The sequence below is a fragment of the Secundilactobacillus odoratitofui DSM 19909 = JCM 15043 genome (assembly GCF_001434895.1).
GTDB lineage: Bacteria > Bacillota > Bacilli > Lactobacillales > Lactobacillaceae > Secundilactobacillus > Secundilactobacillus odoratitofui.
The window spans coordinates 1-93,162 of the sequence record NZ_AZEE01000027.1; the positions used below are offsets into that span (position 1 = coordinate 1).

At 44.7% G+C, this 93,162-nt stretch carries 75 protein-coding genes and 1 other annotated feature; of the genes, 24 read left to right on the forward strand and 51 right to left on the reverse strand.

The genetic code is table 11. The annotated features are described in order from the left end of the window. Nucleotides 1-434: 434 nt before the first annotated feature. Nucleotides 435-1,694 carry a tyrosine--tRNA ligase gene (tyrS, locus tag FD04_RS02575; protein WP_056946743.1) on the reverse strand — a complete coding sequence of 420 codons (1,260 nt, stop codon included), beginning with the start codon at nt 1,692-1,694 and terminating at the stop codon, nt 435-437. 46 nt (nt 1,695-1,740) lie between these two features. Continuing rightward, nucleotides 1,741-1,950, reverse strand: a binding site (T-box leader). A 178-nt stretch (nt 1,951-2,128) separates the two neighbouring features. On the opposite strand from tyrS, the gene gnd reads away from it, so the two are divergent. Beyond that, the gene (gene gnd, locus FD04_RS02580) at nt 2,129-3,028 is read left to right on the forward strand and encodes a phosphogluconate dehydrogenase (NAD(+)-dependent, decarboxylating) (protein WP_056946746.1); all 900 of its coding nucleotides are present in this window, start codon (nt 2,129-2,131) and stop codon (nt 3,026-3,028) included. Nucleotides 3,029-3,160: 132 nt separating this feature from the next. On the opposite strand, the gene FD04_RS02585 is transcribed toward gnd, so the two are convergent. Beyond that, nucleotides 3,161-4,177, reverse strand: a complete 1,017-nt coding sequence (locus tag FD04_RS02585; RefSeq protein ID WP_056946748.1) for an acyltransferase family protein — start codon at nt 4,175-4,177, stop codon at nt 3,161-3,163. Between the two features lie 280 nt (nt 4,178-4,457). On the opposite strand from FD04_RS02585, the gene FD04_RS02590 reads away from it, so the two are divergent. Both FD04_RS02590 and FD04_RS02595 read left to right on the forward strand, forming a co-directional pair. Continuing rightward, nucleotides 4,458-7,532 carry a YfhO family protein gene (locus FD04_RS02590; protein WP_056946751.1) on the forward strand — a complete coding sequence of 1,025 codons (3,075 nt, stop codon included), beginning with the start codon at nt 4,458-4,460 and terminating at the stop codon, nt 7,530-7,532. Between the two features lie 173 nt (nt 7,533-7,705). Beyond that, the gene (locus tag FD04_RS02595) at nt 7,706-8,374 is read left to right on the forward strand and encodes a histidine phosphatase family protein (RefSeq protein WP_054699597.1); all 669 of its coding nucleotides are present in this window, start codon (nt 7,706-7,708) and stop codon (nt 8,372-8,374) included. A gap of 102 nt (nt 8,375-8,476) precedes the next feature. On the opposite strand, the gene FD04_RS02600 is transcribed toward FD04_RS02595, so the two are convergent. The 10 genes from FD04_RS02600 to FD04_RS02645 all read right to left on the reverse strand — a co-directional run bounded on the left by FD04_RS02600 (nt 8,477) and on the right by FD04_RS02645 (nt 19,047). Beyond that, entirely contained in the window at nt 8,477-8,701 is a 225-nt protein-coding gene (locus FD04_RS02600; RefSeq protein ID WP_054699595.1) for a hypothetical protein, read from the reverse strand. Between the two features lie 14 nt (nt 8,702-8,715). Beyond that, nucleotides 8,716-8,943 (reverse strand): hypothetical protein, encoded by a 228-nt coding sequence (locus FD04_RS02605; protein ID WP_054699593.1) that lies wholly within the window; start codon nt 8,941-8,943, stop codon nt 8,716-8,718. Nucleotides 8,944-9,157: 214 nt separating this feature from the next. Then, nucleotides 9,158-10,132: an SGNH/GDSL hydrolase family protein gene (locus FD04_RS02610; protein WP_235805630.1), complete on the reverse strand. Its 975-nt coding sequence runs from the start codon at nt 10,130-10,132 to the stop codon at nt 9,158-9,160. Nucleotides 10,133-10,255: 123 nt separating this feature from the next. Continuing rightward, nucleotides 10,256-11,428, reverse strand: a complete 1,173-nt coding sequence (locus FD04_RS02615) for a MalY/PatB family protein (RefSeq protein ID WP_054699587.1) — start codon at nt 11,426-11,428, stop codon at nt 10,256-10,258. Between the two features lie 141 nt (nt 11,429-11,569). Further along, complete coding sequence (locus tag FD04_RS02620; protein WP_056946757.1) at nt 11,570-12,448, reverse strand: bifunctional hydroxymethylpyrimidine kinase/phosphomethylpyrimidine kinase; 879 nt, start codon at nt 12,446-12,448, stop codon at nt 11,570-11,572. After that, the gene (locus tag FD04_RS02625) at nt 12,448-12,960 is read right to left on the reverse strand and encodes an ECF transporter S component (RefSeq protein WP_235805631.1); all 513 of its coding nucleotides are present in this window, start codon (nt 12,958-12,960) and stop codon (nt 12,448-12,450) included. Before FD04_RS02625 ends, FD04_RS02620 begins: the two co-directional genes overlap by 1 nt. A gap of 1,017 nt (nt 12,961-13,977) precedes the next feature. Next, nucleotides 13,978-15,405 carry a glycoside-pentoside-hexuronide (GPH):cation symporter gene (locus FD04_RS02630; RefSeq protein ID WP_056946759.1) on the reverse strand — a complete coding sequence of 476 codons (1,428 nt, stop codon included), beginning with the start codon at nt 15,403-15,405 and terminating at the stop codon, nt 13,978-13,980. Next, a complete protein-coding gene (locus FD04_RS02635) occupies nt 15,406-15,672 on the reverse strand; it encodes a hypothetical protein (protein WP_054699583.1) in 267 nt (88 codons plus the stop codon). It lies immediately after the preceding gene. A gap of 414 nt (nt 15,673-16,086) precedes the next feature. Further along, nucleotides 16,087-17,424, reverse strand: coding sequence for an aspartate aminotransferase family protein (locus FD04_RS02640; RefSeq protein ID WP_056946762.1), 1,338 nt, complete (start codon nt 17,422-17,424; stop codon nt 16,087-16,089). 195 nt (nt 17,425-17,619) lie between these two features. Continuing rightward, entirely contained in the window at nt 17,620-19,047 is a 1,428-nt protein-coding gene (locus FD04_RS02645; protein ID WP_056946766.1) for an APC family permease, read from the reverse strand. Between the two features lie 272 nt (nt 19,048-19,319). On the opposite strand from FD04_RS02645, the gene FD04_RS02650 reads away from it, so the two are divergent. Further along, a complete protein-coding gene (locus FD04_RS02650; RefSeq protein ID WP_054699578.1) occupies nt 19,320-19,766 on the forward strand; it encodes an NUDIX hydrolase in 447 nt (148 codons plus the stop codon). Between the two features lie 43 nt (nt 19,767-19,809). Next, entirely contained in the window at nt 19,810-20,658 is an 849-nt protein-coding gene (locus FD04_RS02655; protein ID WP_054699576.1) for an aldo/keto reductase, read from the forward strand. A gap of 134 nt (nt 20,659-20,792) precedes the next feature. Here FD04_RS02655 and FD04_RS02660 read toward each other — a convergent pair whose 3' ends face one another. From FD04_RS02660 to fabI, 4 genes are all read right to left on the reverse strand, one after another. Then, nucleotides 20,793-21,647, reverse strand: a complete 855-nt coding sequence (locus FD04_RS02660) for an SPFH domain-containing protein (protein WP_056946769.1) — start codon at nt 21,645-21,647, stop codon at nt 20,793-20,795. Nucleotides 21,648-22,058: 411 nt separating this feature from the next. Next, nucleotides 22,059-22,751, reverse strand: coding sequence for an ABC transporter ATP-binding protein (locus FD04_RS02665; RefSeq protein WP_054699574.1), 693 nt, complete (start codon nt 22,749-22,751; stop codon nt 22,059-22,061). Nucleotides 22,752-22,755: 4 nt separating this feature from the next. Continuing rightward, a complete protein-coding gene (locus tag FD04_RS02670) occupies nt 22,756-23,811 on the reverse strand; it encodes an ABC transporter permease (protein WP_054699572.1) in 1,056 nt (351 codons plus the stop codon). A 147-nt stretch (nt 23,812-23,958) separates the two neighbouring features. Next, nucleotides 23,959-24,717 (reverse strand): enoyl-ACP reductase FabI, encoded by a 759-nt coding sequence (gene fabI, locus FD04_RS02675; RefSeq protein WP_056946772.1) that lies wholly within the window; start codon nt 24,715-24,717, stop codon nt 23,959-23,961. A 194-nt stretch (nt 24,718-24,911) separates the two neighbouring features. Here fabI and FD04_RS02680 point away from each other — a divergent pair, with 194 nt between their 5' ends. Next, nucleotides 24,912-25,553: an SDR family oxidoreductase gene (locus tag FD04_RS02680; RefSeq protein ID WP_056946774.1), complete on the forward strand. Its 642-nt coding sequence runs from the start codon at nt 24,912-24,914 to the stop codon at nt 25,551-25,553. A 199-nt stretch (nt 25,554-25,752) separates the two neighbouring features. Here the strand turns inward: FD04_RS02680 and FD04_RS02685 are convergent, their stop codons facing one another. Next, the gene (locus tag FD04_RS02685; protein ID WP_054699570.1) at nt 25,753-26,271 is read right to left on the reverse strand and encodes a plasmid pRiA4b ORF-3 family protein; all 519 of its coding nucleotides are present in this window, start codon (nt 26,269-26,271) and stop codon (nt 25,753-25,755) included. Nucleotides 26,272-26,484: 213 nt separating this feature from the next. Between FD04_RS02685 and FD04_RS02690 the strand changes: the two genes are divergently transcribed. Then, complete coding sequence (locus FD04_RS02690) at nt 26,485-29,922, forward strand: DEAD/DEAH box helicase (RefSeq protein WP_056946777.1); 3,438 nt, start codon at nt 26,485-26,487, stop codon at nt 29,920-29,922. 99 nt (nt 29,923-30,021) lie between these two features. Here the strand turns inward: FD04_RS02690 and FD04_RS02695 are convergent, their stop codons facing one another. The 16 genes from FD04_RS02695 to FD04_RS02775 form a co-directional block, all read right to left on the reverse strand. After that, nucleotides 30,022-31,143 carry a VanZ family protein gene (locus FD04_RS02695; protein ID WP_054699568.1) on the reverse strand — a complete coding sequence of 374 codons (1,122 nt, stop codon included), beginning with the start codon at nt 31,141-31,143 and terminating at the stop codon, nt 30,022-30,024. A 168-nt stretch (nt 31,144-31,311) separates the two neighbouring features. Then, a complete protein-coding gene (locus FD04_RS02700) occupies nt 31,312-32,610 on the reverse strand; it encodes a pyrimidine-nucleoside phosphorylase (protein ID WP_056946780.1) in 1,299 nt (432 codons plus the stop codon). 49 nt (nt 32,611-32,659) lie between these two features. Continuing rightward, complete coding sequence (locus FD04_RS02705; protein ID WP_056946784.1) at nt 32,660-33,616, reverse strand: sugar-binding transcriptional regulator; 957 nt, start codon at nt 33,614-33,616, stop codon at nt 32,660-32,662. Between the two features lie 271 nt (nt 33,617-33,887). Continuing rightward, nucleotides 33,888-34,595, reverse strand: coding sequence for a purine-nucleoside phosphorylase (deoD, locus tag FD04_RS02710; protein WP_056946787.1), 708 nt, complete (start codon nt 34,593-34,595; stop codon nt 33,888-33,890). 15 nt (nt 34,596-34,610) lie between these two features. Next, complete coding sequence (locus tag FD04_RS02715; protein ID WP_056946790.1) at nt 34,611-35,810, reverse strand: phosphopentomutase; 1,200 nt, start codon at nt 35,808-35,810, stop codon at nt 34,611-34,613. Nucleotides 35,811-35,823: 13 nt separating this feature from the next. Beyond that, on the reverse strand, nt 35,824-36,474 hold the full coding sequence (deoC, locus tag FD04_RS02720) for a deoxyribose-phosphate aldolase (protein WP_054699566.1): 651 nt from the start codon (nt 36,472-36,474) through the stop codon (nt 35,824-35,826). 184 nt (nt 36,475-36,658) lie between these two features. Next, nucleotides 36,659-37,219: a TetR/AcrR family transcriptional regulator gene (locus tag FD04_RS02725; protein ID WP_056946792.1), complete on the reverse strand. Its 561-nt coding sequence runs from the start codon at nt 37,217-37,219 to the stop codon at nt 36,659-36,661. A gap of 97 nt (nt 37,220-37,316) precedes the next feature. Continuing rightward, nucleotides 37,317-38,537, reverse strand: coding sequence for an MFS transporter (locus tag FD04_RS02730; protein ID WP_056946794.1), 1,221 nt, complete (start codon nt 38,535-38,537; stop codon nt 37,317-37,319). Between the two features lie 156 nt (nt 38,538-38,693). Further along, the gene (locus FD04_RS02735) at nt 38,694-39,473 is read right to left on the reverse strand and encodes a DUF975 family protein (protein WP_054699561.1); all 780 of its coding nucleotides are present in this window, start codon (nt 39,471-39,473) and stop codon (nt 38,694-38,696) included. A 237-nt stretch (nt 39,474-39,710) separates the two neighbouring features. Further along, nucleotides 39,711-40,361, reverse strand: coding sequence for a CBS and ACT domain-containing protein (locus tag FD04_RS02740; RefSeq protein ID WP_056946797.1), 651 nt, complete (start codon nt 40,359-40,361; stop codon nt 39,711-39,713). Between the two features lie 3 nt (nt 40,362-40,364). Then, nucleotides 40,365-41,075 (reverse strand): ABC transporter ATP-binding protein, encoded by a 711-nt coding sequence (locus tag FD04_RS02745; RefSeq protein ID WP_056946799.1) that lies wholly within the window; start codon nt 41,073-41,075, stop codon nt 40,365-40,367. Between the two features lie 2 nt (nt 41,076-41,077). Then, nucleotides 41,078-41,857 carry an ABC transporter ATP-binding protein gene (locus FD04_RS02750; protein WP_056946802.1) on the reverse strand — a complete coding sequence of 260 codons (780 nt, stop codon included), beginning with the start codon at nt 41,855-41,857 and terminating at the stop codon, nt 41,078-41,080. Further along, the gene (locus FD04_RS02755) at nt 41,854-42,810 is read right to left on the reverse strand and encodes a branched-chain amino acid ABC transporter permease (RefSeq protein ID WP_056947473.1); all 957 of its coding nucleotides are present in this window, start codon (nt 42,808-42,810) and stop codon (nt 41,854-41,856) included. Before FD04_RS02755 ends, FD04_RS02750 begins: the two co-directional genes overlap by 4 nt. Nucleotides 42,811-42,819: 9 nt before the next feature. Beyond that, a complete protein-coding gene (locus tag FD04_RS02760) occupies nt 42,820-43,698 on the reverse strand; it encodes a branched-chain amino acid ABC transporter permease (protein WP_056946804.1) in 879 nt (292 codons plus the stop codon). Between the two features lie 123 nt (nt 43,699-43,821). Then, entirely contained in the window at nt 43,822-45,018 is a 1,197-nt protein-coding gene (locus FD04_RS02765; RefSeq protein ID WP_056946806.1) for an ABC transporter substrate-binding protein, read from the reverse strand. Nucleotides 45,019-45,825: 807 nt separating this feature from the next. Continuing rightward, nucleotides 45,826-46,842 carry an aldo/keto reductase gene (locus FD04_RS02775; protein WP_054699557.1) on the reverse strand — a complete coding sequence of 339 codons (1,017 nt, stop codon included), beginning with the start codon at nt 46,840-46,842 and terminating at the stop codon, nt 45,826-45,828. Nucleotides 46,843-46,996: 154 nt separating this feature from the next. Here FD04_RS02775 and FD04_RS02780 point away from each other — a divergent pair, with 154 nt between their 5' ends. Next, the gene (locus FD04_RS02780; RefSeq protein WP_082603092.1) at nt 46,997-47,704 is read left to right on the forward strand and encodes an AzlC family ABC transporter permease; all 708 of its coding nucleotides are present in this window, start codon (nt 46,997-46,999) and stop codon (nt 47,702-47,704) included. Beyond that, nucleotides 47,691-48,017 (forward strand): AzlD domain-containing protein, encoded by a 327-nt coding sequence (locus FD04_RS02785; RefSeq protein ID WP_056946812.1) that lies wholly within the window; start codon nt 47,691-47,693, stop codon nt 48,015-48,017. The genes FD04_RS02780 and FD04_RS02785 overlap by 14 nt, the downstream gene beginning before the upstream one ends. A gap of 293 nt (nt 48,018-48,310) precedes the next feature. Here FD04_RS02785 and FD04_RS02790 read toward each other — a convergent pair whose 3' ends face one another. The 6 genes from FD04_RS02790 to FD04_RS02815 form a co-directional block, all read right to left on the reverse strand. Next, nucleotides 48,311-50,539 (reverse strand): alpha-galactosidase, encoded by a 2,229-nt coding sequence (locus FD04_RS02790; RefSeq protein ID WP_054699554.1) that lies wholly within the window; start codon nt 50,537-50,539, stop codon nt 48,311-48,313. A gap of 183 nt (nt 50,540-50,722) precedes the next feature. Further along, a complete protein-coding gene (locus FD04_RS02795) occupies nt 50,723-52,633 on the reverse strand; it encodes a sugar MFS transporter (protein ID WP_056946815.1) in 1,911 nt (636 codons plus the stop codon). A gap of 120 nt (nt 52,634-52,753) precedes the next feature. Then, on the reverse strand, nt 52,754-55,369 hold the full coding sequence (gene ppdK / locus FD04_RS02800; protein WP_056946818.1) for a pyruvate, phosphate dikinase: 2,616 nt from the start codon (nt 55,367-55,369) through the stop codon (nt 52,754-52,756). Between the two features lie 292 nt (nt 55,370-55,661). Further along, entirely contained in the window at nt 55,662-56,282 is a 621-nt protein-coding gene (locus tag FD04_RS02805) for a helix-turn-helix transcriptional regulator (protein ID WP_054699552.1), read from the reverse strand. A 384-nt stretch (nt 56,283-56,666) separates the two neighbouring features. Continuing rightward, entirely contained in the window at nt 56,667-57,644 is a 978-nt protein-coding gene (locus tag FD04_RS02810) for an aldo/keto reductase (RefSeq protein WP_056946821.1), read from the reverse strand. A 105-nt stretch (nt 57,645-57,749) separates the two neighbouring features. Continuing rightward, nucleotides 57,750-58,238 carry an AP2 domain-containing protein gene (locus FD04_RS02815; RefSeq protein WP_054699551.1) on the reverse strand — a complete coding sequence of 163 codons (489 nt, stop codon included), beginning with the start codon at nt 58,236-58,238 and terminating at the stop codon, nt 57,750-57,752. A gap of 653 nt (nt 58,239-58,891) precedes the next feature. Here FD04_RS02815 and FD04_RS02820 point away from each other — a divergent pair. After that, the gene (locus FD04_RS02820) at nt 58,892-59,587 is read left to right on the forward strand and encodes a CPBP family intramembrane glutamic endopeptidase (RefSeq protein ID WP_156660388.1); all 696 of its coding nucleotides are present in this window, start codon (nt 58,892-58,894) and stop codon (nt 59,585-59,587) included. Between the two features lie 292 nt (nt 59,588-59,879). On the opposite strand, the gene FD04_RS02825 is transcribed toward FD04_RS02820, so the two are convergent. Together FD04_RS02825 and FD04_RS02830 are read right to left on the reverse strand one after the other, a co-directional pair. Further along, nucleotides 59,880-62,471 carry an ABC transporter permease gene (locus FD04_RS02825; RefSeq protein WP_056946826.1) on the reverse strand — a complete coding sequence of 864 codons (2,592 nt, stop codon included), beginning with the start codon at nt 62,469-62,471 and terminating at the stop codon, nt 59,880-59,882. A 10-nt stretch (nt 62,472-62,481) separates the two neighbouring features. Next, nucleotides 62,482-63,183 (reverse strand): ABC transporter ATP-binding protein, encoded by a 702-nt coding sequence (locus FD04_RS02830; protein WP_054699546.1) that lies wholly within the window; start codon nt 63,181-63,183, stop codon nt 62,482-62,484. Between the two features lie 234 nt (nt 63,184-63,417). Between FD04_RS02830 and FD04_RS02835 the strand changes: the two genes are divergently transcribed. Then, on the forward strand, nt 63,418-63,879 hold the full coding sequence (locus FD04_RS02835) for a MerR family transcriptional regulator (protein WP_054699544.1): 462 nt from the start codon (nt 63,418-63,420) through the stop codon (nt 63,877-63,879). A gap of 142 nt (nt 63,880-64,021) precedes the next feature. Here the strand turns inward: FD04_RS02835 and FD04_RS02840 are convergent, their stop codons facing one another. The 4 genes from FD04_RS02840 to FD04_RS02855 form a co-directional block, all read right to left on the reverse strand. Then, nucleotides 64,022-64,873, reverse strand: a complete 852-nt coding sequence (locus FD04_RS02840; protein WP_054699542.1) for a hypothetical protein — start codon at nt 64,871-64,873, stop codon at nt 64,022-64,024. Nucleotides 64,874-65,291: 418 nt separating this feature from the next. After that, nucleotides 65,292-66,245, reverse strand: coding sequence for an aldo/keto reductase (locus FD04_RS02845; RefSeq protein WP_056946829.1), 954 nt, complete (start codon nt 66,243-66,245; stop codon nt 65,292-65,294). A 780-nt stretch (nt 66,246-67,025) separates the two neighbouring features. Further along, entirely contained in the window at nt 67,026-67,991 is a 966-nt protein-coding gene (locus FD04_RS02850) for a beta-galactosidase small subunit (RefSeq protein ID WP_054699540.1), read from the reverse strand. Continuing rightward, the gene (locus FD04_RS02855; RefSeq protein WP_056946832.1) at nt 67,972-69,861 is read right to left on the reverse strand and encodes a glycoside hydrolase family 2 TIM barrel-domain containing protein; all 1,890 of its coding nucleotides are present in this window, start codon (nt 69,859-69,861) and stop codon (nt 67,972-67,974) included. The genes FD04_RS02850 and FD04_RS02855 overlap by 20 nt, the downstream gene beginning before the upstream one ends. A gap of 447 nt (nt 69,862-70,308) precedes the next feature. On the opposite strand from FD04_RS02855, the gene FD04_RS02860 reads away from it, so the two are divergent. The 3 genes from FD04_RS02860 (at nt 70,309) to FD04_RS02870 (ending at nt 73,888) form a co-directional block, all read left to right on the forward strand. Further along, nucleotides 70,309-71,940 carry a peptide ABC transporter substrate-binding protein gene (locus tag FD04_RS02860; protein ID WP_056946834.1) on the forward strand — a complete coding sequence of 544 codons (1,632 nt, stop codon included), beginning with the start codon at nt 70,309-70,311 and terminating at the stop codon, nt 71,938-71,940. Nucleotides 71,941-72,422: 482 nt separating this feature from the next. After that, the gene (locus FD04_RS02865; RefSeq protein WP_054699538.1) at nt 72,423-72,845 is read left to right on the forward strand and encodes a hypothetical protein; all 423 of its coding nucleotides are present in this window, start codon (nt 72,423-72,425) and stop codon (nt 72,843-72,845) included. A gap of 74 nt (nt 72,846-72,919) precedes the next feature. Continuing rightward, nucleotides 72,920-73,888: a serine hydrolase gene (locus tag FD04_RS02870; protein ID WP_056946837.1), complete on the forward strand. Its 969-nt coding sequence runs from the start codon at nt 72,920-72,922 to the stop codon at nt 73,886-73,888. Nucleotides 73,889-73,960: 72 nt separating this feature from the next. Here the strand turns inward: FD04_RS02870 and FD04_RS02875 are convergent, their stop codons facing one another. Both FD04_RS02875 and FD04_RS02880 read right to left on the reverse strand, forming a co-directional pair. After that, nucleotides 73,961-74,644 carry a DUF554 domain-containing protein gene (locus tag FD04_RS02875; protein ID WP_054699537.1) on the reverse strand — a complete coding sequence of 228 codons (684 nt, stop codon included), beginning with the start codon at nt 74,642-74,644 and terminating at the stop codon, nt 73,961-73,963. Between the two features lie 215 nt (nt 74,645-74,859). Then, a complete protein-coding gene (locus FD04_RS02880) occupies nt 74,860-76,212 on the reverse strand; it encodes a gluconate:H+ symporter (protein ID WP_056946840.1) in 1,353 nt (450 codons plus the stop codon). A gap of 284 nt (nt 76,213-76,496) precedes the next feature. Between FD04_RS02880 and FD04_RS02885 the strand changes: the two genes are divergently transcribed. Beyond that, on the forward strand, nt 76,497-77,114 hold the full coding sequence (locus FD04_RS02885) for an isochorismatase family protein (RefSeq protein WP_054699627.1): 618 nt from the start codon (nt 76,497-76,499) through the stop codon (nt 77,112-77,114). 417 nt (nt 77,115-77,531) lie between these two features. Here FD04_RS02885 and yjeM read toward each other — a convergent pair whose 3' ends face one another. Continuing rightward, on the reverse strand, nt 77,532-79,028 hold the full coding sequence (gene yjeM / locus FD04_RS02890) for a glutamate/gamma-aminobutyrate family transporter YjeM (protein ID WP_056946843.1): 1,497 nt from the start codon (nt 79,026-79,028) through the stop codon (nt 77,532-77,534). 594 nt (nt 79,029-79,622) lie between these two features. Here yjeM and FD04_RS02895 point away from each other — a divergent pair. The 7 genes from FD04_RS02895 (at nt 79,623) to FD04_RS02925 (ending at nt 86,331) form a co-directional block, all read left to right on the forward strand. Beyond that, nucleotides 79,623-80,612: a ketopantoate reductase family protein gene (locus tag FD04_RS02895; RefSeq protein ID WP_056946846.1), complete on the forward strand. Its 990-nt coding sequence runs from the start codon at nt 79,623-79,625 to the stop codon at nt 80,610-80,612. Nucleotides 80,613-80,840: 228 nt separating this feature from the next. Further along, entirely contained in the window at nt 80,841-81,734 is an 894-nt protein-coding gene (locus FD04_RS02900; RefSeq protein WP_056946850.1) for an NAD(P)H-dependent flavin oxidoreductase, read from the forward strand. A gap of 36 nt (nt 81,735-81,770) precedes the next feature. Then, nucleotides 81,771-82,181 carry a peptide deformylase gene (locus tag FD04_RS02905; protein WP_054699535.1) on the forward strand — a complete coding sequence of 137 codons (411 nt, stop codon included), beginning with the start codon at nt 81,771-81,773 and terminating at the stop codon, nt 82,179-82,181. 712 nt (nt 82,182-82,893) lie between these two features. Continuing rightward, nucleotides 82,894-83,361: an FMN-binding protein gene (locus tag FD04_RS02910; RefSeq protein ID WP_056946853.1), complete on the forward strand. Its 468-nt coding sequence runs from the start codon at nt 82,894-82,896 to the stop codon at nt 83,359-83,361. 3 nt (nt 83,362-83,364) lie between these two features. Continuing rightward, nucleotides 83,365-84,129 carry an FAD:protein FMN transferase gene (locus FD04_RS02915; protein ID WP_054699532.1) on the forward strand — a complete coding sequence of 255 codons (765 nt, stop codon included), beginning with the start codon at nt 83,365-83,367 and terminating at the stop codon, nt 84,127-84,129. A 12-nt stretch (nt 84,130-84,141) separates the two neighbouring features. Next, the gene (locus FD04_RS02920) at nt 84,142-85,422 is read left to right on the forward strand and encodes an FAD-binding oxidoreductase (RefSeq protein ID WP_054699530.1); all 1,281 of its coding nucleotides are present in this window, start codon (nt 84,142-84,144) and stop codon (nt 85,420-85,422) included. Between the two features lie 147 nt (nt 85,423-85,569). Further along, nucleotides 85,570-86,331: an FAD:protein FMN transferase gene (locus tag FD04_RS02925; protein ID WP_054699527.1), complete on the forward strand. Its 762-nt coding sequence runs from the start codon at nt 85,570-85,572 to the stop codon at nt 86,329-86,331. Between the two features lie 79 nt (nt 86,332-86,410). On the opposite strand, the gene FD04_RS02930 is transcribed toward FD04_RS02925, so the two are convergent. Beyond that, nucleotides 86,411-87,805, reverse strand: a complete 1,395-nt coding sequence (locus FD04_RS02930; protein ID WP_156660389.1) for an FAD-binding oxidoreductase — start codon at nt 87,803-87,805, stop codon at nt 86,411-86,413. Between the two features lie 224 nt (nt 87,806-88,029). Between FD04_RS02930 and FD04_RS02935 the strand changes: the two genes are divergently transcribed. After that, entirely contained in the window at nt 88,030-89,166 is a 1,137-nt protein-coding gene (locus FD04_RS02935; protein ID WP_082603093.1) for an LCP family protein, read from the forward strand. 509 nt (nt 89,167-89,675) lie between these two features. Here FD04_RS02935 and FD04_RS02940 read toward each other — a convergent pair. Then, nucleotides 89,676-91,091 (reverse strand): amino acid permease, encoded by a 1,416-nt coding sequence (locus FD04_RS02940; protein WP_235805632.1) that lies wholly within the window; start codon nt 91,089-91,091, stop codon nt 89,676-89,678. 548 nt (nt 91,092-91,639) lie between these two features. On the opposite strand from FD04_RS02940, the gene FD04_RS12930 reads away from it, so the two are divergent. Beyond that, nucleotides 91,640-91,726 (forward strand): type I toxin-antitoxin system Fst family toxin, encoded by an 87-nt coding sequence (locus FD04_RS12930; RefSeq protein ID WP_369404585.1) that lies wholly within the window; start codon nt 91,640-91,642, stop codon nt 91,724-91,726. A 189-nt stretch (nt 91,727-91,915) separates the two neighbouring features. Here FD04_RS12930 and FD04_RS02945 read toward each other — a convergent pair whose 3' ends face one another. After that, nucleotides 91,916-92,845 (reverse strand): DMT family transporter, encoded by a 930-nt coding sequence (locus FD04_RS02945; protein ID WP_054699520.1) that lies wholly within the window; start codon nt 92,843-92,845, stop codon nt 91,916-91,918. Nucleotides 92,846-93,162 lie beyond the last annotated feature (317 nt).

A 93,162-nucleotide genomic window follows, 5' to 3' on the forward strand; every position in this document is an offset into this window, starting at 1 on the left:
ATATACCCTGCACATTTGTGAAACGAAACTTTGTTCAGTTTTCAAAGGTCTACCTGCTAATTTATTTTTTAAAATCAGCTTTTAAAGTATATCTCGTCAAAATCAAACTGTCAACCAAAACTTAATATATCAGCTTTTTGTTAAACCTTTTAATTTCTCGAAGCAACTTTCAAATCATATCATCTAAGAATTAAGATGTCAACCTCTAAATCACTGAATTTGTAATTGGTCTGGCTGACAGTTTTGATTCGCGACAACAGTTAACATTTTACCAACAATCTCCCATGTTCGTCAACTACTTTTTCAACTTTTTTATTATTCTTGCAAATGATTGAAACCAACCTCCACTCTCATAAAAAAATCCGCCGCACTACTTCCGAGTGACAAAAGCAGCGTGGCGGATGAATGATTAATATTTGAATGTTGTTTTTCTTCTACTGAGTTACTCGAGCTAGGAAATAGCGTTTCTTACCCCGTCGAACAATCACAAACTTACCATCGAAATGGGTTGCCGGGTCAATTTCATAATCAACATCCGTCACCTTTTCCCCATTAATTCTGATAGCACCGTTATTAACGTCTTCCCTTGCTTGGCGTCGTGAGGGTTCAATCTTAGTTACGTCGACTAACCATTCGACAAGATTACGCTTCTCAGCAGTGATTTCGACTGAAGGCATGTTCTTAAAGCCCTGTTCAATTTCACTAGCTGATAAGTTTGAAACATCCCCAGAGAAAAGCGCCTTAGAAATGTTCTCAGCCTCTTCTACCGCAGACTGACCATGGACAAACGCAGTGACTTCTTCAGCCAACCGTCGCTGCGCTTCACGCTTCTCAGGTTGAGTCTCCACCTTTTGAGCAAGTTGTTCAATCTCATCTTGATTTAAGAAGGTGAAGTACTTCAGGTATTTCACAACATCTCGGTCATCTTGGTTAAGCCAGAATTGATAAAATTCGTAAGGTGTGGTCTTTTCAGCATCTAACCAGACTGCACCACCGGCAGTTTTACCAAACTTAGTACCGTCTGCTTTAAGCATCAACGGAATCGTTAGCCCATATGCCTTTGCATCGCCACCCTCAATTTTGTGGATCAAGTCAATACCAGCTGTGATATTACCCCATTGATCAGCACCACCAACCTGAAGTTGAACATCTTCAGCTTGATATAGATGAAGGAAATCAATCGATTGTAAAATTTGGTAAGTAAACTCTGTAAAGGAAATGCCGACTTCCAAACGAGAGGCAACCACTTCTTTAGCCAACATGTTATTAATGTTAAATAACTTGCCATAATCTCGTAGAAATTCTAGTAATGAAATCTTTGACAACCAATCATAATTATTTACGATCTTAAAACTACCGTCTTGACCAAATAAACGCTCCATTTGCGCGGTGATTGCCTCTTCGTTATGGTGAACCTGTTCCATCGACTGAAGAACCCGTTCAGACTTCTTACCACTTGGATCACCAATCGAACCAGTCCCGCCGCCAATGATGATGTACGGCCGGTGACCTGCCAGCTGGAATCGTTTTAAAATCATGAATGGAATCAGATGACCAATGTGCATTGAATCACCGGTTGGATCGATACCAACGTAAAGACCGACTGATTTTTCCTTTACTAAGGCCGTTAAACCCTCTTCGTCGGTCTGCTGATTAATCGCGCCACGCCACTTTAATTCATCTAAAATCGTCAAAATGTACCCTCCTTAAATATCAAAAAAGTCCCTACTAGTTTTCACTAATAGGGACGAAATGAATTCCGCGTTACCACCCAAGTTATCTGATTGCTGTTAATCAAATCGCTCGACATGTATATCGGCATGACCCGCTAGTTAAAAAAACTAAATTGCTCCACATTGTAATTCAATAACTGGGACGCTTAACTTGCAGCAACCGTTAAGTTTCTAAATTCGTGGGCCAGTCATCTACTCCCTGCTTCATCGCTTGCTTAATAGTACAAACCCCAGCAAAAAAAGTCAAGTTAGCAATCGGTATAGAACAGTTTTAGTTTCATTTCTGTAAATTATCTTGTAAATTATTTACATTTTTACTTGCACTTCTTCACAATCTTTTATATACTAAGTCCGTTGCAAGATCACAGAAAAAAACGAAACGAGGAGTTTTTCTAATGAAATTAGGATTAATCGGATTAGGCAAAATGGGTATCAACTTAGCCCAAAACATGATTCGTAACAATAATGAAGTTGTTGGCTTCGATTTAAGCACTGACTTAGTTGAAGAAGCTGCTACTTACGGCGCTTCAAAGGCAAGCAGCCTTGAAGACATGGTTAGCCAATTACCTTCACCAAAGATTGTTTGGGTAATGGTTCCAGCCGGCAAGCCAACGGATGCCACAATTGATCAATTAGCAGACACTTTAAGTGAAGGCGATATTTTGATTGATGGCGGTAACACTTTCTGGAAAGACTCCCTTCGTCACAACCGTCTTTTGGGTGAAAAGGGTATTCACTACTTTGACTGTGGTTCATCAGGCGGTTGGCGTGGTGCCTTGAACGGTGGTAACTTCATGATCGGTGGCGACGATGCCGCTGTCTTCGAAACCATCCGTCCACTATTTGACGATATTTCATTACCAGATGGTTACCTTTACACTGGTAAGGCCGGTTCAGGTCACTACTTGAAGATGGTTCACAATGGTATCGAATATGGGATGATGGCTGCCATGGGCGAAGGCTTTGAAGTACTTGATGCTTCTGACTTTGACTATGACTACGAAGCCGTTGCGAAGGTTTGGAACCACGGTTCAGTTATCCGTAGCTGGCTGATGGAACTTATCCAAGACGCCTTCAGCAAGGATCCTAAGTTGGATGCAATCAAGGGTCGTATGCACTCTAACGGTGAAGGTCAATGGACTGTTGAAGACGCAATGGCTCATGGTGTTCCTACGCCAGTTATCGCTGACGCTGTCATGACTCGTTTCCGTTCATTACAAGACGATACCTTTAACGGTAAAGTTGTCGCTGCCCTCCGGAACGAATTCGGTGGCCACGCAATGGACAAGAACTAAACTTAATCAATAAATGTAAAGACTGATGCTCAGTTGAGCGTCAGTCTTTTTTTGTTGCTTTTGACTGCGACTGTGATATAGTCAAAAACCACTACCGGGTTATACCAGTAGTGGTTTCATTGATACCTTAAATTAAGTTGTACTTGGCGTTCGATGTGTGTTGAACCAACGTTTAAAGTAACGCCAAGCAAGGGCAATCAGAATTGGTGCAATCAACCCTGCAATAATTTGAATTCCCCAGTGATCCAAAATTGCGAACTTGGCGACAACGTCAAAAATCATTTTGTGCGAGTACATAATCATGCCTGAATACCAACCCAGTGGCAATAACCACTTAAACCAGCCCCACTGCGTCATGTAATCACTTAAAATAAAGACGCCTAAACATAACGTTAATGGAATGAATGCCCCTAAAAATGAATTCGCAATGTTATGGGCCTTCAGATAAAAGCTAAACCGTAACACGCCTTGGTACTTACGGACAATCAGTACGGCATAAACGAATAGAATTGCTAAACCGACAATTGGCTTATGTGGTAACCGGGTATAGTAGTGGAACCCATAATAGCCACATAACATATATAAAGAAGAAATCAGAACAATATCGGCATCCCAAGGGACGTACTTAAACTGGAAAAAGCCCATGTGCACGTATGACATCCCTGCCAGATACATCATGAAAACAATAAAAAATTGTGCGGGTATTGAATCGACCCAAGTAATAATGGCCACTACAACGATTAAAGTTAAAATGTAGACGGTCATGTACCAAAAAATTGATAACTCATGGTTCAGCGTCTGGCCACCATACAGAAGTCGAACAAAGTACATCAACGTATATTGCCATGTTTGCGTCTTAAGAAAATGACTAATGATAATTAAGACGCCACCAGCAAGTAGGTAAGTTCTGACGTTTGGAAAAATACGCCGTTTAATAAACGCCCAAGTCCCTGCCCAATCCCTGGACATGGGTTTTAAGAAAAAACCACTAATAATGAAAAAAAGTGGCATGTGCCACCAATAAATAGCGGAAAAGGCAGTGCTCATCATTGGGTGCTGGTCAACCAGTGGGTGAATTGCATGGCCCGTTACAACGGCAATCATCCCAATTGCCTTAGCCATATCCACCCACTCAATCCGTTTTCCCATTCTCTCTCATCCTTTCAATGTTACTCTCCGAAACCTATTTTACAGATTTTTTTTAGAAAAACACGGGTGTTACACAAACGTAACTTTTTTTATACATTCGTGATTCACTGGTTAAATCAGCATTCTAGGAGACGGTTGACGTAACTGATATAGGCAACAAATCACATTGTTGTCGCCATCACTCACTAGTCGCGTACCCAGCTAAACTCGTCCAAACCTAATTTGCCCAATTCACAGAGTTAAGCGATAATGAAGTATCACATGCACGGGGAGAAACATATTGAAAAGGGAAAACTATCGGGTGCCGGTGTGGTTTGCTTACACACTAGCCTTCATACTCATTATTTTACTAACATTTGGTGCCCTCCACACGATGGGCCGCTCAACTATTTGGAGCTTAGACGGGATTGCACAACACTACCCGATTTTAAAGGAATTCTACCAAATTTTACACGGCACAGCTCATCAGTCGCTTTTTAGCTGGTCATGGAACTTGGGTCTCGGTGCGGACCAAATGACGACGTTTGCGTACTACGTGGTTGGTGACCCATTCAGTTACCTCATTGCCCTCTTTCCGGCTAATCAACTTGAACTCGGTTATACGTTGCTCACACTGTTGCGCCTATACGTCGTTGGCCTATCCTTCATCGCCTTAGCCAAGCAATTTCACTTCCGACGCGGTGGCACTCTAATTGGTGCCTTGATCTACACCTTTAATGGGTTTACTTTTTACGTCAGTTACCACCACCCATTCTTTTTACTACCAATGATTTTATTTCCGCTACTTTGCTTAACGATTGACCGAATTTTACACGGCCATTCTTGGCTCTGGCTGGCGCTTGTAACTGCAATCGTTTTGATTTGTAACGTCTACTTCGCCTATTTATTAGCAATTGGCGCAGCGCTCTTTCTATTCATCCGCTACTTTGATCTTAGAATCAAACACACTCAACTACCAAAGCTCTGGCAACTGTGTCTTCGATTGGGCTTGGCAATCGTCCTTGCACTATTGATTGCGGCCGTCATCTTGCTACCAACGGCACTTGCCATGGTCACCAGTTCACGGGTGGGTGGGGCCACCTTTGCCAACGGCTTGACGTGGTATCCTGAGATTTACTACCGGACACTGCCCGATAATTTGTTGACTTCAAATGGTACGATCTACTACTGGGCCACGATTGCCACCAGTGGTATCGTCTTAATTGCCATGGTTTGGTCAATGCGACGTTTCCGTCAGTACTTGGCCATTAACGTCACACTCATCTTAATTGCAGTCGGCCTCCTGATACCAGCAGTATCGGCTACTTTGAACGTGATGAGTACACCAAGCAATCGCTGGTTATTAATGGCCCAGTTGGTATTTGGATTGTTAGCCGCAACGCTGATTGATCACTTAAACTTGTTTGATCAACGTGATTTTTGGTGGCTAACTGGTGTGACGATCATTTTTATCATCTTGATTTGGATTGCCAACGGGTTTATCTTCAAGTTCCGCGATATTCAAACGTTACTTTACGTGATCTTCTTCATGTTCGTTTGGCTGATGAGTTTAATATTACTGAATCCCCACCACGTTTTACAGTTTAAACTCGGTATGCTTGGCGTTGTCATGTTAAATACCATCGCGATTGGCCTCAGTTTTTACAGTAGCAATTACAGTGGCGCACCCGCCAATGAATTACCCACCAAAACGGCGGAAAAATGGTCCGTTGATTACTTCGACCGGGCAGACCAATACTTGAATCGTATTGATCACAGTTTTTATCGTACCGCCACCAGTAATAACTACTACTCAATGCTCACCGTGGGAAACGATATTCCAATGCTACTCAACACCCACACCATCAGTTCGTATTATTCCGTTCAAAATGGTGACGTCAACACCTTTAATCAGCAGCTCGCAAATAGTCAAAACAGTATGAATAACCCGACAAGTGACGTTGACACTAGAACCAGTCTATTGTCGTTACTGAACGTTAAGTATTTATTTGCCCGTCAGGATGACGTTGCTAACCATCAAGCTATGCCATACGGCTTTACCCAACTTAAAACTGCCAAAGGTCACGCTGCTATTTTGAAAGATCGGCCCGTTTTCGGCGTTGGCAATGGTACCGGTACGGCTATTTTGAAAAATAAGTATGCCCTACCTCTGGCCTATACGCAATCCTCACAAATCACGCCAAAGACTTTCAACTCATTGTCCGCTATTCAAAAACAGCAAAGTTTGTTGCAGGGTACTGCTGTCACGCACAAAATTGATGGCTTAAAACAAGCAACTTTAACTTCAACCACCCATCAAGCTGCCTACAGTGTTAAATTAACCAGTGAACCTGTCCTGACAATTCCAGATGCCATCAACTATCGTTTGACGCATAACATTAAGAAGTCAATGTCAGCTTCAGTCAAAACCAATCTGAAACCGTCAGAGGCAATGAAATATGCAGCTGCCACGGGACTAGAAACGCCATCGGCCACTGTCCAAAAACTACTTGCGGATAACCAAGCAACCATTGATAACAATCGTGAAGCAAATCAGCACGGTCTTAAGGCAATGACCAGTGATGTCTTGGGCACCCCTCAAACGTATCAATTGAAACTCAAACACCCATCACGATACCAAAAAACTGAACTATATTTGGATTTATCTGGTATTACCACCACTTTTTCAACTACCTCTGATCGTCTAACCCAATTAAGTCAGCAATCCAAGCTTGCTGGCACGCCACTTAGTCGTGGTGAAAAAACCGCCAACTGGCGTTCAATTACGAATTCACCACTGTTCGATGCTTACACGCTCAATGTCAGCACTAGTGGTGGTAAAACCATTTTTAACCAACTTGGCATCAACAATTTATCGGATTACGAACCAAAACACCACTTGCTCATTAACCTTGGTTATTCCGATAAAGTTCGCAAAACCATCAATTTATCATTTATCGGTGCTAATCAAATCTACTTTAAGCACGTCAAAGTTGTGGCGGTTCCCTATGGCAAGACTTATCGTCAACAGACCAAGCAACTGCAATCAACCGGATTAACCCATCAACACGTTACCAACAATACCGTTGAAGGGACCTCAACTGCCACCACCCGCCGAATCTTAACCACCAGCATTCCATACAGTAAAGGCTGGCAGCTTTCCGTTGATGGTAAAAAACAAGCGACCCAAGTCGTCAACAGCGGTTTTGTTGGCGCAATTTTGCCGAAGGGCCAACACCAGATCACTTTACGCTATCAAACACCTGGCCTAAGATTAGGTCTCTGGTTATCAATTCTTGGCGTGAGCTTATCACTCGTCCTGATAGCAGGCGAAATTGCGAAATGGTACCTCACAAGAGTACAATATCGACGATAAATAAGTGTCAGTCAATTCAAGATTAAACACGGGCAGATTGCCCGTGTTTTTTTAATTGCGTGATAACGGTCTAGGTACTGATTTTAACTGAAGTGACCCATTTTTCACCGTTGTTACCGTTTTCAAAAATCTGTTATAATGGTGTAAGCAAATAATTTACAGGAGGGGTTACTTTGAAAACATTTACCGCCTACTTCGTTCGACATGGTCAAACGATGCTCAATCATTACAATAAAGTGCAGGGGTGGATCGATTCACCACTTACTCAACAAGGGATTGCTGACGCCAAACGGGCTGGAGAACAGTTAAAAGCCATTGATTTTAACGCGGCTTACAGCAGTGATTCCGGTCGGGCTATCGAAACAGCAGCCAACATTTTAAAAGCCAATCCGAGCAACATCAATATTATTAGTTATCAATACCCTGAGTTTCGAGAACAGTGCCATGGTTACTTCGAGGGTAACGATTTAAACCAGATGTGGCAATTTGTCGGTGAACAAGTTAAGTTGACATCAGAATCAGCAGTGCTAGGCACTTACGGCTTGGAAAAGGCCCGCGATCTGATTCATCAGGCCGACCTATACGGTGAAGCAGAAAGTAATGACATGTTTTGGGAACGCTTGAATCGCGGCTTTGATAAACTACGGGCTAACACCAAAGACGGTGACACCGTTTTGGTTGTTTCTCACGGCATGACGATTCGTTCCATCGTTGATCGGTTTGCACCAGAACTTGACGAGGGCATTGCAACCATTAATGGCAGTATCACCAAATTAACGATTTCTGACAGCGATATCAAAGTTGACTTCTTTAATCGAACTGACTTTGTAGCTGAGGCTTAACAATCGCGTCTTGTTTGAGCCATCAAAGTTTCTAAAAACGGGACCTGAACTTACTAGATTTTCATCCAGTAAGCTCAGGCCCCGTTTTGATTTCGATATAAATCACTCGTCAATGCGCACTGGCACTGTTTCGAACTGCGGTTGCATATTTTTAAGTGCGACGATCACCCGCCCCGTTAATTCCACCACTCGCCAGTGGTCGTCTGGGTGGTAATCTGTCACTAACACCATGGCAGTCCGTTCATAAAGTTTTTCAACCGTTCCTTTAAACGGTTTTAATAAATTACCGTTCGGTTGACAATGCACGCAGTCATTTAATTTAATCATGATATTACCACCTTTCATCCCTGACAATCAATGATCGTCATTGCTTTGGCATTTGCTTGATCAACGACTAACTTGTACCCATTTGTTTCTACGGCTCGGCGATCTCTGAAGTGATAGTTCATGACTTCCACCACAAGCCGACACCCAATTACTTGCAAGACTCGGCCCAAAAATGGTTTCTTCATTTCACCATGCTGGCACCTCACTAACCAGCCGCTTTCAAATTGCAGTGCTTCACTCATCATCGCCGCCTCCTTTTCTTCGTCTGATTATAAGTTATCAGAACAATAAGAATTGATTAAGAAAGATAAGTGATTATTTTGTGAATTTATGATTAAAGCGTGTGTACCGTTGCAATTCACTTTCAATGTGGTTGAATACCCAGGTTCCTGTTCGCTTGCAGTCAATAAAAAAACCGACTGGTGTATCTCCACACCAGTCGGCTTAGTCAAAAAATCATTTTAGGTTATCTGCTAAGAAATTACTCAAAATACCACTCATCGCGGTATATGTCTTTTGTGTTGGGTGAAGACGCTCATCACCAAACACGGTTTTCCGTGAATCAGTAGTCGGAATCAATTGTCCTTCATAGTCCCGCCAGTCCAAAGTTTTGATTGAATAACTCTTGTAAACACTAGCTTCTATGTCTCGTAAATCGTCCAAAGTATAAGCATGGGTTGAATATGGCGTGATGGCTGCTGAAACATATAAGCCACTGTTAGCATCCTTCACATAGCAATTTAACGGTAATACTCCCACAATCTGCAAGTGTGGATACTTCGACTTCAGGTTTGATATTTCAGTACTTAACGTTTGCTTCACATCCGAAAGGTCTTGATCATGGAAATAATCATTCACACCGTAGGCAATCGTGACAACATCGTCATTTTTAAAACTATGATTGTCAATATTGTACGTTAAATCCAGTGAGCTATCACCAACAACCTTGCCATTGTTTTGGCCAAGATTAGTTGATGTCATCCCTAGTGTGTCGCCGACTTGAGCTGGATATGGATTCGTTGCATAACTCACACCAGTCCACCCCTTGGTGATGGAGTCCCCTAATGCAACGTATGACATTTGACGCAAGTTGCCACTATAGATCCACCCCTTAACACTCGGCTTACTTGCAACTTTGACGTAGTAATATTTTAGGCCACTTTTAAGGGTTGCTTCCTTCGTTGCAATTAAAGACTTGTATGTGTAGTTCTTAAGCCAATGGGTCTTCTTAGCCGCTGCATTAGAACCATATGGATAACTCCAAAATGCAGCTGTTTTAGCTGAACTTGCACTTGTTTTAACAGTTAAACGTTCTGATACCGACACAGTTTTTTTAATCTTCGAATTTGCTGATACTTTGGCTGCGTGTGCCTGAGGCGCCAAGCTCAGTGCAGCAACACTAAAAAAAGCCCCCGCTAGCAATACCTTCATTAATAATTTCCCAGATTTTTTCAACGCTTTATTTCCTCCTCTTAACTCATGCCCTTAATTATAACTTAGGTTGTGAAATAAGAACGAGGCGTAACTAAACTGTAGCTTGAATTTAACATTATGCTATATTTTTCTCATTTTGTGATCAAACGACCCCAGACGCGAAAGTGCATCCTTTAAAATCGATCGGTCAACCGCGAAATTGAGTCGCATAAACCCACTGCCACTTTGACCGTATTCGATTCCGGGATTCAGCATTAAACGACCATCCTGTTGCAAGTGCTCATCTAGTGCTTGATCGGTCAAATCGTAAGCCATGAAGTCCAACCACATTAAGTAGGTCGCTTGAGGCAACATTGGTCGAATCAGTGGTATATTTTCACGAATATACTCATAAGCATAATCGCGATTATCCTGAAGATATTGGTTCACTTCGTTCAGCCAGCGTTCCCCATGTTCATATGCCGTTTGTGTCGCAACGACGCCTAACGTATTCACCTCTTGAATCGCTTCAGCATCGGCTGCCTGTTGCAACTTCGCCAATAGTTCCGGATTTTTCACCGCCAAATAAGCCAGCTTTGTACCCGCGATGTTAAAGGCTTTTGAGGCCGATTTGAGTAACACCGTTTGTTCAACAGCACTTTCACCCATCCGATTAGCCAACAGCGAAACGGGCTCATTATCTGAAAAAGTTGTGTCATCATGAATTTCATCCGCAATAACCAATACCTGGTGCTGACTAGCAAGGTCTTGAAGCCGTAACATCTCTGCTGTTGTCCAAACCCGGCCACCCGGATTATGAGGGTTACAAACCAGAATGGCCCTTGCGTGAGAGGTCGACATCACTTGATCTAAACGTTCAAAATCAATGACGTACTGCCCCTCCCGTTGTACCAATGGAAAATCAATCATTTGGCGTTGATTACCTTCCACTAACCTTCGATACGGTGGATAGTAAGGCGACATCACAATAATCGAATCATTGGTCTGTGTTAAATGCCGAATGACAAAGGCCAGTCCAGTAACCACGCTTGGTAATAAAATGAGCTGATCGCGTAGCAGGCTAACATTGTGGCGTTGCCATTCCCACTGAATGATTGCATCATAAAAACTGGCCATTGGCATACTATAACCTAAAACCCTTTGATCCAATTCGTGTTGCAACGCTTCACGAATAAACACTGGTGTTGCAATATCCATATCAGCAATCGTCATTGGTAAAACACCTGGATCCTTTTTGACTGGTGACCATTTGATGTTATTACTATTACGTCGATTCACATTGGTATCAAGCATTCTCAAGACCCCATTTCTACGACTAGTTTTAGTTTAGTTTGCGCTAAAGTACAGCACGAATCAAGCAACTCGCTGTTAAAAAGCAAAAACGCCTTCAGTCAATTCTGAAGACGCAGTTGAATCCAATAAAATTTAAAAGTCTTAAATAAAAGTCGTGTTGACGCCCTGTTGATGTGACAGCCATGCCAGTAACTGACTAAGTTGCATTCCAAATCGACGTTGACCATCAAAACTGGCAGTTTGTCGTAATGCCACTGAACTGCCACTTACCGCTAAGCTAACCGCCTCAGATAGTGAGCATTGTTTGCTCAATGCGCCACTTAGTATCGCCGCAAAGACATCACCGCTCCCATAGAAATGACCCGAAAGCTTCTTCGTAAGAATCGTTTGAATAACTGGATCAGCTTGACTTTGATAGGCTGTTAGTATCCCAGTTTGAGTCGGAATTCCCGTCACCACAAGTTGGGCCTCTGGTTTTACCAAAAGTCGAAATTGTTCAAAAACTTGGTTAAGGTCGTCTTCACTGGGAAGTTCGTCAAACTGTACTTCTAACAGTAATTGAGCCTCAGTCCAGTTCGGCGTAATCACATCCGCCAGTTTAACTAACTGTCGCATATGCGACACGTAATCCGAAGTCAGACCTGGGTACAACGCACCATCGTCACCCATCACAGGATCCACAATTAGCAGTGGTACTGACTGCTGGCTCAAGAATTGTATCAAGTCAGTCATAATTACGTCGACACCAACATATCCAATCAGCGCCCCAGAAAAGTCTAGCTGCTGGGATTGCCAATGTCTGAGTGTATCACGCAGCCAGGTTGTCGATGACATTGCCGCAGGTGTGTTAAAACCCTCAGTTTGCGTTGAAAAAATTTGGGTAGGTAAATTAGCAGTAACCACGCCAAAGGCCGCCAAAATTGGGATTGCAACACCTAGTGACATTGTCCCAATTGCCGATAGATCTTCAGCCAACAGAAATGGCATCGGGTTAAGCCCCATTTGTTGTTCAGAACCCATTATTCACCCAACAGCCGTGGTAAGCGACTTTCTAGTGGCACCGAAACAAAGTAGGCCACAATGCCACCCACGATACCTTGGATGAAGTTTGTTGGCACGCCAATCAGACCAACCTTAAAGCCGTAAAGCAATGTATCGGTTAACCAGTAGCCGGCAACCATTACAACGACACCAACTGCCATTGCGACAACTTTGGTGGTGTTCTTTTTGTTACCGCCAATCCAGCCCGCCACAAACCCTTCAAGGCCGTGAACGATAAATGAAAAGAACATGTACTGTGTGTAACCGGAAATTAAATCCAATAATAGGCCACTAAAGGCACCAACGATTGCACCTTGTTTGCGGCCGAGTAAAATAGCAGCAATAAAAATACCCGCATCACACAAATTAATGTTGCCATGAGTCATCGGAACCGGAATCAAAAAGAACCGGGAAATAACAACCGTAACTGCAATTAACATCGCCAAATAAACAATCTCGCGGGTTGAAGTATGCCGCTTGTTTTCCATCATCAATCACTCTCTTTGCCATATTTTTTTAATCTTCTAATCATATTACAACACTGGCGCCTTTAAATTACAAGTCCAGTGTGGCATTAACTCACTTAGTATAGCAAGATTTAGGCGCTTATCCTAGGCAGTTCACCTGAAGTTTGAGCGTTTTTTTCAGATTAACTTGGTTAATCGTTTTACTTTTATACGCCGGTTAATTCATCTTTACACTTTTAAAGTGAGCGGTAACTTAACGGCCATTAATTATTCTAACGAACCGGGACAATTAGTTGTTGCTTGAATAATGCTTGATTAGAGAAATCTACTAAACCCGTTATCGCTCAGCCTCCGGCCAGCGGTCGTTTGGAACCTGAAGTGGGGACCGGGACGAGCCAAAAAGCGGTCTCGTCCCTCGCATTTGAGCCTCACCAAGAATCGTTGTGAGTCTCAAACGTCGTCCCGTGATATCAGGAGAACCACCTGACATCACCGCCACCACAGGTTCCAAACGACCGCTGGCACTACGGCTTTATACTGGTTGAAAATGATATTTTACGTTACTCACTTTCATCATATTGAAACCCGGTTAGTTAAATCTCACACCAAATACATAAAGCCAAACATAGTAATAGCTCCCAATACAGAGAAAAATATCTGTGTGTTGCCGTTGCATTTCATAGGCAACTGGTTGTTAAAAAAGTGATGTTCGCAGTTGTTGTCCAATTCTGATACAAGTCAGTAAGCCTTCACTAGTAAACGTAGTCGGAAGTTACCAGAAATCGGGGGCTTGCCGTGAAATGACTGGTGGAAAATCCACCAGTCAGGGTCGAATTAAAGACCCGCGCGATTTTTGGCGGGGCTAGAATTCGAGGTCCGAGACCGCTCTTCGGCTCGGACCGACCCCACGGCAAGCCCCCGATTTCTGGTAACTGGAGACGAAAGTCTCAGCACACAATTCCAATCTTAATAAAAACAAAAAAACAGTCATCATGCACCCTCTCCGTGGTAACACGATAACTGCTTCATGCTTAAATACAATTATTTTTCAGATTGCTCTGCTTCAAGCTTCTTTTCAAGATCAGTCACAATTTCTTTGTGCTTATCTTCAGTCAACTTAACCTTGAAGAAGTAAACGCATGCAGCCAAGAGAATTAATACAACTGGGCCGTAGAACATGTACATCTTGAAGTTAGTGAGTTCTGCTGACGTAATACTGCTTGGAGCGGCGTTACCAATCATGCCTGAGTGAACAGCGGCAAGACCAACAACACCGTTAGCAACGGCACCGGCCAACTTATCGATCAATGGACGAACTGACAACGTAACGGATTCGTTACGAGTCCCGTTCTTCCATTGCCCATACTCAACAGAATCGGTAATGGTCATCAAAGCGGCCAAGAAAATCATTGGGTATGGGAAGAAGAAGATAGCAACGGCAACTAAGACGGCTAATAAGCTGTGGCCTGCAAACAAGAACAGGATATAACCAACAACCATCATCAAAATCCCACCGGTGTAAATGGCTTTACGTTGAATCTTAGCCACGATGGTTGGGAACAATGAAACGGAGATCACACCCAAAATAGCCATGATCCAACCGGCAAAGGTGAACTTACCTGATTGACCTAAAACGTAGGTGAAATAGTAAGCTAACAGTGAGTTAGTGACAACATAACCTAAAGCAAATAGGAAGTATGATAAAGCCAACCACATCAATTGGTCATTTTTACCAAGAGCTTTAAAGACGTCAATCACCCCAACTTTTTCGGTGTTTTGACGAATCAAGCTCTTCTTTTCCTTCGTCCCTAACGTGGTTGCTAAGGCACCTAAGAACGATACTAAACCAATCACGATGGCAAAGCCCATCCAACCAGCATGGGTCTTAGTTTGACCACTAGTACCAGAGAAGGTTTGTGAGAAGAAGACGATCAATGGGTAAATGACAATTGGCACAGCCTGTGCACCAATCGTTGAACCTAAACGACCAACCGTCCCAAACCGGGCACGAACTTTTTCGTCGACACTCAAAGCTGGTAACATTGACCAGAAGGAAATATCTTTGAATGAATAGAAAATATCCAAAATGACGTAAGCAATCCCGAAGGCAACTAAGTACATTGTTGGGTTAGAAGTTGTCAAGCCACCAAAGTCGGTGAAGATGATAACCAGCATAACAGAACTGATCGTAGCACCCGTCATCAACCACGGCTTGAACTTACCCCATCTCGTATCGGTGTTATCAACGAAACCACCAATGATTGGGTCAAACACAATTTCAACGATCCGGATAATCATCATCATATTGGTGATCATCAAAATCATGTGTGAATCAAATGCCTTGTCAGACGTATTAAACAACTGACTGGTAATAAACAGCATTAGGTAAGTACTCAACGTTGCATAGAACGCATCATGACCGAAAGCCCCTAACGCGTATGAAGTATACTGTTTAGTATGATTACTCATTTACTTGTCATTCCTTCCCGAACCTTCGTAACGGTGTTCAATAATCTTAGTGAGGATATTGTTACGTTGTTCGGCCTTTGCAACATCGAACTGAGTTTCCTCTAACCCGTTAAAATCTTGTGCCAATAAAAGCGCTTCGAGGTACAAGGTCAACTGACGCTTAATGTAGACCTTGTCTTCCTCATCATCACGCTTGGGATTACCACCTAAAACCGCTTCAGCGAAAGCCTTGGGATCCAGGGTAATCTTGTCGTTCTTACTAGCCATGTGTCATACCTCCCGTTTGGATAATGAATGGACCGTTCAGTTAAGCAGTAGGGTGAAATGTTTACTAAAATAATGTCTAATTCGTAAATGTATGCCCTTACAATTCTTAACATTACGATCTTTCAATTCGGCTAACCAACCTAATTGATAAGCTCATGACTCATTCTAGCACAACTTACCAAAAAATGTAAACGCTTACTAAAATTTCAATAAAATTTTACTCAGTTTTTTAGTTAAACTTACTAAAACCCTATTCTTACCACCTCTTGAATTCAGATATTCCTGATTAATTCTTCCTGTCCTGAAAACAGCCTGCAAATTCAGAACTAATTTACCGATAAGTAATAATCAAAAACACCCGTAATCTGAGTGATTACGGGTGTCAATTTCAACACGTTATGATTTAATTAAAACTTACCAACCAATTTCATCGGCGTTGTCTGGTAATGATAACTTACCAGCAGCGTATTCGGTGAAGGCTTGATCTAAGATATCAAACGCCTGTTGCAACTGTTCATCGGTAATGACCAACGGTGGCTGAAATCTAAGGACATTGGTCTTCAGACTGATGATGATGGCACCAAGTTCAAAAACACGATAAATAATCTTGGTTGTGGCATCAGCATCCGGTTTGCCCGTTTCTGGATCAACAATATCGATTCCACCGTCTAACCCATACATCCGGACGTCACCAATAAAGTCAAATTTTTGCTTTTCAGCGACAAAGAATTGCGCAGCCCGCTCACCTAATTTGGCACTACGGTCGAGCAAATGTTCGTCTTCAATGACATCAATCGTTGCCATAGCGGCCGCGGTCGTCACTGGGTTTCCAGCCGTCGTGTACACGTTAGCTGGTGAGCCGAGTGCATTCATGATCTCCTGGCGCCCAATGACGGCACTCAGCGGTAGTCCAGAAGCAAGCGATTTGCCGACTGACATTAAATCGGGTTCCAAGCCAAAGTGCTCGATTGACCACCATTTGCCAGTCCGTCCCATCCCTTGGTTCACTTCATCGACCGCAAACAAGATGCCGTGATCATGGGCGTAGTCATAGACCTTATGCATGAAAGCGTCAGGTGCTTTTACAATACCGCCATCACCTTGAATCGGTTCAATTAAAACGGCGGCTACTTCTTCAGCTGGTAGGTATGTCTCAAAGGGCAATTTGAAGGCGTCAAACATCCGGTCAACAAACTCAGTTTCAGACTCACCTTGGCGTTTTTTCCACGGATCTGGGTATGGCACCTTCACGATCCCTGGTAATAGCGGCCCAATCTTCCGACTCATATTCAAGCTCACGGAAGACACACTGATCGACCCATACGTTGAACCGTGGTAGGCCCCCGTAAAACTCACAATGTACTGTCTGCCGGTGTATGCGCGGGCAAACTTAATGATGGCGTCATTGGCATCAGACCCAGAATTTCCCCATGCCAGTGCGGTTGGTCCACTGATGGGTGCCAAGGCTGCCAATCGTGGTGCCAACTTAGCAGCATTTTCGTTAGCAAAATACGCCGGTGTGTACTGCAGTAACTTGGCTGCCTGGTCCTGAACCGCTTTGACAACGTGCGGATGTGAATGACCAGTATTAGTGGCGCTAGCACTGGCCAATAAATCAATGTACGATTTACCATCAGCATCCGTAATAACGGCACCCTTACCAGACTCAATCACAATGTTGTAGTACTTAACGCGTGCAGCTTTGGAGAAAGCCGCCGATTCGTTAGCTAATAAACGTTGATTTTCACTCATGAAATTCCCTCCCTATTTGAAAACTACCCTTTAACTATCTATAGTTTACATCTTCTAATGCTTGCATAATATAGTAATAATTAAATAATGATTGATCTGACTCAAAAAAGTGACAGCTATGTCTGTAAAGACAACAATATCCCGTACGACTAAAGTCATACGGGATATTGTAAATATTATTCGCCAAAATATTGGTTAATCTTTATTATTCAAATACGAATGGCGAGCACCGTATAACAGGTAGACAATGATCCCAACGACGAACCAGACCAATGCATAAATCTTGGCATCTTTATCCAATCCCCAAAAGACGGCCAATGCACCTAAGAAGGCCACGAATGGCAAAACTGGGTACCACGGCATCTTAAACGATGGATCAGGGATATCCTTGCCTTCACGTGGACGCAAGCGATAAATACCAAGCGACACAAACATGAACGCAATTAAAGTCCCTGCAGAAATCAGTTGAGATAAGAATGCGAATGGGAAAAGTGAGCCAATCACAACGCCGACCACGGTAATCGTGGTTAACGCGTGATTAGGTAAATTATCCTTGTTTAACTGGCCCAACCACTTTGGTAATAAACCATCGCGGCCAAATGAATAAACCAAACGAGAGCCAGCTAGCATCATACCGATCAAGGCAGTAAACATCCCGACCACGGCAATGGCTTGAACAACGGTAGCAATAACCGCGTGGCCACTCTTACGGAGTGCCCAGCCAACGGGTTCAGCGTTGTTTGCGTAAGCACTGTAGTGGAACATACCGACCAATACCAAGGCCACAGCCACGAACAAAACAACCGCGATCACTAATGAACCTAAAATACCACGTGGCATGGTTTTTTGAGGATTCTTGGCTTCGGCAGAGTTAGCAGCAATCGAATCAAACCCAATATAGGAAAGAAAAATCATCGATACACCAGCGTAAATACCTTGCCAACCACCAAATTGATTCCCATTCACAACTTTATGAGCGGGAATAAATGGCACGTAGTTTTGCGCGTGAATTGCTGTTGCGCCAACCACGATAAAGAGTAAAACAGCCAAAACCTTGAGAACCACTAAGATGTTTTGTACTCGGGCTGCCGTTGATACCCCTCTTGATAATAGAAAGGCAACTAACAACACCACAACAACAGAAGTGATATCAATGATACCGCCATCCGTACCAAACGGATTAGCGAGTGCTTTGGGATATGTAATGCCCAATGGTTGAATCAATCCTCGGAAGTTAGCAGAAAGTCCCGAGCCGACAAAGGCCACCGCAATAAAATATTCAGCTAACAGCGCCCAGCCGGCAATCCAGCCAAAGCCTTCACCAAACACAACGTTGATCCATGAATAAGCAGAACCAGCAAATGGCATTGCTGACGCCATTTCAGCGTACGCAAACGCGACTAAACCAGCAACCACTGCGGCTGCTAAAAATGAAAGGGCCACGGCTGGACCGGCATGTTGTGCGGCCACAACCCCTGGTAACGTAAAAATAGAAGTGGAAACGATGGTCCCAACCCCTAGCGCAAGGAAGTCCTTAACTTCCAACACACGCGCAAGGTGAGAATCTTTATCCTGATACACCGCAGGATCTTCCTTACGCAAAAAAGTACTTTTAAAACCCATACAATTCCTCCTGTGACGGATACAGTCCGCCTATGTATTCCAACTTTAAACCTAACATGCTCATGTACATTAGAAATAAATGAGTATATTTTAACAAGAATTTTAAATCTGTGCAAGTCACAGTATATAACACGCCCTTAACAAACTTGTGATACCGCTTTTTTTCAACATTTAACAACGCTAAATTTATACTAAATCCTCTCATTTTAATGACGTCTGTCATTCTAAATCAAATGGCGTACAATAAAAGGAAAACTATCGGAGTGACCATTATGAGTTACATCTTAAACTTACGACAAAAAGTTGGCCATGATCCATTAATTTCAACCGGTGCTGCCACGCTGGTCTATAATGCATCCGCCCAGCTACTATTCGTCTATCGGAGTGATACCCATCTCTGGGGGCTGCCATCCGGTTCTAAAGAAATTGGGGAACAACTAGAAGACACCGCTATCCGGGAAGTTCTGGAAGAAACCGGCGTTCACGCCTCTCGGTTACGGTTTGAAACTATCTTGAGTGGCCCGGATATGCAGTTTGTCTATCCAAACGGTGATGAAATCGACGCGGTGATCGCAGTCTATCAGGGATTCACCCAAGATACCGCGCTTCAGCCACAGCCCGGTGAAACTGAAAAAGTCGCTTTTTTTAACCTCGAACAGTTACCAGACGCTATGACGGCCTTCACACACCAAATTTTAGAGGCTTGCCATTTGGTTTAAGACACATTTGGACTTATGCTTTAAATAGAAGGAAGGGTTTAACATGCAAACTGTTACACTAACTGGTCGACAGGTACCTGCCATTGGCATCGGTACGTGGCATATGGGCGACGACCCGCTTAAACAAGAAGCCGAGATTGCTGCGATTCAAGCTGGGCTTGACGCCGGTGCTCAGGTGATTGATACCGCAGAAATGTACGGCTCCGGCCGCTCAGAAACCTTGGTTGGCAAGGCAATTAAGAATATTCCTCGTGACCAGCTCTATTTAATTTCAAAGGTCCTACCTAATAATGCCTCGAAAGCAAAGATGTCACAAAGTCTCGATGCAAGTCTCAAACGACTGGGCGTTGACGCTTTGGATCTCTATCTCTATCATTGGCGTGGTGGTGTGCCACTTGTTGAGACCGTTGATGAACTGGAACGACTTAAAACAACCGGTAAAATCAAGGCCTGGGGCATCTCTAATTTTGACACTGATGACTTGAAGGAGCTTTGGCAATTACCATCCGGACCGATGGCTGCAGCCAACGAGGATCTTTACAACCTTGGGAGCCGTGGTGTGGAATATGACTTGCTTGCTTGGCAAACTACTCATAATCTACCATTTATTGCTTATAGTCCGGTTTCTAATGGTGATCAACTCGGTGCCAATTTGACCACAAATGCTAATGTGTTGACCGTGGCCAACCGTCACCATGCGACCCCGTATCAGATTATGTTGGCGTGGGTCATTTCTCGGCCACAGATTTTAGCGATTCCACAAACCAGCGATGCGACCCATATGGTTGATAATGTGACAGCTGGCAACCTGAAGTTAACAGCCGACGACCTGAAGTTACTCGACCAAGCGTACCCTGCGCCAACAGAAAAGCAGCCACTCGATGTTTTATAGCCTGACAATTAGCAACCGTTAGAGAACCGCACAGTGCAGTTGATTTTAAATGGCCCAAAATTTCCGATTAGTCAGGAAATTTTGGGCCATTGGTGTCCCTATTCAGATTATTTGTACACAGTGAAACTAATCATCTATTCTGTCTGGTTGGTGTTGATTACCGGTTGAGTACCACGTTCAGAAATAATCGTCACCATGACGTTATTGATCAGCTGAAGTTTACGGTCATCTGATAGTTTTAAATCCGTGTCCTTTTCCAATTTAGCAATCGCGTCTTCAGTAATTGAAACCGCACCCTCAACAATAATTTTTCGAGCGGAAAGGATGGCCGCCGATTGCTGACGCTGTAACATGGCACTGGCAATTTCAGTGGCGTACGCCAAGTGCGTTAATCGAGTCTCCATCACTTCTACGCCAGCGATTTCAAGACGAGACTGAAGTTCTTCCGTTAATTTATCAGAAACCTCAGTCGGGTTACTCCGCAGAGTCAACGTATCTTTTTCATCAAAAGAATCATACGGAAATTCAGAGGCGACATGACGGATTGCCGACTCACTTTGAATTTCAACAAATTGCTCATAGTCGTCTACGTCAAACAGCGCCTTACTGGTATCCACAACCTTAAACACGATTACGGCAGCAATTTCAACCGGGTTACCCCGCAAATCATTGACTTTGAGTAAACTACTATTAAAGTTACGAACCCGTAATGACACCGTTGCCTTATTGGTCAACGGCACCGTCATGAAAAGGCCAGCTGACCGGATCGTGCCAATATATTGACCAAAGAAGGTCAACGCTTTCGCTTCATTTGGTGCAATAATCGTTAAAGAGCTTGAAGCAATCAAGGCGACGATGATTACGATCGTGCCAAAAATAATACTGGAAACTGACCGCAACCAAAGTAACCACGCACCACCTAACAACATTAAAATTGCAATAATTAGACCCAAATAGCCATTAACATGGAAAACAGATTTCTCTTTCATCACGCTTGCCTCCCTTTTAATACTTCTATTATACGCCACAAAAATTTAGCAACTATAAATTTGTACTAATCTGAGTCGCTTTTCTTTGATTTTGTCAAAAAAAAGCTATAATTTGATTAGAGCGTTTGTGTGGGGTACTGCTCCCCCTACCCTTCAACTTTATAGTTGCGCAGTGACTCCCTCCTCACATAAACGCGCTAACTACCCGCATCGGGCAGTCTAGTTACTCATCTGGCGAAATCTCTCCATTTCGCTGGATTTTTATTTTTTAAAAATTAAAAGTAAATTAAAGCGCACTATTTTAGTCGCACCAAAAAAACAACTATCCGTGTCGATTCGGTCAAAAATGGCCCCTGAATTCTCAATTATGAGAACCAGGGGCCATTTGCTTGATTTATCATTGGCCAAAACTTATGATTCTGATTTTGAAATCTGATTAGCCGATAGGACACCATCTTGCAATTGATAAACGTTATCAGCCACAGCCATTAGTCGCGTATCATGTGTCACGATTACTACGGCTTTGTTACGTTCAACTGCAAGTTGTCGAAATAGTCGGCCCACCGTGGCTACCCGTTCACCATCTAACGCCGCCGTTGGTTCATCTGCCAAGATGACGGCAGGATCTGGATAAAGGGCTCGCGCAATCGCAACTCGTTGTTGCTGTCCACCAGATAGTTCACCTGGATACTTATTAATTAAATCACTGATGCCAAGGGTGCCCAATAACGATGCCAACTCGGCCGACGTTAAATGCGTCTTCGGTTTAATGTGGTCCACTAATTTGAACTGGTCTGCAACGGTCAGATAGGGTAATAGATGATAGGCCTGCAACACAAAGCCAATTTCATTGAGCCGCAAGCGATCCCGTTCTTGCCTGGCTCGCTCACTGTATGGTTCACCTGCCAAACTGACCGAACCACTGGTTGGTGTCAATAAACCACCGGCAATCGTAAGTAAGGTACTTTTACCCGAACCAGACGGCCCCATGATCAAGCTTAAAGTGCCGGGTTCTGCTTCAAAGGAAATGTCGTGCAACACTTGTACCCGTGCCGTGCCAGTTCCAAATACTTGATTGACATGCTTAATTGATAAAACTGCCATGACTTTATCCTCCAATCACACTCACCGGGTCAACCTTCAGCACACTTCTAACGGGAACGAGGCCACCCAATAACGACATCAACAGTAATCCGAATCCGACACTACCGAGAATTGGTAGATCAAAGGCCATTGGTACGGCAGCAGGCATTGCAAGCGCGGTCGCAATCGTCAAAACTGTTGCAATCAATAAGCCACCAACCGCCAGCAAGAGTGATTGACTGATCGTAGCCCCAACCAGGATACGACTCGGAACGCCTTGCACTCGTAGCACAGCGTAGTTTGGTAACTTTTGCAACGTCAGGATGTACAAAAAGACGGCAATCACAATAAGTGAAATCAACATTAAAAAGCCAATCATGAGTTCAAAAGTCATGGTTTGGGCGGTATAGCCCGGTAATTTGTTAATGAACGTCTGCTTCGAATAAGTCTTCACCCCTGATTGGTGATTACGATAATTTGCATTCTTTGAAACAACAGCACTGGCATAAATGCCGCGCATCGAAGACTTAAGGCCGTGCCACGTCGACAACTGGCCGTACAGTACCGGCGCCACGTTCATCTTGGCGTTTTTGGTAAAGCCAACAATGGTGTACCGATGCTGTCCGTCGTTTAACTTGATTTGATCACCCAATTCATAGCCCGCTTGCTTAAAAGCTTCGTCTGCCACAACTTGATATTGGTTTTTCGATCGGTGGCCACTGGTCAGCTGAATTGATTTGGCTACAAATTGATTTGCCTTTGTGCCTACCAGAACTGCTACCGAGTTGGCATGCCCCTTTGCTTTGGCAACCACCGAGGTTTGACCAACAACCGCTTCTTGTTTGCTCAAATGACCGACCTGTTGCTTGGTCATGAATGACTGACGCATATCGACATTCGCACTATCACTCAGACTAACATTTTGAAACCCCCATGAATTATAGGCATCCGTGTTCTGTTGGGCCAAGCCAAGCGCGAGTCCCGTCAAAATAAAAATCAGGTAACCAATCAATGCAATCATGGCAACAATTAGACCTGAGCGAACTTTTTCTTTCTTAATTTCCCTTAACGCTAAAAACATTGTTGGCTCCCTTCAGTCACTCGTTATTTCATTTATCACTTGATAAATATAGCACGAAATAAAAAACTGTCAACTTAAGATTTATGACCAAATCTCATTGACAGCTTTATAATTCGGTACCTTTTACAGGTTAGTTAAATGCAATCATTACATCAAATGTGTCCCTTTATCGACATAAATGGTATCCCCGACGATTCCGGTCGATAATGAACTTAGCAGGAAGGCAGCCGTGTTACCAACTTCTCTCGCGGTAATTCCTTCACCATCAACGGAACGTTCATTGGAAATTTCGATTAGCTTGTTGTAGTCTTTCACACCCGTGACCGCCAATGTCTTAATGGCACCGGCAGAAATCGCGTTCACGCGGATTTTTTGACTGGCCAGATCACGTGCTAAATAACGAACCGAAGCTTCCAAACCAGCTTTGGCGATCCCCATGATGTTGTAATTTGGTACGGCTCGTTCCGAACCCATGTAGGTCAAGGTAACAATTGATCCACCTTCATTCATGATTTCACGCCCATACTTAGCAACTGAAATCAATGAGTAAACACTGATTCCCTGGGCCTTGGTGAAGCTGTCTAAACTTGCATCCGTGGTTTCGCCCTGTAAATCTTCAGGATCAGCATAAGCAATCGCGTGGATAATGCCATCAATGTTACCAATACTCTCGTGAATGGTTTTAAAGGTAGCTTGAACGTTTTCTGGATCACTCACATCACATTCCACTTTAGTGACTGACTCATCAATAAACTTGTTCAAACTGCGTAACATCCGCTCGTTTTGGTAAGTCAACACGATCTGTGCGCCTTGTGCCTCAAGTGCCTGAAAACATCCGTAGGCCAGACTACGCTTATTAGCCACACCCATGATTACAATTTTTTTACCGTCTAAAATGCCGCTCATCATAATACCTCTTTTAATCAAAATTTAAATAATAGATTATGCCATTAACTAAATTGGCTTATTCCTTATTCTACCTTATTCACCTTGTCAAACACAAGTAACGGACACGAGCTGCTATCTGTCCGTTACACATCACGATCTGCTGACTATAATATAATTTGTAAAGTAGTTGAACCCATAAGGAGGAACTCAATATGACTAATGTTTTAATTTTAGGTGCAAATGGTAAAATCGCCAAATTAGCTGAAACCCAATTATTGGCAGAAACTGACCACCATTTAACCCTCTTCTTACGCCGTGCGTCACGCCTAACTGTGGCTGACTCAACCCGTGAAACCGTGATTGAAGGCGACGTAACTGATCAACCCCAACTTGAAAACGCCATGAAGGGTCAAGATATCGTCTACGCCAACCTTGGCAATCAAGCCATCGAAAACCAAGCCAAGTCCGTTGTGGCTGCTATGAAAGCAACTGGTCTCAAGCGACTGATTTGGATCTCAACCTTAGGTATCTACGATGAAGTCCCTGGCAAATACGGTCAGTGGAACCATCAAATGCTTGACGGTGGCTACCTTGAAACTTACGCTGCCGCTGCTAAGGTAATTGAGGCCTCAGACTTAGACTACACCATTATTCGTCCTGCCTGGTTATCCAACAAGGATATCGTGAGCTACGAAACCACGCAAAAGAGCGAACCCTTCAAAGGCACGGAAGTATCACGCAAGAGTATTGCCGACTTAGTGGTATCACTCATCAATAAGCCAGCCAATTCAATCGGTCAGTCGCTGGGTGTTAACCAACCCGATACTGATGGCGATAAGCCCTCATTTTATTAATGATCATTACTGACTAACGCGCCCCTCCAGCGAACTAGTCTTTCAACCTAGATAAAACCAAGCAATCAATGACCTCCCCATCCGTCTCCCCAACGGATCAGTCATTGATTGCTTGGTTTTTTGTGTCATTTTAACTTGATATGTAAACCGACTCACCAAATATCAGTGAGCCGCTCGATTGATTCTAATGATGCTTAACTTAATTCCACCAACTCATAAGCTTCATCAGCTGTGCATTGATGGCTTGTTCATCGTACTGCGTCCCGGCAACTTGCTCATCGGCAGTACGTGAATCCTCTGCAGGTGCCGCACCAGAACCATTGATGACGACGGGTAACTGTTGATAGCCCGCAGCCACAACTTTGTCATAACTCAGGGTATCAGTCAGTTCAATCTCATGTTGCCAATCATCACCAAAATCGTAAACATAGGTTACAGGACCCTGCTTTAAATCTGGTAGTGCTGTAAACTCACCTTCTGGCTTAGTTTCAACCAGCCCAAAATCATCATCGGCCATGACGATCCCATATTCGACTTTGGTGTCATTACTTGGCCGAAACGCGTGTAAATGGGCATTTTGCCAGTTAAATAAAATTTGAATAATTGCGTGTAGTTGATCATAGCGCACTGTGTCTGGCACCAAAATCTCGCGTGAAACTGGTTGGTCGTTGACATCCTGCAATGTAATTTTAAGTTGTAGTACCTTTCCTTGGGCCACGTTAACGTCCTCCTAGACAGTTGGTTTTATTTGTAAGTAATCGATTACGTTGTGAACAGTCAAATGACTCAACAACGTCTGCCGTTTTTATTTTACCATGACTTGAACTGATTTAATGACGTGACTTTCAAATTCCTATTTAGACGTTCACATCAAAAACTTGGTATAATGATGGGATGAACAATTTTGAACGAGATTAACGGAGGCTTTCATTTGAACGAGCGTGACATTCCTAATAAAATTTTAGCCCGTGGCCGGACAATTGCCCGCGAACAGCGATTGTCAATCGATTATATCGATAATGATCAACGAGAAGTCAATGCAACCGTCAATGGCACATACGACTACGGTGTGACGGTGAGTGCAAGTGGTGAAAACGACTACTGTGAGTGTCCCTACTTTCCAGAACACGGTTACTGCAAACACATCGCAGCCGTACTATCACTACTAAAGAATCAGCATCGTCCACTAGCAACGCTCTTTAGTAGCGTCGATCGTGATGATCATTTTGAAGAGGAATTTCCGGATGACTTTCTTACTCGTAGTGCAAACTTTGAATCAACGCTGCGTCGTCACCCGTCCGCTGCCGCACGGATCTACCCCAATAAGGCTCAGTACAATTTGTTACGCTCTGATAGCAAGCAACTGACTGATTTTCTCGCCAATCATCCTGAGCCAACACCAGATTCAACCAGCGTCTTGCCGAATCTGTCTCAACTTGACCCAGACATTGAGCGCTACTTTGCTCGGTATCAACCACAAAACCGGACCTCAAGCGGTGCTAATTTTTTGGCCCAGCTCAACCTGCCTGATCAGCAGTACTTTACACCTATCACTGAAAATGAAGTGACTTCCCAACCCCTTGATCTTGCGGTTACGCTAACTATTTTGCCATACAGTACGGACTGGAGCTCAATTGATTTACGGGCGTTTATTTCCCTCCACATTGCTGACCAAGTTCAGCATCGTTTCTATAAAGTCGCCAATATCAATCAATTCTTAACGATTTACCAGCAAGAAGGTAATTACCAAACGGGTGGTAAAGGCTTGTTTCACTTGTCCTCATCTGTATTTTCAGAAGCTCAGGTACAGTTGCTGACGCTTTTAATTAACGGTTCTCAACCAGAACCTAACCGCTTTCAAGGGTCCAATAATGATCGCAACGCCAGCCGCTTATTAGCGAGTGGCGACCTCGCTCGTCTTGCACCACTGACTGAGCACTTAAATAACTTCGATTATGAATCCACCAATTTGCGCAATTATGATCGCCTAAAATTAACTGACTATCACGCTGAGGATGGTCTATTAACCGCTCATGTATCACCATCGACTACTGGGTATGACTTTATTTTAACCAGTCAAATTGATGATACGCTGACAAAGGATCACCTGGTTACCAGCGGTGAGCAACTCTTTCAGCTGACTGGTCCACAGTTCGAGAGGGTCAGCGATTTTCTAGATAACTATGAAGAAACTGCTACTTTTGATACCCAAGCCGATGCGGGTAAGCTTCAATTCAAAACGAGTGAAATTGACAGTCTAATGCGGTTAACTGATTACTTTAAACAAATCGGAACACTGGACGAACTTCCAGCTAGTATCGTTCAACCCCACACGACACCCCACTTTGATCTCAGTACTGATTCAACTTGGTTACTGCTCAAGCTGACCTTTGATTATCAGGGTAAGTTATATGCTAAATCTGAGTTGGATCAAGTACCAGCTGAACAACGCCAATTTGAAAAGGAACGACAAACTGAGATTTATCTGAGTTCACTTGGCTTTACCAATCAAAATGGCACTTGGCAAAAAGCTTTCAATACACCAGAAAAGCTCTATCAATTCTTCATTCGTGAGTTACCCAACCTACAAATTAATGGTGTAACGACGGTGAGCGCTGACCTCCAAAGCCGGCTGCAATCTGGCAGTCAGGTCCAGTCAACCATAGACGTGAGCGAGGATAACGGCTTGTTGTCCGTTAACTTTTCACTAAGCGGCATTGACGAGCAAGATGTTGATCAGGTCCTACAACAGCTAGACGTTAACCGACCATACATTGCCCGTGCGGACGGCAGTATCATGCTGGTTGATCACGATTTAAAACAACTTAATCAGGCGTTGATCAAATTGCGTCATCAAGGTCAGTTACTTCACGGCCGCATGCAAGTGAACGCAGCTCAAGCACTAGCGGTTCAAGCCGCAGTTGGTGACACTGCGCAATTTGACGCCAGTTTCAAACAGCTTGCCGACGACCTTGCTCACCCCGAACATTTCGACATCACCGATGAGTCCGCGGTTCAAGCAACCCTGCGTCCATACCAAATTACCGGAGTAAAATGGTTTGAAATGCTGAATAGTCACGGCTTTGGCGGTATTTTGGCTGATGAAATGGGACTTGGTAAAACACTCCAAATGATTACCTTCTTAAACAATCATTTGGATGCTGACCATCCTGATCTCGTTGTATCACCCGCTTCGCTCATCTATAACTGGTTAGCGGAATTTCACAAGTTTGCACCCAACGTGGCTGTCGCTGTCGTAGATGGCAATAAGGCGCAACGTCGGCAAATTATCAATGATACGACCAACACAGTTCTGATCACCAGTTACAATAGTGCCCGTCGCGATGTTGAACTCTACAATCAGCGCGGCTTAAACTACCTAGTGTTGGACGAGGCACAATTCGTCAAGAACAGTACGACCAAGACTCACCAACAATTGCGTCAACTCAATCGTCGCAACACCTTTGCGCTATCCGGTACGCCAATCGAGAACCGGACTGAAGAATTATGGGCCATTTTCGCACTGGTCATGCCAGGACTCTTACCTAATAAAACGGCGTTCCGGAAACTGACACCAGACGACATTACCGTTCGAGTCAAACCGTTTATCTTGCGTCGAGAAAAGGAAGCCGTTTTAACGGACCTGCCACCAAAAATTGAAACTAATTTGACTAATGACATGACGCCGGAGCAAAAAACAGTTTACTTGGCACAACTCCAGCAGATGCAAGTTAAAGTTCGCGGAATGTCTGCCACTAAATTCGTTAAAAATCGAGTTGAAATTCTGGCTGGCTTAACCCGTTTACGCCAAATCTGTGACACACCAGCGCTCTACATGGATGATTTCACAGGTACCTCTGGCAAGTTAGAACAATTAATTGAGCTACTCAATCAAGCAGCTGAAAATAATCGCCACGTCCTGATTTTTTCACAGTTTACTAGTATGCTGAGTATCATCGAAGAACACTTGGCGCAGGCTGATTTACCAGCCTATGTGTTGAAGGGTGACACCAAGCCAAAAGACCGGCTGGCCATGGTTGACGCCTTCAATGCTGGTGAAAAAGCCATCTTTTTGATCTCGCTAAAGGCCGGTGGTACTGGTCTCAACCTAACCGGGGCCGACATGGTTATTCTAGTCGATTTATGGTGGAATCCTGCCGTTGAAGACCAAGCAACAGCCCGGGCACACCGAATCGGACAGCACCATCAAGTCGATGTGTACCGTTTGATTACGCAGGGTACAATTGAAGAACAAATCTATAAATTACAAGAACAAAAGCGTGACCTTGTGGACCAAATTCTCAGTGGTACCGAGAATAAAGGTGCACTGACTGAAGAAGAAATTCGCAGCATCCTTGGGATTTCATAGTGCCAAAACTTTAAACTAAAACAAACGCGGTTTCATCAAAATCCAATCTGGGATTCTCGATGAAATCGCGTTTTTGGTTAATAATTAATGGTGATTCTACTATGCATAGGAAGACTGTAACCGAGTCTTGCTCCATCGTTCAAACAGGAGCGCATGACTAGGCCGGAATAGATCAATCATTAAGTCTAAGCCAAACACAATAATCACAATCGCAACATAGATAAACATCACAGCACCTAAAATCGAGTACAAAATACTGGTGTGATCGATCACCGCTGCGATACTCCCAATCACAGCCGGTAAAATAAACATACTGTATCCAATCAGCCATCGCGTAATGATTGCCTTTGTAGGTGCTAATTCACCACCGACCGTTGTCACTTTCAAATGAACTAGTCGCATCCCAAGGGTCTGATGCCACGCAAGTTGCGGCAGCAAAATGACGAGGATCAGTGCGAAAAGGGCAATGGGCTGAGCAACGGATTCAACTGTCAAACGTGCTAAGCTCGCAAAAATCAGTAGGCCGCTGTTAACCATCGCGAGGCTGATCAGGTCAACCACCAGTGCAGTCGCATGACGGAAAGTCGACACTTGTCTGGACTGAATCTGCAGCCGTTCAGTAATGTGCTCGCTGGTTGGTAGCAACGGCAAAACCCAACCTGTCAGCCAAAAACCGACTATGCCACCGGTGGTATTTAAGAGTAAGTCATCCACATCGAATAACCGGTAAGGTCGTGGATAGAACCCGTAATCTCCCGATAGCTGGGTCAATTCGAAAAATAATGACAGGCAAAACGCCATCAACAACGTTTGTCGCCAAGATTTACGAAAATAGGCTCTGAGGTAAAATCCAAACGGAATCGTCAAAAACACGTTGAATAATGGCTGTATCACTGTCGGGCTCTTGATGGTTGCAATCCAAGTATGAATATTTGTGACTTGCAACGGACTGTACTTGATAAATTGCCGGACAAACATCAACGGCTGTAAATTATACTTTGGTGTCGTCAACTTGGCCACTTCAGCGACGGATGGTAACGGCAATATAATCAAAAAGTACGCACACATCAGGTAGAAAATAAAACTGTATAACATGAGTATCGACCATCGTGAAACTGCTCCAAAACGATGGTAATGCCACAACAATACTGGAAAAGTGATCAATAATGCCACGAAGGGAAATATGATCATCGCCATTTTAATATCGAATAAGTAAACCATGACTGTCCTCCCAAACTAAGCTCATCTTAATGTACCCTTGGAGAGGTTATTCTGTCAATTATTCGAATACTGATTGCTGCAAGTGTCATTGTCGTTGTTTATGCCACTACAGACTGACGCCCCAGTTTCCGATTTCGAAACTGAGGCGTTAATGGTTATTCTACGTAGTTATTTAATAATCTCGTGAATCAACGTCAACGGCTTGGCGCTGGCTTCGATCTTAATGTTGTCATACAACAACTGTTTGATGTCTTCAACATCTTCACGGTCGGCATAAATCGTTAGCAACGATTCGCCTTCGGCTACCGCGTCGCCCACCTTTTTGTGTAGCTCCAGACCAACGGCATAATCGAGTTGATCATCTTTGGTTTGCCGGCCACCGCCTAATAGCATGCTGGCAATGCCCATTTCATCAGCTGTCATTTCGCCAACGACACCACTAGCTTTGGCAGGTAACTCAATCTTAAACTTCGCTTGTGGCATGATAGTTGGATCATCCACAACGCGACCGTCGCCACCCTGAGCAATGACCATTTGACGGAAGGCTTCTAGGGCTTTACCACTCTTAACACCTGCTTCAAGCATTTGACGGGCTTCTTCAAGGGTATCCGCTTTTTTAGCTAACACGACCATCTGGCTACCAAGGGTCAGGACTAAGTCAGTGATATCTTCAGGGCCTTCACCCTTCAAAATATCAATGGTTTCTTTGATTTCGAGCGCATTGCCAATCATGTTCCCCAATGGCTGATTCATGTCGGAAATAACTGCCATGCAGTCCATCCCAACACTTTTACCAATTGAAACCAGCGCCTTGGCCAAGTCACGGGCTTGTTCTTCACTCTTCATAAAGGCCCCGGAACCAGTCTTAACATCCAGCACTAAAGCATCCGTTCCAGATGCAATTTTCTTACTCATGATGGAACCGGCAATTAACGGAATTGAATCAACAGTGTCGGTAACATCCCGCAGTGCGTAAATTTTCTTATCAGCTGGCGCGATGTTACCCGTTGCACCCACAATGGCTAGGTGAATGTCTTTGACCTGTTGTTTAAATTGCGCTTCAGTTAGCTCAACGTTAAATCCTGGGATGGCTTCAAGCTTGTCTAAGGTACCGCCGGTATGGCCCAACCCACGACCAGAAATCATTGGGATTGGAATCCCTAACGCCGCAATCATTGGTGCAAGCGGCAAACTGGTTTTATCGCCGACACCACCAGTCGAATGCTTATCAACCTTGATGCCAGGAATGTCAGATAAGTCGAGCTGATCACCAGATTTCAACATCTGCATGGCTAGTTCTGCCTGTTCATCATCTTGCATGCCGTTAAAATAAATTGCCATTAACAGGGCACTGGTTTGATAATCTGGTATCGATCCGTCCGTTACACCATCAACAAAAAACTTAATTTCTTCTTTCGATAAAGCGCTTCCATTTCTTTTGTGATCAATCACGTCGACCATTCGCATCGTAATTTCCTCCGTTCGTTAATTGCTGTGATTATCATGGCGCTTAAACCTAACCTTCATCTTCAAGTAAGCGGTGAGCGGTATCGATATCAGTTATCAAACAGTTCGTATACCCACCGGTCAAAGCACCTTTAATGGCGTCAAATTTTCGTTCGCCGCCCGCAACTAAAATTGATTTTTGTTTATGTTTGAGGTCAGCTAACTGTACACCAACCGTCCGTGCGTTAATTTTAGGGCACGCCACTTGCCCGTCACGATTGTAAAAGCGTGAACAGATGTCACCAATCGCGTTTTCTTGAATGCCAGCCTGTTCGGCTTTTGAAAAATAGCCGGTTTGAAATAACAGGGCATCGTCATGAACCGTTCCCACCGTATAAAGGGCAATATTAGCCTGTTGACCAAGCGCAATCAGCTTTTTAATGTGTCGATCTTGCATCACGATGTCATGCGTCGTTTGAGTCTCAAAAATGACCGGTAGCGGCATAATACTTGGTGACGTATGAAAGGCCCGACCAAATTTCATTAAAATATCTTCGGCAAACACTGGCGTTGGCGTGTAAGTCATACTCCCCTTCAGTTCAACCACCGTTACATTCTGAGCGGCTTGTTCTTCAAGGTGGTCAGCGACTTGGTTCATCGTTTTCCCCCAGCTGACCCCGATAATATCATGGTCCTTAACGGTTTCAGTTAGATAATTCGCCGTATACTTACCCAACGCTTCAATCAATTGTTCGTAATTCGGCGTACTGGTATACACAACGTGCGCTTCCTTTAACGAAAACCGATCGCGTAGTGCCCGTTCCAGATTCGACACACTGGCAAATGGGTCAATCACCTTAATTTGGACGTAGCCCTCATCCAAGGCAAACTGTAAGAGTCGCGAGACAGTTGGTCGTGAAATTGACAGTTTTTTGGCAATTTCCGCCTGTCCTAGTTTTGACTCGTAGTACAGTCTTGCAACTTGAATACTGTCGCTAATTCTTTTTTCGCTGACGCTTTTGTCCATGAGTGATCGATCCATTTCTTTATTATTTTGTGAGCAGCTCATATTTGCCTAATCGGGCTTCAACAAGCAGAGACTTGCATGTAAGGGACGACCCACACCAACCCAAGTTCGGGGTTGGCGTTGGCGTTGACACGCTACTGTTTTATTGCCTAATCGGGCTCCTACAAGCAGAGACTTGCATGTAAGCGACGACCCACACCAACCCAAGTTCGGGGTTGGTGTGGGTCGTCCCTTACACTCCAGTCTCTAAACACTTGTTTGTGCACCTTATTTATAACTTAATCGCTGTTTCCAATGCGACTGTCATCATATCAGCGAATGAACTTTGACGTTCTTGCGCTGATAAGGCTTCACCAGTCGTAAGGTTATCACTTACGGTATTGATTGACAATGCCTGTACGCCGTATTTGGCAGCTAACATATAGAGCGCTGCAGTTTCCATTTCCGTGCCTAAAACACCGTAATCAATCAATTGTTGATAATCGATCTCATCGTTGTAGAAGCGGTCAGCACTAAAAATGTTGCCCACCTTAACCGGAACATCCGCCGCTTTAGCCGCTTCGTAAGCCTTTAACAGCATATCAAAGTCAGCCGTTGGGGCGTAGATAACGCCTGCCTTAAAGGTGTTTTGGATAATTGCTGAATCCGTACTTGCCGATTGCGCGATTAAAATATCTCGAATCTTAACGGCTTCACCAAACCCACCAATGCTACCAATCCGCATCAAGTGTTTAACCCCAAAGAACTTGATCAGCTCGTTGGTATAGATTGAAATAGAAGGAATCCCCATCCCGGTGCCTTGAACTGAAACCTTGTGACCCTTGTAAGTTCCAGTATAACCAAAGGCATTTCGAACTGAATTGTACTGAACAACGTTCTCCAAGAAATTATCCGCAACATACTTTGCTCGTAATGGATCACCCGGCATCAAAACCGTTTCTGCAATATCGCCCATTTCGGCGCCAATGTGTGTACTCATGGTGTTGTCCTCCTATTAGTCGTTTGTGGTTAATTCACTCAAAAAGCTTGTGCCGACTTGGTTGCCACTTACGCCAAAGTTCTCAAGCACCGTTGCGCCAAAGTCAGCGTAGGTTCGACGAATGCCAAGTGACTTGCCGTGCTTAAAACTTGGTGAGTAAGCAATCAATGGAACGTATTCACGAGTGTGATCCGTTCCCTTGAAACCTGGATCGTTACCGTGATCGGCCGTGATGATCACCAAATCGTCGGCGGTTAAGTTGGTCAAAAAATCACCCAACTGTTGATCAAAAGCCATCAAAGCTTGACCGTAACCTTCAGGGTTGCGTCGGTGCCCATACATCGCGTCAAAATCAACCAAGTTTGTAAAACTAAAGCCGTTAAATGACTTCTTAGCGTTTTCAATCGTCTTGTTCATGCCGTCTTCATTGCTTTCAGTATGGACGCCTTCAGTAATGCCGTGACCTGAGAAGATATCATTGATTTTTCCAACGGCTAACACGTCTAACCCAGCAGCCTTTAATCGATCCATATCAGTTTCGCCAGTTGGTTCTAGCGCAAAATCATGTCGATTGGCGGTTCTGGTGAAATGATCTTTATCAGGCCCCACGTATGGTCGTGCAATAATCCGACCAATTCGATATGGTTGGTCAATCGTGATTGAACGGGCATACTCACAGATTCGATACAGTTCTTCAAGCGGAATCACATCTTCATGTGCGGCAATCTGCAGAACTGAATCACCAGAAGTATAGACGATCAAGTCCCCGGTAGCCATCTGATGCTCACCATAATCATGAATCACATCCGTGCCAGAGTATGGTTTGTTGACGATAACGTGTCGACCACTAAAGTCTTCTAGTTGTTTAATCAGTTCAGCTGGAAAACCCTCTGGGAAAAAGCCAAGTGGCTCTGTGACGGGTAAGCCCATCATCTCCCAATGGCCATCCATACTGTCCTTACCAACTGACGTTTCGTGCATCTTGCCAAAGTAAGCGATGGGGTCATCAACCACAGCGACACCTTCGATTGGGTTATCTGGTCGAATATTTGAAAGGCCCATTTTCTCAAGGTTTGGTAGTTTCAACTTTCCTTGGAAATGTTCACCAATGTGGCCTAAGGTATCTGCACCAACATCACCGAATTGATTGGCGTCACTGGCTTCACCGATACCGACGGAGTCAATAACGATTCCAAATACACGCTTAAAAGTCATTTAAGTTGCCTCCTTAGTCTTCCGTTACGATCTTAACGCTGGCACTGGCACCAATCCGTGAAGCGCCAGCAGCAATCATTGCTTCGGCTTCAGCCTTTGAATGAACACCACCAGAAGCTTTGACACCTAAACGATCACCAACGGTTTCACGCATCAATTTAACGTCTTCGACCTTTGCGCCTGCTGTACTAAAGCCAGTTGAAGTCTTAACGTAGTCTGAACCGGCCTTTTCGGATAATTGGCAGGCACGGACTTTTTCTTCTTCGTTTAGCAAGCTAGTTTCGATAATCACTTTGAGCAACTTACCCTCAGCATGAACCGCTTCAGCAACGGCTTTAATATCAGCTAATACGGCATCGTCATGGTGTTCTTTTAATTCACCAATGTTGATCACCATATCAAGTTCGTCGGCGCCATCAACAATCGCCTGCTTGGCTTCGAGGACTTTACTTTGTGTGGAAGTAGCCCCCAGAGGGAAACCAATAACAGTACAAGTATTAACATCACTAGCCTTTAGGGCTTCGGCAGTGTGTTTTACCCAATATGGGTTAATGCAAACAGAAGCAAAATCATATTCGATGGCTTCGTTAATAACCTTATCAACGTCGGTTTGTGTGGCATCGGCGTTTAAAATGGTGTGATCAATATACTTTGCTAGTTTCATGGTTGGACTCCTTTGTTAAATCAACTTTTTAGTGTATGTGTTTTGTAACCGTTTACATCATATCATCTGATTGAACATATGTAAACACTTACACTGAAATTATGCAAAGATTGTTCAATTCGTAATTAGTGTTCGGGTTAATCAAAAAGGCGCTTACCGAATTTGGTAAGTGCCTTTAAATCACCTATTTAGCTGGTTTGATCGTCTTGATCTTAAACATCTTCACTAACTCATTAACTGTGGTTTCTAACTGTCGTTTATTGACCTTCTCAGTACCTTCTGCCACGTAACGTTCAAGAATGCCCATCAGCATGCCAGCTACTGCACTGTTCATAATCGTGGGATACTTAGACGATCTGATTTTATCAATGACCGGATCATCAATGGTACTCTCCTGGACGCGCTGATAGATCAACTCCCACAAGATATTGTTTAAAATCTCGTGGACGTCCGCGCGACTTTGGCGGGTTGGCGCCAAGTGGCGTAGAACTGGCCAATAAACTTCAACATAACGTACAAACTGGACCATCAACGGTTGATCTGGAATGGTCTTATCAACCGTCTCTTCGATCTCAGCCTTCAAAAGCGACTTCTTATCTGGAAAATAACGGTAAAACGTACTGCGAGTGACGAAACTCGCCTCGGCAACGGCGGAAATACTGATCATATCATAGGGCTTGTTCATCAGTAAATCCAAAAAGGCTGTCAAGATTTGACGCCGGGTTCTCTCTTGTGCTTTCCCCATATCAATTCTCCAATTCTCTTAATCAATTACTCGAATCATCCCAATTCACATTAGAATTGTACTAACTCCACTTGCGATATTCAAGTAAATCAACTTGCTAATTGGATTCCTTAATCGTTTTATAATCGGCTTTGTAAGCCCATTCAACGATAACGAGGTTAATCAGGACTAGACCAGTCGTCATTAGAAATACATAACGATAGTCTAAGACCCCAGCGACACCAGAAGCTAACATTGGTCCGACAACTGAACCAATTGCTTGAGCTGACTGATTATAACTAAAAATTCGACTAATGGACTCTTGAGGAGTTGCTAAGGTCATGACTGTCTGAGTAATCGGCAATAAGGCCGCATCTGAGATGCCGACTAAGAAACGGAACACACCCAGGGCAACCACGCTGGTAACAAAAAACATTGGTACAAACATGGCTGCACAGAAAATCAAACCAGCAACTAACACTTTTCTGGGCCCGATATGATCACCAAGTGCACCCAGTCTCGGTGCCGCCAACAAAGTGGCAATCCCTGGTAAGGCAGCAATCACTCCGCTGGCCATGGCAATGTTGCCCCGGTTATGCATCAGTTCCTTAACAAACAAACTAATGATTGGGTTGATTGAAGTAGTCGCTGCTTGAATCAGCATTGAAGAAATAATCATTGCCCAAACCACCCGCACTCGTTTTATGCCGACAAAAGCGCTTTGTTTCGCATATTTAGGATTGTCAATCGGCGTAAAGTTTTCCTTGACGAAGAAGTAAGTCGTAATTGAGGCGATGAACATCAGTCCCCCGAACATAAAAAACGGAATCCGGTAACCAAATATACCAGCAATGTAACCACCAATAATCGGCCCAATCAACTGACCACTCACGTTACCAGTCGTCAACGTTCCCATGGTCTGACCGCTCTTTTCATTCGGCACCTCACTGGCAATCAGGGCATAGGCGTTATTAATGTAGCCCGAAAACGCCCCTTGGATCACCCGTAAACTGATCAGAATCCAAACGTTGGGTGAAAAACCAGTCAGTGTTGCCGTAACGGTCATTCCCAGCGCAGCACGCATCAGCATTGGTTTCCGACCCGTTTTGTCCGCTAATTTACCCCAAAACGGCGAAACGATTGCCTGACTTAAAAAAGTGCCAGAAAAGGCTAGTCCTGCATAAAGCGTCAGTTCCCACTTTGGAAACTGCCCCATTTCACTAATAAAGAGCGGTAGGAACGGCAAACTCATGCTGGCCCCTGCTCCTGTAATAAAGTTACCGACCCACAACGCGTAGAGGTTGCGCTGCCATTGTGGGCGTTTTGTTGTCGCTGCCATCTAATCATCCATTCTATGTATGTATTTACAACAATTTTAGCACTTGCAAACCCAGCCGGTTACACAATTTCGTATGAAAGCGCCACCGATTAGAAAAGTCAACGTAACTTAAAAAAGTGCACCGACGCCATCGCATCCAGTGCACCCTATATCACTTTATTCAGTTTTATCGTCGTTATCAGCTGTTTTTTCGTCACCATCTGCTGGCGTCTCTGGCTTTGATTCAGTCGTTGATTGATCAGCATCGTCAACTGGCGACACTACCGTTGGTTCTTCATCTGACTCGTCTTCTTGAGCAGCCAAGTTAACGTAAAAGTTAGCCATGGTCTGATTCATGTATGGTACGACCCAGATAATTGGAATAATCAATACGCAGGCGATGCCCCAACCAATGAAGCTTAGCTGCATCACAAAGTATTCCCATTTATGACCGTCCATCATCTTTCGACTCAACGTGATGGCCTCTAAAAAGCCAATCTTGTGACCCTGATCCAAATAATCACGATAAATGTAGATGGCCTGTGAATAAGCTAACCCCTTAATGATCCCAGGAACTAACAACAAAACGGACCACAAAATGGTAAAAACTGATGTAATAATCTCAAGGGCAAATGCACCCCATAAGTAAGCGCCACGGTTAAAAATCGTGAACGACTTGCTAACGGGTTCTGTGAGTTCAGCCACGCCGCGTTGTAAGTCGATCAGCACAAAACTAACCCCGACTGTGAGCAATCCGCTGATAATGCTCAATAAGCTCAAAAGGTTATAGCCAGGATTATCAACCCCAGCCCCGTTCATCCACTGCGGTACTGCAGTGACGATCATAATAATGAAAATCGGTAAGAATAATAGCAAATAAAACCGGAAGTTACGGTCTAAAAGCTGGCGCGCATCCGCCTTAAATTGGCGACGGCGTGTTGACATGGTTTCTTCCATCGATGTTTCTCCTCTCAATTAGAGCCTGACCTCCAGTGACCAACGTCCCCTGACACGGTGTCTCTCTGCTAAAAAGTATACTGATATTACAAAAAGATGTCAATATTACACATTTTGAAACAAAGTTTACCCCTGTTGGTCGTAACGCCAGATGTACAAAATAACGCAATCTCTCTATCCAGAAAGATTGCGTTATTTGGATTGGCCATTTTAAATTGAATAATTGATCCAAACCCGTTACTTTTCAACGCGCTGATTAACTACGAGACGAACTTCGTATCCCGCAGCTTCAAGTGCGCGTTTCACCGCGTCACCATCCGTTTTATCAACGTGCATTTCGATCATAATGGTCCCTAAATTGCGCGTGACAATCAGCGTCTGAATGTTAAACCCGTTGTCGGCCATAATCTTACTCATCTCGTAAATCACACCGGTACGGTCATGTTCGACCATCACCTGAACAACCGTCGCGTCAACGAAATAATCGGTAATATCCAAAAAACCGTCTAAAATATCATTGGTGGTAATGATGCCCACCACTTCAGTGCCATCCATAACCGGTAAAACGCCAATATGGTTGTGCCGCATCGTTGAAATGGCATCTTCCAGCTGTGCGCTATGTTCAATCGTTTTGACGTCTTTTTCCATCACATCTTTGACCGTCATTTTATTGAAGAGATAATTCACTTCATAAATCGACAGACTAGTTGCCTTGGATGGTGACGCTTCTTGAATGATGCCCTCGGTCACAATGCCGACAAGTTTGGCACCATCAATGACCGGTAAACGATGAATCTGGTTATCCTTCATCACGTTAATGGCCACGTTAATTTTAGTATCCGGCGAAATGGTAATCACCTTTTTAGTCATGTAATCTGCAACGCTCATCTTTTAGCCTCCTAGGTATGCTTTTTGAACATCTTGATTGGCTAGCAGTTCTGCTCCGGTGCCAGACATCTTGACTTCACCACTTGCCAGCACGTAGCCGCGGTCCGCAATTGCCAACGCTTTTTTGGCGTTTTGTTCAATCAGAAGAACGGTCGTCCCCTGTTCTTTAATCGCTTCAACGATATCAAATATTTCATTGATGAAAATTGGTGCCAATCCCATTGACGGTTCATCCAGTAACAACAACTTGGGTTTGGACATCAGTGCTCGACCCATAGCCAGCATTTGCTGTTCACCGCCTGAAAGAGTGGCTGCATCTTGATCGAGTCGTTCCTTTAAAACGGGAAACCGCTGATAGACCGCTTCAAAGCTGTCAGTCATCGATTGACGATTACTTTGCAAAAAAGCGCCCATTTGAAGATTTTCCTTTACGGACATACCCGGGAAGATATGGCGTCCTTCAGGCACTTGTGAAATGCCAGCAGCCACGATTTTGGGCGCCTTTTGTTTTTGAATTGGCTGTCCTTCGTATGTAATCGTGCCACTTGCCGGTTTTAAGAGGCCGGAAATCGTTTTTAGGATTGTAGTTTTCCCCGCCCCATTGGCACCAATTAAAGATACGATCTCACCCTGATTGATTTCAAAGCTGACACCTTTAACGGCGTTGATCACGCCGTAGTTGACTGCCAAATCCTTCACTTCTAACATCGCCATGATTACGCCTCCTCGCCTAAGTATGCTTTAATAACCGCTGGATTTTGTTGAATTTGCGCCGGCGTACCTTCTGCTAACAGTGAGCCGTGATCCAACACGTAAATTCGTTCGGCCAGGTTCATGACCAGCGACATGTCATGCTCAATCAACAAAACGGTAATGTGAAACTCACGCTGAATCTGACGAATCAGTCTTGTTAGATCAGCAGTTTCTTCAGGATTCATCCCGGCTGCCGGTTCGTCTAAAAATAGGACCTTGGGTTTCATTGCCAAACCACGGACAATCTCCAGTCGGCGCTGAATCCCGTATGGCAAATTTTTAGCCAATTTATCCACGTCGTCTTGCAGATCAAAAATCTTAAGAAGTTCAATGGCTTCCTGGCGAATCTGGGCTTCCGTTCGATAAAACTTAGGTAGTCGAAAGACTGATTGCACAAAACCTTCCTTATAATGAGCCGTCATGGCAATCAAGACGTTATCCAACACAGACAGTTCTTTAAAGAGTCGAATATTTTGAAAAGTCCGAGCCATCCCCAAATTAGCAATTTTATAGGCCTTTTTCCCATTAAGTGGAATCGTGCCATTTGGTCCCCGAAACGTGATTGAGCCTGAACTTGGTACGATCACGCCAGTTAATAAGTTGAACAAAGTGGTTTTACCCGCCCCATTCGGCCCAATCAAGGCAACTAATTCATCGTCGTTAAGTTGCATGGTGACATCCGAAACGGCCGTCAAGCCGCCGAAATTTTTAACTAAGTCTTCTACTTTAAGTAGTGTGCTCATGACTTGACCTCCGTCTTCGTTTTTTTAGTAAACAGGCGTTTGAATGAGAGTTCCCAAGTACCCATGATGCCAGATGGCTTGAAAATCATAATCAAAATCAAAACCACCGCGTAAATCACCATCCGCAATGCGCCAAAATTTTGAAGCGCTGTATCGACAATCCCCAATATAATAGCAGCGACAAAACTTCCAGTGACACTGCCAACACCACCAAGTACAACAATAATCAAAATGGCAATTGATTCCATGATGTTAAAGTTACTTGGTGCAATGGTTTGCAAGTATGAGGCTTGCATCGAACCAGCAACGGCTGCAGTTGCAGCACCAAGCACAAAGGCAGCCAGTTTCCACTTGAAAACATTGATTCCCATTGACTCAGCAGCAATTTCGTCTTCCCGAACGGCCATTGCGGCACGACCACCACGACTGTGAATAAAGTTAACGATGATAATCGTAGTGACACAGATCATAATATAAACCACTGGCCAAGTTGCGAATTGGGGGATGTTGAACATTCCGGAAGGTCCGTTCGTAATTTTCAAATTATTGATCACAATCCGAATAATTTCTGCAGCCCCCATCGTTGCGATAGCGAGGTAGTCCCCGCGAAGACGCAGTGTCGGAATGCCGACAACTAGCGCAGCAACAATCGCAATCACGACCCCCACGATAATTGAGACGTAAAAGGCACCTGCAGTAGGCGTTTTGCTAATGATAATGGCGGTGGCATACGCACCAACTGCCATGAACCCAGCGTGGCCCAATGAGAACTGACCAGCAAAACCAATCACAAGGTTCAAGCCAACGGCCAAAATAATATTGATGCCGATCGTGACCAACATGTTTTCAAGAAACGAATCGATCACGCCGACTAAAATCAGTGTGTTCATCAGGTAAAAGCCAGCGACCATCAGAATGAGCCAGCAAATATTGTATTTCAAGTTTGCTTTCAAAATCATCACCTAGACCTTTTCTTTGACGTTCTTACCGAAGATTCCGGCTGGCAATACCAATAGAATAATAATCAACACGAGATAGACAGCCGCATCCTTGTACGCAGACAGGCCGACCGATTGTACTGCGGTTTCCAATAGACCAATCAAGAAGCCCCCGAGTGAAGCCCCTGGTACGGATCCGATACCACCAACAACAGCAGCAACGAAGGCTTTGATACCGGGTGTCATGCCCATGAGTGGATCAATCGAGTTATAGTACAACCCAATCAAGACACCGGCTGCACCGGCCATTGATGAACCCAAGGCAAAGGTAAATGAAATGGTGCGGTTAATGTTGATGCCAACCAGTTCAGCTGCATCCGCATCAACAGACACGGCACGCATTGCCCGGCCCATCTTGGTTTTTTTGATGATCAGTTGCAGCAGGATCATCAAAAAACAAGCAGTAGCCAAAATCAAAATTTGAATGTTGGAAATTCGAACGCCGAAAATCGTGTAATTCACTTGTTTGATGACTTGGGGAAAGTTTCGTGTGTCGGCACCGTACAGATACGACATGATATTTTCCAAGAAGTATGAAACCCCAATGGCGGTAATCAACGCCGTGATTCGTGGCGCGTGTCGAAGTGGTCGGTATGCTAAATACTCAATTACAACGCCAGCCACGGCGCAGACAAACATGGCGGATACCAACGCGAAAATAAAGTTAAAATGCCAAAAGTTGATCGTGTAGTAACCCCAAAAGGCACCTAACATGTAGATATCACCATGCGCAAAGTTAATCAATTTGATAATACCGTAGACCATGGTGTAGCCCAGTGCCAAAAGCGCGTAGATGCTTCCCAATGACAGGCCATTTATGAGTTGTTGCAAGAGTGTAGTCAAGGTGTCACCCTCCTTATGTAGTTAGAGTCCGTCTAAGCAGCTCTCGTCAGCCGTGGCTGATTGGTATGACTTCCAACCACTCCCAGTTGACGAGAGCCCCCTAGCAGGGAACTCTACAATCAGTTACTTGATTTGTGTTGAACCAACAACCTTACCGTTATTCAAGTGTTCAACAGCGATTGGCTTGTTAGCATCGTGCTTTGAGTCGATGGTGATCTTACCAGTAACGCCATCGAAGTTCTTAATTTTAGCCAAGCCGTCACGAATTTTAACTGAGTTAGCTGACTTTTCGTTTTCAATTGCTGTCTTGATCATGTAGGTTGAGTCGTAAGCCAAAGCTGAGAAGGTTGGTGCATCAGTGTGGTAACGTGCCTTATAAGCCTTCAGGAACTTAGCTGCGACTGGGTTGCTCTTGGCAACTGTTTGCGAGAATGGTGTGGTGTAGTAGATGTTTGAAGCATTCTTAGCACCAGCGATTTGAACCAATTTAGCATCGGCCATCCCATCTGAACCAACGATTGGAACGTTTAGGCCCATTTGACGTGCTTGCTTGATGATCAAACCAATTTCTGAGTAATAACCTGGTGCGTAAATTGCATCGATTTTCTTATTCTTAAATGACGTCAAGATGGCGTTGAAATCCTTGTCACCTGAAGCGAAGTACTGCGTATCAACAACCTTACCCGTGAACTGTTTCTTAAATGCCTTAGCAAGGCCTGTCCCGTAATCAGTTGAGTTATCACCCAGAACTGCAACCCGCTTGGCCTTCAAGTTATTGGTCATAAACTTAGCAGCGGTGCCACCTTGGAAGTTGTTTTGGTAACATGCACGGAAGACGTATGGTTGGGCCTTGCCGTTCTTTTGCAACGTGAAGTTTGGATCAGTCGCCGATGGACTCAGTGCAGCAACCTTTGCCTTGGTTTCGTTAGGAATGGCTGCGGTCCCAGCGTTGGTTGTGGCCGTCCCAATGATGGCGTTGACCTTATCGTTGTTTGACAACTGGGCTGCAATTGAAGCACTGGTACTCGTTGAAGTCTTGTTATCTTTGATGATCAACTTGATCTTCTTCTTTTTACCGTTAACGTTGACGCCACCCTTATTGTTAATTTCTTTGGTGGCCATCTCGATACCTTGTTTCATTTGGTTCCCATAACCACCAGCGGCACCGGAGAGTTCCAAGTTAACCCCGATCTTAACGGTGCTACCTGTTTGATCATTGCCTTGACTCGTTGTCTTGGCTGTTGAACACCCTGCAAAAATCGCTGCAGACATCATAATTGCTGCAATCCCAGTAACTTTCTTAATCATGCTTTTTTTCATAAGTTTCTCCCACTTTCTGATCGTTTGTATGTAGTCTTGGCTGTCCTGGTCTTCTTCCCTCCCTCACCAGGGCAATAAAAAAACCTCATCCAATAATGAATGAGGTCTAAAGTCAGATTTATCATCAAGCCCTCATCATTAAAAACATAAATAAGGGCTCAACTTGTTTAATTTGTAGTATAACTACTAAATTAAAGTTGCGTCCTTGGTTTTTAATAATAAGACTAAATTCTGACGAGCAGAGGTTACGTTAAATTGTTGAGTTGTTGGTGTTTTCATGGTGTAACCTCCTTGTCAGAATTTATTTTTTCTTGATTGAATGATGTTAGTATAATCGTAATCTCATTTAGCGTCAACAGTTTTTTAATATTTTTTTCATGTCCGTAAAAACAACCTGACGTGTAACCTTCAGTTTTTCGGAGTCCCTTTTGGCATATTACACCAGTCCGCCTCTGGCAGACAGCGAGACCGGTTGGTAGCTGTGGGACCAGTTTCAGCCACGCAAAAAACGCGTGTCTTCCGCTTCGATTCTGAGCCTCGTATAACCCACGAGTCTCAGAATCGTCCAGTCCCACTAAGCGCTTCGCGCAAAGTGGGACTTATCACTGCTACCAACCGGTCTCGCTGACTGCACGCCGGCTTACATCGTGCATTATTTAACAGGCTGGATTCGATAAATATGACATTTTACCAAGCGGTTTTATTGTCTCCAATAAACAAATTAAACACCTTTCAAATCTAAATCAAGTTGCCAAAACTACCCTGTAAGTCCACCAGAGGTAACAGCATTTACTTGACCGTTACGACTTACTTTCTCGACCAATCAATCTCGCTTTGATCAGCTAAAATCGCATCAATCTGAGCCAATTCATCATCACTGAAATCTAAGTGGTTCAACGCTTTGACATTGTCCACCAGTTGTCCAGGTCGACTAGCACCCACCAAGACACAAGCTAACTCTGGTTCACGTAAGTTCCAAGCTAATGCCATTTCGGCTAACGTTTGGTTTCGTGAAGCAGCAACGTCATTTAAAGCACGCACCGTCTTAAGCGTTTGTTTCACTTGCTTAGGTTGCAAAAAAGGACTGGTTGATTTGGCTGCCCGCGAATTTTCGGGAATCCCATTCAGGTATTTATCCGTCAACAGACCTTGGCACAGTGAGCTAAAGCCCACCGCCGCTTTATGATGGGCTTTTAGAACTGGGAACAAGTCCTGTTCAATGCCACGATTAAACATGTTATAGCGTGGTTGGTGAATCACAAACGGCGTGTGCATGTCTTCAAAGCACTTAATGATGGCTTCTGTCTGCGCGCCACTATAATTGGAAATCCCAACGTACAGCGCCTTGCCTTGACGAACTAAGCTGTCCAAGGCCTGGGCAGTCTCATACACGTTTGTGTCAGGATCTGGTCGATGACTATAGAAAATATCAACGTAATCTAACCCTAAACGTGCCAAACTCTGATTGGCGCTGGCGATGATACTCTTGCGTGATCCCCAGTTACCGTATGGGCCATCCCACATCTCATAACCAGCTTTGCTAGCCACAACAATTTCATCACGGTAGGGTTTTAAATCAGTTGCTAAAATACGACCAAAGTTTTCCTCGGCACTACCTGGAATTGGACCATAATTATTCGCCAAATCAAAGTAGGTAATGCCCAAATCAAAGGCTTGCTGAACAATTGCCCGTTGGTTTTCATAAGCATCAACACTACCAAAGTTGTGCCATAGTCCCAAACCAATTGCAGATAGTTGTAGACCACTATCGCCAAGGTGGTTGTACACCATGTTGTCATATCGTTTTGAATCTGCTTGATACATCAAAAAGCCCCCAATATTAGTCTAGTAATCGGTTACATTATACCTTTTACAACGTGATAAACCAATCTAACAATGTTGATCAATCGTCTCATATTGACACAATAACGCCGGGCACGTATAGTGAATAAAGCCCTCTGATGAAAGGATGATGACTTTGACGGGTGAACTTAGTTTTAAAGCCGGGTTGCGTGACACGCTGCCAACTGTCTTTGGTTATATTAGCATCGGCCTCGCATTTGGTATCACAGCCAAAGCGAATGGTTTAAGTGTTTTAGAAATTATCTTAATGTCTTTAATTACATATGCAGGCTCCGCCGAATTTATCATCGTGAGTCTGTTAGCTGTCCACGCTGGTTTTTGGGCCATGATTCTCTCAGTCTTTTTAGTGAACGCTCGCATGATTCTCATGAGCACTGTAGTTGCACCCTATACTTCCCACGAGAGTTTGCTTAAAAACATCTGGGCTGGCACGCTACTCACTGATGAAACTTTTGCGTTAACCATGAACAAGCTGAACTACACGGACCACAAGCTGAACTTTACTTGGCTAAATTCCGCTAATTTATTTGCTTACCTGACTTGGGCGGCGGCTTCAGGCGTCGGCGGCATCTTAGGTAATCTGATAGACGATCCACAAAAGTACGGGTTCGATTTCGCGTTAGTGGCCATGTTCATTGGCTTACTATATTTGCAAATCATCGCCGACCGTTCGATTAAGTTCAACGTTCAGTTAACCGTGATTCTCTTTGTTGCCGTACTCATGTACTTTGGCATGGCCTTTATCACGGCCAACGCCCTGTTATTGATTGTAACCCTACTTGGCTGTGGATTTGGGATGGTGTTGAAGCATGTCGTTAAATAGTTATGTCCTATTAGTTATCTTAGGTACTGGCCTAGTCACTTGGCTATCACGTATCACACCGTTCGTGCTACTCAAGCGGTTTAAATTGTCACCCATCGTTGTGAATTTTTTAGGCTTTGTACCAATCAGCATTATGACCGCGCTTTGGATTCAAAGCTTGTTGGTCCAACATCTGGGACAACTCCCTAGCCTAAACGTGCCAAACGTCTTGGCAAGCGTACCAACTTTGATCAGCGCTGTGATCTCCAAAAATTTGATGGTCATTGTGCTTGTTGGCGTGATTTCCCTTGGTGTTATTAATTTGTTAATGTAGTCTCAAAAAGTGAGAGTGGGCAAAAACTCGTTTAGGTCCCAGAATATATGAGAACCGGCCCGTGGATTCCTGGTTTTGGAATCTGCGGACCGGTTCTCATATATGGCCGGGACCTGAGTTTTGGCGCACGACCCAGCGAAGCTTGGAAGCCTATCTGGCGTTTAGACTAGATAACAGTCTTGAGATAAAGTGAAATTTTTTACTCACCTCGAATTAAGAAATTAATTCGATGCTTACCAATATGGACTTTTTTCCCAGCCTCCCTATTTGATTTGCATTAATACCTGCTATTTTTATTCAACAACATCAATCAACAGACGCCGAGAACTGTAATCTGCCAAAGCCTTGACTTCCGCAGCCTCATCAAAAATTTTATCCATGAACAACCCAGCGTTCATGAGTTCATCACCGTAATAAGTTGCCTCACCGCCATTAATCCGGTACTGCTTATTCGGATCTAATCCGCGAAGGTAGAAGCGAATATAGGGGGCGTTAATGTGATTCAAAATTTGGTAGCGAGTCGCAATCGCGTGATTTTGTTGGTCGTCAACGACAATCCAGCTCATGACGTTGCCATCCCCCTCAAACGGACTGTCAATTCGGTAAAGTTTCCCAAATTGGTAAAGAGCACGGTGTTGCTTATAAAAGGCCACTTGTTCCTTGACTTCAGCGGCTTCATCATCTGGCATCTGCGAGATATCCAGCTCATAACCAAACGCACCGTAAAACGCTACGTTCGCACGCGTTTCGAGCGACGTCATCCGACCATTTTGTTCATTTGGTACGGCAGAAACATGCGCACCCATCATCGCTTGTGGGTAGCCGTATGAAGTCCCAAATTGAATCTTCATTCGCTCAACGGCATCCGTATCATCACTGGTCCACGCTTGCGGTGCATAATACATCATGCCCAGATCAAATCGGCCACCACCAGAAGCACACGATTCAAATAAGACGTCTGGATAGGCCTTAGTTAGACGATCATAGAGCTGATAAACACCCAGAATGTATCGATGGGCCATCTCTAATTGGCGGTTAGCAGCTAAATTCGTGCTGTACATTTCGGTAATGTAGCGGTTCATATCCCACTTAATATAGTCTAACTTAGTATCGTCAATCACAGTGCTCATCAGATCATAAATGTAATCAACTACTTCTTGGCGAGTGTAGTCGAGCACGTACTGATTGCGACCAGGTGTTGCCCGCCGCTCTGGCACGTGAATCAGCCACTCTGGATGCGTTTCGTAAAGTTTGCTATCGATTGAAATCATCTCAGGTTCAAACCAGAGCCCAAATTTAAGGTCTAAATCATGAACTTGATCAGCAAAGGCACCAATGCCGTTCGGTAACTTCGTTGGGTCCACGAACCAGTCACCAAGTGAAGTATGGTCGTCATCACGATGACCAAACCAGCCATCGTCCAAGACAAACATTTCAATTCCAAGTGACTTGGCCTTCTTGGCAATCTTCAGTAATTTTTCATCATCGAAATCAAAGTAGGTTGCTTCCCAGTTATTCACAAGGATTGGCCGCTCCTGCTTAACGTACTTGGAATTAACTAAGTGGGCCGCATAGAAGTCAGCCATTTGCTGACTCAATTGGTTAAAACCAGCGTCAGTATAACTCAAAACGGCTTCAGGTGTCTGGAAACTCTCATCCGGATCCAAATGCCAAGCAAAATCGGTTGGATTAATCCCGACTAAGATCCGACTAGTAGACCATTGATCAACTTCAATTTGATCTAAGAAATTACCAGAGTAGATTAAGTTAAAGCCAAAAACTTCACCAGCATCGTCTGTCGTCGTAGGTCGTGCCAACATCATAAATGGGTTTTGTTGTGGACTTGAAGTTGCCCGAACTGAGTCGATGGCTTGTAAGCCTGACCGCAGCGGGGTTCGGATCAGATGACGTTCTTGTGACCAAGTGCCAGAAAACTGGACCATGTCATATCGACTATCAGGTAAGTCTAACTGTGCACTCAAAGCGGCATCTAAAGTAACTCCTGCAACACCGTGGTTCTTAAAGTTAGCGCTCCGTACGATAACGTCTTGGTGTGGGAAAACCGTGTATTGCAACTCCAAGTCCAATTGAATGGCAGCATCCGTGAGGTGGATGATCAAAGTTTCAACGTCATCTTGGGCATCGTCATCAAAACTCGACGGTAAGTCAGCCAATCGTTGCTTGCCCTGAACCACTTCATAATGATCGTACTTTAAATCGGTGATTCGACTGCCATTTTCTTGGGTCACCTGGTAAGCTGGTCGACGAAAATCACCAGTCCCGGTCGCAGCATATTCCTGTTTAATTGCGTCTAACTGAAAGCCAGGATCTTCTAGTGAGTATGACGGTGTGGTGTTCTTCCATTCCCGCTTTAGTAAGTTAGCATAGTCAGCGCGCACGTGAATCTGCTTGCCATAATACACCTGGCCTAAAACGCCATGTTCGAGTACTTTAAAAACGTAACTGGTATGGTCAGTTTGGATGTGAAATACTTGGTTGGTTTCATCAATATGAATTGGCAATGTCTGTCTTCCCTTCCTGTAACCTAATTGGTATTTTGTTCACTTTAACACAACATCAATATCACAACAGCCCTGCAGCCAACAGTCCCACGGATTGCGGTTGCAGGGCTTATTGTGGGAAAACCTCACCGGGTTTTCGTTTCAGTAAAGCTCATGAGTTTATTTGTCGCAGTATAACCGTAACTATTGTTGATACGACATCACTGAATCGCCGTGGTTAACCATGCCTGAATCTCGCAACATGTTTGTGGCTGACACGTGATCAGTCATGACCATCATAACGGTATCATCGTACCCAGCCGCTTTAATCTCGGCAGATGAGAATTCAAGCAACAAGTCGCCCTTCTTCACTTTTTGGTCCTTTTCAACGTGGGTGACAAACGATTCACCGCGCATATTAACGGTCCCAATCCCAATGTGAATTAGAGTTCCAACGCCTTGGTCAGAAACTAAGCCCACGGCGTGCATGGTTGGGAAGGTCACTTTAACCGTACCATCAAATGGCGCATAAATTTTACCATCCGTTGGTTTGATTGCAAACCCGGCACCCATTTTACCTGAAGCAAAGTTCTCATCGTTAACGGTGTTCAATGGCCGAATCTCACCATCCACTGGTGCTTCGTAATCGTAGCTCACACCACCGTTAGCGTCAATGTAGTCCACGTCTTCGCCCAAGGTTTTACCCCAGGTTTTTTCAAGTTCTTCAACAATTTGAGCATGTTGCTTTTCGTCCAACGTCACTTTCTTGAAGAAGATGAAGGTCCCAATCAACATCAAGGCAGCTGGAATCCCAAACATCATTAACTTGAAGACCATGTGACCGTGTGTCGTAATGTCAGTGGCAGAGGCACCGGCAGTCATCCCAGCCCAAACGGCGGTTAAACCAACCACCCCGTTTGAAATGGCACCACCCATTTTATCCAACAATGGTCGAACAGAAAGGGTCAGTGATTCATCACGGTGACCGAACTTCAATTGACCATATTCAACGGAGTCGGTGATGATCATCAAAACAACTAAGAACACAAGTGGTTGTGGAATGTAGAAGATCACAGCGGCAGCCAAAATCATCGGTAATGAATTACCGGCAAATAAGAATAAGATCAACCCGATAATCATGACACTAATGGATAAGAAGAACACGTTCTTACGACTGAACTTCTTAGCTAGTGGTGGGAACGCGATAACCGCAAACACACCGATGATGGCGTTGATAGATGCCAAGATACTAAATTGTGAGGCATCACCCAAGATGTAAGTAAAGTAGTAGAGTTCCAAAGCGTTGGTGATTTGAGCACCCGCCGTATAAAGTGCATAGGTGAGTGATAACCACATGAGTTGATCGTTACGAGTCAACACTTTTAGCACTGCACGGAACGTCGTTTTTTCTTTGTTCTTACGAAGTTCTGAATTCTTTTCCTTCGTCCCCAATCCCACAACTGCGGCCGAGATAAACGAAGTCAAAGCAACGACCATTGCGAAGGCGAACCACCCACGGTTATCACCTTGGCCGTGATTTGAGACTTGTGAGAACATCAAAACGATTGGCATGACCATCACACCAACAATGTTGGCACCAATGTTTGACCCAACACGAGCGAAGGTCGCCGTTTTTTCACGTTCCCGTGAATCAAATGATAGGGCCGGAATCATTGACCAGAAGCCAACGTCCTTGAATGAATAGAAAATATCCATTGTGATGTACAAGATAGCGAATAAGATCAAGTACAGATATGGGTTGGAGGTGTTTAACCCGCCCATGTTCGTAAATAGGATGGCAATGGTGATTGAACTAATTAACCCACCACCAACGATCCAAGGCTTGAAGTTCCCCCAACGGGTCGAAGTATTATCGATCGTATTCCCAATGAACGGATCAATGGCTAATTCGACAAACCGTAAAATCATGATGATCAACGTAATGTAGCCAATCATCTTAGAACCAGTGGCGCCACTGCTCTTATCAAACAAGTGAGACGTGACGAACATAATGAAGTATGTTGACAATGTTGCGTAAAACATATCGTGGCCAAACGCCCCAAAAGCATATGATAGTCTTGAGGTTAAGACCTGACCCTGTTTTTCTTCTTCCATGAGACAAACCCCTCTGCATTAGTAGAATTGTAAAACTTGTTTCAACGACTCAAATCGTAAGCGGTTTCAAATAACTGAAAACAAATAATGGCATCTGGTGTTGCCACCAGAATGAACGGCTTAGTTTTGAGTCAGTGTCGCCTGTGCAGCTGCCAAGCGGGCAACTGGTACCCGGTAAGGTGAGCACGAGACGTACGTGATGCCAATTTGATTAAAGAATTCGATGGAAGCCGGATCGCCACCAACCTCACCACAGACACCAATCGGTAACTCTGGGTTAGTCTGACGGCCCTTGGTAATCGCAATTTCCATCAGCGCGCCAACCCCTTGCGTATCAATCGTTTGGAATGGGTCGGCAGGCAAGATGCCTTGCTTGATGTACTCTGGCATAAACGAGCCTACATCGTCACGCGAATAACCAAAGGTTAACTGCGTCAAATCGTTGGTACCGAAACTGAAGAAGTCTGAGACCTCCGCAATTTGGTCGGCCGTGACACAGGCTCGTGGCATCTCCATCATCGTGCCAACCGTGTAGTCGACGCGAATGCCACTGTTGTTGACCATCTGTTGAATCTGATCAGTGACCAAGTCTCTGACCCACGACATTTCGTCGCGAGAGTCGGTGAGCGGAATCATAATGTGTGGGTGCACTTCAAGCCCCTCATCATTCAACCGGATCACGGCACTCATAATGGCCTTAACCTGCATTTGATAAATGTCTGGGAACGTCACGGCTAGTCGATCACCACGGTGACCAAGCATTGGGTTAAGTTCCTTTAGACTGGTAATTCGTTCACGTAATCGTTCGGGTGTTTCTTGAATTTGGTTCGCCACAATTTGAATTTCGGCTTCATCATGTGGTAAGAACTCGTGAAGCGGTGGATCAAGTAGCCGAATGGTGACTTCTTTATCACCAGCTAATTTGTATAACTGGTAAAAGTCCTCTTGTTGCATCTGTAGCAGTTGACTGAGCGGATCTCGACGTCCCTTGGCGTCCGTCGCCAGAATTAACCGCCGCATTTGTAACAACCGTTCTGGTTTAAAGAACATGTGCTCAGTCCGCGTTAAGCCAATCCCGTCAGCGTCAAAGTCCAAGGCTTTTTGAAAATCCTGTGGCGTATCCGCGTTGGTATAAACCCCCATTTTGGCAACGTCTTTCGCCCAGTCAAGCAGGGTTGATAATTCCCCCTTCACCCCAGCTGGCGTGGTATTGATTTGGCCTAAATACAAGTTACCGGTTGTCCCATCAACCGATACCCAGTCACCTTCATGAATCACTTGATCGCCGACTTTGGCAACCTTCCCAGCGTAATCAACCGTGATCTCGTGGGCACCAACGACACCCGTTGCCCCCATCCCACGAGCAACCACAGCGGCGTGTGATGTCATGCCACCACGTGAGGTGACGATGGCTTGACTCACAATCATACCTTCAATGTCTTCTGGTGACGTATCTTGACGAATCAAGATGACTTGCTCGCCACCATCACTGGCACGCTTTGCATCTTCAGCAGTGAAGTAAGCCCGGCCAGTGGCAGCCCCTGGTGAGGCTGGTAAACCAGTCGTTAACTTGGTGTGTTGGCCTAAATCAGTTTCATCGAACTCAGGATGTAGCATCGCTGAAACTGATTCGGGACTCACACGTTTGAGTGCTTGCTCCTTGGTAATTAACCCTTCGCCGACTTGATCAACCGCAATTTTGACGGCCGCATATGGCGTTCGTTTACCATCACGGGCTTGCAGTAAGAAGAGCTTGCCATTTTCGATCGTAAACTCTAAGTCCTGCATATCTTGATAGTGGTTTTCAAGCTTCTCAGCAATCCCCATCAGTTGATCATAAATAACTGGCATCGCGTCCTTTAATACTTCGATGGTCTCAGGAGTTCGAATACCCGCAACCACGTCTTCACCCTGAGCATTCAAGAGGTATTCACCGAAGACTTTTTTCTCACCAGAAGCTGGATTACGTGTAAACGCAACCCCAGTACCAGATTGTTCACCGGCGTTGCCAAAGACCATTTCCTGAACGTTAACGGCTGTTCCCAGTGATTCAGAAATGTGATTTTGCTGACGATAGACTTGAGCCCGGTGGTTATTCCAGGACTCAAATACCGCATTCACGGCGGCTAGCAACTGATCTTTAGGGGACTGAGGAAATTCACCCTTACCAGCAGCCTGATAGATTGCCTTGAAATCAGCAACAATCTGTTTCAAGTCATCGGCAGTTAATTCCAAATCACTGTCGTAACCCTTCTGTTGCTTCAAATCGGTCAGCACGTGGTCGAAAGTTTCTTCTTCGATGTTATAAACCACGTTACCAAACATCGCTAACAACCGCCGATAGCTATCGTAGGCAAATCGTTCATTGTTAGTCAGCGTCGCAAGTGCAACCACGGTTTGATCATTCAAACCAATATTTAAAATTGTATCCATCATCCCAGGCATCGAAATCGCTGCGCCAGAACGTACAGAAACAAGTAGTGGCTGAGTATCGCCATTAAACTGCTTACCCGTCGTCTGACTGAGCGTTGCCAAGGCTTCGTCAAGCTCGGTTAGTAACTCTGAACTCAGTGAACCAGTTTCTTGATAACGGTGACAGGCTTCAGTTGTTAATGTAAACCCGTGTGGAACCGGCAAACCGAGGTTGGTCATCTCGGCCAAGTTAGCACCCTTTCCGCCAAGTAAATCACGCATCGACATGTTACCTTCGGAAAAAGCATAGATTTGTTTTGTCATATAACCACTCTTTCTGTAAATACAACGTCACATTTGCTTGGTTTATAATTTATATGACTTTAAATGTGATTGCAAGTGGTTTTAATGAAATAGTCTTACAATCCCCGTCAGAACGCGGTTTGAAAATTTAGGGGACTGTTTTATCACTTTTAGTTGGTTGTGAAAGGCAACTTCAATAACGTCATATTTGAAGTTGATTTGAAAATATTCAAGCCTTTTTTCGTGACTTTTCAAGCTTTTGGGACAAAAAAGCCATCACCGATAATCGGTAATGGCGAATGCTGAATCTGGATCATTCTTCTTTTGCGTAAGTCATAAAGTGCTGGAATAGTCGGTTTTTGGTGATCTTACCAATCACCGTTTGTGGCGAATCTTTATCCACCACTGGCAGGGAATCCACTTTGTGTTTTAACAATAACTGGCCCACTTCGTTGACTTTCATATCTGCCGTTACCGTCACAATATTGGGCATGCGCGTCATGATCACGCTGGCTAAAATCGAGCTAGGATTCGCGTTGTTAAAGCTGGCTCGAAGCAGATCCTTACGGGAGATCACCCCTACTAAGCGCTCACTAGCATCCACGACGTACAAGCTCCCCACGTCCTGCAAAAATAGTTTACTGATGGCGTCTTGTAGCGTCGCGTTATCCTTGATAACTGCTGCCGGCTGCATAATGGTTGAAATTGGGTGGTCATAAAGTGTCTTATAGTCAACCCCGGCTTGGTTTTCACCACGATACACGTAGCCGACTTTTGGTCTGGCAGCCAGTACTTCCACTGCCGTCAGCAGCCGCAGATCGCCACGAATCGTTGGCACACTTAACCCAAGTTGACCAGCAATCTCTTCACCAGTCAATGGACTCTTTGCCTTCAGCATCTCAATGATCGTCCGCTGCCGTTTTGTGAATTCCATATGAACAACCCCACCCTCAACTTTAATTCATGCTATCTTTTAGAGATGATTATATCACTTATATAACGTTATATTGCAAGGATTAATTTAATTATATGATTTTAATATTGCATGTATCGTTTATAACGCTTGATTTATTGGGCATTTTTACTTTTTGAAATATGATATCGGATTGAAGCAACAATATCCAATATCGCCTTGAATAGATAATGACACAATAATACTCAAAAACCTCATCGACAACCAACATCCCATTTTTATCACTCCAAAAGTCAATCGTCGAATTTGAATTTAAACTGTTCAGTTTCCAATGTAAACAAAAAGTTCTAGAATTAACCGAATTGCTTCGATTAATCCTAGAACTCGTCTTAGATTATTTTGCGATTACCACAAATAATCCACTGGATTTTTAATATACTGGTCATACACATCTGAAACAATCTGCATCTGTTCAGCCGTCAATGGTGGTAAGGCTGACGCAGCCGTATTACGTTCAATCTGTTGCGGTGAACTTGCACCAGGGATAACCGCTGAAACAGCGTCATACATCAAGATGTAACGCAATGCCGTTGCGGCGAGGTTATTAGTCCCCAGCCGCTGCTTTAGAGTATCAGCGGCTTTCACCCCGGTTAAGTAATCGACGCCAGAGAACGTCTCACCCTTATCAAACAATTCACCATTCCGGTTAGTCGTCCGGTGATCTTCCTTACCGAACTTGGTGTCAGCCGTATACTTACCGGTCAGCAAACCACTGGCCAAAGGCACTCGTGCTAAGACGCCGACGTTGTGCTGTTTAGCCAGATCAAAAAATAGTTTAGCTGGACGCAAGCGGAACATATTGAAGATAATCTCGACAGCCGAAATATCATAATCAAGCGCCTTGATGCCCTCTTCAACGCGTTCGACGCTGACCCCGTAATTTTGAATCTTGCCAGCTTGCTTGAGCTTATCCATCTCAAAGAAGGTCTCTGGAGTGTAATAAATGCTCATTGGTGGGCAGTGTAGGAGCACCATATCCAAGGATTCTACACCCATATTCGTCAAAGAATCTTCAACGTAACGGGTCAAATTACCTGGTGCGAAGTGATCAACACTGAGTGGTTCTTCTTTACGACCAATCTTGGTTGTAAAGTGAACATCTGGGTGCGTTTTAAGAAAAGCCCCGACAGCCTTCTCGCTATCGCCACCCTGATAACCGTCGGCAGTATCAAAGAAGTTGACGCCTTGTTCATAAGCCTCAGCTAACGTTGCGTCAGCATCTTCGATATCAAAAGGTGCCCCCCATTTGCCACCCAATTGCCATGTTCCTAATGAAACTTCACTAATATTAAAACCAGTTTTACCTAACGTCCGATAATTCATATAATTCCCCTCCGAACTTCAATTTAATGCCATTATAGAAGTTATAGGGTACTCTAGGTCAAGCCTCGGACCAAAATAAATTTTTGAGTCGCCAAAATACCAGGCTTATACGCTGCCATCAGACTGGCGACTAATACCCAAGTACTGTTCCTCTGCTTGATGACGCGCCTCAATTGCCTCATCAATTGTTTTAAAACTCTTAAGGAGTACGTACTTATGATCCACCATGAGCCGTGCGAACCACTTGTTAGTTTGCTGGTCAAAGGACACACCAATCACACCGCTCTTATTACGGGCGGATTCATAAATTGAACTGAGCGAAACCCCGTCCTTATTACGTAACTGGTCAGAACGACCCATGTAGTCGACGAACTTTGGGTTGTTATAAACGCGCTTACTTGATAAATCTTTTCTCAAGCAACCACAACTCTTCGTGATGCCGGAACGGAGCCGAACCCCATCGACAACCGTTTTGTTCCCGCAATCACACTGGCAAAGCCACATTGCGTTTGAATTGGCCGGGTTATTCCCGTGGTATGCCAAGACGACTAGCCGGCCGAATCGTTGGTCAGTCAGGTCAATCCGTTTACTCATATTCTACACGCCATCCTTTAATCACTTTTGATAATGTTTATATTTTTTGAGCGGTTTTTAAACGTCTCTGTTAATTTTTTCAGTTTGAATTTATAACAATTTTCCAGTTTCTATATTCTACCATTCATCACATTTAATGTTAAATATGATTAAATTCTCATATTAATTTGGTTTAATCAACCATCTCTATGAATGTGATGCCTAATCATTCACCGCCGCGCAGCTAAATACAACGTCACAGTCTAAAACTCGATACATTTGGAACTTCTACATTGTATCATTGTCCAGAATTAATTTGCACACTATTTGCTGGGTTTAATGGAATTTTAGGGATACTCACAGTTTATAGGTTTTGTTAGCCAATTAAACGATGATGAGTAAGTGCCATTAATTGTTGTATCTTTGCTGGTAACGGATGAATATTACGATTACGAATTACTCGACTATGTTAATCAATTTACCTGCGACGTTCATTAAAATGTTAATGTATTAGCGTGCAAATGATTAATAACGAATGTAAGTATAAGCTAATATGCTATACTTAAAACATCGTGTCTAAGAGGGAGTCTAGTAAATTGATAAATCTACAGGATAAATCGTATTATTTTCGCTTGTTTCTTTTTTTCATAATTGAATTTTTAATTAGTCAGATATTGGGAAATCTGATTACCATTAAAATTGGTCACTTTGCACCTTGGGCATTGATTGTCTGCAAAACCACAGAACTATTGGTTATCCTTGGCTTGAACGCATGGTTGCTCCACCAACGTTTATACTTTCACCATTTAAAACGTGATACCATCATCATTCTAGTCGGCATTTTTGCCATTTTGATTTGGATCGTTTTCCAAAACGAAATGATTTATCGAATACCAGCCGCAATTACAATCGGATTACTAGGTGCGCTTCCGGAAGAGGTAATGGTTCGTGGTGTTGCACTTGGCAGCCTGCTAGCGCACATGTCGGGTAAGTGGCTTCGAACTAGGGCCGTTATTCTTTCATCTTTAGTATTTGCGTTACTTCACTTGGGAAACCTGACCATGCAGAGTTTTCCTGCAACCATCACGCAAGCGGTAAATGCTTTTGCCAGCGGTTGCTTATTCGCTGCTTTGTACTTACGTGCAGGTAATCTATTAGCGCCAATCATTGCTCATTTTGGTTTGGATTTTGTGGCTACCCTTGGGAGCAGCAATGCAAATCCATTCTCGATTGTTAGCAATTATCAACGTGGTGAATGGGTGTCTGATTTAATTCAATTCATTCTCCAGATTCTGATTGCCATCCTTTTGATGACGCTCGGATCAAAACAACGACGCGATCGTTTAAGTTCGCAACTTGCTGGTCATTAACGTGGATCAATTTTTCTAAATCATCAAATTATTCATACTCAGTTCTGCTTGAGTAGTTCAAAAAAGAGGTTGGGAAAAGAATCCATATTGGTAATCATCGAATTAATTTCTTAACTCGAACTGAGTTAAACATTTCACTTTATCACAAGACTTTTATCTAGTCTAAACGTGCGCCAAAACTCAGGTCCCGGCCATAAAAGAAAACCGGCCCGTAGATTCCAAAACCAGGAATCCACGGGCCGGTTTTCTTTTATTCTGGGACCTAGACGAGTTTTTGCCCACTCCCTTTATTTTACTCATTCGACTTCAACGCTTCAATCATATCCACACGCTGCAAACGGCGATGGGTAACTAGCATCACAATCAGTGTGAACACCAGCATTAAGGCCGTTGCAGTCAGATAACCTGGCCAGTGGATCGTGGTTGGAAAAATCACTTCTGCGGTGGCAGCCTGCATCATAATATATGCTGTCAGCAGCTTTCCGACACCGTAACCCACAACGATACCAACCAACGTTAAAATGATGTTTTCACGCACGATGTACATCGTGACCTCACCGTCGTAAAAACCGAGCACTTTAATCGTGGAAAGCTCTCGAATCCGTTCAGAGACGTTGATATTAGTTAAGTTGTATAGCACCACAAAGGAAAGTATCCCGGATAATCCAATAAAAATCAGTACAACAGCGCTCAGCGACTTAGACATACTGCTGACCGTGGTCCGTTGGTCATCTGTATAACTCGTACCAACAACCCCGCCCTGATTCAATAATTGATGTGCTAGATGCTCGCGTTGTGTGCTAGATTGATGATCTAATCGAACCAGCAACGTATTTAATGCTGGTTTTTCACCAAATAAAGTGCGGTAAGCATGACCACTCAAGTAGACAAAATGGCCCATATAGTTCTTAGTGATCGCCGTCACCTTCGCCGTGCCCTTCAAGTGGTCAGTCGTAGTGAGCTTGACTCGGTCACCCACTTTAACGTGTAACAGGTTCGCCATCTTTTCAGTGAGCACCACACCAGTTTGCTTGAGGTGGATATTATGATTATCAGTCGTATCCTTCAAACTAACGTACCGGGTAAATTGCTGAGGGTTCTCAGGCGCATAGATGTTGGCGTCTTCGACCTGATGTCCCTTCACTGAAACGGTGGCAACACTGCCCGCAACCGTGGTATGACTGTAGTACTGCTTTGTGTGATTCAATATCATATCCGCTTTACTCTGTTGACCTGCTTGGGCTAAGCGGACCGTGGCTTGGTAGTGCACAATATCTTGGTACTGCTTAGTGGCCGTACTACCAATGGAATCTTGAATACCAAACCCTGTCAGAATCAGCGCTGTCCCACCGGCAATGCCGATGATGGTCATCCACATCCGTGATTTGAAGCGAAACAGGTTACGATAACTCACTTTGCGATTAAAGCTCAGCCGTGACCACAGTGGCGTAATGCGTTCCAGCAAGATCCGTTTGGCCGACTTCGGTGCTTTCGGTCGCATCAAGGCAGCCGGCCCTTCACGTAGCTCTTGGGTCACAACAATGATGGCGGCACCAAGGGTTGCCATCAACGCAAACAATAACGCTAAACTGATAGCGGCCCACTGCGGGTGAACGACCCAAGTGAGTGGAATATAGTTTTTATAGAGCGCCAAGACGATCCGTGGAATGCTGGCATTACCAATTGAAGCACCCAAAACGGTCCCCAAAACGCCAGCGGTCAGTGCATAGGCCAGATAATTACGAGCGATTTCCCACTTTGTGTAACCCAGTGCTTTGAACGTGCCAATTTGGCCACGGGCCTCTTCAACCATCCGTGTGACCGTTGTAAAGGTAATCAACGCTGCAATCAAGAAAAAGAAGACTGGGAACACGTTCGCAATGGCTGCAATTCGTGCTGAGCTATCACCGTACGCTTGGAAACCGGGTAAATCATTCCGATTTTGCCAAGTGTAAACAGTGGTTGTAGCTGTTTCAAATTGATTTTTGGCATTCGCTAATTGCCGTTCCTGTTTCGCCAGTGCCCGCAGTTTTTGGGTAACCGCTTCTGGACCAATTTGATTCACAGACGCTTTCAACTGCGCCTTAGCCTGTGTTAACTTGGCCTGAGCTGCCGCAAATTTGGCGGGTTGAGCGCCTTGCAGTTTCGCTGTTCGCTGACTTGCTCGGGTGTTAAATAATCGCTTTAAAGTTGTTATTTTTTGATTCACACGATGCTCATACGTGTTCGAAAAAGTGTCCAGTCCTTGTAACTGACTAAACCAAATCGACAGCATCGTCGCGACCTTCAAGTTCATCTGTGAAGCCGGTATGTAGGCAAAATACTGGACCGTTCCATCGCCAACGTTCGCGGATCCTCGACTTGCGTTTTCAATATAGCGTGGTGAATCCACGAAGCCAACGATACGGTACTGTCGTTGTGATAGCTTAGCGGATTTGGCAAAGGTGTAGGTCTGTCCTAATCGGTAACCGTACTTGGTCTTTGCACGTTCATCAAGGACGATTTGGTTCTTGGCCCGTGGTAAATGACCGCTTCGCACCGTAAGTCGATTTTGCTTTTGGTTCGCCTCATACCCGTACAATGAAACGGCCGAAGATTCATGACCGCCAACCACCGCCCGGTACTTCACGGCTTCAACTTGTGCGTCTTTGACCTGACGTGCTACTTTGACATCCGCCTGCGTAAAGCCAGTCGTCGAGATTGCCTGGATATCACTTAACTTGGCATCAGTCACCGTTTTTTGTGCCGACTGATTCAGAGATGGGCCAGCCGCCTTGACACCCACAAAGATCAACACACCCAACATAATAATGAGGATGATGGCAATAAACCGGCCTTTGGCTCTGGCGGTTTCCCGCCACATATTTTTCGTTAATGGTTTCATCTCACGTCACCTACCATTCAATCTTATCGATCGACGTCGGTGTCTCATTATCTACCACTTGGCGAACTTTCGCGTCATTGATGTAAATGACCCGATCGGCCATCTTAGCCAATGCAGCGTTATGGGTAATAATTATAACCGTCTTATGTTCTTGCCGACTAGCCACTTCCAGTAATTTCAACACCTGCTTACCCGTTTGATAATCCAGTGCACCCGTTGGTTCATCACACAACAGTAGCTTAGGATTTTTCGCTAACGCCCGCGCAATCGCAACTCGTTGCTGTTCGCCGCCAGATAACTGAGACGGAAAGTTGTCTAACCGGTCTTGCAAGCCGACCTGGTTGAGTACTTCGGTTGCATCCAGTGCGTCACTGACAATGGATGAGGCCAGCTCCACGTTTTCCTTCGTGGTTAAATTGGGGATCAAATTATAAAACTGAAAGACAAAGCCAACGTCATTTCGTCGGTATGTGGTCAACTGTTTAGCCGAAAAAGTCGCAATATCAACGCCGTCAATCACCACTTCGCCAGCCGTTGGTGAATCCATACCACCTAAAATGTTTAAGACCGTTGACTTGCCCGCACCACTTGGGCCGAGAATCACAGTTAGCTGTCCTTGTTCCGCCTCAAAACTAATGTCGTGGTTAGCGATAATCTCAGTTTCACCCATCTGATAACGTTTATCTTCATGTTTAACTTCTATGTAGGCCACGTCGCGTCCTCCGTTCTTTAGTCACGTGATTAATACCATTAATGATAACACCTTTATGAGCAAATTGAGATTAAAGTCGGGTAACACCCGAACACCGACGCCCGTTTTACTCAGCAATCATTCGGTTTGAGAGTGCTGAACTTGCTTAAAATGACTAAATCGAAAAAATGTTTGAGTTAGAGTATACTCTAAGTATTATCATAATTTTATTCATACCGTAAAGGAGCTAAAATAATGCCATATTCTATTGGTCAAGTTGCCGAGAAAACGGGGCTGAGCACTTACACGCTTCGCTATTACGATCGTGAGGGCTTGATGCCTTTCGTTGGTCGTAACGCGGCAGGTCGGCGTGAGTTCACCGACGACAACCTTGATTTTATCGACCTCATCACCTGTCTAAAAGCAACTGGTATGCAACTCTCTGAGATTCGTAAATTTGTGGACCTCGCCATGCAGGGTGACGCCACTTTAGAAACACGATTAAATATTTTCAAGCAACAACGTCAAGCCGTTCAAAAACAGATTGAGCAGTCCCAGAAGTATCTTGCTAAACTTGATTATAAAGTACGGTTCTTTGAGGCTGCCTGTGACGCGGGTTGTGAAGCCGCTGTTTCCGGCGACTGTGATATTCCGGATGCACCAATCGTCATTGATGACAGTTTGCGGGTTAACCGGGCTAAAGTTAGTGGTCGGTAACCTAATGTGTAGTTGTCCTAGGACAGTAAAAAGCCATTGAATGCTAATTTATCGCATCCAATGACTTTTTTTACGTTCAAACATTATCGTTGATCGTATTGACATCCGCTGTGTTTTTATCAATCAACAATCTGAAAAATCGTTAATCACCTGCTGGTACCAAGATAATCTTGTACCAACCGTAACCTGAGAAGGAGCCGTGGTCATCTTTGGCAATTGAACCAGTTCCAATTTGCCAGCCGGCGTAACTGGTTGGATCAATGCCCTGCTTGGCCAAATCTTCTTTAACGTATTCGGCAAAGCTGATCTTACCGGACCACAGATTATTCTGGAGGGTGTCATCGCCAGATTCTTGTAGAACTATTTTATTCGCAACCTGACTTGGGGTTAATTCCGCCCAAACGGATTTTTCAAGATTCATCCACTCATCGGTACCCTCTGCATCACCGTTAGCCAGCTGACTCGCAGCCCGCGCAAGTGATTGGTTGTAGACAGTCCCAGTAAACAAGGCTGACATGGCGTTATTTTGCGCCAATTGTTCATTCTTGACTTGGGTGGTGCCGTCCATGGTCACGATGGTTGGAATTTCCGAACTCGTCGGATTGGCATTAGTTGACGTCACATTGGTCGTCTTAGTGCCGGCATAGGGACTGACGCCCTTGGTTAAATAACCGCGCCAAACGTAACCGGTCGTTTTTTGATTGCCACTCTTGACTTGGTAGTAAATGGAACCACGCATCTTGACACTCTTAGATAAATACCAAGTGGTGCGCGGATAGTTTTTGAGATTATGCAATTTTCTCGTGTGGTGAGCATCCCACATGTAAGCTGTCGTACCACGATTCTTCTGATGGTACGCAACTGGTGTCGCATAATTTTTAGTTTTCGTCCAATAATAATAGGCTGCATGGGCGGTTGGCTGATTGATTGAAATAAAACCGATCCCCATCCCCAAAGCAACGCCAAAGATCCCCAATGGTTGTTTGAATTTCATTTTGAAACGCCCCTTTCGTGGAAATTATAGCATGTTGTCAAGGGCAAGACTGTGTCGAGAGGCTTTATTAACCAATCCTTATTTTTCAGCACTGGCGACAATTTGAGTGTATGCCCTAGCAACATAATCTGAAAAATGCTTATCATCATAATCACCCCAAAAATAGCGAAACTGGAAAGAAAGTCTCTTTTGACAAAAATCAAACTCGATTTTTCAACTCAAAAACAATTAAGAATTGAAATTAATTTCAAGACTGTTATCTAGCCTTAACGTGTGCCAAAACTCAAGTCCCGGCCATAGAAACAAGAAAACGCGTAGATTCCAACAAATCAGGAATCCACGCGTTTTCTCGCTTCTATTCTGGGACTTAAACGAGTTTTGTCCCACTCACGCTATTTTAGCTAGACAAACTTAACGTTTAAGGCAAAGTGTTGCCCGCAGCCATGTAAATGTCATACCACTCCTGCTTCGTTAATTCGACATCAGCACCAGTGATACTCTCCTTCAAGTGTTGTTCGTTCATTGAACCGAGAATAACCTGCATGTTAGCTGGATGACGTAAAATCCACGCAGTTGCAATGGCGTTCTTAGTGACACCCTTCGCCGTTGCTAAACTCTGGAGGGCTTTGTTTAATTCAGGGAACTTTGGATTATCAATGAATGGGCCTTGGAACGCACCCCATTGATAAGGCGACCAAGCCTGGATCGTCATGTTGTGAAGTCGTGAATACTCAATGATCTCACCATCGTGGTTGACGCTACCTGCATCGCTCATGTTGGTGTGCAAACCGAAATCAATTGGGCCGGTATGCATCACACCAAATTGAAGTTGGTTAACCAACAAACGTTGGCTGATTGCCGATTGGATCAACTCAACTTGCATTGGGTTGCAGTTTGACAATCCGAAGTGACGAACCTTGCCTGAGGCCTGTAATTGATCGAAGGCCGCCGCAATTTCGTCAGGTTCCATCAGTGCATCTGGTCGGTGCAACAAGAAGAAATCAAGGTAATCGATTTGCATCCGTTCCAAAATACCGTCTACAGCTTCAATCAAGTGGGCCTTAGAAAAGTCATAGCGTTGGCCAAGGACTACTTCACCATCACTCTTGTTGGGATCAAGAATGATACCACCCTTTGATTGAATAATCAGGTCTTCACGCTTGATGCCTGACTTCTTGAGTGCTTCCCCAAAAATTTCTTCTGATTTGCCAACACCATAAATATCAGCTGAATCAATGAAGTTAACGCCAGCGTTCACCGCGGTTTTAAGCACATTAGTGGCGTCATCAACATTCAATCGCACCATCCGCATAATTCCTAACGCAACGGCTGATGCTTCAAGGTTGGTGTTTCCAATTGCAACATTTTTCATCATATTTCCTCCCTTTTCAACACCCTGAGCTTATCAGTTAGAGTACCCTCTAGGTCAAGGCAATTTTAGCATAAATTTATTTTACTACGAAATTCATTCCAGCATTGGTTTTGAGACGTACTAAACACTAATACATTTGTGTCCTTCGGCCACTACCACTCCGGTTAGGCGGGTGGGGCGCTGCTGTGGGACCGACTTCAGCCACGAAGAACACGTGTCTTTCGCCGAGCCTTTGAGCCCCGTCAAAGACAGACGGGTCTCAAAAACGTCCAGTGTTTCTAAGCGCTTCGCGCAAAGAAACACTTATCACTGCAGCGCCCCACCCGCCTAACCTCCGTTCTCGTTACAAAGTGAGTGATCATCGCATAATGTGCCATTTATAAAGAAACACATGCATCGGTTCACTAACATGAAAATGCTCTCGTTTCGTTTCCGGACTGCAAGTTGACCTAATTTTGTAACACCAAACTTTTATTAACAATGTCATCCATCGTCATCATGACATACATGATTAGCCGGAGCACAGTTGCTGGTCTTTTTTGGTGGTGGCAGTGACTAGTCCTCAGTTTGCACTTTAGCGCTTACTGAGACTGGGCGTTTTTGAGATTCGTTGGGCTTTACGAAGCTCAAAAATGAGGTGTAAGACACGTCAGTGGCTGAAACCGGCCCCACAGCCACTGCCAAAAAAGACCAGTAACTGCCGGAGGCGGTACCCACTATTAACAAAAAGCTGACACAAGCACAGCGCTCGTATCAGCATTCAAAAATATCTACATCAATTTACAACACGCCAGCAATCTTAAAGTGAAGCGAATGATCCGCTTCAGCCGAGATGTGATATTGTGGCTCAACATCAGCACCCCAGCTGTCGATTCCACCGACACCACGAACAGCGCCATAAACGGTCAAAACCGTTCGCCGAGCAGCCGGTAATTCTTCAATATGCGTGGCATTTTCGAGTTCCTCAGCCGTATATGGTAGGCAGCTAAACGCAAACGGTTCATCCGCTTGATTCAGGGTCAACTCAAACGGCGTGTTGGCGCGATCTGCGTTATTCAAGGTTCGATTCCGTGTCACGGTGACCTGCTTAGTCGCCATGTGCATCCCGCACTCTTGTGGTACAAGGTACTTGGTTACCGGTAATCCTTCAACGGTATACGTGCCTTCAACACCGCCTGCCATCCGATCTGGATAGGTTTCACCTGACAAGCCATCGTAGGTGAACTCAGTTGCAGGCGTTGGCATGACGAACCGTAACCCGAAGGCAGGCAGCTCTGGCAAACCGCTAGCACCGTGATAATCAGCTACCACGTCAATTTGGCCATCACCTGTAACGGTGTAGGCAACACTTACCGTGGTTGCTGGGACAGTGTTGGTCTCGTAAGTGTAAGTAATCGTCACGTTGTCCGCAAACTCATGGTCGCTGTACTGGTTATTAACCGGTGCAATTGGCAATTCAATTGCGTTACCGTTTACCGCAACTTCGACACCAGTTGTCTTTAAGAACATGTCCGTTCCCAACCAAACAGCAGACTGGGTTGAAAAGCCGTTACCGCGGTCGTTATCGGTCGTTGCACGCCAAAAAGTTGGTTTTGGTGTCCGGAAGAGCCATTCCTTACCGTATTGCACCAGCGACTCCATGCCGCCGCGTTCATAACTAAAGATATAGCCAAAATGATTGCCACGTAGACCTAACGTTGCGTCACCGTAAATAATCTGAACTTGTTTAGTTGATGTGCTTGCCATAGTAGTAGCTCACCTCCTGAAGGGCTGGTTTTGGTGTTCGGTCAGCAAACATCAGACCGTCACCAGAAAATTCATAATCAGAGTGACGATCATCAAAGTCGCCACCATAGCGTAAGACTGGTTGACCGGTGATTTCATCCGGCATCTCGATTGCTTGATCAATGAAATCCCAGATGAAGCCACCCTGATACATTGGGTATTGATCAATCAACGCATCATAAGAAGACATGCCACCAAGTGAATTACCCATATCATGCATGAATTCACAGTTAATAAATGGCTTCTTAGGGTCATTGTCCAAATACTCAGCAATGGCCTTTGGTGGATCATACATCATACTTTCCATGTCAGAGATTTGATCCTCGTAGACTCGGTTGCGGCAAACACCTTCATAGTGGGTCAAGCGCGTGTCGTCGTGTTCCTTGTAAAAAGCATTCATCGCGGCGATGTTGTCACCGGCGTATGATTCGTTCCCGAGTGACCAGAAAAGAATTGCCGTATGGTTTTTGAACGTTTCGTAGTTGCTGCGGGCCCGGTCTAAAACAACCTCGCGCCACTGTGGTAACGAGCCGGGCACGTTGTATGACGGTTCAACGGCGCCCATTTTTTGCCAAGTACCGTGTGACTCCAAGTTATTTTCAGCCATCATGTAAATGCCGGCGTGATCACACATGTAATACCAATCGATCTGATCTGGGTAATGGCAAGTCCGCACAGCGTTAATATTGTTAGCTTTAAACGTTGCTAAGTCAGCCACCATGTCTGCATCGGTGATGGCTCGGCCCGTCTTAGCGTTCCATTCGTGCCGGTTAACACCATTGATGACTAACCGCTTGCCATTTAATAACATGACCTTATCTTTAAGTTCAAAACGGCGGAACCCGAAGTCATACGGAACGACTTCAAGTACGTCGCCATTGCTATCAAGGAGTGTGACCTTGAGGGAATAAAGATATGGATCAACGTGCTGCCACAAGTGAACTTGATCAAAATCTTCACTAATCTTCAACGTATCACTAACTGACTGAGTCGATGTCATGACAACTTTACCGGCTGCATCGCGCACCTCAATTTCAGCGGTACCAGCCGCGTTCTTTTCGCGTTGCAACTGCAAGGTTAAGTTCAGCTTTGCGTTTGTCAATTCAGGCGCAACTTCGCCACGAATGGTCATATCAGCGACGTGGATAGCGGGCTGACCAACTAGGCGAACGCTTCGGAAAATACCAGAGAAGCGGAAGAAGTCTTGATCTTCGATGAAAGCGGCAGTACTACGCTTGAAGACTTCAACAGCCATCAAGTTTTCGCCGTCTTGTAAGTATGGGGTTAAATCGAACTCAGACTGAGAAAAACTGTCCTCAGCGTAACCAACGAATTGGCCGTTAAGCCACAGATACATCGCCTGTTCAACACCATCGAATTGGACAACAACTCGTTTATCGCGAAGTTCCGGATTCAATGTAAAGCGCGTGACGTACGCACCCACCGTGTTATCTTCGCCTTCACTAAACATGCCTTTACCGGTATCGTCCGGATTCAAAGCATAAGCTGGGCGGCGGAAGAGCTTGCCTTCCCACGGGTAAGTGGTGTTGATGTACTTAATCTGACCATACCCTGCCAGTTCAATGTGGCCAGGTACCTTAATTGTGTCAAAGTCGCTATAGTCAAAGTCTGGGTCGTAAAACCCAACTGGTCGCTCACCGGGGTTCTTAGCGAACTTAAACTGCCAAGTACCGTCCAGCGACTGCGTCAGTTTACTTTGATGCGCCTTTAAATCAGCATCACCTTGATAGATACGGTGATCACTGTGGGCTGGTAATTGATTGACCCGAAAAACTTGTGGGTCATCTAACCAACTAATTTCTGGTGTCATACTGGAAACCTCCCATAAAATTATCACGCTTTGAATAAAGCGCTTACAAACACATCATAAATGATTTTCAGTAAAGATAACACCCATTTAGTAAAATTTTTAAATTTTTCATGAAAATGAGAACTCAATGAGGTCAAAATGCATAATGAATAAATAATCTTGGTAAAATGAATATTCACATCAATAAGGCCGTTAAATCAGCATTTGGTAAATTTTTATTTAAAAAGTTCTTAACATTTTCTCATTTTGTGCTAATCTATATGTAATGTTAGTTTATATGACATCAATTGGGTTTTGGGTTATGTTGCTGTAACGTGTTCAATCAGGCAGTCCTTGGCCGTGTAAGCAATCGATTCGTCTGACCAAGTCCCGGTCATCCAAATCGGTTGCTTACACTCTGGGGACTAACCGCCTGATGGAACACTTCTAAAATTGGAGGGAATCTGTATGAGAATGAACCGTTTACTGGCGATTAGTGTCAGTGCTGCTAGCGTAGCGTTATTGTTGGGCGCCTGTTCTTCGAAAAGTAGTTCTAGTACCAAGCAAGACATTACCATGCCGTCGACACAAGAGTTAAGTACCATCGACTTATCTAAGTCAACTGCCTTGGATACCTTTAACACGCTGAACAACACCAATGAAGGTCTTTATCGGTTGGGTAAAAATAGTAAAGCAGAACCTGGTATCGCCAAGAGTGAATCTGTCTCAAAAGATGAATTGACCTACACGTATACGTTACGAAATAACGCCAAGTGGAGCAACGGCGACCCCGTAACCGCCCAAGATTTCGTTTACTCTTGGAAACGGACCGTTAACCCCAAAACCGGTTCACAGTACAGCTACCTCTTTAGTGGTGTGAAAAACGCTGATGCTATCTCTAGTAACAAAAAATCTGTGAATACACTGGGTATCAAAGCCCTTGGTAAATACAAATTACAAGTTACCCTCGAAAAGAAGATTCCCTACTTCAAGTTATTACTCGGTTTCCCAGTCTTCTTCCCGCAAGATCAAAAAGTGGTCAACAAATATGGCAGTAACTACGGGACGAGAAGCAGTCGGATGGTCTACAACGGACCATTTAAGTTAACTGGCTGGAACGGGACCGGGACCACCTGGACCTTGAAGAAAAATAACAACTATTGGGACAAGAAAAACGTCAAACTTAACCAAATTAAGTACCAAGTGGTCAAGGATAACAGTACGGCCCTCAACCAATACAACCAAAAGAAACTGACTGGGGTCGCCCTCTCTGGTGCGCAAGCTAAGAACGTGAAGGGGCAGTCAGATTACGAATCATTGATGACCAGTTCTTGTTACTACTTGTCGCTGAACCAAAAAATGAAACTCTTTAAAAACCAGAAAATTCGTGAAGCCTTCTCCATGGCTATCAACCGAAAAGTGTTGGTTAATAAAGTGCTCGACGATGGTTCAATTGCGACCGGTAGCTTCGTTTCCAAGGGTTTAGCCACCAACCCTAAGACTGGTAAGGACTTCACTGAAGATGCCAGCTACCCAGCAAGTGACAGCTACAACCCAACGAAGGCTAAGCAGCTCTGGCAAGCAGGTTTGAAAGAACTTGGTATGAGTGGTAAGTCAATTGATTTAACATTGTTAGCTGGTGATGATGATTCGACTAAGGAAGTCACCCAGTACTTACAAAGCAGCCTCGAAAAACACTTACCAGGTCTGAAGGTCACAAACAACAACTTACCATCTGCTAACGTTTTGGCTAAGCAATCTTCACACAGTTTCCAGATCACCCTTTCTGACTGGTTCGCCGATTTCTCCGATCCAATCACCTTCTTAAACATCCTAACGACTGGTAACACCAGTAACCAATCACAGTGGTCAAATGCGACTTACGACAAGTTGATCAAAGCTAGTTCGACTACCGATGCCAATGATCCAGAAGCCCGTTGGCAAGATATGGTCAAAGCCCAAAACATCTTGTTAAAAGATGCCGGGATCGCACCACTTTACCAATCAGCTTCACCTTGGTTGATGAACCAGAAGCTGAAAGGCTTAATCTATAACACTGCCGGCGCTAACTATAACTTTAAGTCGGCTTATATGAAATAAGAGTGAGACAAAAATCGTTTAACGCCCAGAATGTAAGTAAAACCGCCGGATATTGTGTTTTTGAATATCCGGCGGTTTTACTTACATGGCCGGGCGTTGACTTTTATCGCAGGTTTAGTCATGGTGGCAGTACCGAATTTAATCTTCAATAGATTAAAGTTATCAACTGCCGCCTCCGACCGCCGGTGTTGGTTGGGGGGTGATTGCAGTGAGACCAGCTTCAGCCACCAACACCGTCAGCGCTCCGGTTAACCTAATGTCCGAATGCCACACCCCAAATAATCCACAAGTGAAATGACTAGGACCACAATCTCGGTTGGATCCTAGTCATTTCGTTTATTTCAAAAAATCTGAAAGTACTCAACACAGTATTTGATACTCTCACGAATATGCAAACTGCTTCAACCACCCACGAAATTTATTAATCATCCATTTGACGTAGTATAATGTACACATCATTCAACTATAAAGGAGTTACCGCTATGCCTTACCTTTGGCCCCTCGTTCTCACCATTTTTGCAAACATGATTTATCAACTCTCCGCCAGAAACGTCTCTAGCGGAATTGATCCGTTCTTTTCACTCATCATCACCTATGGCGTTGCGCTGGTGGGGTCTTTACTGATGTACCTGCTTAGTGGCAATCATCAGTCACTCGCTGTCAACTTGCACCAAATCAACTGGGCCTCAATCACCATGGGGCTCGCCATCATCTTCGTAGAATTCGGCTACATGCTTTCCTACAAGTCCGGCGCACCGATTGGCACCACTGCCATCACAGTTAACGCCACCATGACGTTACTACTCATTCCAATTGGCCTGATTTTCCTACAAGAAGGCTTTACGTTGCGTAACGCGCTAGGCTTTGTATTAGCAGTGGCCGCGCTTTATTTATTGAACAGTTAGGCCATTTTCAACCCCTGTGGCGCTCAATATCAGGTATAATGTGGTCATTACGAGATAGAGAAGAAGGGTAACCATTGAAAGCATTCTTTGACGAACTACCACGCGAACTCCAACAACGACTCAAAGTCATTGGCGTTTTAGCAGTCATTTTAGTCGTCATGCTGGGGGTCATGCACCACGTTTTAATGACCAAAATCACCGTAGATGCCACCAGCGCCGACCAGGCCGCCTCACCACGCCAAGTACATACGGCTCAAACGCAGATCAAACAACGGCTGCAACGTTACGTCAATCAAGTAACCGCCGACAAAACGGCCAGCGTCTACTTCTACAACTTAGGTCCAAAATCTGGTAGTCATGCTGCCAAATCCGCCAGTGGTGCTTTCTACAAGTCTGGTAATCTGGCTGTGAGTGCTCGTGCACACGTCCCCACCATCTCGGCTAGTACCTATAAGCTCTTCATGGCTGGCTACCTCTTCTCACTCGAAAAATCCGGCAACTTTGCCTGGAATACCACCACTAGAGACGGCTTCAAACGGATGATTGTTAACAGCGATAATGATTTTGCTGAAAATGAACTGGATACGTTTGGCTTAGTCGGCATCAACCAATTCATCCAAAACCACGGTGGTTATAGCCCAACCTTTATCCAAGGCCAAACATCAATTACCACTGCGGCCAGCTTGGGCATCTTCTTACGTGACCTGGCAAACGCTAAGTCGCCCTTTGATCAAACACAGGACCGCCAGTACCTGCTGACACTCATGCAACAACAGGTCTATCGCACCGGTATACCAGCTGGCGCATCAGCTGCCAAGGCCGGCACAACCGTTCAAGACAAAGTTGGCTTTTACGCAGACACCAACAACGACGCTGGTATCGTGACGTTACCGAATGGCCAGCAGTACGTCTTAGTGATCATGACGGACGGCCATCAGCAATCCGGACTGAGTGGCTTCCCACGAATCGCCACGATTACCGAAAACATTCAAAAGATTGCTTATGGCAAGCAGACGACTGCCAAGGTTAAGGCTTTGTATTAATAAGTTAACTAAAACATTAAAAGCGGTACCTTTCTGTAAAATGAAAGGTACCACTTTTTTCAGACATTTCTACTAAAACACCGCATAAAACAAAATCGGCAAGAACGGCGCCACAATCAGATTGGCCACCTTAATGTTCGTCAATTTCAACATGTTGAGACCAATCACGAGGATCAACAGTGAGCCGACACAGGTCATTTCATTAATCACCGTTTGGGTGAAGAGCGGCGCAACCCACTTTGCGAGAAGTGTCAAGATGGCTTCATAGCCAATCACTGGGACGGCGGCAAAAATCACCCCGATACCCAATGTCGTCGCTAACACTAGGATAAAGATCCCGTCGATCATTGATTTCGTATATAGAATCGAATTGTTACCAGCCATGCCACTCTGCAGTGAACCGACGATGGCCATGGCCCCAACACAGACGAAGAGTGATCCGGTAACGAAGCCCTCGGATATCGAACTTTCGCTACCCGTATTCAGTCGACGTGCCAGCCAGTCGCCCATTCGGTTAAACTGGCGGTCAAAATCAATCAATTCGCCGATGATGGCCCCAATCACGAGTGACAGTACCACGTACACCGTGTTATTGCCTTTCAGCGACCCACTGATCCCAACGTACATCACGCAGATACCTAGGCTCTGCATGACCAAGGTCTTGATCCGTTCCGGGATTCCCCGTTTAAACACCAGGCCGATGCCGCCACCTAGCGCTACGGCCAGACCATTTGCGATTGCACCGAATAACATCATGATAATTGCTCCTTATGTATGAAAAAATAATGAATATGTATATTGTTTTATCATAATTGGTTCGAGTTTAGATTGCAAGTGGCCGACCAAGTTGCCAGTCATGACCTGCTTGTTCTAATTAATTTCCCCACGTTAAAAAGAACCACATCACCGATTAAATGATGTGGTTCTTTTGTATGGGTCTAATTCTGTACCCACGGATAAACTTTTAAGTGTTAATGAACCACTGCGTTCAAAATCAGAACACAGATCAGTCCCACGACCGACAGCACCGTTTCCAGCACTGTCCAGATTGCCAGCGTTTGCTTGACTGTCAAGTCGAAGTATTCTTGGAACATCCAAAAACCAGCATCGTTCACGTGAGAGGCAGCCACTGAACCAGCACCAATGGCCAACACCATCATCGCTGGATCAGCATGTGACGCAATCATCAACGGTGTCACTAACCCGGCAGCGGTCATACTTGCAACGGCAGCTGAGCCTAAGGCAATTCGGAGCACGACAGCGATTAACCAACCCAGGATAAGTGGTGACAAGTTAACACCGGAAACTAAGTGTTGAATGGCATTACCGACACCACCATCGAGTAAGACCTGCTTGAAGGCTGAGCCCCCACTGATGATCATGAGGAGCATCGCAATCGACTTGATGGATTCAGTCAACGCGTCACCAATTTGTTTCATACTACGGTGTTGGTGAATCCCCATTGACCACACAGCAAACAGCAGTGAGATCAGCATGGCAACCACTGGGCTACCGATCATTGACATGTAGGCGTTCACCCCATGCCGCGCCGCTTTACCAGTATCACCTGCAATCAGCTGATAGATGGTAGCCGCACCCATAAAAATCACTGGGAACAGCGAGGTTAGAATTGAAATACCGAACTTAGGTGTTTTTTCTAACTTAAACGACTTGATTTCGCCAAATGCCGGTAGCTCTTTCTTATAACCAAAGGCATCAGGTGCGTACTTTTGCGCCAACTTGGTAAACACAGGACCCGCAACGATCACCGTTGGAATAGCCACGATGATACCATACAACAACACGGTCCCAATGTTAGCACTCAAGGCTGTTGCCACGGCGGTTGGTGCCGGTTGTGGTGGTAAAAATGCCTGAGTCGTGGATAGTGCGGCCACCATTGGCAAGCCAAGGTACAGGAATGGCACACCGGCCTCCAAAGCAATTGAGAACACAATTGGTGTTAAGAGTACTAAGCCCACTTCAAAGAACATTGACATCCCAATGATGAAGGATGCCACGACAATCGCCAACTGAAGTCGTTTCTTCCCGAACACGCCAATCAGCGTCTGCGAGATTCGATAAGAGCCACCTGCTTCTGATACTAGACGACCAATCATGGCCCCGAAGCCGAAGACAATGGCTAATTCGCCCATCGAGTTACCGATCCCTTTGGTAATGGTATCAGCAATGTCGTATGGATTCATACCCAACCCTAAGGCGACCAAGACCGCCGTCAGAATCAAGGAAATGAACGTGTTTAACTTCACACGAATAATCAGGAACAACAGCAGTGCGATCCCTAATAATAGAACAACAAATTGCAAAGTAACTTCCTCTTTTCTCTCTTATGCGTTATAGCGAAAAAAGTATAACAGAGCAATTGTAAAGATATTTAACACAAAGGACAAGCGTTTTCGTAAATTATTTTCACAAAAATCGTTTGAATTGGTAATTTATTTCATGAAAACGATATCATTTATCTTGAGTATCAAAATGCTTTCGGAAAAACGCAACGATTGGACCACTTTGTTTCAAATAAGTCAAAGCGCTTTCATTTAGTTTTCCGACTCGTTATACTGTGCGCACTTGGAGGAAAGGAATGATTCATATGACAAGCTATGCACCCCGTGATCCACAAACCGACCGACTCTTATCACCTGACAACAGTGTGTTTGTTCTCATCGATTATCAACCGATTCAGATTCAATCCATCGAATCGATGAACCGGTTCCAGCTGGTTCAAAACATCGTAGCCACCACGAAACTCATGGTCGACTTTCACGTACCCATTATTTTATCCACGGTCAACGTTGCGACTGGACGCAATAAGGACACGATTGCGCCGCTCAAAGACTTGCTCGGCGATACACCATCCTATGATCGAACGACCATTAATGCTTGGGAAGACCGTGAATTCAACGAAGCACTGCAAGCAACTGGTCGCCACAACCTGATCATGACCGCGCTGTGGACGGAAGCCTGCCTGACCTTCCCCGCAATTGACGCGCTTGCTGAAGGCTACGATGTCTATCCAGTTGTTGATGCCATCGGCGGGACCAGCGTTGACGCTCACGAAGCTGCTTTACGTCGGGTTGAACAAGCCGGTGCACGACCAACCTCGTTTACGCAATTAGCCTGTGAATTTCAGCGAGATTGGAACCGGACTGATACGGTCAAATCGTTTTTCGACGATTTGAGTTCCGCTGGGAAGTTTTTGGAATTGTAAATTGTTTGTGTGATCACCTGCTGAATCTGCCACTTCACTGCGGACTAACCGCCTGGAGCCAATTGCTGTGGGACCAGCTTCAGCCAGGAAAACTGCCTGGCTTACGCTTCGCTTCTGAGCCTCACAAACCGAGTCTCAGAAACGTCCAGACCTTCTAACCGCCAAGGCGCTAAGAAGGTCTTTTCACTGCAATTAGCTCCAGGCGGTTAGTCCTTCGTTACGTTACAATGTGCAATCAGCTAAAGTACCAATCAGTGCTGTTACGCTCATGGAAAATATCCAAATACGAAGTGGGACGATTGCCTAGAAACCGGCAATCGTCCCACTTCAAAAACCTATAATCCCTTATACGACAAAAAAGTGCCACCGCCAATATAAAGCGATGGCACTTCTTGCTGTTGAACAGTAGACCCTAATTTAATTCTGTTGATGACGCTGACCTCGCGTCTGATACGCTAAGAACGCCCACGCCACTGCGCCGAAGAACACCGGTCCAATGATCGTCCAGAAGGCAGTTGAATAATCGTGCGTCATAATTGGGTAAGCCGCGGTAAAGATAATCCCGCCGCCAATCACAATCAAAACTAAGGCAACCACGACATTGGTCCAGACTCGGTTAGTGTAGACTTCAAACGGTCGTTCAAGGTCTGTCCGCCGTTTAAAGAATGGGAAAGCCACAATTAAGAACAAGTATGGGAAGGAGGTTGAGATATTCCCCATATTGGTCAAGATGGTGTAGAACTTAGCAGCTGTGTTACCACCGAAGGCGACCAAGAAAATCATCACAGCCACGATGGCCGCTTGCGTCCACATTGCGAACGCCGGCATGTCGTGGTCGTTTAGCTGGGTCATCTTCTTGGGCCAAAAGTCCGGGTTGGAACCCATAATAAATGACTTGAGTGGTGAATAAATCAACACAAAGAATGAACCCATATACGCGATAAACATACTCAAACCAGCAAACCGGGCAAACAGTGTGCCAAGCATAGTTGCAGTTCCTGCTGACAAGTGGAGGCTCTGTCCAAGCACAACCCCTAAATTATTCATCAGCACGTAAGTAATGTTGCCTAAGTTCACTTGGTTGCCACCTAAAACGTGTTGCCAGTTAGTGCTGATCCCCCACAGAAAGATTGATAATGAGTAGGCAATCGTTATCACGACGGTCGCAATAATCAAGCCACGAGGAAAAGTTCGCTCCGGTTTATCCATACTATCGGTGACACCGCCAAGCGATTCGGCACCAGCGTAGGCAAACACGGCGTAAACCACAAATGAGATGAACGCCATGGGTGATTGAAACTCACTGTTCGGTGAGTTCACAAAGCTTGATAGACCATGAATCGGTTCAGCCAGTTGCCCGCCGTTGGCAATCAACACCGTGAAACTTGCGAGCACAAAAATAACGGTCAGCAAGCTGACGAAAATTCCGCCAATCGACGAAATTTTGGCAATGGCATCAATGCCGTGGACCGCAAACCACGTTACCGCCAAGATCCAAAGTATCCCTAATATCCCAATCACTTGAGTAGAACCTAGCCCAAGTATGTGCCAGCTTGGTGTACTGTCGTGGCCGGAAATCAACGTGGCTAACGGAATCCAAATCTTAGATGCTGTTGACATCATCCAGATGATCCAAGATGATAGCCAAATGAACGTACCAATAAACGCCCAACGCTCACCAATTGCGCCAGCCATCCAGGAATAAATCCCACCATGGGCATCCTTGAACGCTGAGCCATACTCAGCAAACATGAGTGAACTTGGTAACAGAAATAATAATGCCGCCAAGATGTACCAAACAATACTAGCGTAACCCATTTGATCAAAAGCCACGGTGGTGTTTGCAAATCCATATATCGTGGTAAATATCATCAAAATTAAGTTAACCAGTGTAATTTTTTTCTTCTTCGCCATATCCCTACCTCAATTGGTTATACAATAAGTGCAACATTATATAGAATACTTTAAGAGTAAAACGTTTTGTATAATCATTCAATATTTATGAGTGATAATTAATAATCTTAGGTCCTTGCCATGAATCGCGTTGGCCAGTTAACACGTTAAATGTGAACAAGATAGCATTTAAACTGTTAATAGAAAATGAATAATATGCAATCTTATACATTATGAAATCAGCCTAAAATAAATGGCAATTAAATTAAAAATATATTTGACAGCTCACATTTTTGTGCTAGAATGAGGACAACTTGATAAGCAATAGCGTTAATGAGGACCAAGTTGATGCCCCTCAGCGAGTTCGGGTCGGTGAAAGCGAACAACTGCATCAACAAATCACCTCTAAGCTCTTTTGATGAACGGTGACTAGTAATCAAAAGCGGAGTCATCCTCCGATATCAACCTGGGTCTGTGATGGCAGATCGTAAGCTCTAACCGGCGACGGCTGGAGAACATAAAGGTGGTAACGCATACGTGCCCTTTAGATCAGAGATGGTCTGAAGGGCTTTTTTGCTTTCAAATTAAAATCTATTTGAAAAGGAAGTACATATTATGAAATTTACAGTTGTTGGCGCAGGCGCCATGGGATTACGTTACGGTGTTTTACTACAGGATGCAGGTAATGAAGTTGATTTTGTTGATGGTTGGGAACCAAACGTTGAAAAAATGCGTGAACAAGGTGGCGTTTATGTATCACGTGACCACGAAGACAAGCACCTCGTTAACGTAAACGTGTACTACCCTGAGGAATATAAGGGTGACCCTGATTGCTACATCTTCTTCCTAAAGCAAATGCAACTGACCGACATGTTGAAGCGTTGCGAACACTTCTTCAAGCCAAATCAATATGCCTTCACCTGCATGAATGGGATGGGCCACGTTGAAAAACTGTTGAAGTATTTCAAGCCTGAAAAATTGGTTGCCGGTACTGCCCTAGTTGCCACCGTTCTTAACGGCCCTGGCGATGTGGACTTCATCGGTAAGCGTGGTGCCGGTTCCATGAACCTTGCCAATTACACTGAAAAACCAGACGACTTCACCCATGCACTCGTTGCAGAACTTGAAAAAGCCCAGTTCAACCCGAACCTGACCACGAACTTCCGCGGAACTTTGATGGCCAAGGTGGTCTTCAATTCCGTGGTCAACACGCTTTGCACGATGTTTGAAGTCACCATGGGCGAATACGCCGATTACGAAGGCGCTGACGAAATGAGTCGGCAATTGATCGACGAAGCCTACGATGTCTGTGAACGCGATGGCGTAAAAATGATCAACACCCGTCAAGAAGAACTCGACAGTGTTAACTACGTTTCTAAAGTCGCTAATCCGCTACATTACCCTTCAATGTATCAAGATATGCATAACTACCGCCCAACTGAAGTTGATTACATCAACGGTTACTTAGTCAAACTTGGGCAAAAGCATAACTATAACGCGAAGACCCACGCCTTTTTGACCCACGAAGTGCACTTGGCTGAACGTGGGAAGCAGCGTGAACTCAAACGGATGCAAGCTTCAGAGAAACAAGCCCAAACCGCTTAATCACAGCATCAGTTTATACCAATCAAAAAAGACAACCTTTCACTGGTTGTCTTTTTGTTTGCATACATCTCACGCAAAGTGAACTATTTTGCGTTTAATTAACAATTCAGTTACACAAAATTGCCGATGATCTGAAACGGCCTGGCCTGATTTCATAGCCATAATCGTTGTTCTCCCCGTCGTAATGGTGCACACTAGTATGAAAGTATGCTTTTGAAGGAGGCTACTATGCTACTATCTGATTTACTTTCGATTAAGTATCCCATCATTCAAGGCTCAATGGCCGGCATCTCACGCGCACCGCTTGTCAGTGCCGTCAGTGAAGCAGGCGGACTTGGCGTCTTAACGACCGTTGGGTTAACCGCTGAGACATTACGATCACAGTTGGCGGCGGTCCGCGCTGCCACGACAAAGCCCTTTGGCGTTAATCTCATGCTACAACAAACTAACATCGCGGATTTAATCCCCGTGCTACGTGGCGAGCCAGTTCCGGTGGTCTTCACCGGTGCCGGCAATCCGGCAAGCTTCATGCCCGACCTCCTTGCCGTTGGTACAAAAGTGATTCCGGTGATTCCTAACGTCAAAATTGCTGTCAAGATGATGAATTTGGGCGCGACAGCGGTCGTTGCGGAAGGCATGGAGTCCGGTGGTCATATTGGTACCGAAACGACACTATCCTTGGTCCCCCAGGTGGTAGCTGCCATTCCAATCCCAGTTATCGCTGCCGGTGGGATTGCCACCAGTGCTGGTATCAACGCTGCTTTTGCCCTAGGTGCTTGCGGCGTGCAAGCTGGTACAGCCTTCTTAGTGGCTGAAGAAACCCCTATTTCACCAAAATACAAACAGTTAGTTATTGATGCCACTGATACTAGCACCGTGGTCACTGGTCAAGGCGCCAATCGAGTTCGCAGCTTGAAAACCCCACTCACGACTGAACTGCTGACCACCACGGACGAAACGACCTTTACGCAACTAGCCACTGGTTCGCTTGATCGAGCCATTGCTGGTGACGTCGACCATGGTAGTTTCATGGCTGGGCAAATTGCGGGTGCGATCAACCGAATTTTACCCGCCGGCGAAATTATCACAAACCTTTGGCGCGGCGTCACAAAACCGGTATAATGGACGGATGATTAAGTATGAAGGAGTACGTTTAACATGATTAAAACAATCAACCACTCTGTGGCCTTTTTACAAAAGAAGGCCACTAAAGCCACACCAATGGATAGTGCCGTAGTCACAGACTTGATGGACACTTTAAAGGCTAATACACAACGTTGCGTCGGTATGGCTGCCAATATGATTGGTGTCAACAAGCGCATCATCGTGGTCCAAATGGGCATGCTTTCGGTTCCGATGATCAACCCTGAAATCGTGAAACAAAGTGGTGCTTACGAAGCCAAGGAAGGCTGCCTGTCACTTGAAGGCCAACGAAAAGCCACCCGTTATCAAGAAATTGAAGTGAAGTACCAAGATCAAAATTTTAAGGCTCATACCCAAAAGTTCAGTGATTTTACAGCACAGATTATTCAGCATGAGATTGACCATACAAATGGTGTTTTGATTTAAGACTGTCATTACTAACAACTTTATTAAGGCCATGGATGAACGATAAATCGTTTATCCATGGCCTTTTCTAATTGTGTCTATTACTGCCACTACCACTTCAGGTAACGCCCTGTTTCAGTTGCTGTGGGACCAGCTTCAGCCACGAAATGCACGTGTCTTCCGCTTCGCGTGTGAGCCTTCATAGTCCGAAGTCTCACACGCGTCCAGTACGAGTAAGCGCTAAAGCGCTAACTCGTACTTGTCACTGCAACCGAAACAGGGCGTTACCTTCCGTTCTCGTTACAATGTTTTATCGTTCATACCGGTTCGTTCAGAAAATAGCTTTACACTTCATTAATTACAATCGGTTCAACAGAAACTTTAAAACAGTCGAATTATACCCAGTACATCAGCCGTAGTGCCAGAAGTCAGTTTGTTTGGTGGGTAGCAGTGACTAGTGCCACTTGGCGCGTAGCGCTTAGTGGCACTGGACGTTTCTGAGACTCGTGAGTTTCGAGGCTCAGAAACGAGACGGAAAACGCGCAGCGGTTGAAGTCAGTCCCACAGCAACCCACCAAACAAACTAACTGGCGGCCGAAGGCGACATCAAGCACAAATTGGCACGTGAACCTTTAGAAAGAATTAATCTAGAAATCTTCTAATTTAAGGTAGAATTAAGCTGAATTTCTATACTTAGATAACATAAACAAAAAACAAAAGGAGTTGTGCTTACATGAAAAAATTTATTGCATCCGTCGTTTCTTTAATCGTCGTCATCGCCCTTGCCATCGATGGCTACTTTTTGTTCTTTAAGCAAAAAGTGACCGGATCAACCTCGCAGGCGGACAGTGCATCTAACACGGCAACCAGTAGTAGTACCACCTCGTCATCATCTTCAAGTTCGAACGCCTCTGGCAAATACAAGGATGGCACCTACACTGGTAAGGCAACCGCCACACAATGGGGGGACGTTCAGGTCCAAGCCGTCATCAAAAACGGTAAGTTGACTACAGTTAACGTGCTTGAATACCCCAATGATAACGGTCACGATAAGCAAATCAATGCACAAGCTTTACCCGTCTATAAATCCGAAGCAGTCAAAGCACAAAGTTCTAAAATTAGTCTAGTATCAGGTGCAAGTGAAACTTACAAGGGCTTCACCGGATCACTACAAAATGCTCTCACGAAAGCGGAGGTGTAGCCTATGCCAACTAAACAATACCAACTTAAAACCACCACTGTTGAAGCCATGACCATGCCCTTCACCATTCAAGCCGTATTAGTCGATCATGACGAAACAACAGCAGAAAATTTAACCAAAGCAATTTCACGCACCCATGCCTTCCTACAACAAATTGACCGTGACTTTTCGCCTTTCAAAGCTAATTCACTGGTCACGCTTTATCAGCACGGCGGGTTAAAACCAACACAATTCACGGAACAATTCCAAGAAGTTTACGGTCTTGCTACTTTGGCGACCGAATTAACCAACGGCGCCTTTTCTGCTCATTACAACGGTCACTATGACCCCACTGGCTTAGTAAAAGGCTGGGCCATTCAGCGAGCCTTTGAAAAGTATTTAAAACCATTACTTGAACTTGACCGAATTGAAGCCATCGCGCTAAATGGCGCGGGTGATATTCAAATGGGCGTGGCCGATGGCAGTGACTATCAGTGGCATGTAGGCATCGAAGACCCCGCTGATCCGCAACAGTTACTACAAGAAATTACCATTCAAACCGGGGCCATGGCTACTTCGGGATTCAGCAAACGTGGTCAACACATTAAACTATCGACCGACACACCAAGTATCGTGCAGGCAACCATCATTGCTAGTGAGCTGATTGAAGCTGACATTATGGCAACAACGGCGATTGCAATGGGCTTAACCAAGTTCCAGGAATTCACCGAATCGGTCGAAGTTCACGGACTACTAGTTGATCAAAACGCAAATCAAATCGCGATATAGGGGGCAAACGAGATGTTAAAACGATTCCCATATCTTCAAGGCTTAGTCTGGGCCGTCATCTTATTCGTTCTACCACTGCCGTTGATTCAGACGTTAGCAGTCGGCCTCCCCGTAATTTACAGCAGTGAAGCGCTGGCCATCCAAGTTGGTTCAATTGCCTACGTTTGGTTTCTTGCCGCCATCTACCTGGCCACCCGTCCGAAATGGCTTGACCGCTTGATTGGGCTGCCAAGTATCTACTTTATTCATGGTATGTTGAGCCTATTTGCCATCGTGCTTGCTTATCTCCATAAATCCGGCACGACCTCAAACGGCCTCATTAAGCTCACCGGTGATTGGGCCTTTGACTTGTTGATTGGCCTCATGATCTACTCGCTTGTCTTTATGGCGGGGTGGCTGACGAGCCGCGTGCCAATTTTGAAATGGTTGAAACACCAGTTAGAGCGTCTGTTCCGTCACGAACTTTCATTGTGGTTGCACCGACTCAACCTGGTTGCAACCGTGCTGGTCTTCATCCACGTCCAGCTGATCAGCTATATTACGGCAATCACACCCTATATGTTCTTATTCAACGCCTATTCTGCTATCGTCCTCATCGCCTATATTTATAGTAAGGTCCAAAACGCTACGTTACTCTCACCAGCTAAGTTAGTTGCTAAACGAGAACTTGCACCCAATTTTTACGAGTTTACCTTACAACTTCGCCATCCAAGTCGCACTCAAATTTTGCCAGGTGACTACGTCTTCATTAATTTTCCAACTCAAGACCACCTTCGTGAATTACATCCGTTCTCGGTGGTCAATCATGTTCAGTCGGACGGCCAACTCATTTTGGCGATTCGCGGTGACGGTGACTTCACCCGCCTAGTACAAGATTTACGTCTGGGTACAAAAGCCACGATTGACGCTAGTTACGGTCGGTTTAACACGATGATCAACGAGCACAACGCGGACGAGCTGGTCCTAGTTGCTGGCGGCAGCGGCGTGGTGCCCATGCTTTCATTGATTGATGCTTATCCTGACAAAACCATTACGCTTTACTATTCCGCCCACCGCAAAGATGATTTGATTTACGCCGAAAAGCTACAACAATTAGCCAACACCCGCCCAAATTTCACCCTTAAAATGCAGGCGGGTCGATTCGAGGTCAACAACGAAGTCAATCAATTGCCTGAATACCAAACGCTGTACCTATTATCCGGTCCAGCTCAAATGGGCTTCACCTGGCGTCATGCACTACAACGTCACCACGTCAGTCCAGATCAAATTTACTACGAAGAATTTAGTTGGTAACCGGCTTTACCATTTCTTAACCAATTTCGTTGCCGCTTTTAAGTTAGCGTTAAGCTCAAGTCAGTAAATTATAGTTATTGAATCACAGAGAGGATTCAATCTTATAAACGACTAAAACCCTGAACCGCTTAAACGGAGGTAACGATTATGATTAAAACTAACACGATTAAAACTTATAACTTAACTGCCATGGCCCTCCCCTTTGTCCTAACCTTCGTCTTGTCACCAGAACAATTGGAACAGACACCCGACTTAAACGCCGTGACTGATCAAGTTCACGCCTACCTCGACCAGATTGACCAGGACTTTTCGACCTTTAAACCAACGTCACTAGTCAGTCGCTACCAACGTGGCGAACTTGCTGAAAATGAATTCACTGAACAGTTTAAGGACATCATGACTTACACCACTCGTGCAGAAGACATGACTGATGGTGCCTTCAATCCTTACTTTGCTGGTAAATACGACCCAACTGGGATGGTCAAAGGCTGGGCTATCGAACACGCCTTTGAAGCCTACCTCGAACCGTTACTTCGAACAGAACAGGTCACCGCAGTCGTTCTCAACGGTGCCGGTGACATGAAAGTTGGCGTCATGGAAAGTAGTGACTTCGAATGGAATATCGGTATCGCTGATCCAACCGATAACACCAAAATGATTTATCAGCTCGACATTCAAAATGGTGCGATTGCCACTTCGGGCATGGGCGACGATGGTCAACACATCCAACCCCTTGGCCTTGAAAGTAGCTTAAAGCAGGCCACGATTATCTCAGATAGCTTAATTGATGCTGACATTCTTGCTGTTGCGGCTGTTGCAATGGGCCGTGACCGGTTTATCGCTTACGCCGATGAATACGACGCTAACGGGCTACTGGTTGATGATCAGTTGGCTGAGATTGAACTTTAAACTTAATGGTTTAATCATAAAAACGGCGTCATCCGCTTGGATGACGCCGTTTTTTGTTGAATATTATTTTGGGGATTTTTTAGTTAATCTTACGCCCTGGATTTAACAACCCCATTGGGTCAAACAGCGCTTTGATTTGATGTTGAATCTGATCGACGTCTTCACCAAGTTCTTCGTTGTTCCACTGGTTCTTCAACGTCCCAACCGCGTGTTCACCAGAAATCGTACCGCCAAGTTCAAGGGTTTTGTGGAACATCAACTGCAATGCTTCAACCACCGCCTGTGGCGTTTCCGTCTGTTCCTTTGGCCAAACAATCGTTGGGTGAACATTCCCGTCACCAGCGTGCCCAGCTACGTAAATCTTGAGTTGCTTCTTCTCACCTAGGTCGTGAATGTAGTCCATCATTGGTGCCAGCTTTGATAATGGCATGGCCATATCTTCCATGATGTGGTTTTGACCAGCAAAGACTGCTGGTAACATATCGCGACGCAATTTTTCCAATTCAGCTTGCCGGTCCGGATCAGTTGTCACCGTTGCATTAGCGGCACCATGAGCAGCCATTAAGGCCTTTAACTTATCAACGACCTCAGGAATACTGTTATCGACCTTAAAAATCAACATGGCGCCGCTATTATCACTGTAATGCGTCCCTTCATAAGCATCCAAGGCCGCAATCGTGGCACTATCTAATGCCTCAAGCATCGTGGGGTAAACACCAGAGATTCGAATTTCCGCAACAGCTTCAGCCAATTTGGTCATATTATCGAAGAAGGCAACGCCCATGGTTGGTTTCCCAATTGGAATCGGCATTAACTTGACCGTGACTTCTGTGACGACACCAAGCGTGCCTTCAGAGCCGACAAACAGCTGCGTCAAGTTATAGCCAAAGGCCTGTTTCAATGTGCGGCCCCCAAGTTTGATTTCACGCCCATCTGCTAAAACGACCTTTAAACCTAGGACATTATCCTTGGTTGCACCGTATTTGACCGTACTCATGCCACCCGCATTAGTTGCAACGTTGCCACCAATTCCTGAGATTGGCTTTGAGCCAGGATCTGGCGCGTAAAACATGCCTTGCTCCCGGGCAGCCTTATCCAAATCACCGTTGATGACACCAGGTTCAACCACCGCAACGGAATCGGCACGGCTAATTTCTTTGATTTGATTCATCTGCTTCGTCGAAAGGACAAAGCTACCAGCAACACCATCCGCTCCAGCAACGGTACTCGTGAACTGATCTTGTGGAATCACTGGCACGTGAAACTTCCGTGCCGCTCGCATAACGCCCTGCACATCAGCGGTCGATTGCGCTTCAATATAAGCAAGGGCCAAACCACTATCATCGCTGCTTAAACGTGGACTAAACGACTGCTTTTTTAACGTCGCTTCATCCGTATATACGGTACCATTCGAAACCTGTTGCTTTAAATAATCAATCATTTCTGTTTGACTGAACGCACTAAAAACTGTCAAAAGACCAAGTCCCTTCAAGTTATTTTTCACAAGTTAGTATAGTCCCGCCATCCTGAAAATAATAATATTTCAACTTCAAAATCATCACAAATTACTTAATATTTGTTAAAACGGCTAGGTATTATGCTACAAAAGAGTTACCCTTAAGGCTCGTTTAAGTTCAGCATGATTAACTTAACAACAATGAAATTATAACTAAATTACGTCTACTAAAGGAGCCACGCATGCAGAATCAATTTCCCCGACACTCGAAACCTAAACGGCATTTTCGTCTTCGCGTTTTTCTCGCTTGGGTGTTTTTTACTTTAATTACCGTGGGCAGTGCGAGCGCTGCTTATGTTTACTACCAAGCCAAGTCCAGTATTGATAAAACTTACTCGGCTGCACAAGGCGCCAAAACCGCGAAAGTCTCAAGTACAAAGCCAATTAGCATTTTACTGATGGGAACTGATACCGGTGCGCTTGGCCGAACGTATAAGGGTCGTACCGACACCATGATCGTCGTCACCATCAACCCTAAAACTAATAAGACCACCATGGTCAGCATCCCACGTGATACGCTCGCAAAAATTTCTGCGACGAGCAGTAACAGCTCAAGCACGCAAAAAATCAACGCAGCATATACCGTTGGTGGTGCAACGACAGCCATGAAGACTGTCGAAAGCTTGCTCAACATTCCAATTAATTATTACGTTACCATCAACATGGGCGGTCTGGAAAAAGTGGTCAATGCCATCGGTGGTATTGATGTGAACGTACCATTTTCTTGGAGCGATTCTCACACCCACATGTCCTTTAAGAAAGGTAAAGCGCATTTAAACGGTAAACAAGCCTTAGCTTTCGCCCGGATGCGTTATGAAGATCCGAATGGGGACTATGGTCGTCAAAAACGGCAACAACAAGTCATCCAGCAAATCGTCAAAAAGGTGACCAAGTCCGGTAACGTTTCAATGTACCGTAAACTCTTGAGCCTACTCTCTAATAACATGAAGACCAACCTGTCGTTCAGTGACATGGTGAGTTTGGCTGAAAATGATAAGTCTGCCACTAAGTCTGTTAAAAAATACACGTTACAGGGTGTCGGCGCGTACATCAACGAAGAATCTTACCAAGTGCCAACCACGAAGGAGCTCCAAAAGATGTCAAACACTCTTCGTAAATCACTTGGCTTATCCAGCGAAACTTTAAGCAACTACAATACTTCAGAAAACAAGCTGAATACTGCTAATGGATTTGACTGGTCTGGTGACAATCCTGACTATACCCTTTACGATAGTACTTCGACGACGAGTGATAGCACGAGTGATACCGGTACGACTACCGCTGGTGGCGGTACTGCTACTATGCAGCCTGGCTACTAATTTTTAGATATTGGTTATGCTACTAAAGCTGTTGTCGCTCAGCCTTCGGCCAGCGGTGATTGGGGACCTGAAGTGGGGACCGGGTCGAGCCAAGGTCTCGCCCCTCGCATTTGAGCCTCACCCAGAACCGTTGTGAGTCTCAAACGTCGTCCCGTGATACCAGGAAAACCACCTGATATCACCGCCACCACAGGTCCCCAACCACCGCTGACACTACGGCTTTACATGGTGTCAAAATGGTGGTTACACTGATCTGCTTACCACTCAATGACGACGCGTATACTGACTCTTTAGAGATTTAAACAACTTTTAGGACAAAAATAGTCATAACGATCGACCACTTAAGGTCATGTCGTTATGACTATTTTTTCGTCTTTAATAATTTACGTTCAACCACGGTTAAGGATTTACACTGTAAATAACAATTCAGACAATTTACCACATCTGTTGTCCGTTAATACTATCTCAGTCGGAAGTCTCAGCTAACCCATTTAACTAGTGAGAACCCATTATTTTTCAGTATGCAATTGACTGTGCCAAACACCATAACTAGCGTAAAGAATCACACCAAGCGCAAACCAGACAAGTGAAACGATCCAAGTATCGAGTGGTAACTGAACCAGCATCCAAATACACAGGCCCGCAGAAATGATTGGTAAAACAGGATAGAACGGCACCTTGAACCCGGTATTTTCGATATCTTTACGTTTACGCAGTGGTAAGACACCCAGTGACATCATCGTGAAGGCAATTAGTGTTCCGATATTAACTAATTCAGTTAGTCGATCCAGTGAAACCAGACCACCCATGATTGCAATCACAATAGTAACGGCAGCCAAACTATGGCTCGGCACTTGATGCTTCATATTAATCTTACCCAGTTTTTTTGGAAGCAACCCGTCACGACCGATTGAGTAAATCAACCGTGATGAACTATAAATCATAGAGAGCATCATGGTGAACATCCCGGCTAAGGCCCCGACGGAGATCACACCGGCCACCCAGTTCTGATTCACAATTTGTAACGCATATGACACTGGTGCGGCAACGTTTAACTTGGTGTAAGACACCATCCCGGTGAGTACGGCGGCTACTGCCATATAAAGTAATGTACAAATAATTAGCGTGCCGATAATCCCAATTGGCATATTTCGCTTAGGATTCTTCACTTCAGCAGCGGACGCTGACACGCAATCAAAACCAAGATAGGCATAGAAGACAAGTGACGCACCACGCATGATACCGTGTGAACCATATGGTGCAAATGGTGTCCAATTACCTGGTTTAACGTAGAACAGGCCGACCACAACAAAGAGTAAAATAATCACAATTTTAGCAATCACAATAATGTTGTTGATTCGCGTCGAGGTCTTGACCCCTTGCGTCAATAACAAGCTAATTGCAAGGACAATCAACACAGCAAAAATATTAATGTAGGTACCATGTGCCGGATCAAAGCTCCCGGTAATGGCCTTGGGAACGTTAATGCCAAAACCCTTCAAGAATGAAATGAGATAAGCTGACCACCCGGTTGATACGGCAGCCACTGACAACATATACTCCAAAATCAATGCCCATCCGATAACCCAACCAACAAATTCGCCGAAGACAATGTTGCCGTATGAGTATGCACTACCCGCAACTGGCAGCGCACTGGAAAATTCAGCGTAACACATTGCTGCCGTCGCACAAACTAAGGCGGCCAAGACGAAGGAAATAATGATGCCAGGGCCACTATAAAGTGCTGCCACGGTGCCTGGTAAAATAAAGATCCCAGTCCCAATCACGGTTCCCACACCCAGTAGTAACAGGTCCTTAGCGTTCATAGACTTCTCTAATAAACTATCCTTATCAAGATATCGATCAAGTGATTCTTTTTTGGTTAAACGGCCGACAAGCCGGTTGACCATTGTGGTTGATTGCATTGTAATTCCTCCCATAAATTGACTGTCAGGTGACACTCAGTGGTAAGCGAGCCATAAAAAAACACCAGGGACCAAATTGTCCGCTGGTGTTTTAACCAGCCAGACAGCCCAAGCATCTCGCCTAGCTGTCTGACCAATGAGTGATAAGTGCCATGCTAATAGCAACTTCTCTAACTTACCGGTTGATAGCCAGGCTGGTTAAAGAAGAAGAAAAATCGCTGTGAAATTGAAATTAGACGATCTAGCATGTTCAGCACCCTTTCGTTAGTTAATGACCACAGTATACCGAAACAATGAGAAAGTTGTCAAGGCTCTAATTTAATTCTAAAAATACGTGGCGTTTTTCAAATTAGTTCATATGCGAAATAAACTTTATAATATCAACGCTCAATAATATGCACCAAACGAATTTTTGATACAGTGCTACGATAGCGTCACTTCTCTTCTTAAATTCTAACTTGTCTCATGCATTCGAACCCGATACGCTATGACTGTCGCCCGACTTTCAACATGTAATTTTGATTACTGCGAAGGGAGGTGCTGACCTCATGCCTTTCATTTTGACAGTGGTTGCTGGTATTCTTTCCGGTATTGTTGTGGCGCTCTTTGCCAACTGGTTGAACCGGAGAAAATAAGCTAACCGGGCGACAAAAATCAACCAGATGTTTTATTAGCACACAGAAAAGGGACGCCCGGCATGGCGTCCCTTTTCTGTGTGCTAACCACATGACTTTCATTTGAATTCATTTTACCAAGCTATTTAAATAAGTCAAGCAATTCGTTGAACGCATCCATCAATACGCGATGGACATCCGGTTTAAATCTTAAAACTGTTCTTGACGCCTCATCTCATTTAGCTTTCGTCCTCGTTGCAACAAATAAATGGCAACAACTACTAGAACCGAACCAGCAACTTCAACCATGCTAATTGAGAGGTGCAAGAATAGCACGCTTAAGATAAACGTCATCACAGGCTGGGCAGCATCCACAATGCTAATCACATCAGATGGTGCGTAATTGGCACTGAACAAGAGCAAACAAAACGGCATGATAGTGCCGACAATGATCACCGTTGCCATCGACATGATCAACGTACTGGTGATATGAGGTGGGTTAACCCAAATTGGCTGGTGTAGGTTAAATAACACACCGGCAATTAACGTTCCCCAGCCTAAAATCAAGATTGGCGATTCGCCTGCTTCCACCACGGGTCGAGGCAAAACAACGTAGAAGGCTGCGGTAATACCGGACCCCACGCCCCACAAGAGCGCGTTCATTGGAATGGCAAGTTCGGAAACATTACCCTTGGTGATGGCTAAAAACACACCAAGTGCGGAAACAACGAAAGCTATGAGATCACTTCGCAACGGTATTTGACGTTTAAATACTAACCCGCCAATGACAATAAATAGTGGACTTAAATACTGCAGAATCGTTGCGGAAGCCGCATTACCAGTTTGGACTGACATATAAAAGGTCAATAAATTGGCACCAAGGCCAAAAATAGCGTAGGCAATCAACCAGCCTGCCAATCGCCACGACTTGAAAACACCCCAGATTCGACCGCGGGTCATGACACCTCCAATGAGGAGCAAAACAACCCCTGCACCTAACGTTCTGGCAGACAAGAACCAAGCCGCTGGTATGTTTTGATTCTGTGAAATGAACTGTAAGACAGTCCCTGAAATCCCCCACATGGCACTGGCAATCAACGCCAGCATGATCCCCTTAGTAACGTGATTTGATTTAGTCATGCTTAACTCCCTGTCTTAAAAAATTGATTCTTTTCAGAATACTAAATCATACTGAAAACTACGTGGGAATTATTGGAAAAGATTTCTCATTTTTTATTTAATTAGAAGAGGTTTGGAAAAAGTCTATATTGGTAGGTATCGAATTAATTTCTTAACTCGAAGTGAGTAAAAAATTTCACTTTAACTCAAGACTATTATCTAGTCTAAACGTGCGCAAAAACTCAGGTCCCGGCCATATAACAAGACCGGCCCGTAGATTCTAAAACCAGGAATCCACGGGCCGGTCTTGTTATATTCTGGGACCTAAACGAGTTTTT

Coding starts and splice junctions, on each gene's coding strand:
- FD04_RS12930 (WP_369404585.1), top strand. CDS start 91,640: ATGCCTTTCATTTTGACAGTGGTTGCTGGTATTCTTTCCGGTATTGTT.
- FD04_RS02610 (WP_235805630.1), bottom strand. CDS start 10,132: ATGAAGGTATTGCTAGCGGGGGCTTTTTTTAGTGTTGCTGCACTGAGC.
- FD04_RS02705 (WP_056946784.1), bottom strand. CDS start 33,616: ATGGACAAAAGCGTCAGCGAAAAAAGAATTAGCGACAGTATTCAAGTT.
- FD04_RS02700 (WP_056946780.1), bottom strand. CDS start 32,610: ATGCGAATGGTCGACGTGATTGATCACAAAAGAAATGGAAGCGCTTTA.
- FD04_RS02805 (WP_054699552.1), bottom strand. CDS start 56,282: ATGGAATTCACAAAACGGCAGCGGACGATCATTGAGATGCTGAAGGCA.
- FD04_RS02825 (WP_056946826.1), bottom strand. CDS start 62,471: ATGAAACCATTAACGAAAAATATGTGGCGGGAAACCGCCAGAGCCAAA.
- FD04_RS02635 (WP_054699583.1), bottom strand. CDS start 15,672: ATGGCTAGTAAGAACGACAAGATTACCCTGGATCCCAAGGCTTTCGCT.
- FD04_RS02910 (WP_056946853.1), top strand. CDS start 82,894: ATGAAAAAATTTATTGCATCCGTCGTTTCTTTAATCGTCGTCATCGCC.
- FD04_RS02670 (WP_054699572.1), bottom strand. CDS start 23,811: ATGTTTTTAGCGTTAAGGGAAATTAAGAAAGAAAAAGTTCGCTCAGGT.
- FD04_RS02925 (WP_054699527.1), top strand. CDS start 85,570: ATGATTAAAACTAACACGATTAAAACTTATAACTTAACTGCCATGGCC.
- FD04_RS02895 (WP_056946846.1), top strand. CDS start 79,623: ATGAAATTTACAGTTGTTGGCGCAGGCGCCATGGGATTACGTTACGGT.
- FD04_RS02695 (WP_054699568.1), bottom strand. CDS start 31,143: ATGGTTTACTTATTCGATATTAAAATGGCGATGATCATATTTCCCTTC.
- FD04_RS02920 (WP_054699530.1), top strand. CDS start 84,142: ATGTTAAAACGATTCCCATATCTTCAAGGCTTAGTCTGGGCCGTCATC.
- deoC (WP_054699566.1), bottom strand. CDS start 36,474: ATGAAACTAGCAAAGTATATTGATCACACCATTTTAAACGCCGATGCC.
- FD04_RS02605 (WP_054699593.1), bottom strand. CDS start 8,943: ATGAGTGAAGCACTGCAATTTGAAAGCGGCTGGTTAGTGAGGTGCCAG.
- FD04_RS02795 (WP_056946815.1), bottom strand. CDS start 52,633: ATGGAAGAAGAAAAACAGGGTCAGGTCTTAACCTCAAGACTATCATAT.
- FD04_RS02740 (WP_056946797.1), bottom strand. CDS start 40,361: ATGAGCGTTGCAGATTACATGACTAAAAAGGTGATTACCATTTCGCCG.
- FD04_RS02785 (WP_056946812.1), top strand. CDS start 47,691: ATGTCGTTAAATAGTTATGTCCTATTAGTTATCTTAGGTACTGGCCTA.
- FD04_RS02680 (WP_056946774.1), top strand. CDS start 24,912: ATGACTAATGTTTTAATTTTAGGTGCAAATGGTAAAATCGCCAAATTA.
- FD04_RS02765 (WP_056946806.1), bottom strand. CDS start 45,018: ATGAAAAAAAGCATGATTAAGAAAGTTACTGGGATTGCAGCAATTATG.
- FD04_RS02810 (WP_056946821.1), bottom strand. CDS start 57,644: ATGAATTATCGGACGTTAGGTAAAACTGGTTTTAATATTAGTGAAGTT.
- FD04_RS02885 (WP_054699627.1), top strand. CDS start 76,497: ATGACAAGCTATGCACCCCGTGATCCACAAACCGACCGACTCTTATCA.
- FD04_RS02815 (WP_054699551.1), bottom strand. CDS start 58,238: ATGAGTAAACGGATTGACCTGACTGACCAACGATTCGGCCGGCTAGTC.
- FD04_RS02645 (WP_056946766.1), bottom strand. CDS start 19,047: ATGGGTTTTAAAAGTACTTTTTTGCGTAAGGAAGATCCTGCGGTGTAT.
- FD04_RS02900 (WP_056946850.1), top strand. CDS start 80,841: ATGCTACTATCTGATTTACTTTCGATTAAGTATCCCATCATTCAAGGC.
- FD04_RS02840 (WP_054699542.1), bottom strand. CDS start 64,873: ATGAAATTCAAACAACCATTGGGGATCTTTGGCGTTGCTTTGGGGATG.
- FD04_RS02945 (WP_054699520.1), bottom strand. CDS start 92,845: ATGACTAAATCAAATCACGTTACTAAGGGGATCATGCTGGCGTTGATT.
- fabI (WP_056946772.1), bottom strand. CDS start 24,717: ATGAGCGGCATTTTAGACGGTAAAAAAATTGTAATCATGGGTGTGGCT.
- FD04_RS02745 (WP_056946799.1), bottom strand. CDS start 41,075: ATGGCGATGTTAGAAGTGAAGGATTTGGCAGTCAACTACGGCGTGATC.
- FD04_RS02855 (WP_056946832.1), bottom strand. CDS start 69,861: ATGACACCAGAAATTAGTTGGTTAGATGACCCACAAGTTTTTCGGGTC.
- gnd (WP_056946746.1), top strand. CDS start 2,129: ATGAAATTAGGATTAATCGGATTAGGCAAAATGGGTATCAACTTAGCC.
- yjeM (WP_056946843.1), bottom strand. CDS start 79,028: ATGGCGAAGAAGAAAAAAATTACACTGGTTAACTTAATTTTGATGATA.
- FD04_RS02725 (WP_056946792.1), bottom strand. CDS start 37,219: ATGGGGAAAGCACAAGAGAGAACCCGGCGTCAAATCTTGACAGCCTTT.
- FD04_RS02735 (WP_054699561.1), bottom strand. CDS start 39,473: ATGGAAGAAACCATGTCAACACGCCGTCGCCAATTTAAGGCGGATGCG.
- FD04_RS02935 (WP_082603093.1), top strand. CDS start 88,030: ATGCAGAATCAATTTCCCCGACACTCGAAACCTAAACGGCATTTTCGT.
- FD04_RS02630 (WP_056946759.1), bottom strand. CDS start 15,405: ATGAGTAATCATACTAAACAGTATACTTCATACGCGTTAGGGGCTTTC.
- FD04_RS02860 (WP_056946834.1), top strand. CDS start 70,309: ATGAGAATGAACCGTTTACTGGCGATTAGTGTCAGTGCTGCTAGCGTA.
- FD04_RS02730 (WP_056946794.1), bottom strand. CDS start 38,537: ATGGCAGCGACAACAAAACGCCCACAATGGCAGCGCAACCTCTACGCG.
- FD04_RS02850 (WP_054699540.1), bottom strand. CDS start 67,991: ATGGCAAGCACATCAACTAAACAAGTTCAGATTATTTACGGTGACGCA.
- FD04_RS02940 (WP_235805632.1), bottom strand. CDS start 91,091: ATGCAATCAACCACAATGGTCAACCGGCTTGTCGGCCGTTTAACCAAA.
- FD04_RS02865 (WP_054699538.1), top strand. CDS start 72,423: ATGCCTTACCTTTGGCCCCTCGTTCTCACCATTTTTGCAAACATGATT.
- FD04_RS02915 (WP_054699532.1), top strand. CDS start 83,365: ATGCCAACTAAACAATACCAACTTAAAACCACCACTGTTGAAGCCATG.
- FD04_RS02875 (WP_054699537.1), bottom strand. CDS start 74,644: ATGATGTTATTCGGTGCAATCGCAAATGGTCTGGCCGTAGCGCTAGGT.
- FD04_RS02640 (WP_056946762.1), bottom strand. CDS start 17,424: ATGAGTGAAAATCAACGTTTATTAGCTAACGAATCGGCGGCTTTCTCC.
- deoD (WP_056946787.1), bottom strand. CDS start 34,595: ATGAGTACACACATTGGCGCCGAAATGGGCGATATTGCAGAAACGGTT.
- FD04_RS02615 (WP_054699587.1), bottom strand. CDS start 11,428: ATGCTTGATACCAATGTGAATCGACGTAATAGTAATAACATCAAATGG.
- FD04_RS02665 (WP_054699574.1), bottom strand. CDS start 22,751: ATGGCAGTTTTATCAATTAAGCATGTCAATCAAGTATTTGGAACTGGC.
- FD04_RS02715 (WP_056946790.1), bottom strand. CDS start 35,810: ATGACTTTTAAGCGTGTATTTGGAATCGTTATTGACTCCGTCGGTATC.
- FD04_RS02620 (WP_056946757.1), bottom strand. CDS start 12,448: ATGGGTTCTGAACAACAAATGGGGCTTAACCCGATGCCATTTCTGTTG.
- FD04_RS02585 (WP_056946748.1), bottom strand. CDS start 4,177: ATGGGAAAACGGATTGAGTGGGTGGATATGGCTAAGGCAATTGGGATG.
- FD04_RS02655 (WP_054699576.1), top strand. CDS start 19,810: ATGCAAACTGTTACACTAACTGGTCGACAGGTACCTGCCATTGGCATC.
- FD04_RS02750 (WP_056946802.1), bottom strand. CDS start 41,857: ATGAGCACACTACTTAAAGTAGAAGACTTAGTTAAAAATTTCGGCGGC.
- FD04_RS02600 (WP_054699595.1), bottom strand. CDS start 8,701: ATGATTAAATTAAATGACTGCGTGCATTGTCAACCGAACGGTAATTTA.
- FD04_RS02905 (WP_054699535.1), top strand. CDS start 81,771: ATGATTAAAACAATCAACCACTCTGTGGCCTTTTTACAAAAGAAGGCC.
- FD04_RS02845 (WP_056946829.1), bottom strand. CDS start 66,245: ATGAAAAATGTTGCAATTGGAAACACCAACCTTGAAGCATCAGCCGTT.
- FD04_RS02650 (WP_054699578.1), top strand. CDS start 19,320: ATGAGTTACATCTTAAACTTACGACAAAAAGTTGGCCATGATCCATTA.
- FD04_RS02625 (WP_235805631.1), bottom strand. CDS start 12,960: ATGATGGAAAACAAGCGGCATACTTCAACCCGCGAGATTGTTTATTTG.
- ppdK (WP_056946818.1), bottom strand. CDS start 55,369: ATGACAAAACAAATCTATGCTTTTTCCGAAGGTAACATGTCGATGCGT.
- FD04_RS02835 (WP_054699544.1), top strand. CDS start 63,418: ATGCCATATTCTATTGGTCAAGTTGCCGAGAAAACGGGGCTGAGCACT.
- FD04_RS02775 (WP_054699557.1), bottom strand. CDS start 46,842: ATGTATCAAGCAGATTCAAAACGATATGACAACATGGTGTACAACCAC.
- FD04_RS02660 (WP_056946769.1), bottom strand. CDS start 21,647: ATGAAAGAGAAATCTGTTTTCCATGTTAATGGCTATTTGGGTCTAATT.